Origin of the sequence: Streptomyces sp. NPDC047022 (assembly GCF_040644155.1) — a bacterium.
Lineage (GTDB): Bacteria > Actinomycetota > Actinomycetes > Streptomycetales > Streptomycetaceae > Streptomyces.
Map to the genome: position 1 here is coordinate 1 of NZ_JBEYVV010000003.1, position 112,963 is coordinate 112,963.

The window sequence follows — 112,963 nt, forward strand, 5'->3', positions numbered from 1 at the left end:
CCCCACCCCCTCAAACCCGACCCCACCCCCCACCACGGCCGACCGGCCAGCATCCGCCTCACCCTCCCCCCACTCGCCACCATCTGGCTCCGCCCAGCCTGACCAGGGCAGTCGTCCAGGGTGTCCTTCACGCTCCGGGGTACCGCGGGCAGCTCCGGCCGGCGGCCGCATCGGCGCCGCCGGCCGTACGCAGGGGCCCGCTACGGCCGCCGTGTCCGGAAGCGGGCGTTCCAGGACACGGCGGCCCGCCGGGCGCTACGCGGTCTCGGCCAGCCCCCGCGGCAGCGGCCCGGTGTGCAGGACGCCCAGCCTCTGTGTGGCGCGCGTCAGTGCCACGTAGAGGTCGCTCGTGCCGTAGTGGCCGGGCTCGACCACCAGGACCGAGTCGAACTCCAAGCCCTTGGACTGGCGTGGGTCGAGCAGTACGACGGGCCTCGTGAGGTCCGGTTCGGTGCCCGCCGTCACGCCGTCCAGCCGTGCGGCCAGCGACCGGTGCAGTGCCCGCGGCGCGATCACCGCGAGACGGCCCGTGTCCGGCTGCTCACAGGAGAGTTCGCGGACCGCCTCGGCCACGGCCCCGGGCAGGTCGCCGACGCCGCGCACCCAGGGCCGTACGCCCGTGGACCGCACCGAACTCGGCGGCTCGAATCCGGGGTCCGAAGCCCGGACCACGGCCGCCGCCACATCCATGATCTCGGACGGGGTGCGGTAGTTGACGCCGAGGCGGGTGTGCTCCCAGCGGTCCTCCACGTACGGCGCCAGGATCTCGGACCAGGAGCCCACCCCTGCGGCCTCCGCCGTCTGCACCGGGTCCCCGACCAGCGTCATCGAGCGGGTCGGGCTGCGCCGCATCAGCAGCCGCCACGCCATCGGCGACAGCTCCTGCGCCTCGTCCACGATGATGTGCCCGAACGCCCACGTCCGGTCGCCCGCCGCGCGCTCGGCGGCGCTGCGGTGGTCCGCCTCCTCCTGCCGCTCGGCGAACCGTTCCGCGTCGATGATGTCGTGCGCGGACAGCACCTCGGACCCGTCCGGGTCGTCCTCCTCCTTGTCCTCGAACTCGTACGTCCGGGAGGCGTACGACACGTCCAGCACACCCTGGGCGTAGGCGACCTGGGTCTCCCGTTCTAGCTCGGCGCGGGCCCTGGCCGGCCGGTCGTCCTCGCCGAGCAGGTCGGCCGCCTCGTCGAGGAGGGGTACGTCGGCCGTGGTCCAGGCGCGGGTGACCGGGCGGCGGACGGCCGCCGCGTCCTCGTCGGACACGTATCCCCCGGGCTCCGCGAGGAAGTCCGCCACCAGCCCCTGCGGGGTCAGCCGCGGCCACAGCCGGTCGATCGCCGACCAGACCTCGGGGTTCTCGGCCAGTTCGTCGCGGATCTGGGTGATGTCGCCGGCGTCGAGCAGGTTGGTGCCGTCGTAGGGGTCCGTGCCGATGCGTTCGGCGACCATGTCGGTGAGCGTGTTGAGGATATGGCCCTCGAAGTACTCGCGGGCCGCGTTGTGCGGCAGCTCGGCCGCGCGGGTGCGTTCTCGGGCGACGTTCACCAGGCCGTCGTCCAGCATCAGGACCTCACGGTCGTGCGGGACGGCGATCACCGGGTCGGGGAGCGTCTGCCGGTCGCGTACGACGGCGGCGAGGACATCGGCCATGGCGGCGCGGCCCTTCACGGCCGCCGCCTCGGGCGTGTCGGTCGCGGTCGCCTTCACACCGGGGAAGAGCTCTCCGACGGTGGCCAGCAGTACGCCGGTCTCGCCGAGGGAGGGCAGCACCTCACCGATGTAGCCGAGGAACGCCGGGTTCGGGCCGACGATGAGGACAGCGCGGCGGGCGAGCAGTTCCCGGTGCTCGTAGAGGAGGTACGCCGCCCGGTGGAGGGCCACGGCGGTCTTTCCGGTGCCGGGGCCGCCCTCCACCACGAGCACGCCCCGGTGCGGAGCGCGGATGATGCGGTCCTGGTCGGCCTGGATCGTCTGCACGATGTCGCTCATCCGGCCGGTGCGGGCCGAGTTGAGCCCGGCGAGCAGCACGGCGTCCCCGGCCGGGTCCTCGTGGCCGGTGCGCTCGCGATCGCTCAGGTCCAGGATCTCGTCGTGCAGGGCGGTGACCCGCCGTCCCTCGGTGGCGATGTGCCGACGGCGGCGCAGGCCCATCGGGGTGTGCCCGGTGGCCAGGTAGAAGGGGCGGGCGACGTCGGCGCGCCAGTCGATGAGGACCGGCGTACGGTCCGCGTCCTCCCGTCTGAGCCCGATGCGCCCGATGTGGTGGCTCTGCCCGGAGGCCAGGTCGATGCGGCCGAAGCAGAGCGAGCCGTCCACGGCGTTCAGCGCGGCGAGCAGTCCCGAGCGTTCGGCGACGAGGATGTCCCGCTCCAGCCGGGCCTGCATGGGCTTGTCGCCCTGCGCCAGCGCGTCCGTGACGGAGGCCTCGGTCTCACCGCGCAGCGCGTCCACGCGCGCGTACAGCCCGTCGATGAATTCCTGCTCATGCCGCAATTCATCGTCTGGAATTTCGGTGTTTGACAATTCAGCTCCCGCCCGCATATACTGCCTTCAGTGAACTTTACCGCGACCCTTTCATTGCAAAGTCGCGAACCATTGAATATACGCAGAAAAATCCCCCGAGGGCAATTCCCCAGGGGATTTTTTTCGTGCGGGGCACATCAGAGCACGTCGGCGAGTTCCTCCAGCAGCCGCCGCTTGGCCCGCGCTCCCACCATCGCCTTCACCGGCTCACCGTCGCGGAAGACCATGAACGTGGGCATCGAAAGCACCCGGTACGCGTTCGTCGTCTCCGGACTGGTGTCCACATCCAGCTGCACCACCTTGAGCCGGCCCGCCTCCTCGGCGGCGAGGTCACTGAGCACAGGGCCCATCTGCCGGCACGGCGGACACCAGTCGGCGGTGAACTCCACCAGCACGGGCAGTTCCGCCCCGATCACCTCCGCCCCGAAGTCGGCGTCCGTCACCTCGGTCACGCCTGCCGCCCTGATCACTGCCCTCGCCCTCCCAGTTCGCACGCCGGTTCCGGACCGCCCGGAACCGCCGACTCGGCCGCCAGCACGTCGCGCGCCCGCTCCGCCCTCGCCAGCTGCCCGCCGACCCTCGCCCGCACCGCCTGCAACTCGCCGATCAGTGCGTCGAGTTCGTCCAGCTTGCGCCGGTAGACGGCGAGGGACGCCGGGCAGGAGTCACCCTCGGGATGACCGGCCCGCAGACACTCGACGAAGGGCCGGGTCTCCTCCAGGTCGAACCCGGAGTCCTGCAGCGTGCGGATCTGCCGCAGCAGCCGCAGATCCCCCTCGTCATAGGTGCGGTATCCGTTGCCGGTGCGCCGCGCGGGCAGCAGCCCCCGCGACTCGTAGTACCGCAGGGCCCGCGCGGTGGTCCCGGCCCGCGTCGCCAGCTCGCCGATTCGCATGCCCTCGAAGGTAGGCCTTGACGCCCGCGTCAAGGCAAGGGCGCGGGTCAGTCCACGACAACCACGGCTGCCTCCGCGCCGCACGGTCATTCCCCGAGCGGCAGCAGTGGTTTGCGCTCCACGGGGGACGACAGGACGATCGACGTCGTCGTACGGCCGAGGGCGGAGACCTGCTCCAGGACCTCCTCCAGATGGATGGTGTCCCGCACGGCCGCCTTGAGGATCCAGCAGTCCTCGCCGACGACATGGTGGACCTCGGTGATCTCGGCGCGCTCGATCAGCTCCAGGGTGCGCGGGTGTTTCAGGGTGTAGCCGCCGTGCGGGTTGACGCGGATGAACGCCTGGATGCCGTACCCGAGCCGGGCCGCGCGGACATGGGCGCCGTAGCCGGTGATCGCGCCCGCGGACTCCAGCCTGCGCACACGTTCGGCGACGGCGGCGGGGCTCAGCCGCACCCTGCGCCCCAGCTCGCTCAGCTTGATGCGGCCGTCGGACTGCAACTCCTGGAGGATCCGGCGGTCCAGCGTGTCGAAGGACACCGCCGTTTCGTTGGCGGCAGACCGCAGATTCCGTGGTTCTTTCGGTGCCTCGACGCCATCCCCCATGCCTACCCCTTCAGAACGCGCAACAACGCCACGAGAATTATGGCCGTAAAGCCCAAAGGCTGGTCGTCGACGACTGACGACCGATGGCCGATGGCCCGCTGATTCGGGGGAGGAAGCACCATGCGCGACGTATGTGTCATCGGTGGGAACCGCTATTTCGGGAAGCGCTTGATCGACCGGCTGACAGCCGCCGGGGACCGTGTGACCGTCGTCAACCGCGGTTCGTCCCCGCCGCCCGCCGGAACGGTTCATCTGGTCGCCGACCGCGATGACGAGGAGTCCCTGACACGGGCGCTGGGTACGCGGACCTTCGATGTCGTCGTGGACCAGGTCTGCTACACCCCCCGGCAGGCGGCCGTCGCCCGCCGGGTCTTCGCGGGCCGGACCCGGCGCTATGTGATGACCTCGACGGTCGAGGTGTACGAGTACGAGGACGCGCCGGACCTCGTACGGGAGGAGGCCGTCGACCCTCGGACGGTCGCCGTGGACCTCGAACTGCCCTGGGACGACGCGGAGTTCCTGGAGGGCCACTACGGTGAGGGCAAGCGTCAGGCCGAGGCGGTCCTGGCGGCCGGCCCGGCCTTCCCGTACACGGCCGTACGCGTGGCGCATGTGCTCGGCGGGCCCGACGACTTCACCGGGCGTCTGGACCACTACGTGTCCCGGATCCGCACCGGCGCGCCCATCGCCGTACCCGCCGTGAACCACCCGGCGACGTACATCCACGTGGAGGAGATCGCCGACTTCCTGGCGTGGGCGGCGGGCCAGGACTTCACCGGGCCCGTGAACGCGGCGTCCCACGGGGTGCTCGGCACCGGGGAGCTGTGCGAGGCCGTGGCCGCGCATGTCCCGGGAGGGCGCGTCGAGCTGCGGAGCGTGGAGGTGGGCGAGGTCTCGCCGTTCTCCTTCGTCCGCTTCTACGGCATGGACAACTCCCGTGCCACACGGCTCGGTTTCACGTTCGGCCACACGAAGGAATGGCTGCCTCGGGCAGTCGCCGAAACACTCGGGAAGGACAACTGACGTGGACCACCGCACACTTGGCGGCCTGCGGGTCAGCGCCGTCGGGCTCGGTGCGATGCCCCTGTCCGTCGAGGGACGCCCGGACGAGTCACGCGCCGTCGCGACCGTGCACGCGGCGCTCGACGCCGGGGTGACCCTCCTGGACACGGCCGACTCGTACCATCTCCCGGGCGCCCCGCCCGGCCACAACGAGGACCTGCTCGCCCGCGCCGTCGCGACGTACGGAGGGGACACCTCGGACGTCCTGATCGCGACGAAGGGCGGCCGGGGCCGTCCCGCCGACGGCAGCTGGACGGTCACGGGCACACCGCGCCACCTGCGCGCGGCGGCGGAGGCGTCCCTGAAGCGGCTGGGTGTGGAGGCCATCGGCCTGTACCAGCTGCACAAGCCCGATCCGGGTGTGCCGTACGAGGAGTCGCTAGGCGCGCTGCGCGATCTCGCCGACGAGGGGAAGATCCGGCTCGTCGGTGTCTCCAACGCGACGACGGACCAGATCCGCGAGGCCCACGAGATCCTGGGAAGCCGCCTGGTGTCGGTGCAGAACCGCTACTCCCCCGCCGTCCGCGAGAGCGAACCCGAACTGCGGCTGGCCACCGGTCTCGGCCTGGCGTTCCTGCCGTGGAGCCCCCTCGGGGGCCTGTCCCGCAGTTCCCTGGACGGTCCCTCGCAGCGGGAGCCCGTGGCCCTCCCCGTGTTCCACAAGGTGGCGCGGGAGCGGGGAGTGAGCCCTCAGCAGGTGGCTCTGGCCTGGCTGCTGTCGCTGTCGCCGACGGTGATCCCGATCCCGGGAGCGAGCCGCCCGGAGACGATCGCGGACTCGGCACGGGCGGCCGACCTGGAGCTGACGCCCGGGGAACTGCGGCGCCTGAACGCGGCGACGGCCTGAGCCGTGCCGTCGGCCGGAGGCCAGGCGGTCACGCCTGCCCCGGCCGTCGGGAGCTCGCCCGTGCCACGATGGCCGCGCCCTGACCTTCGTCCCCGGCCTACGGCCGGCTGTGCTCCAGGCCCGCCGACTCCTCCACCTCGAGCAGGGACGCGCTGTGCCGCTCCTCGTCGAACGCCTTCCGGCCACCGCGCACCCCGAACAGCCGCTTGGCCACCATGATGTAGAGAACGGCGAGGATGTTGAGGACCAGAGTGGCGATCTTCAGGCCGCTGATGTGCTCGGTGAGTTCGTAGATCTCCAGCGGGAGGAAGGCCGCGGTGGCGACCACCGTCAGATACTCGGCCCAGCGCTTGGCGTACCAGAGCCCGACCGCCTCGATCAGCTCGATCAGCGCGTAGGCGAGCAGCAGGGCGGCGACGAGCAGGAGTGTGGAGTGCTTGTAGCCGAAGGTCTTCTGGATGGTGCCGACCACCGGTGAATGGTCGAGGTCGTAGTGGAAGTGCCTGAAGACGGGCCGCAGTACGTCCAGGTACTCGTTGAACAGCCGCCGCACCGCGTCCTGGCTGTTGCTGAACTTCCATACGGCCACCGCGACCAGCACGATGAACACACCGCGCACGGCGCGTTCGATGGCCAGGAAGCGCAGGATGAACAGATCGCGCAGCACCTTGCCGCGCGGCACGAGCGGTGCGTCGTCCGCCGGTCCCGAGCCGTGCGGTTCGCCGAGCACGAAGTCGCCGCACCGCAGGCACCGCCACACGTCACCGAGGGCGGTCTCGGCGTGCAGACGCACCCGCAGCCGGGCGTCGTCCGGCGCGTACGTCACATGCCCGCGCCGCGCGCAGGTCCGCCGGTTCCAGTCGATCTTCATGCCCCCGTGCCTCCCAATGGACTGCTGAACGTGCCGTGCCCTGCCGCGCCGGTCGAACACCGGCACGGCAGGGCACGTTAGTGCACGCAGTACGAGACGTGGGTACGCGGCGGGTGGTTGCGCCCGCTGGTCAGCGGGTCGCGGCGTCCACGAGTTCGCGTTCCTCCCGCTGCTCCCCGGCTTCCGCGGAACGTTCCTTGCGCGGCAGGAGCACTCCCACCAGGACGGTGCCGACTCCCAGGATCACCGCGCCGACCATGCTGGTGTGGGAGACCGCGTCCGCGAAGGACGAGCCGACCGCGTCCGCCATCTGCCGTGCGCCGTGGGCGAGTTGCCCGGCCTGGGCCTTGAGCTGGGCCGCCTGCTGCGCGTTCGGGGCGTGCGCTGCCCGCGCGGCGAGCTGCTGGGCCTTGCCGGAGATGCCCTGGGCCACCGCGTACCCGGAGCCGACCGAGTCCTGCGCGGTGGCCAGCGCCTGCGCGGGGAGCCCGCTGCCCTTCGCGGCGTCCGTGAGATGCGAGGAGTACGAGCTCGACAGGACCGAGCCGAGGATGGCGATCCCGAGCGAGCCGCCGAGTTCCAGGGAGGTGTCGTTGACCGCGCCGCCGACGCCCAGCTCGGACTCCGGGAACGACCCCATGATCGCGTCGGTGCAGGGCGAGAGCGCGAGGCCGATCGCCAGGCCCAGGATCACCAGGGGCAGTACGAAGTCGCCGTACGACGAGCCGGAGTCGACCCTGGTGAGCAGCGCGAGCGCCGCCGTGCCGCCGACCATGCCCGCGGTGACCGTGATCTTCATACCGATGCGCGGGGTGAGGTACCCGGTCAGCGCCGAGCCCACGAACACGGCCCCGGCCAGCGGCAGCATCCGTACGCCGGTTTCCAGGGCGTCGTATCCGAGGACGAACTGGAGGTGCTGGGTGAGGTAGTAGAAGGCGCCGAAGACCGCCAGGAAGAACAGTGCGACGGCGAGGTTGGAGCCCGCGAACCGGCGGCCTCCGAAGCGGCGGACGTCGAGGACCGGGCGCGGGTGCCGCAGCTCCCGGACGATGAACAGGACGAGCCCGGCGCCCGCGATCACCGCGGCCGTGACCGCCTTGGTGCCCCAGCCGAAGTGCGGACCCTCGATGATCATGTAGACGAGCGAGCCGATCCAGATGACCGACAGCAGTCCGCCGGCGTAGTCGATCCGCTCGTGGTGGGCGGCCCGGGACGGCGGTACGAGTACGAAGGCGGCGACGAGCGCGACGGCCGCGATCGGCACGTTGATCAGGAACGTGGAGGACCAGCCGTGGTTCTTCAGCAGCGCTCCGGCGACCAGCGGTCCGGCCGCGATGGCGAGCCCGGCCGTGGCGGTCCACAGGGTGATCGCCTTGGCGCGCTCGGCGCGCGGGAAGGTCGCGGCGAGGAGCGAGAGCGTGGCGGGCATGATCAGCGCGGCGCCCGTACCCATGATCGCGCGGGCCGCGATGACGGTCGCCGCGCTGTCGGCTAGGGAGCCGAAGACGGCACCGCCGCCGAAGACGAGGAGCCCGAGGGCGAGCGCGCCGCGCCGGCTGTACTTGTCGCCGATCGCGCCGAGCAGCAGCATCAGCGCCGCGTACGGGACGGTATAGCCGTCGATGACCCACTGAAGACCGGCGCTTGACAGGCCGAGGTCCTGGGTCATGTCGGGCGCGGCGACGGTGAGCGCGGTGTTCGCCATCACGATGATCAGCAGGCTCAGACAGAGGACGAGGAGAGCCCACCAGCGCCGTGCGTAGGGGCGGTCCATCCTCTCGACCGGTTCGTTCATGACGAGACGCATGGGTTCGGGCCTTCCTCTTCTCCAGTGCCCACTACTTGCACAACAGCGTGCAATTGCTCAACGATGTGCAATGTACGACGTTGCACAGCCCTGTGCAAATCACTGACGTGGAGGCTCTATGGAGGCGCACAGGAAACGGCGCGGGCCGTGCAGAATGTCAGCCATGACCACGGGTAGCGCCAGCCGCGCCGACGCGAACCGACGCCGCATCCTGGAGGTCGCGCTCGGCGAGCTGCTGCGCGACCCCGACGCGTCCATGGACCAGATCGCAAGGGCCGCGGGCGTCGTCCGGCGCACGGTGTACGGGCACTTCCCGAGCCGCGAGGCGCTGATCAGCATCCTTGTCGACGGCGCGGTGGAGGCGGTCGCCGCGGCGCAGGCCACGGGCATGGAGCACACCTCCGACCCGGCCGAGGCGGTCGCCCGCTCGTCCCTGGCGGTGTGGGAGATCGCCGACCGCTACCGGATTCTCGTCGCGCTCGCCCAGCGCAGCGTCACCGTGCAGGGCATCCGCGAGCGCCTCACTCCGGTCCGCGAGGCGTGCGCGGAGGTGCTGGCCCGGGGCCTGGAGCAGGGCGTGTTCGAGTCGCCGCTGCCGCCACGGGCGCTGGCGTACGTCCATGAGCAGATGCTGTTCGCGCTGATGGAGGCGGTGAACGACGGCCTGCTGGAAGCGCGGGAGGCGGGCCGTTCCGCCGCGGTCGCCCTGCTGACCACGGCGGGCGTACCCGCCTCCCGCGCCACCGAGCTGGTCTCGGGGCTGAGTCATCAGCTCCGGGCCGAATGACCGGCTCGGGGCTCGGTGATCACAACGTACGGCTCTCAGGCCCCGGCCAGTTCCTTCTCGCCGCCCTGCCCGGGGACCTGGCCCGCGACGTCCGTCCGGTTCCCGTCCGGTGTCGTCGTCTCGTCGTAGGGCAGCCGCCCGGCGAGCACCTCCTGGACCCGCTCCTTGTCGATCTCTTTCGTCCAGGTGCCGATCAGCACGGTGGCAACGGCGTTGCCCGCGAAGTTCGTCAGGGCGCGGGCCTCGCTCATGAAGCGGTCGATGCCGACGATCAGGCCGATGCCGTCCACCAGGGCGGGCTTGTGGGACTGGAGACCACCGGCGAGCGTGGCCAGTCCGGCGCCGCTCACCCCGGCCGCGCCCTTCGAGGCGACGAGAAGGAAGAGCAGCAGCGGGATCTGCTCACCGACGGACAGGGGCGTGCCGAGCGCGTCGGCGATGTAGAGCGACGCCATGGTCATGTAGATCATGGTGCCGTCGAGGTTGAAGGAGTAGCCGGTCGGCACGGTGATGCCGACGACGGGCCGGCTGATGCCGAGGTGCTCCAGCTTCGCGATGAGCCGGGGCAGGGCGGACTCGGACGAGGAGGTCGACAGGATCAGCAGGAACTCCCGGCTCAGGTACCTCATCAGCGCCAGGACGCTGACGCCCGCCACCACGCGCAGCAGCACCCCGAGCACGACGAAGACGAACAGGAAGCAGGTCACGTAGAAGCCGAGCATCAGCACGGCGAGGCTCTTGAGCGCGTCCACTCCGGCCGAACCCACCACGGCGGCGATGGCACCGAAGGCACCGACCGGAGCCGCCCACATGACCATGGAGAGGATGCGGAAGACCAGGCGCTGGATGTGCTCGACGCCCCGCAGGACCGGCGCTCCGGCCGCGCCCATCGCCTGGAGCGCGAAGCCCGCGAGCAGGGCCACGAGGAGGGTCTGGAGCACCTGGCCCTCGGTGAAGGCGGAGACGAACGTCTTCGGGATGATGGACAGCACGAAGTCGACCGGCGGCAGCGCGTCGGAGGACACCTGGGCGTGGCCCGCCTGCTTGACCGCGTTCGTGAGATGCAGTCCCGCACCGGGGTGCAGGACGTTCCCGACGACCAGGCCGATCGCGAGCGCGACCAGGGACATCACCAGGAAGTAGCCGAGCGCGATACCGCCGACGGCACCGACCTTCGCGGCCTTGCGCACCGAACCGATGCCCAGCACGATCGTGCAGAAGATGATCGGCGAGATCATCATCTTGATCAGGTTCACGAAGCCCGTGCCCAGGGGCTTGAGCTCGACGGCGGCATCGGGCCAGATCAGGCCCACGGCGATGCCGAGCGCGACCGCGATCAGCACGGCGATGTAGAGATAGTGGGTGCGGTCGCGCCTCGCGGCGGGTACGGGTGCGGCGGGTGCCGTCGTCGTCACGGCTGCCTCCTTGACGTCTTCGTCGGCGTCACCGGCGTGCGGCTCACGTCCGGGAGTTCGGGGTTCGGGCATGTGGGGTGGGGGGTCGGGGCCCGACTATGTCCCGCCCTGTGACGGCGGTCACCCTTCCGTTCATTTAGTTCACGCTTATGTGCCGGGCACACTGGCCGCATGCCCACGCCCCGCCTCCCGAGACCCCGCAGCCTCGCGGGCCAGCTCTTCGCGATGCAGGCCGTGCTGATCGCGGTGCTCGTCGCCGGGTACGCGCTGTTCACCTACGTGAGCGACCGCGGCCAGGCACGGGAGGCGGCCGGTCGGCAGGCCATGGCCGTGGCCCGCTCGGTCGCCGACGCGCCCTCGGTGCGGCAGGCCGTCACCACGAGCGATCCGACGGCGCGGCTGGAGCCGTACGCGCTGCGCGTCCAGGACGACACGGGCGTCGACTTCGTCACGATCATGGACCCGGGGGGCATCCGCTGGACCCACCCCGACCGCGCTCAGATCGGCAAACGCTTCCTCGGCCATATCTCCCGCGCCCAGCACGGCGGCTCCTTCACCGAGACCTACACCGGCACGCTCGGCCCGTCCGTCCGCGCGGTGACCCCGATCGAGGACGGCGGCCGGATCACCGGCCTGGTGAGCGCGGGGATCAAGGTCGAGTCGATAAGCGCACGGCTCCAGGACCAGGTGAGCGCGCTGAGCGGGGTCGCGGGCGGCGCCCTGGCGCTGGGCGCGATCGGCACGTACGTGATCAACGCCCGTCTGCGGCGCTCCACACACGGGCTCAACGCGACCGAGCTGAGCCGTATGCACGACTACCACCAGGCCGCACTGCACGCCGTCCGCGAGGGCCTGCTGATGCTGGACGGCCAGTTCCGGGTGGCTCTGATCAACGACGGCGGACGGGAACTGCTGGGTGCGACCGGGGAAGTGGTGGGCCGCTCGGTGGCTGACCTGGGCCTGCCGGCGCCCCTGACGGGGGCCCTGCTGTCCGGGCAGCCACGGATGGACGAGGTCCATCTGACCGCGACGCGCGTCCTGGTGGTCAACACCTCACCCGTCTCCGGCGGCGAACGCCGGGGCACCGTGGTCACGCTCCGCGACGTGACGGAACTCCAGTCCCTGACAGGCGAGCTGGATTCGGAGCGCGGCTTCACGCAGGCGCTGCGCTCACAGGCGCACGAGGCGGCGAACCGGCTGCACACGGTCGTCTCGCTGATCGAGCTGGGCCGCGCCGCCGAGGCGGCCGACTTCGCCACGGCGGAGCTGGAACTGGCACAGGCGCTGACGGACCAGGTGGTCGCGGCGGTGGACGAACCGGTGCTGGCGGCCCTGCTGCTGGGCAAGGCGGCGCAGGCCAACGAGCGGGGCGTGGAACTGGTGGTGTCCGGCGACAGCCATATGGACGACGGACTGCTGCCGCCGTCGCTGCCCGCCCGGGATCTGGTGACGATCCTGGGCAATCTGATCGACAACGCGATGGACGCGGCGCAGAGTTCGGCGGGTGCCCGGGTGACGGTGACCGCACGCACGGACGGCTCCGGCCTCTTCCTGCGGGTCGCCGACACCGGTACGGGGGTGGATCCGGCGCACACGGAGGCGGTGTTCGAACGCGGCTGGTCGACCAAGCAGGCCGGTTCCCACGGGGGCCGCGGCCTGGGGCTCGCCCTGGTCCGCCAGACGGTAAGACGCCACGAGGGAGACTTGACAATGCGTCAAGCAGTGGGCGGAGGGGCCGAGTTCGAAGTGCTACTGCCGTTGCTCAGCTCACATGCCGACCTGTCCGGAGGTGACGTATGACGGACGAACCCATCCGCGTCCTGGTCGTGGAGGACGACCCGGTGGCAGCCGACGCGCATGTCCTCTACGTCGGGCGCGTCCCGGGCTTCACGGCCGTCGGGAAGGCGCACACGGGGGCTCAGGCGCGGCGCCTGCTGGACCGTTCACCGGTGGATCTGCTGCTCCTGGACCTGCATCTGCCGGACGTGCACGGCCTCCAGCTGGCCCGCTCGCTGCGGGCGGCGGGGTACCGTGCGGACGTCATAGCGGTGACGTCCGCACGCGATCTGGCGGTGGTGCGGGAGGGGGTCTCCCTGGGAGTGGTGCAGTACGTGCTGAAGCCGTTCACCTTCGCGACGCTGCGGGACCGCCTGGTGCGCTACGCGCAGTTCCGCGGCACGGAGGGCGAAGCCAGCGGCCAGGACGAGGTGGACCGGGCGCTGGCGACGCTGCGCGCACCGGGCCCGGCGGCCCTGCCGAAGGGGCTGAGCGCGCCGACGCTGGAGAGGGTGACCGGTGCGCTCAGACAGCACGAGGAGGGGCTGACGGCTGCGGGGGCCGCCGAGACCGCGGGGATCTCCCGGATCACGGCCCGGCGGTATCTGGAGCACCTCGTGGAGACGGGGCGGGCCGCCCGTAGCCCGCTGTACGGGCAGGTGGGGCGGCCGGAGCTGGTCTACCGGTGGGTGCCGCTCAGAACACCGACTCCGCCTCGTCCATACGGTCCTTCGGCACCGTCTTGAGCTCGGTGACCGCATCCGCCAGCGGCACCATCACCACGTCGGTGCCGCGCAGCGCGGTCATCATGCCGAACTCGCCCCGGTGCGCGGCCTCGACCGCGTGCCAGCCGAACCGGGTCGCCAGCACCCTGTCGTACGCGGTCGGCGTGCCGCCGCGCTGGACATGGCCGAGGATGACCGGCTTGGCCTCCTTGCCGAGGCGCCGCTCCAGTTCGTAGGCGAGTGCCGTGCCGATGCCCTGGAAGCGCTCGTGCCCGTACGCGTCGATCTCGCCCTTGCCGTAGTCCATGGTGCCCTGGGCGGGGTGCGCGCCCTCGGCGACGCAGACCACCGCGAACTTCTTGCCGCGCGAGAAGCGCTCCTCGACCATCTTGACCAGGTCGGCGGGGTCGAAGGGGCGCTCGGGCAGGCAGATGCCGTGGACGCCGGCCGCCATGCCGGACTCCAGGGCGATCCAGCCGGCGTGGCGGCCCATGACCTCCACGACCATCACGCGCTGGTGGGACTCGGCCGTCGTCTTCAGGCGGTCCATGGCCTCGGTGGCCACGGTGACGGCGGTGTCGAAGCCGAAGGTGCGGTCCGTGGACGAGATGTCGTTGTCGATCGTCTTCGGTACGCCGACCACGGGCAGTCCCGCGTCCGAGAGCATGCGGGCCGCCGTGAGCGTGCCCTCGCCGCCGATCGGGATCAGCGCGTCGATACCGAAGTCGCGGATCATGTCCGAGGCGTTCTCGCACGCCTCGCGCAGGCGGTCCCGCTCGAGGCGGGAGGAGCCGAGGAGGGTGCCGCCGAGCGCGAGGATGCCGCTCACGGCGTCCAGGTCGAGGGTGCGGTAGTGGCCTTCGAGCAGGCCCCGGTAGCCGTCCTCGAAACCGATGACCTCGTCGCCGTACTGCGCCACCGCCCGGTGCACGACCGACCGGATCACTGCGTTCAGGCCCGGGCAGTCGCCGCCTGCGGTGAGTACTCCGATGCGCATCGTGCTGTGTCTCCTGCTCGCTGTTCGGTACCTGTGAGCCAGTTCGATTGTTTCACGGCTCACAGACGGGTGACGATCCCGCGCCGCGCCCTAATCCAGCCCCAGGGGTATTGTCAAGATGGCCCAGCCCACCCATCTGGGTGGATTTGCGCTGGCCGCCCCCCAGGGTCCCCCGCCCCGCGCCGTGCCCGCCCGCAAGAAGAACCCGAGAGAAGAACCCGAGAGAAGAAACGGAGAGCACACGTGACGCGCAGCGTGTACGTGACCGGGATCGACCGCGGCGACGGCCGCCAGGTGGTCGAGCTGGGAGTGATGGAACTGCTGACCCGGCAGGTCGACCGGGTGGGCGTGTTCCGCCCGCTCGTCCACGACGACCCCGACCGCCTCTACGAACTGCTGCGCGCCCGGTACAGGCTGTCCCAGGACCCGGCGACCGTCTTCGGCATGGACTACCACGAGGCGTCCGCGCTCCAGGCGGAACGCGGCACGGACGAACTGGTGTCCACGCTCGTCGAGCGGTTCCACGCGGTGGCCCGCGACTACGAGGTCGTCCTCGTCCTCGGCTCCGACTTCGCCGACACCCAGCTCCCCGACGAACTGTCCCTCAACGCCCGGCTCGCCAACGAGTTCGGGGCGTCCGTGATCGCGGTGGTGGGCGGCCGGGAGCAGACCGCCGACACGGTGCGCGCCGAGGTGCGCAACGCCTACCGCGCGTACGACGGGCTGGGCTGCGACGTGCTCGCCATGGTCGCCAACCGGGTGGCCCGCGAGCACCGGGACGAGATCGCGGAGCGGCTCGGGTCCCGTCTGCCGGTGCCGTGCTACGTCCTGCCCGACGAGCCCGCCCTGTCGGCCCCGACGGTCGCGCAGATCGCGCACACACTCGGCGCGAGGGTCGTCCTCGGCGATGAAGCGGGGCTCGCGCGGGACGCCCTGGACTTCGTCTTCGGCGGCGCCATGCTGCCGAACCTCCTGAGCGCCCTGACCCCGGGATGCCTGGTGGTGACCCCGGGCGACCGCGCGGATCTCGTCATCGGCTCGCTCGCCGCGCACAGCGCGGGCGACCCGCCGATAGCCGGTCTTCTGCTCACCCTGGACGAGGTGCCCGGCGAGGGCATCCTCGCCCTGGCCGAGCGCCTCGCCCCGGGCACCCCTGTGCTCTCGGTGTCCGAGAACAGCTTCCCCACCGCCGCCCGGCTCTTCGCCCTGGAGGGCAAGCTCAACGCGGCCACCCCGCGCAAGGCGGAGCGCGCCATCGGGCTCTTCGAGCGGTACGTGGACACGGCGGGCCTGCTGGGGCAGGTGTCCGCGCCGAGCAGCGGCCGGGTCACGCCGATGATGTTCGAGCACACGCTGCTGGAACGGGCCCGGGCTCACAAGCGCCGGGTGGTGCTCCCCGAGGGCACCGAGGATCGTGTGCTGCACGCGGCCGAGGTGCTGCTGCGCCGGGGTGTCTGCGACCTCACCCTGCTCGGACCCGTGGACCGGATCCGCAAGAAGGCGGCCGATCTGGGCATCGACCTCGGCGACGCCCAGCTGATCGACCCGGCCGCCTCCCCGCTGCGCGACACCTTCGCCGAGAAGTACGCCCGGCTGCGCGCCCACAAGGGCGTCACGCTGGAGCTGGCGCACGATGTCGTCGCGGACGTGAACTACTTCGGGACGCTCATGGTCGAGGAGGGGCTCGCGGACGGCATGGTGTCCGGCTCCGTGCACTCCACGGCCGCCACCATCCGGCCCGCCTTCGAGATCATCAAGACCAGGCCCGAGGCGAAGATCGTCAGCTCCGTCTTCTTCATGTGCCTGTCCGACAAGGTGCTCGTCTACGGCGACTGCGCCGTGAACCCCGACCCCGACGCAGAGCAGCTCGCGGACGTCGCCCTCCAGTCGGCCGCCACCGCCCGGCAGTTCGGGGTGGAGCCGCGCGTCGCGATGCTGTCGTACTCCACCGGCACGTCCGGCTTCGGCGCCGACGTCGACAAGGTGCGCGAGGCCACCGAGCTGGTGCGGCTGCGGGACGGCGAGCTGCGGATCGAGGGCCCGATCCAGTACGACGCCGCCGTGGAGCCCAGCGTCGCCGCGACCAAGCTCCCGGGCTCCGAGGTCGCCGGGCAGGCCTCGGTACTGATCTTCCCGGACCTCAACACGGGCAACAACACCTACAAGGCCGTGCAGCGGTCGGCCGGCGCCCTCGCCGTCGGCCCGGTGCTGCAGGGGCTGCGCAAGCCCGTCAACGACCTGTCCCGGGGCGCTCTGGTCCCCGACATCGTCACGACCGTCGCCATCACGGCCATCCAGGCACAGAGCCCCGTGGAGAGCACCGCGGACGATCCCGCGGACCATATCTCGGACAAGCCCTGTGACAAGCCCGCAGAGAAGGCAGCCGACCAGTGAGCCCGACCCGTGTCCTCGTCCTCAACTCCGGCTCCTCGTCGGTGAAGTACCAGCTGCTGGACATGCGGGAGCACACCAGGCTGGCGGCGGGCCTGATAGAGCGCATCGGGGAGCAGACCTCACTGCTGAAGCACACGGTGATCGCCACGGGCGCCACCCGTGAGCACAGCGGTCCGGTCGCCGACCACCAGGCGGCGCTCAAGGCGGTCGCCGAGGAGCTGGCCAAGGACGGTCTAGGGCTCGACTCGCCCGAGCTCGCTGCCATCGGCCACCGGGTGGTGCACGGCGGCATGTTCTTCACCGAGCCCACCGTGATCGACGACGACGTGCTCACCGAGATCGAGCGCCTGATCCCCGTCGCACCGCTGCACAACCCCGCCAACCTCACCGGCATCCGCACCGCCATGGCGCTGCGTCCCGACCTGCCGCAGGTGGCCGTGTTCGACACGGCGTTCCACACGACGATGCCGGAGTCCGCGGCGCGCTACGCGATCGACACGAAGATCGCGGACCGCCACCGGATCCGGCGCTACGGGTTCCACGGCACCTCGCACGCGTTCGTGTCCCGGGCGACCGCGAGGCTCCTGGGCAAGGACGTGGAGGACACCAACGTCATCGTGCTGCATCTGGGCAACGGCGCGTCCGCGTCGGCGGTCAGGGGCGGCCGGTGCGTGGACACCTCCATGGGGTTCACCCCGCTGGAGGGCCTGGTGATGGGAACGCGTTCCGGCGACCTGGATCCCGCCGTCATCTTCCATTTGCGGCGCGTTGGCGGCATGTCCATGGATGAGATCGACACTCTTCTCAACAAGAGGAGCGGTCTGTTCGGGCTGTGCGGCGACAACGACATGCGGGAAATCGACCGCCGGATCGGCGAGGGCGACAAGGAGGCGCGACTCGCCTTCGACATCTACATCCACCGGCTGAAGAAGTACATCGGCGCGTACTACGCGGTACTCGGCAGGGTGGACGCGGTCGCCTTCACGGCGGGGGTGGGTGAGAACGCGGCGACGGTGCGCGAGGCTGCCGTGGCGGGCCTGGAGGGGCTCGGACTGGCGGTGGACGGCGCCCTGAACGTCGCCCGCGGCGACGGTCCGCGGCTGATCTCGCCCGCCCACGCGCGGGTGGCGGTCGCCGTGGTGCCCACTCAGGAGGAACTGGAGATCGCGACGCAGACCTACGAACTGGTCGGAAAGGACGACTGAACACGACGACCGAACACGACGACCGAACGCGTTGTCCGAACAATTCGACCAATTCGACCGGCTCTCGCCTGAGCGGCAACCCGCCCATTTGTATTTTCCGCCAGACGGAATATTCCGCGCCGAAACAAACCGATAGGATCGCCCCATGCGCCGTTCGAAAATCGTCTGTACTCTCGGCCCCGCGGTCGACTCCCACGACATGCTCGTCGCGCTGATCGAAGCCGGCATGAATGTGGCCCGCTTCAACTTCAGCCATGGCTCGCACGAAGAGCACCAGGGACGCTACGACCGCGTCCGTGCCGCGTCCGCCGAGACGGGCAGGGCCATCGGTGTCCTCGCCGACCTCCAGGGCCCGAAGATCCGTCTGGAGACCTTCGCGGAGGGTCCCGTCGAGCTGGTGCGCGGTGACGAGTTCACCATCACCGCCGAGGACGTGCCGGGCGACAAGCACATCTGCGGTACGACGTACAAGGGCCTGCCCGGTGACGTCGCCAAGGGCGACCAGATCCTCATCAACGACGGCAACGTCGAGCTGAAGGTCCTGGAGGTCGAGGGCCCCGAGGTCCGCACGATCGTCATCGAGGGCGGTGTCATCTCCGACCACAAGGGCATCAACCTGCCCGGCGCGGCGGTGAACGTCCCGGCGCTGTCCGAGAAGGACATCGACGACCTGCGGTTCGCGCTGCGCATGGGCTGCGACGTGGTGGCCCTGTCCTTCGTGCGGGACGCGAACGACGTCAAGGACGTGCACCGCGTCATGGACGAGGAGGGCCGCCGGGTCCCGGTCATCGCCAAGGTGGAGAAGCCGCAGGCGGTGGCGAACATGGAGGACGTCGTGATGGCGTTCGACGGCGTCATGGTCGCCCGTGGCGACCTGGCCGTCGAATACCCGCTCGAGAAGGTCCCGATGGTGCAGAAGCGCCTCATCGAGCTGTGCCGCCGCAACGCCAAGCCGGTGATCGTGGCGACCCAGATGATGGAGTCGATGATCACCAACTCCCGTCCCACGCGCGCGGAGGCCTCCGACGTCGCCAACGCCATCCTGGACGGCGCCGACGCGGTCATGCTGTCGGCCGAGTCGAGCGTGGGCGCGTACCCGGTCGAGACGGTCAGGACGATGTCGAAGATCGTCGCGGCGGCCGAGGAGGAGCTGCTGTCCAAGGGCCTGCAGCCGCTCGTGCCGGGCAAGAAGCCGCGTACGCAGGGCGGTTCGGTGGCCCGCGCGGCGGCGGAGATCGCCGACTTCCTCGGCGGCAAGGGCCTGGTCGCCTTCACCCAGTCCGGCGACACCGCCCGCCGGCTGTCCCGTTATCGCGCGGCCCAGCCGATCCTCGCGTTCACGACCGACGAGTCCACCCGCAATCAGCTGTCGCTGAGCTGGGGCGTGGAGCCGCATGTCGTGCCGTTCGTGAAGAGCACCGACGAAATGGTCGAACTGGTCGACCAGCACCTGGTGAGGCTCAAGCGGTTCAACGACGGCGACATCGTGGTCATCACCGCCGGCTCCCCGCCCGGCGTCCCCGGCACCACGAACATGGTCCGGGTCCACCACCTGGGCGAGGGCAAGCGCAACTGACGCACGCCGTCGGCAGTTCACAGAGCTGTGGCCCGGCCCCGCCTGCGCGGGACCGGGCCACAGCTCGTTGTGCGGCTCCCGGACGGGTCTGGGGGTTTGTCAGCTCGCGCCGGTGACGTACTGGTGCATGCCGGGCACGTGAAGCGTGCCGCCGAACTGGCCGGCCTGGGTGACCTTCACCTTGGTGAAGTAGATCAGCGGGATGTTCAGCGGCGGCGGGTTGTCCGGGTCGAACGTCATCGGGATCAGGCCGAACAGGTTGCCGGAGATGCTCTCCGTGTACATCACCGTCTTGCCGTCACGGATGGTCGACGTCGTGCCCTTTCCGGCCTGGACGTGATAGATCTCGCCCTTCTGGCCGTCCACGAGCTGGTGCAGATCGCCGATGTCGGTGCCGTCGGAGATCACGTACTTCAGGACCCTCTTGATGGTGCCGTTGGCGGTGCGCACCTTCACGACGCCCTGGTAGTCCGCGCCCTTGAGCGTCAGCGAGCTGGCCTCCAGATGCCACGGGGAGTCGGGCAGGGCGACCGCGTTCTCCACCCCGCCCTGGTCGTCTGTGGCCGTGGGACATCCCGCGGCGTCCGCGGTGGAACTCGCGGAGGGGCTCGGCGTCGCGGACTCGGCCGACTTCACGGCGTTGTCCGCGGTCTTGGCCGCCTCCGAGGCCGCCTTCGTCGCCGTGTCCTTCACGGTCTTCTTGACCGTGTCGGTGACGTTCTTGGCCGTGTCCGTGACGGTGGAGGACGGATCCTTGGCCGCGTCGCTCGCCGTGTCCTTCGTCGCGGACGCCGATGCGGACGGCGTGGGGGTGGAGCTCGCGGACGAGCCGGACCCCTGGGAGCCGCCGGTGAGGACACCGGTGATCGCGTTCCCGATGTCGCCCAGGAGGCCGCCCTTGGAGGACGACGAGGACGACGGCGTGGAGGTGCCGGCCGAGGACGCCGACGGGGACGGGGTGGACGTGGCCTTGCCATCGGAACCTGAATCCGACGACGAGGTCTTGTCCGGCGTAGCGCCCGTCTTCGTGCCCGTGTCCGTATTGGCGGCCGGCGCCTTGTCCTTCGTCGCGCTCCCGGACGGCGAGGCCGCCGGAGCCGGCGTGCCGGACGACGAGGACGCGCTCGGCGTGGCGGACGGCGACGGGGACGAGGACGCGTCCTTGGAGCCGTCGAGCGCCTCCACGCACTTCTGGTACTCGTCGGCCGTCAGGCTCTTGGACGTCGGATGGTCGTCGGCGCGCGCCAGCGTGGAGTTGACCCCCATGCCGAGGAACACCGCGGTGGGCATCGCCGCCAGGGCCATGGCCTTGCCGGCGGGCATGTGGAACCTGGTGAACAGCGGCTTCCTCGGGGCCGCGTGACGCGGCCCGGTTCTCGCACGGGACGCGTCCACGTCCGTCCCGTGCGTCACCTCGTCAGCCGGCACTGTGCCTCCCGTTCGCCCCGTTGGCCGGGCTCGTTTCTGACAGTTCGTTCGGCTCGCCCGCCCCGACACCGTTCGCGGCCATGCCTTCCGGCGCTCCCGCCTCCGGCTCGGGGTCCTTGCCGAGCTGCTGCTCGGGAGGCACGCCGGGCGCCCAGGAGACAGCCAGGCAGCCGCCGATCAGCGCGGGCAGGAACCCGAAGCCGAAGCCGCCGAGGTTGGAAACCGGGATGGAGACCAGCGCCAGCAGGACCGCCGCGACACCCGCGAAGACCTTCACATGCTTCTGGAACCACAGGCTGATGCCCAGCACTATGAGCAGCACCCCGATGATCAGGGAGCCGGACCCTCCGGTGCTGCCCATCGCCAGAGTCAGGTGCCCGATCTGAAGGTGCGCATAGGGGAAGTACAAGATCGGCACACCGCTGAGCAGGACAAGCAGACCGGCCCAGAACGGACGCGTGCCCCGCCAGGCGCGGAACTGCAGCCGTCGGCGGGTGAACTGGCCGGGTTCGGCGGCAAGAGTCTCGGCGCTCATGGAAAACAGCTCCCTGGTGCGGCGTTGCTGTGGTGGTGATGTGTGCCGCGCGTGAAGACGCGGCGGTGATGGAACGGGCGGGGGCGCCGAAGCCACCCCCGCCCATTACCGAGCGCTCAGTAGCACTCGATTCCCTTGCCGTCGCCCTTGTGCAGCGACATGTGCAGACCGCTGAGCTTGAACGTGCCGGCGGTGGTCGCCCACGCCGTCTGCTGCACGTTGCTCAGGTCCGCCGACTCCGCCTGCTGGGCGAAGCCGTAGGGGTTGGCCTGCTCGCCGCCGCCCTTCATGCCCGGACCCTTGCTGGCGTCCTTGGCGGCCACACCGATGTCGATGTTGTGGAACGTCGCGTCGGCGTTCAGGTCATCGACGTCGATGTAGAGGTTGTGGGCCTGGACCTTCTCGTGCCCCGCGCCACCGGCCTCCAGACGGAGGGTGACCGAGCCGAGGAACGGCACGTTCGGGGTGACCACGGACTGGCACATGTTGGTGATCTGAGCGTCGGTGAACGCCGAGACCGCGACGGGGTGAACCGTCTTCTGGCCGTCGAGCGTGTAGCCCGGGTCGATCGCCCCGTACTGCTCGAAGCCGTCACCGTGGAGCTGGTCGGCCGTCACCTTGAACTGCTGGCCCGAAACGCTGAACGAAGCAGCGAGAGCGCCCTGCGCGAGGGCGACACCTATCGCGGCCGTAGCGGCGACGCTGGGCACCATGACCACAGCGAACCGCTTCCATCTGGTCCCGCCACGCACCTGGGACTCCATATTTCCTCCTTCTCGGACGTACATCTCCTGGCCCGAACTCGCCACCATCCGGCGGCTTTGCTGGGCAGGGATGGGAGAAGTGCTACGTCCTCGGGAAGGAGAGCGCCTGCGCTCGGAGGCACGAACCGCGCCCGAACTACCGGCGATCACCCCCGAGCGACAACCACTGGTCGCGCCTGACACACATCACGCACAACCTGCCGGACAGGCTCCGCCGAGGCGAAGACCCCCCTGTCCAGGAACCGGCGCCACTGCCGCCGGCTCCTGCTCGGTGGGGACCCACGAGGTGCCATTGACCCAGATGGCTGCCGGGTACGGCGATGGACCGAGCGTGGCCGATCGTGGTGCATTCTCGCCGCCGACACAAGGGGGTTCGTTACTCGCTAGTAACGGCCGGATAACCGAAGCACGACCGCCGGGTATCGACCGGCAACTCTTCGTGGCGCAAAGGGTGATCGCGAAACGGTTTATCTTGGGACAGAAACCGACAGACCACCGGCCTCGACTTACTCCAAGTAACAGCGGCCGCGATTACCAAGATTTGGTAAAGCGCGACCGCTGTGCGCCTCTGCAGGCGAATCTTTCACTCGGGCATCACATCGCCGAGCGTTTAACGACAGGTCAGAAAAGCGCCCTGGCGAGCGCCCGGCGGGCCGCCGTCACGCGCGGGTCCTCGGCGCCGACGACCTCGAAGAGTTCGAGCAGCCGCAGCCGCACCGCGTCCTTGTCGTCACCCACCGTGCGACGCACGGCGTCGACCAGCCGCCCGAACGCGTCCTCCACGTGCCCGCCCACCAGATCCAGGTCCGCCGCGGCGATCTGCGCCGCCACGTCGTCCGGCTTCTCCGCGGCGTCCTTGCGCACCTGCTGCGGGTCCATGCCGCCCACCCGCTGGAGCAACTCGGCCTGCGCGAGACCCAGCTTCGCCTCCATGTTGCCCGGGTCCTCGACGAGCACGTTCTTGTACGCCTGGATCGCGCCGCCCATGTCGCCCGCGTCAAGGGCGTGCACGGCCGCCTCCAGCAGTGCGTCATGGGGGCCTGCGGGGGCCTGCGGGGCCGCCTGGGCGCCGCCCGGCTCCGCGTCGGGGTCGACGGCCAGGCCGGTCAGGCCGAAGCGCTGCTCGGCCACCTGGACGAGCTGGTCGAGAGTCTCGCGGATCTGCTGCTCGGGCGCGGCTCCCTGGAAGAGCGGCAGCGCCTGCCCGGCGACGACGGCGAAGACGGCCGGGATCCCCTGGACGCCGAACTGCTGCATCAGCATCTGGTTGGCGTCGACGTCGATCTTGGCGAGCACGAAGCGGCCGTTGTATTCGGCCGCCAGCCGCTCGAGGACGGGGCTCAGCTGCTTGCAGGGCTGGCACCACTCGGCCCAGAAGTCGATGACGACCGGCACCTCGGTGGACCGCTGCAGTACGTCGCGCTCGAAGGTCGCCTCGTCTGCGTCGATGACGAGGTCGGCCGGGGAGACCGCCCCTCCCCCGCCCTGACGGGCCGCTTCGGCGCGCGCCTGCTCCGCCTTCGCCTTGGCCTCCTGGGCCGCCTTCACCGCGGCGAGGTCGACGACTCCGCTCATGGACATGTTCCGTGGCTGCATGAGTACATCCTCCCCCTTCCGCAAGGCCGCCGTGAAAAGCACCGTGAGAGCCGGTCGGGCCGGCCCTGGTCCGCGCCGGGTCCCCACTCGGCGCACGTGGTCATCGCTCAAGACGGTGTGAGACCGTGTCGCACACCTACGCTTTCGCTACGAGTCGTAGCGTAACTGTCCCGGGAGGTCTCCGTCGCCAGTACGCCGGTGATCTCCCTCACCACTTCACATGACGTCCAGAAATGGCCGCAGACACGGCCGGATATGGTCCCAGACATGCAGAGCAGCACCCCCGCCGCCCGTACGGGCCGCCCCCGCAGCGCCGCCGCCGACGCCGCGATCCTGGAGGCGACACGTCAGGCGCTGGTGGAGCTCGGCTGGTCGAAGCTCACCCTCGGGGACGTCGCGACACGGGCGGGGGTCGCGAAGACGACCCTCTACCGCCGCTGGGCGGGCAAGAACGAGCTCGTGGTGGACGCGGTGGCCGAGCTCTTCGACGAACTCGAACTGCCGGACCGGGGCACGCTGGCCGCCGACATCGAGGGCGTGGTGCTCCAGTTCGCGGCGATCCTGGCCCGCCCGGAGGCCAAGAGCGGGCTCATGGCGGTGGTGGCCGAGGCGACGCGGGACGACGCCCTGCGCGAACGCATCCGCGCGTCCATCGTGGAGCGCCAGAAGCGCCTGGTGCTGGAGGGCCGGGCGCGGGCGACGGCACGCGGCGAACTCCCCCCGGAGACGGACCCCGAGGGATCCGCCCGCATCACGGACCTGATCTTCGACATGGTGGCCGGAGCGGTCGTCCACCGCACCCTCGTCAGCGCCCACCCGGCGGACGAGGAGTGGGTGCGCAGCTTCACCCGGGTCCTGCTGCTGGGCCTGGCGGGAGCGGCGGGGTCTCTTTAGGGCGTGCGTCCGGCCGAGGCATCAGCACGGTCGGGGCGACCGGGGCCCGGGTGCGTCATGTCCTGCGACGCCCTCGCTCCCCGAACGGCAGGTTGCGGACCCCACTCCACGTAGGCACGCTTTTCCTCGGTGTCGGCGTCGAGCCGGACGCCCACGTTGTCGGCCAGCATGATCATGAGCGGGACGACACCGTCCAGCAGAAAGCTCAGCTCGCCGGTGGAGGCTCTGTCCCGCACCTCCAAGGCGGTCTCGACGAACGCGGCATACGGGACGGGGTCGACCTTGACCCAGTTGACCGCCCCTTCCGCGAGCCCGCACGGGACGTCCAGGACCCTGGCGAGCGCTGTGGCGGCCCCCATGAACACATGGCCCGTCCGCAGGCTCGGCGCCCACACCCACTCGTCGTCGTCCCCGCGAACCGTGAACTCGTATCCCACCACGCCCCCGTGCATGCCGTGCCCCAGTCGTGCGGCCGCGGCGCAGGACACCCTGGCCACGAGCAGTGCCGTTCACCGGCCCTGAGGGCCGGTGAACGGCATGTCATCACGCGTACGTCAGAACCCGGCGGGCTCGGTGTACACGCCCCACTCGCCCCGCAGCACCCCGCAGATCTCACCGAGCGTCGCCTCGGCGCGTACCGCGGCCAGCATGGGCCCGATCATGTTGGAGCCGTCGCGGGCCGCGGCCAGCATCCCGTCGAGTGCCGTGCGCACCGCCGCCTCGTCCCGCGCCGCCTTGCGCGCCGCGAGCGCCCGGACCTGCTCCCGCTCCACCTCGTGGCTCACCCGCAGGATCTCCAGATCCCCGGTGACCGAGCCGGTGTTCACGTTGACGCCGACGACCCTCTTGTCGCCCTTCTCCAGCGCCTGCTGATAGCGGAAGGCGGACTCGGCGATCTCGCCCGTGAACCAGCCGTCCTCGATGCCGCGCAGGATGCCGGAGGTCATCGGGCCGATCGGGTGCCGCCCGTCCGGGTGCGCCCGCAGGCCCCGCTCCCTTATCTGCTCGAAGATCCGCTCGGCGTCCGCCTCGATCCGGTCCGTCAGCTGCTCGACGTACCACGAACCGCCCAGCGGGTCCGCGACGTTGGCGACGCCGGTCTCCTCCATCAGCACCTGCTGGGTGCGCAGCGCGATCTCGGCCGCCTGCTCGCTCGGCAGCGCCAGCGTCTCGTCCAGCGCGTTCGTGTGCAGCGAGTTGGTCCCGCCGAGCACCGCCGACAGCGCCTCCACCGCCGTGCGCACCACGTTGTTGTACGGCTGCTGCGCGGTCAGCGAGACACCCGCGGTCTGCGTGTGGAAGCGCAGCCACTGGGCCTTGTCGCTCTTCGCCCCGTACACGTCGCGCAGCCAGCGCGCCCAGATGCGGCGCGCCGCACGGAACTTGGCGATCTCCTCGAAGAAGTCGAGGTGCGCGTCGAAGAAGAAGGACAGGCCGGGGGCGAAGACATCCACGTCGAGCCCGCGGCTCAGGCCCAGTTCGACGTATCCGAAGCCGTCCGCCAGCGTGTACGCCAGCTCCTGCGCGGCCGTCGCGCCCGCCTCGCGGATGTGGTAGCCGGACACGGACAGCGGCTTGTACGCGGGGATCCCGGCCGCGCAGTACTCCATCAGGTCGCCGATCAGACGCAGATGGGGCTCCGGCTGGAAGAGCCACTCCTTCTGGGCGATGTACTCCTTGAAGATGTCGGTCTGCAGCGTGCCGTTCAGCACGGCCGTGTCGACACCCTGCCGCTCCGCGGCGACCAGGTACATGCAGAAGACCGGGACGGCCGGGCCGCTGATCGTCATCGAGGTGGTCACATCGCCGAGCGGGATGTCCTTGAACAGGACCTCCATGTCCGCGGCCGAGTCGATCGCCACGCCGCAGTGCCCGACCTCGCCCAGGGAGCGCGGATCGTCGGAGTCGCGGCCCATGAGCGTCGGCATGTCGAACGCGACGCTCAGGCCGCCGCCCCCGGCGTCCAGGATCATCTTGTAGCGCTCGTTGGTCTGCTCGGCGTTGCCGAACCCGGCGAACTGCCGGATGGTCCAGGTCCGCCCCCGGTAGCCGGTCGGGTACAGACCGCGGGTGAAGGGGTACTCGCCCGGCCAGCCGATCCGGTCGAATCCCTCGTACGTGTCTCCCGGCCTGGGGCCGTAGACGGGCTCCACGGGGTCGCCGGAGAGCGTGGTGAAGTCGGCCTCACGCTTGCGTGCGGCGTCAAAACGGGCCTGCCAGCGCCGGCGGCCCTCCTCGATGGCGTCAGCATCCATACCCCCGAATTTACTAGGACGTCCAAGTAAATGTCGATGGGCAACCGCCGTACGGGTGCCGTACGGCGGTAAAACCTACGCTTCGGCGGCCACCGGGGCGGCGCCCTCGACGCGTGCCTCCAGCTCGCGGCTGACCTTGCGCTCCACGAAGAAGGCGGCGGTCGGGATGGTCCCCGCCAGCAGGACCCACAGCTGCTTGCCGACCGGCCACTTCGCCTTGGAGCCGAGGTCGAAGGCGCAGACCAGGTAGATCACATACAGCCAGCCGTGCGCGATGCCGACGACGCGGGTGAAGTCCGCGGCGCCGTTCATGTCCAGCACATACTTGGCGATCACGCCGAGGGTCAGCAGGACCAGCAGCACGCCGGTGACGTAGGCCATCACGCGGTAGCGGGTCAGCACGCTCTTTTTCATGGGTCCGAGCGTAACCGCCGGATTCGGGCGATCTTCGGGCACCCCCGGCGGCTCGCGGCGGCGTGTCAGCCGCCCTCGAAGTCGCCCGCGGCGATCCGCAGCGGGCGCAGCATGGCGAAGATCTCGGCGCACTCGTCCGCGTCGTAGGCGCCGAGCCCGAAGTCCATCGCCATCAGGTCCCGGGTGGCCGCCTCGCAGACCCGGCGGCCCTTGTCGGTGATGGAGGCGAGGGTGCCGCGGCCGTCGTTGGGGTTGGGCCGCTTGGCGACCAGACCGGACCTCACGAGACGGTCGACGGTGTTGGTGACCGACGTGGGGTGCACCATCAGACGCTCCCCGATCTTGGACATGGGCAGTTCGCCCGCCTTGGAGAAGGTGAGCAGAACGAGTGCCTCGTACCGCGCGAAGGTCAGCTCGTACGGTTTGACGACCGCGTCGACCTCGGCCAGCAGGATCTGGTGCGCCCTCATGATCGAGGTGATGGCGGCCATGGAGGGCACGGCTCCCCATCGCTGCGTCCAGGTTTCGTCGGCACGCGCGATGGGGTCGAACGACAGGCTGAGCGGCTTCGGCACGGGTCGACCTTACCGGCCGGTCATATGGTGGTCAGCCCTGTCTCAGGTTTCGGTCCGTGCGACCGGTACGGACACAAGCGCGGTTCATCGTCCGCCGGTCCGCCGTGGCTGCTCGCGCCCGCCCGGCGGAGCCGCACACCGGCAAGGCCCCGCGCCCCTTCAGGGCGCCACGAAGCCGCATCCGGCTTTGCCGGACCCGCTCAGCCGGCGAGATGGCGCTCGACCGTCTCCACCTTGGAGGTCAGTCCGTCGGTCACCCCGGGGCGGATGTCGGCCTTGAGAACGAGTGACACCCGCGGCGCCCGTTCCTCCACGGTGGCGACGGCACGCTTCACGACGTCCATCACCTCGTCCCACTCGCCCTCGATGGAGGTGAACATGGCGTCGGTGCGGTTCGGCAGGCCCGATTCCCGTACCACCCGTACCGCGTCGGCGACGTACTCCCCCACGTCCTCGCCGACGCCCAGCGGCGTGACGGAGAAGGCGACGATCACGCGTTCACGATCCCTTCCTTGCGGGCGCGGGCGGCGATGACGGCGTCCTCGGCCTCGCGGCGCAGCTTGCGCTCGGCGAAGAAACCGCCGGTCGGCAGCACGGAGAGCACGAAGTAGAGGGCGGCGGTCCGCAGGGGCCACTTGGTGCGGTTCCAGGCGTCCGCCCAGAAGATCACGTACAGGATGAAGAGGATCCCGTGGATGGAGCCCATGACGGGCACCGCGTTGAAGTCGGTCGTGCGCTTCAGCACCGAGCACAGGAGCAGGAGCAGGAAGGAGACGGCCTCGGGGGCCGAGACCAGACGGAGCCGGCGGAGGGCTGTGGCGGTCTTTATGTCCACGGGTCACCTTCGGTGGGGAGATTCGCTGAGGAGGCGGTCGGAAGCGGCCGGAAGAGGCCGCCGCTTTGTGAACGCGCGCACAAGCGCCCGCCCATTGTGGCATCCGGGGCAGGGCGGTCCCGGAACGGGGGTGCGGGGTGTCGGCGATTCGACCGGCCCCCGGGCACGGGTGCTGCCGGTGGCCCGCTCTCCCAGGGTTTCCTCAGGGTGTGCATCCACCTCACGGCCCTGTCCGCTTCGCCCGCCCTGCCGTACCTTCGCCCCGTGGCGATGTTCCGACTCCAAGGCAGCAAGGTGCTGGCCGTCGACATGACCGGGGACGCCGTGAAGGCGAAGAACGGCTCCATGGTCGCGTACGACGGGCAGATGACCTTCAAGAAGCTGAGCGGCGGCGGTGAGGGGCTCCGGGGAATGGTGACCCGGCGGCTCACCGGCGAGCAGATGACCGTGATGGAGGTGAAGGGGCACGGGACCTGCTGGTTCGCGGACCGGGCCTCCGAGATCAACCTCGTCGAACTCCAGGGGGACAAGCTGTACGTCGAGTCGAGCAACCTGCTCGCGACGGACGCCGGGCTGCGCACGGGCACCACGTTCACCGGTCTGCGCGGCGCCTCACAGGGCAACGGCCTGTTCACCACGACCGTGGAGGGCCGCGGACAGGCGGCGATCATGTCGGACGGCCCGGCGGTGGTGCTCCGGGTCAGCGCGCAGTACCCGCTGACCGTCGACCCGGGGGCGTACATCGCGCACCAGGGGAACCTGCGGCAGTCCTTCCAGTCGGGTGTGACGTTCCGCACCTTCCTCGGCGAGGGCGGCGGCGAGGCGTTCCAGATCCGCTTCGAGGGGGACGGTCTGGTGTACGTCCAGCCCAGCGAGCGCAACACGATCGCGGGGGATGTGTGACATGGGCTTCCGCGAAGTGAACTCGAAGATGATCGAGGCGACGGTCGTGCCGGGGCAGCGGCTGTTCAGCCAGCGGGGCGCGATGCTCGCCTACAAGGGCGACGTGTCCTTCACCCCCAACATCCAGGGCGGCCAGGGCGGGGTCATGTCGATGATCGGGCGCCGCGTGGCGAACGAGGCTGCGCCGCTGATGACGGTCGAGGGCAGCGGCACGGTGCTGTTCGGGCACGGCGGCCACCACATCCAGGTGATCGACCTCACGGGCGACACCCTCTACGTGGAGGCGGACCGGCTGCTCGCCTTCGAGGGGACCCTGCGGCAGGGCACGATGTTCATGGGCTCACAGGGCGGCGTCATGGGCCTGGTGCGCGGGCAGGTGACGGGGCAGGGCCTGTTCACGACCACCCTCACGGGGCGTGGCGCGGTCGCCGTGATGGCGCACGGCGGTGTCTTCGAGGTGCCGATCACCCCGCAGCGCCCGGTCCATGTCGATCCCCAGGCGTATGTCGCCCACCACGGCGACGTGCGCAACAAGCTCTCCGCCGCGCTCGGCTGGCGCGAGATGGTGGGCCGCGGCTCCGGCGAGGCGTTCCAGCTGGAGCTGAGCGGCAGCGGAGCGGTGTACGTCCAGGCCTCGGAGGAGAAGCTGTGACCGCGTACCCGGGGACCGGCCCCGTCGTCCACGACCCGATGACCCTGCCGGCCGACGACAACGTGAACAAGTACACCTTCTGCGTGGAGCTCAAGGGGAGCCAGTGGTTCCTGCAGAAGGGCAAGATGATCGCCTACTACGGCTCGATGGAGTTCAACGGCGTCGGGCACGGGCGGCTCGACCGGATCGTGCGTACGTCGTTCCATTCGCCACTGCACGCGAGCGACTGGGTGGTGGCGGAGGGCTCGGGCAAGATGCTGCTCGCCGACCGGGCCTTCGATGTCAATTCCTTTGACCTGGACGACGGCAATCTGACCATTCGCTCCGGCAACCTGCTCGCTTTTCAGCCAACTCTGTCCCTGAAGCAGTCGATCATCCCCGGCTTTCTGACACTGATCGGAACCGGGAAGTTCGTGGCCGCGTCCAACGGTCCGGTGGTGTTCATGGAGCCGCCGATCCGGGTGGACCCTCAGGCCCTGGTCGGCTGGGCCGACTGCCCCTCCCCGTGTCATCACTACGACCATGGGTACCTGACGGGCGTATGGGGCGGTCTACGTGCGATGACGGGCCTGGGCGGGGCCTCCGGGGAGGAGCACCAGTTCGAGTTCGTCGGGGCGGGTACGGTCCTGCTCCAGTCCTCGGAGACGCTGATGGCCGAGCAGTCCACGGGAGCGGTTCCACAGGAGCCCGGGGTGCCGGGCGGCGGAGTGTCCGGTTCCCAGGGGGCGCAGCCGGGGGCACCGCGCCTTCCCGGACAGCTGGGGGACCTCCAGCGTCGCTTCGGGTTGTGAGCGGTAGTCTGCGGAGTGTGACATCGAACGCGTGCGCACAGTCACACCACCCTCACTAGTACGCCTTTCAACCTTTTAGGTAGACTTCATTCATGGAGACCGAGACGGCCACGCGCTGGCTGACCGATGCGGAGCAGTGCGCCTGGCGCACCCACCTGGAGGTCAACAGGCTGTTGACGTACCAGCTCGAAAAGGATCTGCAGCCGTTCGGCCTGACAATGAACGATTACGAGATCCTGGTGAACCTCTCGGAGTCGGAGGGCATGCGCATGCGCATGAGCGACCTGGCGGCCGCGACCCTTCAGTCCAAGAGCCGGCTCTCGCACCAGATCACCCGTATGGAGAACGCGGACCTGGTACGCCGCGAGAACTGCGAGTCCGACCGCCGGGGCCTGTACGCGGTCCTCACGGACCACGGCCTGGAGACGATGAAGAAGGTCGCGCCGTACCACGTCGCGTCCGTGCGGCGCCACTTCATCGATCTGCTCTCCCCCGACGACCTGGAGCGCCTGGACAAGTCGCTGCTCCCGATCGCGGAGCACCTCAGAAGCCAGCGGGGCAAGCCGTAGCGCTCCGCGCGGGGTGGGGCACGTCGTAGCCATTCGCGCAGTTCCCCGCGCCCCTGACGGGCGGGCTCCTGAGCGTCGTTCCCTGCGGGTGCGCGGTGGGGTTTTGCGCAGTTCCCCGCGCCCCTGTCGGGCTACCTGCGGTGCGTTGTCGGCTGCCGGTGGCTCGTGGCTTGTCGCGCAGTTCCCCGCGCCCCTGTCGGGGCGCGGCACCCTGCCGACACACGGCTCCAACGCATGAACGTAAACCCCACCACGCACCCGCAGGCCACCCCGCACGGACGCGCACCGACCAGGTGCGCGGGGAACTGCGCAAAAGCCCACCACGCACCCGCAGGGAACAACGCTCAGGAGCCCACCCGACAAGGGGCGCGGGGAACTGCGCGAAAACCCACCACGCACCCGCAGGGAACAACGCTCAGGAGCCCACCCGACAAGGGGCGCGGGGAACTGCGCGGAATCCGTCCACGCTCCCGCAGGGAACCGTCAGGTGTTGGTGAGTTCCGCGACCAGTTCGTCCGCCGCGCGGTACGGGTCCAGTTCCCCGGCCACGATCCGTTCGGCGAGCGCGCCGAGACGGCTGTCGCCGTGAAGGTCGCCGATACGTTCACGCAGGGCCGTCACCGCGATGGTCTCCACCTCGTGGGCGGCGCGCGCCTGCCGGCGCTGCGCCAGCACGCCCCGCTCCTCCATCCACGCCCGGTGCTTCTCCAGCGCCTCGACCACCTCGTCGACGCCCTCGCCGCGTGCCGCGACCGTCTTCACGATCGGCGGCCGCCAGTCGCCGGGGGCGCGCGATTCGCCGAGGCCGAGCATGTGGTTCAGCTCGCGGGCGGTCGCGTCCGCGCCGTCGCGGTCGGCCTTGTTGACCACGTAGAGGTCGCCGATCTCCAGGATGCCCGCCTTCGCGGCCTGGATGCCGTCGCCCATCCCCGGGGCCAGCAGCACCACCGAGGTGTCGGCCTGGGAGGCGATCTCGACCTCCGACTGGCCGACACCGACGGTCTCCACCAGGATCACGTCACAGCCCGCCGCGTCCAGCACCCGGATCGCCTGCGGAGCGGCCCAGGCGAGACCGCCCAGATGCCCACGCGTGGCCATCGAACGGATGTACACACCGGGGTCCGAGGCGTGGTCCGACATCCGGACGCGGTCACCGAGCAGCGCCCCGCCCGAGAACGGCGAGGACGGGTCGACGGCCAGGACGCCGACCCGCTTGCCCTGCTTGCGGTACGCCGTCACGAGCGCCGAGGTCGACGTGGACTTGCCCACGCCCGGGGACCCCGTGAGGCCCACCACATACGCCCCGCCAGTGAGCGGGGCCAGTGTCGCCATGACCTCCCTGAGCTGCGGGGACGCCCCCTCGACCAGCGAGATCAGCCGGGCCACGGCCCGGGGCCGGCCTTCCCTGGCCTGGGCGACCAGCGAGGAGACGTCCTGCATCACAGCTCCGTTCAGGTGGGGACGGCGTACGGGAAGGCCACTCAGGCCCTGGGCACGCGGACGATCAGCGCGTCACCCTGGCCGCCACCGCCGCACAGGGCAGCCGCGCCGACCCCTCCGCCCCGCCGCTTCAGCTCCAGGGCCAGGTGGAGCACCAGCCTGGCGCCGGACATCCCGATCGGGTGGCCGAGGGCAATGGCACCACCGTTGACATTCACCTTTTCGGTGGAAATCCCAAGGTCCTTCATTGACTGCACCGCGACCGCGGCGAAGGCCTCGTTGATCTCGATCAGGTCGAGGTCCGAGACCTCCAGGCCCTCCTTCTTCAGGGCGTGCAGGATCGCGTTCGAGGGCTGCGACTGGAGCGAGTTGTCCGGGCCCGCCACGTTGCCGTGGGCGCCGATCTCCGCGATCCACTCAAGGCCCAGCTCCTGCGCCTTGGCCTTGCTCATCACGACCACGGCCGCCGCGCCGTCGGAGATCTGCGAGGAGGAACCGGCCGTGATCGTGCCGTCCTTGCTGAAGGCCGGGCGCAGCTTGCCGAGCGACTCGGCGGTCGTCTCGCCGCGGATGCCCTCGTCCTTGCTGAAGAGGACCGGCTCGCCCTTGCGCTGCGGCACCTCCACCGGGGTGATCTCGGCCTCGAACAGGCCGTTCTTCTGGGCGGCGGCGGCGCGCTGGTGGGACAGCGCGGCGATCTCGTCCTGCTCGGCGCGGCGGAGGCCGAGGCGGGTGTTGTGCTTCTCGGTCGACTCGCCCATGGCGATGCCCTCGAAGGAGTCGGTCAGACCGTCGTACGCCATCGCGTCGAGCATCTGGACCGCGCCGTACTTGAAGCCCTCACGGGACTTCGGGAGCAGGTGGGGGGCGTTGGTCATGGACTCCTGGCCGCCCGCGACGATCACGTCGAACTCACCCGCGCGGATGAGCTGGTCGGCGAGCGCGATGGCGTCGAGACCGGAGAGGCACACCTTGTTGATGGTCAGGGCCGGGACGTTCATCGGAATGCCCGCCTTGACCGCGGCCTGACGCGCCGGGATCTGTCCCGCGCCGGCCTGCAGCACCTGACCCATGATCACGTACTGCACCTGGTCGCCGCCGATCCCCGCACGGTCGAGGGCGGCCTTGATCGCGAAGCCGCCGAGGTCGGCTCCGGAGAAGGACTTCAGCGAGCCGAGCAGCCGTCCCATCGGGGTGCGCGCACCCGCAACGATGACGGAAGTCGAGCTGTTCGTTCCAGACATGAGCTGCGATCCCCTTCCGGCCTGCACAGCCGAGGAGTGAACGAGGGTTTACTCGAATGTACTGAGCGGTAGAGGGCCCCGTCATCAAGCCGTCGGTGTGATCGCGCGCACGTTGCGTAACCACCGCAGGAGCGCTCCACTAACAACATGCTGACGCGAATCGACCACATCGGGATCGCCTGCTTCGACCTCGAGAAGTCCGTCGAGTTCTACACCTCGACCTACGGCTTCTCCGTATTCCACACCGAGGTAAACGAGGAGCAAGGCGTCCGCGAGGCCATGTTGAAGATCAACAACACGGACGACGGAGGCGCCTCCTACCTCCAGCTGCTCGAACCCACCCGAGAGGACTCCACGGTGGCGAAGTGGCTCGCCAAGAACGGCGAGGGCGTGCACCACATCGCCTTCGGCACGGCGGACGTCGACGGGGACGCCGCCGCGATCAAGGACAAGGGCGTACGCGTCCTGTACGAGGAGCCGCGCATCGGCTCCATGGGGTCGCGCATCACCTTCCTGCACCCCAAGGACTGCCACGGTGTCCTCACGGAACTGGTCACATCCGCGGCGGTTGAGTCACCTGAGCACTGACTCCCGTACATAAGGGCCGGTAGGGTTGGGAGCGGTCGCCGCTCCGGCAGGGCGACCGGGTCCCGCCTGAACGCGGGATCCACGTCCGGGGTCCGGGTTTCGGGGGACGAGCGTCGGGGCAGCAACCCATGCTCCGCCGTTGATCTGACACCATTCCCCGGGGGCCCCGTCCGGGCGGATGGACGGTGCTCGTTTGGAGAAGCTTGCGACCAGGGGACGGATGGGACCGCGGAGTGCGGGGCTACGAACGCCAGGAGCGAGAGCCGGCGGCTGACGTCGACCACCTCTCTCGGTTCGAGGCCGAGATGGAGCGGCTGAAGACCGAGCGGGAAAAGGCGATCCAGCACGCCGAGGACCTCGGCTACCAGGTCGAGGTGCTGCGCGCCAAGCTGCATGAGGCGCGCCGCACCCTGATGACCCGTCCCGCCTATGACGGGGCCGACATCGGCTATCAGGCCGAGCAGATGCTTCGCACCGCGCAGGTGCAGGCGGACCAGCTGCGGGCGGACGCCGAGCGCGAGCTGAGCCAGGCGCGCGCCCAGACCCAGCGCATCCTCCAGGAGCACGCGGAGCAGGCCGCGCGGCTCCAGGCGGAGCTGCACGCCGAGGCGGTCACCCGCCGCCAGCAGCTGGACCAGGAGCTGGCCGAGCGCCGCCAGACCGTCGAGTCGCACGTCAACGAGAACGTGGCTTGGGCCGAGCAGCTGCGCGCCCGCTCGGAGTCCCAGGCCCGCCGTCTGGTGGACGAGTCCCGCGCGGAGGCCGAGCAGTCGCTCGCCGCCGCCCGCGCGGAGGCCGAGCGGATCACCGCGGAGGCCCGGCAGCGGCTCCAGGACGACTCCGAGTCCGCCCGCGCGGAGGCCGACCAGATCCTGCGCCGGGCCCGCACGGACGCCGAGCGGCTGCTGAACGCCGCGTCCAACCAGGCCCAGGAGGCCACCGACCACGCCGAGCAGCTGCGCTCCAGCTCCGCGGACGAATCGGACGCCGCCCGCCGGCAGTCGGCCGAGCTGAGCCGGGCCGCCGAGCAGCGGATGACCGAGGCGGAGTCGGCGCTGCGCGAGGCGCGCGCCGAGGCCGACAAGGTCGTGGCCGAGGCGAAGGAGGCCGCCGCCAAGGCGCTCAGCTCCGCCGAGTCGACCAACGAGCAGCGCACGCGTACCGCCAAGGAGCAGGTCGCCCGCCTGGTCGGTGAGGCCACCAAGGAGGCCGAGACCACCAAGGCCGAGGCCGAGCAGACACTCGCGGACGCCAAGGGCGAGGCCGAGAAGATCCTCGCGGAGGCCTCCGAGAAGGCCCGCTCGCTCACGGCCGAGGAGACCGCCTCCCAGCTCGCCAAGACGGCCCGTACGGCCGAGGAGGTCCTGACCAAGGCGGAGGAGGACGCCAAGGCGACCACCAGGGCCGCCTCCGAGGAGGCCGAGCGCATCCGCCGGGAGGCCGAGGCGGAGGCGGACCGGCTGCGCGGCGAGGCGCACGACATCGCCGCGCAGCTCAAGGGCGCGGCGAAGGACGACACCAAGGAGTACCGGGCCAAGACGGTCGAGCTCCAGGAGGAGGCCCGCCGGCTGCGCGGGGAGGCCGAGGGCCTGCGCGCCGAGGCCGTCGCCGAGGGCGAGAGGATCCGGGCCGAGGCGCGCAAGGAGGCCGTCCAGCAGATCGAGGAGGGCGCGAGGACCGCCGAGGAGCTGCTCGCCAGGGCGAAGGCCGACGCGGACGAGATGCGCTCGGCGGCCACCGCGGACAGCGAGAAGGTGCGCACCGAAGCCATCGAGCGCGCCTCGACGCTGCGCCGGCAGGCCGAGGAGACCCTGGAGCGCACCCGTAAGGAGGCCGAGCGGCACCGCGACGAGTCCATCGAGCGGTCCGAGGCGCTCAAGGAGGAGGCCGAGCAGGCCGCGCGGGCCCTGCGTGAGGACACCGAGCGTGCCGTCGACGCCCGCCGGGCGGAGGCCGCCGAGGAGCTGGTCCGTCTGCAGAGCGAGGCCGAGCAGCGGCTCGCCTCCGCGGAGCAGGCCCTGGACGACGCCCGTGCGCAGGCCGAGCGGATGCGCCGCGAGGCCGTCGAGGAGAGCGACCGGCTGCGTTCGGAGGCCGCCGAGCGTATCCGTACGCTCCAGTCGCAGGCCGAGGCCGAGGCGGAGCGGCTGCGCACGGAGGCCGCCTCCGACGCGTCGGCGTCCCGCGCGGAGGGCGAGGCCGTCGCCGTACGTCTGCGCACGGACGCGGCCACCGAGGCCGAACGGCTCAAGACGGAGGCCCAGGACACCGCCGACCGGGTGCGTGCCGAGGCGCAGTCGGCTGCCGAGCGGCTGGGCGCCGAGGCCACGGAGACGCTCGCCGCAGCGCAGGAGGAGGCCACCCGGCGCCGCCGCGAGGCCGAGGAACTCCTCGGTTCCGCGCGCCATGAGGCCGATCAGGAGCGCGAGCGGGCCGGTGAGCAGAGCGAGGAACTGCTCGCCGTGGCGCGCGCCCGGGTCGAGGAGGCCCAGACCGAGGCGGTACGGCTGGTCGAGGAGGCCGACCGGCGCTCCACCGAGATGGTGTCGGCCGCCGAGCTGCACGCTCAGCAGGTACGGGACTCGGTGTCCGGGCTGCACGAGCAGGCGCAGGAGGAGATCACCGGGCTGCGCTCGGCCGCCGAGCACGCGGCGGAGCGTACGCGGACCGAGGCGCAGGAGGAGGCCGACCGGGTCCGCGCCGACGCCTACGCCGAACGCGAGCGGGCGTCCGAGGACGCGGGCCGGATGCGGCGGGAGGCCACCGAGGAGGCGCAGGCCGCGAAGTCCCTCGGGGAGCGGACGGTCACGGAGGCCATCGCCGAGGCCGAGCGGATCCGCTCGGAGGTCGCCGAGCACGCCCAGCGTGTGCGGACGGAGGCCTCCGACACCATCGCCACCGCCGAGCAGGATGCCTCGCGCACCCGTGCGGACGCCCGCGAGGACGCCAACCGCATGCGGTCGGACGCGGCCACGCAGGCGGACACCCTCATCGGCGAGGCGCGGTCGGAGGCCGAGCGTCTCACCACGGAGACCGCGGCCGAGATGGAGCGGCTGCGGTCCGAGACCGCCGCGGAGTCCGAGCGGCTGCGGGCCGAGGCCGCCGAGACGGTCGGTTCCGCGCGGCAGCAGGCCGAGCGGATCCGCTCCGAGTCGGAGCGGATCAAGAGCGAGGCCGAGGCGGAGGCGGAGCGGATGCTCACCGCCGCCCGCGAAGAGTCCGAGCGCACGCTGGACGAGGCCCGACAGGACGCCAACAAGCGGCGCTCGGAGGCGGCCGAGCAGGTCGACACGCTCATCACGGAGACCGCCGCCGAGGCCGACAAGCTGATCGCGGAGGCGCAGCAGAGCGCGCACAAGACGACGGCCGACGCCGAGGCGCAGGCCGACACGATGGTGGGCGCCGCCCGCGCCGAGGCCGAGCGGCTGGTCGCCGAGGGCACCGTCGAGGGCAACTCGCTGGTGGAGCGGTCCCGCAAGGACGCCGATGAGCTGCTCGTGGGCGCGCGCCGGGACGCGACCGCGATCCGGGAGCGGGCCGAGGAGCTGCGCGACCGTATGACGCGGGAGATCGAGGAGCTGCACGAGCGGGCGCGCAGCGAGTCGGCCGAGGCGATGAGGACGGCGGGCGAGCGGTGCGACGCGCTGATCAAGGCGGCGGAGGAACAGCTCGTGAAGGCCAAGGCGCAGGCGAAGGAGATCGTCTCCGAGGCCAGCTCCGAGGCGGGCAAGGTCCGCATCGCCGCGGTGAAGAAGGCCGAGGGGCTGCTGAAGGAGGCCGAGCAGAAGAAGGCCACCCTGGTCTCCGAGGCCGAGAAGATCAAGGCCGAGGCCATCGGCGAGGCCCGCAAGGCCGTCGAGGAGGGCAAGCGGGAACTGGAGATCCTGGTGCGCCGCCGCGAGGACATCAACGCGGAGATCTCCCGTGTCCAGGACGTCCTGGAGGCGTTGGAGTCCTTCGAGACCCCGTCGGGAGGCAAGGACGGCGGCGTCAAGGCGGGCGCCACCGTGGGGGCGCCCCGTTCGGGTGGCAAGACGTCAGAAGGGTAGCCAGAGGGGCTCATTCTGTGCTTGCCGGGCCGTAACTCGCGTCCTGGCAAGCACTTCCGAGGGTCAGCCACCCGAAAGGAGTGTCATTCTCCAGATCAAACACGCATCCGCTCGATGACACGCCGCATTGGCCCCTAGGATTCCCCTATCACCTCACCGGTCTCATTCGACAGGAACCCCATGAGCGACACTTCCCCCTACGGCTTCGAGCTTGTGCGGCGTGGGTACGACCGCGCTCAGGTGGACGAACGGATCTCCAAGCTCGTCTCCGACCGTGACAGTGCACTGTCCCGCATCACCGCTCTGGAAAAGCGCATCGAAGAGCTCCACCTCGAAACGCAGAACGCCCAGGCCGCCGTGACCGACGCGGAGCCGTCGTACGCGGGCCTCGGCGCGCGGGTCGAGAAGATCCTCCGCCTCGCCGAGGAAGAGGCCAAGGACCTGCGCGAGGAGGCCCGCCGCGCCGCCGAGCAGCACCGCGAGCTCGCCGAGTCGGCCGCGCAGCAGGTGCGCAACGACGCGGAGTCGTTCGCCGCGGAGCGCAAGGCCAAGGCCGAGGACGAGGGCGCCCGGATCGTCGACAAGGCCAAGAGCGACGCGTCCCAGCTGCGCTCCGAGGCCCAGAAGGACGCGCAGTCCAAGCGCGAGGAGGCGGACGCCCTCTTCGAGGAGACCCGCGCCAAGGCCGCCCAGGCCGCCGCCGACTTCGAGACGAACCTCGCCAAGCGCCGTGAGCAGTCCGAGCGTGACCTGGCCTCCCGCCAGGCCAAGGCGGAGAAGCGTCTCGCGGAGATCGAGCACCGTGCCGAGCAGCTGCGCCTGGAGGCGGAGAAGCTGCGCACGGACGCCGAGCGCCGCGCCCGCCAGACGGTGGAGACGGCCCAGCGCCAGGCCGAGGACATCGTGGCCGACGCCAATGCCAAGGCCGACCGTATCCGCTCGGAATCCGAGCGCGAGCTGGCCGCGCTGACGAACCGTCGCGACTCGATCAACGCGCAGCTCACGAACGTCCGCGAGATGCTCGCGACGCTCACGGGCGCCGCTGTCGCCGCCGCGGGCTCCCCGGCCGAGGACGAGCCGATCTCCCGCGGTGTCCCCGCGCAGCAGACGCGGTAACACCGGGAATACGGCACGAGAACATCCGCGAAGCCCTCTGTCACTGCGGTGGCGGGGGGCTTCGCGCGCATCTACGGTGGCCGCATGATCGAGCTCGAGGGGCTGACCAAGCGATACGGCGAGAGGCTGGCGGTCAACAACCTGAGCTTCACCGTGAGACCGGGGGTCGTCACGGGTTTCCTCGGCCCGAACGGCGCGGGCAAGTCGACCACGATGCGGATGGTGCTCGGGCTCGACCATCCCACCTCCGGGGACGTCCGCATCGACGACAAGCACTACGCCCAGCTCAAGGACCCGCTGACCTACATCGGCGCCCTCCTCGACGCCAAGTCCGTGCACGGTGGCCGCAGTGCCCACAACCATCTGCTGTGCCTCGCGCAGAGCAACGGCATCCCCGCCTCCCGTGTGCACGAGGTCCTGGACACCGTCGGTCTGACCTCGGTGGCGCGCAAGAAGGCCCGGGGGTTCTCGCTCGGCATGGGCCAGCGGCTCGGCATCGCCGCCGCGCTGCTCGGCGACCCGCGGATCCTGATGTTCGACGAGCCGGTCAACGGGCTCGACCCCGAGGGCATCCACTGGATCCGCACCCTGATGAAATCCCTCGCGGCGCAGGGGCGGACCGTGTTCGTCTCCAGTCATCTGATGAGCGAGATGGCGCTCACCGCCGACCATCTGGTGGTGATCGGCCAGGGCCGGCTGCTCGCGGACACCTCCATGGCCGACTTCATCGCGAAGAACTCACGCTCGTACGTCCGTGTCCGCTCCCCGCAGCGCGAGCGGCTGCTCGACGTGCTGCACGAGGCGGGCATCACGGTCGTCGAGTCGGGCAGCGGCGCGCTGGAGGCGGACGGCGGCAAGGCCGAGCCGATCGGCGAGCTGGCCGCCCGGCACCAGATCGTGCTGCATGAGCTGAGCACGCAGCAGGCCTCGCTCGAGGAGGCGTTCATGCGGCTGACGGCGCAGTCGGTGGAGTACCACGCGCACACCGACGCGCCTGGCGATCCCTGGGCGCGGCCCACCGGTCCCCAGGAGTGGGGCGCGGACTGGAAGAAGGGGGCCTGAGCCATGGCGGCGCCTCATGTCCTCAGGTCGGAATGGACCAAGATCAGGTCGGTGGCGTCCACGGTGTGGACGCTCTCCATCGCGCTGGTCGTCACCGTCGCGCTCGGGATGCTGATCTCGGCCCTGACCAGGCGGGAGTTCGACAGCCAGGGCCCGGGCGGCCGGATCCCCCTCGACCCCACGTTCACCAGCTTCGCCGGGATGAGCCTCGGCCAGCTGGCGATGATCGTGTTCGGGGTGCTCGTCGTGTCCAACGAGTACAGCACGGGCATGATCCGCACCTCGCTGGCCGCGGTCCCCCGTCGCGGCGCCTTCCTCCTCGGGAAGATCACGGTCGCGACCGCGCTGGCCCTCGCCGTCGGTCTCGTCACCAGCTTCCTCGCGTTCTTCCTCGGGCAGGCGATGCTCGGCCCGAACCGGGCGCAGCTCGGCGACCCCGGAGTGGTGCGCGCGGTCATCGGGGGCGGGCTGTACATGACGCTCATCGCGATGTTCTCGATGGGGGTCGCGACCATGCTGCGCTCGCCGATGCTGTCGCTCGGCATCCTGATGCCGTTCTTCTTCCTGATCTCCAACATCCTGGGGAACGTCTCCGCGACGAAGAAGATCGGCCGGTTCCTGCCCGACCAGGCGGGCAGCAGGATCCTGCGGGTGCTGCCCCCGGCCGGCGACGACACCCCGTACGGGCCCTGGGGCGGTCTGGGCATCATGCTGCTGTGGGTGCTCGCGGCGCTCGCCGGGGGCTATCTGCTGCTGCGGAAGCGGGACGCCTGATCGCCCGGGATCCTTGTCCCGGAGACCCTTTACGAACTCTTGAGCGGAACCGTCAGCGCGCAGATATCCTCCTAACCCTTACGGGGGCAGTCTGCGCCCCGACGTCCTGAACCATTCGATGGGTGCGGAGAATGATCGAGGCAGTCGGCCTGACGAAGCGCTACGGCGCCAAGACAGCCGTATACAACCTTTCCTTCCAGGTGCGACCGGGTACCGTCACCGGTTTCCTCGGGCCCAACGGCTCGGGCAAGTCGACGACCATGCGCATGATCCTCGGTCTGGACAACCCCACCTCGGGGCATGTGACGATCGGCGGCCACCCGTTCCGCAGGCTCCCGAACGCCCCGCGCCAGGTCGGCGCCCTGCTGGACGCCAAGGCCGTGCACGGCGGCCGGTCCGCCCGCAACCACCTGCTGTCCCTCGCGCAGCTCTCGGGCATCCCGGCCCAGCGTGTGGACGAGGTACTCGGTGTCGTCGGCCTCCAGGAAGTGGCGCGCAAGCGCTCCAAGGGCTTCTCGCTCGGCATGGGCCAGCGGCTCGGCATCGCCGCCGCACTGCTCGGCGACCCTCAGGTGCTCCTGTTCGACGAGCCGGTCAACGGCCTCGACCCCGAGGGCATCCTCTGGGTGCGCAATCTGATGAAGTCCCTCGCGGCCGAGGGCCGTACGGTCTTCGTCTCCTCCCACCTCATGAGTGAGATGGCTCTCACCGCGGACCATCTGATCGTGATCGGGCGCGGACAGCTCCTGGCCGACATGAGCGTCAAGGACTTCATCTCCGCCAACTCCGCGGACTTCGCCCGGGTCCGCACCCCCGGCACGGAGCCGCAGCAGAGGGAGAAGCTCAGCGCCGCGCTCACCGAGGCCGGCGGGCATGTGCTGCCCGAGCAGGACGGGGCTCTGCGGATCACGGGGCTGACACTGCCGCGCATCAGCGACATCGCGCACGAGGCGGACGTACGGCTGTGGGAACTGTCGCCGCACCAGGCCTCGCTGGAGGAGGCGTACATGCGGATGACGCAGGGCGCGGTCGACTACCGCTCCACCATCGACCAGCGGGCGGGGCTGATGCAGCCGCTGCCGCCCGGCGTCCAGCCTCCGGTGCCGGTGCCGGGCCAGGGCCAGCCGGGCTGGTACGCCCCGCCGCCGCCTCAGCAGGGCGGTCAGCCGTTCGCGATGCCGGGACAGGCCGGGCCGTACGGAACCCCTGCTCCCGGCGTGGGTCAGCCGAACCCGTACGCGCAGGCGGCACCGGTCATGCCCGCGGCACCGCCGGCCTCGGCGCCGGGTGTGCCGGCCGCTCCGGCCGCCGCTCCCGCGCCCCAGCAGCCGTCCGCGCAGCCCGCCGCCGCTGCCACCGCTTCCCCCGAGCCCTCGACTTCGCTCGACAAGGGAGGCGCCCCCGCCCCGACCACGTCCGAGGACGCCCGATGAGCACGCCCCAGCCCCCGATGCCGCAGGCCGCCGCACCCGCCTGGCAGGCGGCGCCCGGTTCCGCGTACCCGACCTACACCTCGCCGATCCCGGTCACACAGGCCCATCTCGGGCACGCCATAGCCTCCGAGTGGACGAAGATCCGTTCGCTGCGTTCCACCTTGTGGACGCTCGGGGTGTTCGTCCTGCTGGTGCTCGGCCTCGGGCTGACCTTCGGCCTGGTCTACGCGAACCACCCGTCGAGCGTGGAAGGCGAGAACCCGCTGGCCCTCGGCCTCTTCGGGCTGATGCTGGGCAGCATCTGCGTCATCACACTGGGCGTGCTCACCACGGCGTCGGAGTACGGAACCGGAATGATCCGGACGACGATGACCGCCTGCCCGAGCCGCGGACGCGTGCTCGCCGCGAAGGCGATCGTGTTCTTCCTCCTGTCGTTCACGATCACGCTCGTGTCCGACTTGTTCATCTCCTTCGTGGACAGTGCGCTGCTCAGCGGCCACGGCGCCAAGACCCTCTCCGGAGAGGACTGGCTGAAGGGCACGGTCGGTGTCAGCCTCTACATCGCGCTGCTCGGAGTGTTCTCGCTCGTCATCGGCTCGATCCTGAGGCACTCGGCGGGCGCCATCACCCTCATGATCGGGTTGGTGCTGGCACCGCTCGTGATCGCCATCTTCATGTTCGCGCAGTCGCTGGCCCCGGTCCGCAGGTTCCTGCTGGAGTACTCGATCCCGAACCAGCTCAGCGTCTTCTACTCGGGTTCGCTCACCGACACGGGGCCCTCCGGCTGGGATCCCCTGTGGATCATCCTGGGCATAACGGCCGTCGCCTTCGCCGGCGCCTGGCTGCTGCTGGAGAAGCGCGACGTCTAGCCGGACCTTTCGGTCCCTGAGCGTCACAGGACCGCCGCACCCTCGTGGTGCGGCGGTCCTTCGCGTTCGTGCGCTCGCCACGGGAGGCGAGCGGGGTGGTGCACTTTGCCGCGGAGTCACACGTGGACCGCTCCATCGCGGACCCCGAGCCCTTTGTGGTGACCAACGTCCTCGGCACACAGGTGCTGCTGGACGCGGCACGACGTCTTACCAGTTCCCGGAAAAGGTCATTCCCCTTTTCATCACCCGGCTGTTCGCCGGAAGGTCTGTTCCGCTTTACGGCGACGGTTCCAATGCGCGCGACTGGCTGTACGTCAGCGACCACTGCCGGGGAACAGGACTGGCATTGTCCCGCGGTCGGGCCTGCACGTCCAGATAATGGCCGTGCGACGAGAGCGAGTTCAGCTGGTCCGGTGTCGCCCTTGGAAGCCCGGTCCTGGATCCAGGGGCACAGTGTCCTCGTCGTCCCTCGCCGACGGCGTCAGTGCCGGTCCCAGTCGCCGGCGTTTCCCCTCGATGATCACCCGCACCATCGAGGCAGAACAGGCAGAACCGGCGGGGAAATTCGCCGTGGTCCTCCTCGCGGTCCCGCTCCCCTCGGAGCCGGGGGTGCGCGGGGCAGGTGCGACGCGGCGGAAGGCGGGCGCCGAATTCCGGGGGCCCCTCGAGGGGATCCCCGGATCGGCGCTCTCAGCGACGAGGCGCGTTACGGGACCGCTGCACCCTCGCGGTTCGGCGGTCCTTCGCGTTCCAGCACGCCTTGTGCCAGTGCCGGCGGTCGTCCACGCCGGCGTGCTCGGGCCAGGCCACCACGTGCGGGACGCCGGAGATGATCAACTGGTCGCAGCCGGGGCAGCGGTAGGTCTTGCCCTCGGCGGCGGCGCCCGCCACATGGCGCACGCACCACTCCTCGCCCTGCCAGCTCTCGATGGACTGCCAGCCGCCGTAGCGAGACCGGTCCTCGTCGCCACCCGTGTTCCGGCCGGACGAGCCGGCGCCCTTCACTCGGTTGCGACGCGGGGACACAGAACACCTCACGGGGCTGTTCGGCAGCACGGACCCTGTCCAGCGTACGCCGCGCGCACAGGGGTACCCGTCCGTCACCAACTCCGACCCGAACCTCCTCCATCAGCGGATTCGGCAGACAATCCGCAAATCTCGCCGTCAGGCCGTGACTTAGGCACATGTCAGACAGTTATGCCGGTCGGGGGAGCTCCGCGTCGGAGCCAGGAAAGCAGGAAATGCGATGCGCGTAGGAAGTTTTGTACTGGCAGCCCAGTTTCCGGGACAGGGCCAGGGGGAGGCACTGCACCGCGCGGTGCGGTCGGCCGAGGTCGCCGAGGAGGCGGGGCTGGACACGGTGTGGCTGGCCGAGCACCACTTCGTGCCGTACGGGACATGCCCGTCGGCGATCACGCTGGCCGCCCAGTTGCTGGGCCGTACCCGCCGGATCCGGGTCGGCACGGCGGTGAGTGTCCTGCCCACGGTGCACCCGGTGGCGCTCGGCGAGCAGGCCGCGCTGCTCCACATCACCTCGGGAGGCCGTCTCTCGCTCGGTGTGGGGCGCGGCGGGCCATGGGTGGACCTGGAGGTCTTCGGCTCGGGCCTCGAGGCATACGAGAGCGGGTTCCCGGAATCACTCGATCTGCTGGTGCGCTGGCTGAACGAACCGTCCGTCGCGGCCTCGGGAGAGCGGTTCGGCTTCCGTGAGGTCCCGGTCGTCCCACGCCCCTCGGAGTCGCTGACGGACACCGGGGGACCCGAGGTCGTCGTCGCCTGCACCTCGCAGGCGAGCGTACGGCTGGCGGCCGAGCGGGGCCTGCCGATGCTTCTCGGCATGCACATCGGGGACGAGGACAAGGCGGACATGGTCGGGCTGTGGCGGCGGTACGCGCGCGCGGCGGGGGTCGACGGCGAGGTGATCGCCACCGCAGGCCATGTCTCGGCCGGCGTCTGCCAGATCGCCGACCGGCGCAGCGATGCCGTGGAGACCCTGACGAAGGCGATGCCCGGCTGGCTCAAACAGGGGCTCGACGCCCATGTGACGGTGGACGGCCGGGCCCGCAAGATGCGCGACCCCGTCGCCTACACCGAGCTGCTGTGCGAACTGCACCCGGTGGGCACGCCCGGGCTGTGCGCCGACCGGCTCTCGGCGACGGCGGAGCGCACGGGAATCGAACGCTTCGCTCTGCTCGTCGAGGGCTCGGGAGACCTCGCGGCCACCGAGGAGAACGTACGGAGGCTGGGTACCGAGGTGCTCCCCCAGCTCTGCTGAGCCGCCCGTCGGTCACGGCCATGACCGTCGCCGACGGGAGCTTGCCGCTCCGGTACGAAATGCACCTCCCGCGTACGGGAGCGGCAAGCATGAGGCGTCGTCGCCGCGTGCGTCAGCAGTCGCGCAGTTCCGGCGACTGGTTGAGCAACTGACTGCGCACCGAGGTGAAGCGTGCCAGCGTGTCGTCCACCGAGGAGTCCAGCGGGAACACCGCCACCCGGTGGCAGTTCTGGAAGGCCAAGCGCACTCCGAAGTGCCGCTGCAGGGCGCCGCGTATCGCGTCACTCGCGAGCGCACGCAGCAGTTGTCCACGTGCCTGCTCGTCCGGCGGGGGCGTCTGGTTGTCGGCGAACGCGCCGCCGTCCACCTTCAGCTGGGCCACCAGGGAGCTGATCACCTCCCATGCGTAAGGCAGGGAGGTCCGGACGCAGTCGACGAAATCCGCTTCGTCGACCTCGCCTCGCTCGGCCTGTTCGAGTAGGGCCGGTGAGACGTCGAGCGACATGGGTACTCCTCTCGCACCCCAGGACATCAGGGGTTGACGGACGGGACAGGGAGTTCTCGCGAAATCGAACACGCTGCGTACACAACGCGCGACCTCCCGTTTACTACGGTATGCAACGCCCGGTGGCGGCACCAGGAGAATGCGCACATAGCGAACTCCCATTAGGCACACAACAAGCCATTGGCGAACGGGGGCATCCCGGATAAAGCGTGAGGCGCGTAGAGTCCGCCGCGGGAAGCCCGGCAGGCGCGGCAACGACCCCTGGGGAGGGCGGGCCGGCCCTCGCGGAAGGGGGCGCGAAGGCTTGCTGAAGCGGCGCACGGGCTCATGCCGGGATGCCGCCGCGGGCGAAGCACCGGGGTCCCGCGAGCGCGGTACGAGGGCGCTGTGGGGGCGGTTCACACCGGCGTCGGGGAACGGCCGAGAGATCACCCGGGAGCGGCGGGACGGAGGCCTTGGGGCGGGGTGTCCCAGGAGGCGAATCGCGTCAGGGGCGCGGCGTCCAGTAGCGTTGCGCCCCATGCGTCTCGTCATCGCCCGGTGCTCCGTCGACTACGCGGGCCGGCTCACCGCCCACCTGCCCACCGCGCCCCGTCTGATCCTGGTGAAGGCGGACGGCAGCGTCTCGATCCACGCGGACGACCGCGCCTACAAGCCCCTCAACTGGATGTCGCCGCCCTGCACGCTGAAGGAGGGCGCGGACGACGACGAGGGTGTCTGGACCGTCGTCAACAAGGCGGGCGAGAAACTGATCATCACCATGGAGGAGATCCTCCATGACTCGTCGCACGAACTCGGTGTGGACCCCGGCCTGATCAAGGACGGCGTGGAAGCACACCTCCAGGAGCTGCTCGCGGACCGTATCGAGACGCTGGGCGAGGGCTACACGCTCATCCGGCGCGAGTACATGACGGCGATCGGCCCGGTGGACGTCCTGTGCCGGGACGCCGAGGGCAGGACCGTCGCCGTGGAGATCAAGCGGCGGGGCGAGATCGACGGCGTGGAGCAGCTCACACGCTATCTCGAACTCCTGAACCGCGACCCGCATCTCGCCCCGGTGCGCGGCATCTTCGCCGCGCAGGAGATCAAGCCGCAGGCCCGCGTCCTCGCGACCGATCGCGGCATCGGCTGCGCGGTGCTGGACTATGACGCGCTGCGCGGCATCGAGGACGACAAGCTGCGGCTGTTCTGACGGGACCTTGCGGGAGCTCGCGCTCCACTCCCGGGATGCGGCACCGGAACGTCGGCCGCACCACCCCCTCCAGGCGGTGCGGCGGGCGTCCCTGCGCTCAGATCAGCGAACCCCGGCCGCTCGCCGAGTCGGTGGACTTGGACGGGGCCGTCGACGGCGCGCCGCTCGATGAGGGCGACGAGGAGCCCGACGGCGCGCCCGATGGAGACGAGGACGGGGAACCCGACGGCGAGGACGACGCGGGCGGCGTCGACGCCGTGTGCGACGGCGGCTTCGGCGGAGTCGAGTCCTTACGGCCCGTCGGCTCGCCCGACGGGTGGCCCGCGCTGCTGCTCGCCGTCGGCGCACCCGAGGTGCCGTCCGTGCCAGGGGCCGTGGGCGACGGCGTGGTGGTGGCACCCGGGCCGCCCGTGTTGCCGCCCTTGTCCGGCTTGGGGGCCGTGTTCGCGCCGAGGCTGTCGTCGCCAGGGCCCTGGCTCGCGGAGGGGCCCACCTGGACGTTCTCGGACGGGTTGTCGCTGTTGTCCGACGTCATGCCGAGCGCCACGACCGTGCCGAGGACGGCCACCAGTACCGCTCCGGCCCCCGCGGCCACCAGGTTGCGCCGTGCGCCCTTCATCACGCCGCCCACACGCGCGGGTTCGGCTGCGACCGAGCGGGTGATCAGGGTCGCCGTGTCGCCGACCGGGACGGAAAAGCCGAAGCCGGACGGGGGCGTCGACTCCTCCGGCCGCGGGTCCTGCGCCTCCTGTGCCGCCGCCGCGGTCCCGACGGGCGGCGTCGCGCCGGTGCGGTCGGCGACCAGGGCGAGAGCACGCCGGCCGGCGACCGTGCCGCGCTTGTCGGCGAGGGCCCCGCGCAGTCCGATGGACGCCTCCAGCTCGGCGCGGGCCCGCTCGGGACGGCCCCCGCACAGCGCCAGGATGCCGAGTTCATGGTGGAAGTACGCCTGCTCCACGACCTCGCCGGAGAGCCGGGACGCCTCCGCGCCGGAGCGCAGCGCCCGTTCCCAGGCACCCCAGTCCAGACCCGCGGCGAACGCGGGAGCCGCCTGCCGGGCCAGCAGGGCGGCGAGGCTCTCCTCGTCCTCGGCGGGCCGTGTGGTGAGCGGCAGCAGGACGGTGAGCGTGGCCAGTACGGCGTCGGCCTCCGCGCAGACCCTTTCCGCGGTCACCGAGGGGTGAGCGGCCCACCAGGCGTAGTGCTGGGCGGCCTTGAACGCGTACTCCTCGGCGCCGGTCTCGTATCCGGCGGCCTCCAACTGGGCGAGGACCCCGGCCGCGAGCCGGTAGCGGGAGCCGACCGGGGAGACCAGCGCGGAGCCGACGAGTTCGGCGAGTGCCGCGTCCGCGTGGGTGTCGTCGACGAGGGCCGGAAGGTGCGTCTGGTGGGGCACCTCACCGCCGAGGGCGACCGCGAACTTGAGAGCCTCGCGTGCCGAGGCACTCAGCCGGGAGGCGAGCAGCGGGGCGGGTGCGGCGGCCTCGGCGAGCGACGGGAGCGGCACGTCGTGCCCGTCGTCGCCACCGTCGTAGGCCGGGGTGGCCTCCCGGTCGGGGACGGCGGGGAGGCCCGCCGAGGGCAGATCCTGGAAGACGCCGTACTCGTCCACGGCGTCCTCGTCGGCGCGCCGCCGGTCGCGCTCCCTCAGCAGCGCCCCGGCCTGGACGAAGCGCAGCGGAAGCCCCTCGGATTCGAACCAGAGGTCGCCCGCCCAGTTCGCCTCGTCCTCGGTGAGGTCGCGGTCGATGGCGCGCTCCAGCAGGTCGAGGCCTGCGGCGCGGTCGAGTCCGCCGAGGAGGACCTCTTCGACCTGCGCATCGGCCGAGGGCGCGGGAACGTCGGGTGTGGCCGAGAGCAGGAAGGCGCACTCGGGTGTCGCGTCGAGCAGTTCGTCCAGCCCGCTCCCGCCGAACTCGAGGTCGTCCAGGACGACCACGGCGCCTGTCTCACGCAGGTGCTGGGCGAGTTCCTCCTGGGCCGGGCGGTGGAGGGGGGCCTTGAACACCGCGGCGAAGAGGTCGTACAGGAGGTCGGTGGCGCTGCGGCGGTAGCCGGAGAGGCGGACGACGCCGTCGGGCGCGAGGTCCGAGCAGTCCTCGGCGACGACGTCCAGGAGCGCGCTGCGCCCGCTGCCCGAGGGTCCGGTGAGGCGGACCGAGCGGCCGCGGGCGAGGAGCCGCACCAGTCGCTCGCGTTCCTCCTGCCGCTCCAGGAGCGGCAGGGCCCGCTGTGCCGGGCCGGGCGGCACGGGCGGCCTCGCGGCGCGGGCGAGTTCGGCCCGCTCCTCGGGGGTTCGCTTCGCCGGCGGCGCGGGCCGCCGGCCGGGCGGGCAGACCTCTATCTCGCTGCCGTCGACAGGGTTGACGGTGAGCAGGAGGTCGCCCGACACGAGCTGTACCGTGCGGGCCTTCGCGGGTGCGGGGTGTCCGAAGTCAGGAGTGACGGTGTCCCGCGGCGGGCGCTGGCGCGGTGTCTCGCCGGCGCCGTCGTGGCCGTACTCCTCGGGTCCCGTGGTGTTCGGGTCCATAGGTCCTAGCCCCCAAAAGCGTCGTGTGCCTGAGCCCCTCCCGGCCTTGCCGCACACTGCGCTTCGCTTCTGGTCCGGTGCCCGCTCGAGGGTCCAGGGCGGCGGGCAGCGGAACCCTAAACCTTCGCACAGTATCCCTGGCAAGCCGGGGTACCGCGCCGTCCGAGAGGTCACGGTCTTATGAGGATTGCGCGCGACGAGCGATTCGTCGGCGTTCACTCCGGTGGCTCAGTCGCGTGGCCTACTTCCGTGACCCACTTCTGTGGCCCGCTCCTGTGACGCCCGTGCCCCCTGACCCACGGTCACACGGCCCGGTCACACGCGGGGCAGCGACTCCACTCCGATGCCGCCTTCGATCGCCAGGATCCGGTGCAGCCGGGTGGCGACCAGCAGGCGCTGCATCTGCGGCGGCACGCCCCGCAGCACCAGGCGCCGGCCGCAGCGTCCCGCCCTCCGGTGGGCTCCCATGATCACCCCGAGTCCGGTGGCGTCCCAGGAGTCCAGTTCGGACAGGTCGAGCACCAGGTCACCGACGCCGCCGTCCACGGCCGTATGCAGGACGGTACGGGCGTCCGCCGCGCTGCGGACGTCGAGGCGGCCCCCGACGACCAGCCCGGCGTGGTCGCCCCTGATGTGCATATGCGCTCCCCGTGAGTGCGTCGGTCGTACCCCGCGTTGAGGTTGTGCAAGCTCTGACTGCCCGAAGGACGATCTGGTTGCCGTCTGTGAGCGAACCGATACCGAATTCACCCCAGGGGGTGAACCCCCAGGGGCTCGTGCGGTTTCAGTTCCCGTCCGTATTCCGCCCGAACGGTTTCAGTACGTGTAGAAGCCCTGCCCGCTCTTGCGCCCGAAGTCACCGGCGTCAACCATCCGGCGCATCAGCTCCGGCGGAGCGAACTTCTCGTCCTGGGACTCGGTGTAGATGTTGCTGGTGGCGTGCAGCAGGATGTCGACGCCCGTGAGGTCGGCCGTGGCGAGCGGTCCCATCGCGTGCCCGAAGCCCAGCTTGCAGGCCAGGTCGATGTCCTCGGCGGTGGCGACGCCCGACTCGTACAGCTTGGCCGCCTCCACGATGAGCGCCGAGATGAGGCGGGTCGTCACAAAACCGGCCACGTCGCGGTTGACGACGATGCAGGTCTTGCCGACCGACTCGGCGAACTCCCGGGCGGTGGCGAGGGCGGCGTCGCTGGTCTTGTAGCCGCGGACGAGCTCGACGAGCTTCATCATCGGCACCGGCGAGAAGAAGTGCACACCGACGACCCGCTCGGGATGCTCGGTGGCCGCCGCGATCTTGGTGATCGGGATGGCGGAGGTGTTGGACGCGAGCACGGCGTCGTCGCGGACGATCTTGTCGAGCGCCCGGAAGATCTCGTGCTTGACCTCCAGCTTCTCGAAGACGGCCTCGACCACGACGTCCGCGTCGCCGGCGGCCTCGAGGTCGGTCGTGGCGGTGATACGGGCCAGCGCCGCCTCGGCGTCCGCGGCCTCCATCTTGCCCTTGCTCACGAACTTGTCGTAGGAAGCCTTGATGGCGTCCGTACCCCGGGTCAGAGCCTGGTCGGTGACGTCGCGCAGAACGACGTCCCAGCCGGCCTGCGCCGATACCTGGGCGATGCCCGAACCCATGAGTCCGGCTCCGATGACGGCAAGCTTCCGTGCCACTGTGCGACTCCCCTGACGCGCTACGTTATGCCTCTCGGCCGGACCTTAACGCCCGCGAGGGGCCCTGTGTCCGGTTAGTAACGCGCGTCACGTCTCACATGACGGACTTCACACCACCACGGATCACTCCGGGGCCCGGACGGCATAGTTGAGCACCTTCTCGCCCAACAGTCCCTCGATCTCATCGAGAAGCACGAGCACCTCGCGGGACACTTCGCGCGGATCGCGCCCGGCGCTCATCTCCCGGTCGATGACGCCAGTCACCGTCTGATGGATCCAGCCGATCTGACCTGCGATCAGCGTGGGCAGAGGGTCGGAGGGGGAGGCTCCGGTCTCCTCGCGCAGAGCCTGGTCGAGATTGCCCTGGAGTTCCTGTCCGATGGCCCACAGCCGGGAGCGGAGGGCGGGGGCCTCATGGACGACCCTCAGGAAACGGCCGTACCCCTCCATCAGCCCCACTCTGGGCGACACCGCCTCGATGTCGTCGCGCAGTTCACGCAGGACGGCGGCGGCTGCCGACTCCCCCTTCCCACGCCCCCGGACCCATCGCGCGAGCCGGTCGACCACCCCCGTGGCGCGGTCGAGGAAGAGGTCTTCTTTGGCCGGAAAGTAGTTGTAGACGGTGTTGACCGAGACATCGGCCGCCTCGGCGATCTCCGCGACCGTGACGGCGTCGAAGCCCCGTTCCAGGAACAGACCGGTGGCGACATCCGAGATGTACTGCCGGGTCTGCCGCTTCTTCCGCTCCCTGAGCCCCTCTGCCATGTCCCGATCCTAACTTCGCTGGACCTGCTGAAATTTTGGGGTCATTGCAAATTTGGTGAGCTTCTGTTTTTCTGGGGCCATGACCATCATCAGTACGACGGGGCTGGCCCGTACCTTCCGCGCCGGACGTGGCACCGTGGAGGCCGTACGCGGGATCGACCTGACGGTCCATGAGGGAGAGATCCTCGGATTCCTCGGCCCGAACGGCGCCGGCAAGACGACCACCTTGCGGATGCTGACGACCCTGCTGAAACCCACCGGGGGCAGCGCCACCGTCGCGGGCTGCGACCTCGTCACCGATCCGGGCGGGGTGCGACGGGCCTGCGGCTATGTCGCCCAGTCCGGCGGCGTCGACCCGCAGGTGCCGGTGCGGGAGGAACTTGTCACCCAGGGACGGCTCTACCGCCTGACCAGAAGTCAGGCCGTGTGGCGTGCCGAGGAGTTGGCTCATGAACTGGGCCTCACCGAAATGCTGGACCGCCGGGCGGGTGCCCTCTCCGGCGGACAGCGCAGGCGCCTCGACATCGCGATGGGCCTCGTGCACCGGCCCCGGGTGCTCTTCCTCGACGAGCCGACCACGGGTCTCGATCCCGGCAGCCGGGCCGGTCTCTGGGACACCGTGCGCCGCCTGCGCGACGACCACGGCACCACGGTCTTCCTCACCACGCACTACCTCGACGAGGCGGACGCACTGTCCGACCGGCTCGTGATCGTCGACAAGGGGGTCGTGGCGGCGCAGGGCACACCGGGCACGCTGAAGCTGGAGTTCGGCGGCTCGATCGACGCGACGCTCCAGGACACGTTCCTGGCCGTCACCGGCCGCGACCCCGCACCGGCGGACTCCCTTCCCGCCGCCGTATAGGACACATGGAACGCAGAGGATGTATCGGACGATGCTGCTGCACGACACCGCACTGATCTTCGGGCGCTACGCCCGCCAGACACTCCGCTCCCGGCTCGCGATGCTGTTCGGCGTCCTGATGCCGCTGCTCTATCTCGTCCTCTTCGGCCCGCTCCTCACCCGCCTGCCGCTCGGCTCACGCGGCAGCTCCTGGCAGGTGCTCGTGCCCGGGCTGCTGCTGCAACTCGCCCTCTTCGGGGCCGCGTTCGCCGGGTTCGGGATCATCGTCGAGAACAACCTCGGGATCGTGGAGCGATTGCGGGTCACCCCCGCCCGCCGCCTCGCGCTGCTGCTCGGCCGGGTGCTGCGGGACGCCGCGGTCATCGTCGCGCAGTCGGTGCTGCTGGTGCTCGTCGCGCTGGTGATGGGGCTGCGGGCGCCGCTCGCGGGGATCCTGATCGGGTTCGCCTTCGTCGCGCTGCTGGCGCTGTCGCTCGCGTCGCTGTCGTACGCGCTGGCCACGAAGGTCCGCACCCCACAGGAGTTCGGACCAGTCGTCAACGCGACGACGATGCCCTCCATGCTGCTGTCCGGGCTGATCCTGCCGATGTCCCTGGCGCCGGGCTGGCTGGACATGGTGTCCCGCGTCATGCCGCTGCGCTGTCTGGTGGACGCGGTCCGCGACGCCTACACCGGCTCCTACGCGACGGCGCACATGCTCTACGGCGTCCTGGTCGCCCTCGGCCTCGCGGTGGCCGCCGTGACGGTGGGCACTCGGGTGTTCCGGACGGCCCGGACCTAACTACGCTGGTCGCATGGTCAATCTGACGCGCATCTACACGCGGACCGGCGACAAGGGCACCACGCACCTCGGCGATATGAGCCGGGTGCCGAAGACCGACCTGAGGATCGCCGCGTACGCCGACGCCAACGAGGCGAACGCCGTGATCGGCACCGCCATCGCGCTGGGCGGTCTGGAAGAGACGGTCGTCAAGGTTCTCACCCGTGTACAGAACGACCTGTTCGACGTGGGTGCGGACCTGTCGACACCGGTGGCCGAGAACCCCGAGTTCCCGCCGCTGCGGGTCGAGCAGTTCTACGTCGACCGGCTGGAGACCGACTGCGACCGCTTCCTCGAGGAGCTGGAGAAGCTGCGCTCGTTCATCCTGCCCGGTGGCACGCCCGGCGCCGCGCTGCTGCACCAGGCGTGCACCGTCGTACGGCGTGCCGAGCGCTCGACCTGGGCCGCGCTCGAGGCGCACGGCGAGGTCATGAACCCGCTGACCGCCACCTATCTGAACAGGCTGTCCGACCTGCTGTTCATCCTGGCCCGGTATGCCAACAAGGAGACCGGGGACGTGCTGTGGGTGCCGGGCGGGGAGCGCTGAGCGCTCCGCGGGGAGTGCCACGATGGGCCGTCGGCCGTCCGCGGCACCATCGTGGCTGGTCTCGCCCTCGCGGCGGAGCCGTCTGCCGACAGCTTCGTGGTGCGGCTCAGCGCCCGCTGTCGTCCTGTGCCGCGTCGCTGTCCGCTGCCGCGGCCGCGGACTCGGCCGCGTCCACCTTCTTCTCCATGTCCGCGACGCCGGCCCCCGAACCGGAGCCGGACCCCGTCGCGGACGGCCCGGTGGACGACGACGGCGTGCCTGCCGCCGAGTGGTCGCCGGAGCAGCCCGCGGTGAGTCCCATCAGGAGGACCACCGCGGGAACGGCCGCCCGCAGCATCCGCTGTCGGCTCATCAGCCCGTCGCCTTCCCGCCCGCGGCACCCGCGCCCGCGCCGTTGGCCGCGCACCACGTCCTGACCCCGGCCAGGTCCTTCTGCCGCTGCTGGAGCGTCGTCACCAGGGACTTGCGGAAGGTCAGCCGGTCCTGGAGGTAGGTGGCGATCTGCTCGTGGCCTTCCTTCTTCGCGTTGTCCACGCGCTGCTCGAGCCGGGCGACCGAGCCCTTCACGGTGACGCCCGCGTCGAGCCGCTTCAGCGCCCGCTCGATCCGCCGGTCGATCTTCGGCACACGCTTGCACAGCGACTTCGCCCCGTCGCCCTTGGGCCCGGCCGTGGGCGTGCTGTCCGCCGCCGCCGCGCCGGTGCCGGCCGCCAGCAGCGCGGCCGTGGCCAGGCTCGCGAGCAGTGCGCGCCGTCCTCGTCGTGCGTTCATGTCCGCATCCTCCGTTCCCGGGCGGCCCTGTTGACCGTCCGTCGCTCACGGAGGCTAGGAACCGTCTTTGTGGGAACCTTGTGACCGATTCGCCCCGGCTGTCGCGATCAGCCAGTCCCTCCGGTGCGGCAGCGCCCCGCCGGAGCGCGGCAGCCGCATCTCGAAGCACGCGCCCACGCCGTCCGGCCCGTCCGACACCGTGACGCTCCCCCCGTGCAGCGCCGCCTGCTGGGCGACCAGGGTCAGTCCGAGCCCCGAGCCCGCGCTGTCCGGCCCCCGTCTGAACCGCTCGAAGATCCAGGCATGCGCGTCGGACGGGACGCCCGCACCGCGGTCCGCGACGTCGATCACCACCTCGGTTCCGGTGCCGCGCACCCCGACCGCCACCTCCGCCCGCCCCTGAGCGTCACGCCCGTGCGCCAGCGCGTTGGCGAGCAGGTTGTCGAGCAGCAGCCGCAGTCCCTGCTCCCAGCCGTGCACGGTCAGCCCCGGCTGCGCGTGCAGCGAGATCCGGGCGCCGGGGTCGCGGCGCCGGGCCTCGCCCACGGCCGCGTCCGCGGTCTCCGCCACGTCGACGGTGCCGAACGCCTCCGCCTCCACCAGGTCGCCGCGCCCCAGGTCGCGCAGCATCACCAGCAGTCCGAGCAGACGGGCGTGCTCGCTGCGCAGATCGGTGAGGACCTCCGTGCGGTCCGGTTCGGGCAGGGCGGGGTGGCCGGTGAGGATGTCCAGGTTGGTGCCCATGCTCATCAGCGGCGTGCGCAGCTCGTGGGAGGCGGCGGCGGAGAAGGAGCGGGCCGTCTCCAGGGCCTCCGCGGTGCGGGCGGCCTGCTCGTCGTAGCGGGCGAGGACCGTCTGGAGGGTGGCCGCGAGCTCGTCGACCTCCCGGACACCGGTGTGCTCGTGATGCAGCCTGGCGGTGCTGGTGCGCGGGTCGAGGCCCGCGGCGCGGCGGCCGAGGCGGCGCAGGGGGCCGGTGGCGCCGGTGGACATGCCCCAGGCCAGCAGGCCGGACAGGGGCGCGGCGAGCAGGGCGGTCATGACGACACGGCGCCGTACGAGCGCGACCTGGGTGCGGTCGGCGGTGTCGGTCTGGAAGACCCAGAGCGTGCCCGTGACACGGGGGCCCTTGACCGGCACGGACAGGGCCCGCCAGCTGTGTCCGGCGTCGCGCACGGTCACCGGTGCGGGGGCCTGTGCGGGCAGGGCGGCCGAGGACCCGGGCTGCGGGCCGCCGTGGAAGGTCCCGGAGGGTCCCACCACGCGTACGCCGACGTCGAGCGCGGCGCTGAAGAGCTTCCTCTCCCGGTTGTCCTCGGCCTTGGGGCGGTCCGCGGCGGCGGCCCGCAGCACGGAGCGTGCGTCCGGGAGCACGGCGGCGGCCCGCTGGCGCAGATGGACGTCCTCCTCCTTGTGCAGATCCCGGGCGACCAGGCTCAGCAGCAGCCAGCCGGAGGCGAGCACGAGCAGCGGGACGGTGAGGCCGACGGCGAGGCCTGTTCGTGTGGACAGTCTCATCGCGACTCCCTGGGGTGCCAGGGCGCTCTCGCCCTCATGAGTGCTCCCGCAGCACGAAGCCCACCCCGCGCACGGTGTGCACGAGCCGCTCTCCGCCGTCCGCCTCCAGCTTGCGCCGCAGATAGCTGACGAAGGTGTCGACGGCGTCGGTGCGTACGTCGAAGTCGTAGCCCCACACACGGTCCAGCAGCTGGTCGCGGGTGAGGACGAGCCCCGTGTTGCGGGCGAGGACTTCGAGGAGTTCGAACTCCCGCCGGGTCAGCTCCAGCCGTCGGCCCGCCCGGTGGACGGTGCGGGCCGCGGGGTCGATCACCAGGTCGGCCACCCGCAGCACATCACGGTCGACCGGCGGTCTGCGGCGCAGCAGGGCGCGCAGCCGCAGCACGAGTTCGGGCAGGGCGAAGGGCTTGACGAGGTAGTCGTCGCCGCCCGCCTGGAGGCCGGCTATGCGGTCGGCGGTCTCGTCGAGCGCGGACAGCATGAGCACGGGCAGGTCCTGTCCGTCCTCGCGGAGCCTCGTGCACACCTCGATGCCGCTCATGCCGGGCATCGACACATCGAGGACGAGCACGTCCGGCGGCGTCCGCTGGATCGCGGCGAGGGCCTCGGGGCCGCTGTCGGCGGTCCGCACCCTGAAGCCGCTCAGCCTGAGGCCGCGCTCCAGGGAGCGGCGGATGGCCGCGTCGTCGTCCACCACGAGCACCGCGCCGGAGCGCTCCGTCTCGCTCATCCGCCCCTCCAGGGTCCGCCTTGTGCCCGGTCAGCGTACGACCCCGGGCTGAGCGGGCGGCGTCTCCCCCGGTAGCCGCTCTCAAGCCGCCACCGGAGCAGGGGAGTTGATGTGGTCCAGACCTATTGACCCTTGGTCCAGACCTTTCTATCCTCACGGCACCACGGCGTGCCGATCGGTCATGCCCCTGACATCTCTTGTCACCACCCCACACAGAGGAGGCGCGCCATGCGCTTCAGACACAGAGTCGCGGCAGGGCTCGCGACCCTGTTGCTCCCGCTCGCCGGACTGGTGGGCCTCACCGCCGCTCCCGCCCACGCCGCCGCGTCCGCCACCGCCACGTACGCCAAGACGCAGGACTGGGGCACCGGCTTCGAGGGCAAGTGGACGGTCACCAACCCCGGCTCCACTTCCCTCAGTTCCTGGACGATCCAGTGGGACTTCCCCTCCGGTACCTCCGTCACCTCGGCCTGGGACGCCGATGTGACCAACTCCGGCACCCACTGGACGGCCAAGAACAAGTCCTACAACGGCACCCTCGCCCCCGGCGCCTCCGTGTCGTTCGGCTTCAACGGCACCGGCCCGGGAGCGCCGGGCAACTGCACACTCAACGGCGGAAGTTGCGACGGCGGCACCACGGTGCCCGGCGACAACCCGCCCTCCGCGCCCGGCACCCCGACCGCCTCCGGCATCACGGACACCTCGGTGACGCTGACCTGGAGCGCGGCGAGCGACGACAAGGGCGTCAAGAACTACGACGTCCTGCGCGACGGTGCCAGGGTCGCCACCGTGACGGCGACTTCCTACACGGACACCGGCCTGAGCGCGGGCACCGACTACTCGTACACCGTCCAGGCCCGGGACACCGCCGGACAGACCGGCCCCGCCGGCGGCGCCGTCACGGTGCACACCACCGGCGGGACCACGAACCCGCCCACGTCGGGCAACGCCGTCAAGCTCGGCTACTTCACCGAGTGGGGCATCTACGGACGGGGTTACAACGTCAAGAACGTGGTGACGTCCGGCTCCGCCGCCAAGATCACGCACATCAACTACGCCTTCGGCAACGTGACCGGCGGCAAGTGCGCGATCGGCGACTCCTACGCCGACTACGACAAGGCCTTCACCGCCGACCAGTCCGTCAGCGGTGTCGCCGACACCTGGGACCAGCCGCTGCGCGGCAACTTCAATCAGTTGCGTGAGCTGAAGGCCAAGTACCCGAACATCAAGGTGCTGTGGTCCTTCGGCGGCTGGACCTGGTCCGGCGGCTTCGCCGACGCGGCCAGGGACCCGGCCGGCTTCGCCCAGTCCTGCTACGACCTGGTGAAGGACTCGCGCTGGGCCGATGTCTTCGACGGCATCGACATCGACTGGGAGTACCCGAACGCCTGCGGTCTGTCCTGCGACAGCAGCGGGGCGGCGGCCTTCAAGAACGTGATGTCCGCGCTGCGCGCCAAGTTCGGGTCCTCGGCCCTGGTCACCGCGGCGGTCACCGCCGACGGCTCGGCGGGCGGCAAGATCGACGCGGCCGACTACGCGGGGGCGTCCGCCTACGTCAACTGGTACAACGTGATGACGTACGACTTCTTCGGCGCCTGGGACGCGCAGGGCCCCACCGCCCCGCACTCCCCGCTCACCTCCTACAGCGGCATCCCGCACGCCGGGTTCACCACCGCCGACGCGATCGCCAAGTACAAGACGGCCGGTGTGCCCGCGGACAAGCTGCTGATCGGTATCGGCTTCTACGGCCGCGGCTGGACCGGCGTCACCCAGGACGCCCCCGGCGGCACCGCCACGGGCCCGGCGGCCGGAACCTATGAGCAGGGCATCGAGGACTACAAGGTGCTCAAGACGTCCTGCCCGGCCACCGGCACCGTCGCGGGCACGGCGTACGCGCACTGCGGCAGCAACTGGTGGTCGTACGACACCCCGGCCACCATCGGTACGAAGATGGCGTGGGCCAAGTCGCAGGGCCTGGGCGGCGCGTTCTTCTGGGAGTTCAGCGGTGACACCGGCAACGGAGAGCTGGTGAGCGCCTTGAGTAACGGCCTGTCGTAGGAACCGGCCGGACACGCACTCGACGGGTGAAGGTGGCTATGCCACGTTCACCCGTTGTCCGGGCGGTGCCGCTTCCAGCCAGGCCAGGAAGCCGGTCAGCGCGTCCTCGCTCATCGCGAGTTCCAGGCGCGTGCCCCGGTGGTGGCAGGCGAGGATCACCGCGTCGGACAGCAGCGCCAGCTCCTCCTCACCCTCGGGTTCACGCCGACCGGCCACCTCGATGGCCGAGCGCTCCAGCAGGCGGCGCGGGCGCGGGGCGTAGGAGAAGACTCGGTACCACTCGACGCGGTCGCCGTTGTAGCGGGCGACCCCGTAGCTCCAGCCCTTGCCGCTGGTGTCGGTCGCCTCCGGTACATCCCAGCGCAGACTGCAGTCGAAGGTGCCACCGGAGCGCTGGATGAGCCGGCGCCGCAGGCCGAAGACGAACAGCCCCACCGCCACGAGCACGACGACGATTCCGCACACAGTCAGGGCGAGGACCATCGGCACCGACCTCCTCGTCTCCTAGGTAACGGAACGGAAAAAACACCCGCATTCACCTCAGCCGCGGCTGGTCCGGATCGCTCCGGTCCAGCCGCGGCTGAGTGTCACGTCATGGCGTACGCGCTGGGGTCAGCTCGATGTCGCCGCACGCAGTCGGACGTCCGCGCGGCGCTCCGCGGAGGCGTCGGCCTCCGACTTCGCGCGCTCGAGCGCCCGCTCCGCGCGCTGGACATCGATCTCGTCCGACAGCTCGGCGATCTCGGCCAGCAGCGACAGCTTGTTGTCCGCGAACGAGATGAAACCGCCGTGCACAGCGGCGATGACCGTCCCGCCTTCGCTCGTACGGATCGTCACCGGGCCCGACTCCAGCACACCGAGCAGCGGCTGGTGACCGGGCATGACGCCGATGTCGCCGGACGTGGTGCGCGCGACGACCAGGGTGGCCTCGCCGGACCAGACCTGGCGGTCGGCGGCGACCAGCTCGACGTGCAGCTCAGCAGCCAAGGTTGGCTCCTCGGGTCACCACCCGGCGGTTGTGCCGGGTGTTGGGTCATAAGTCTAGTAGGGCTCGGAGCACCGATGTGCCCCGGGCCGCCCCGCCTGTCGGGCGGGGAAGCGGAGGTGGCCCCTCCGGGGGGTGCGGCGGTGCGGGGAGGGGGACGGGACGCGGGCCGTGGTCAGGCCCGGTCTCGTCCCCCTCCTCTCACGCCTTCATGGCACCGGGGTCAGGAGACGCCCAGTTCCTTCGCGTTCGCCTTCAGGTCCTCGATGCCACCGCACATGAAGAACGCCTGCTCCGGGAAGTGGTCGTACTCGCCGTCGATGATCGCGTTGAAGGCCGTGATCGACTCGTCCAGCGGGACGTCCGACCCGTCGACGCCGGTGAACTGCTTGGCGACGTGGGTGTTCTGGGACAGGAAGCGCTCCACACGACGGGCACGGTGGACAACGAGCTTGTCCTCCTCGCCCAGCTCGTCGATACCGAGGATCGCGATGATGTCCTGAAGGTCCTTGTACTTCTGCAGGATCGTCTTGACGCGCATGGCCGCGTTGTAGTGATCCGCCGCGATGTACCGCGGGTCCAGGATGCGGGACGTGGAGTCCAGCGGGTCCACGGCCGGGTAGATGCCCTTCTCCGAGATCGGACGGGACAGAACCGTCGTCGCGTCGAGGTGGGCGAACGTGGTGGCCGGGGCCGGGTCGGTCAGGTCGTCGGCGGGGACGTAGATCGCCTGCATCGAGGTGATCGAGTGACCGCGGGTCGAGGTGATGCGCTCCTGGAGGAGACCCATCTCGTCGGCCAGGTTCGGCTGGTAACCCACCGCGGACGGCATACGGCCGAGCAGGGTGGAGACCTCGGAACCGGCCTGCGTGAAGCGGAAGATGTTGTCGATGAAGAACAGCACGTCCTGCTTCTGGACGTCGCGGAAGTACTCCGCCATCGTCAGACCCGCGAGGGCCACGCGCAGACGGGTGCCCGGGGGCTCGTCCATCTGGCCGAAGACCAGCGCGGTCTTGTCGATGACGCCCGAGTCGGTCATCTCCTCGATGAGGTCGTTGCCCTCACGGGTGCGCTCACCGACACCGGCGAACACGGAGACACCGTCGTGGTTGTTGGCGACACGGTAGATCATCTCCTGGATGAGCACCGTCTTGCCGACGCCGGCGCCGCCGAACAGACCGATCTTGCCGCCCTTGACGTACGGGGTCAGCAGGTCGATGACCTTGACGCCGGTCTCGAACATCTCGGTCTTCGACTCGAGTTCGTCGAAGTTCGGGGCCTTGCGGTGGATGGACCAGCGCTCGCCCTCGTACTTCTCGTCGACGTTCAGCACCTCACCGAGGGTGTTGAACACCTTGCCCTTGGTGAAGTCGCCGACCGGGACGGTGATGCCGTCGCCGGTGTCGGTCACCACGGCCTGGCGGACCAGACCGTCGGTGGGCTGCATGGAGATGGTGCGGACCAGGCCGTCACCCAGGTGCTGGGCGACCTCCAGGGTCAGCGTCTTCTTCTCGCCCGCGTTCGCCGGGTCGGCGACCTCGACGTGCAGGGCGTTGTAGATGTCCGGCATCGCGTCGACGGGGAACTCCACGTCGACGACCGGGCCGATGACCCGGGCGACGCGGCCCGTGGCCGCCGCGGTCTCAACAGTGGTGGTCATTTATCGGTCACTCCCCGCGGTCGCGTCGGCCAGGGCGCTGGCGCCACCGACGATCTCGCTGATTTCCTGGGTGATTTCGGCCTGGCGGGCCGCGTTGGCGAGACGGGAGAGCGTGTTGATCAGCTCGCCCGCGTTGTCAGTGGCCGACTTCATCGCGCGCCGCGTGGCGGCGTGCTTCGAAGCGGCCGACTGGAGCAGCGCGTTGTAGATACGGCTCTCCACGTAGCGCGGCAGCAGGGCGTCGAGGACGTCCTCCGCCGACGGCTCGAACTCGTACAGCGGAAGGATCTCGCCCTTGGTGGACGTCTCCTCCGCCACCTCCTCGAGGCTGAGCGGCAGCAGCCGGGCGCCGAGCGCCGTCTGCGTCATCATCGAGACGAACTCGGTGTAGACGATGTGGAGTTCGTCCACACCGCCCTGCGCCGTCTCCTTCTCGATGGCCTCGATGAGCGGAGCCGCGACCTGCTTGGCGTCGGCATACGTGGGCTCGTCCGTGAAGCCGGTCCACGACTCCGTGATCGTGCGCTCACGGAAGTTGTAGTGTGCGACTCCACGGCGGCCGACGATGTACGTGTCGACCTGCTTGCCCTCGCGTTCCAGCCGCTCGGTGAGCTGCTCCGCCGCCTTGATGGCGTTGGAGTTGAAGGCACCGGCGAGACCGCGGTCGCTCGTCAGGAGCAGCACGGCGGACCGGGTGACCGTCTCGGCCTGGGTGGTCAGCGGGTGCTTGGTGTTCGAGCCGGTACCGACCGCCGTGACCGCGCGGGTGAGCTCGGTCGCGTAGGGCATGGAGGCCGCCACCTTGCGCTGCGCCTTGACGACGCGCGAGGCGGCGATCATCTCCATCGCCTTCGTGATCTTCTTGGTCGCGCTGACGGATCGGATGCGACGCTTGTAGACCCGGAGCTGGGCTCCCATGAGTCAGGTCCCTTCCTTACGTCACTTGGCGGCAGCGGCAGGGACGTCCTCGCCGAGCAGCTTGCCGTCCGAGGTCTCGAACTGCTTCTTGAACTCGGCGACGGCGTCGTCGATCGCCTGGATGGTGTCGTTGGACATCTTGGCGCCCTCCTTGATGGAGGTCATGAGGCCCTGGTGCGACCGGTGCAGGTAGTCCAGGAGCTCACGCTCGAAGCGGCGGATGTCGACGACCGGAACGTCGTCCATACGGCCGTTGGTGCCGGCCCAGACGGAGACGACCTGGTCCTCGGTGGCCATGGGCTCGTACTGGTTCTGCTTCAGCAGCTCGACCATGCGCTGACCGCGCTCCAGCTGGGACTTCGACGCGGCGTCCAGGTCGGAACCGAAGGCGGCGAACGCCTCCAGCTCACGGAACTGGGCGAGGTCGACGCGCAGACGGCCGGAGACCTGGCGCATCGCCTTGTGCTGGGCGGAGCCACCGACGCGGGAGACCGAGATACCGACGTTCAGGGCCGGACGCTGACCGGCGTTGAACAGGTCGGACTCCAGGAAGCACTGGCCGTCGGTGATGGAGATGACGTTGGTCGGGATGAACGCAGAGACGTCGTTGGCCTTGGTCTCGACGATCGGCAGACCGGTCATCGAGCCGGCGCCCATGTCGTCGGAGAGCTTCGCGCAGCGCTCCAGCAGACGGGAGTGCAGGTAGAAGACGTCACCCGGGTAGGCCTCGCGGCCCGGCGGGCGGCGCAGCAGCAGGGACACGGCGCGGTAGGCGTCGGCCTGCTTCGAGAGGTCGTCGAAGATGATCAGGACGTGCTTGCCCTCGTACATCCACTGCTGGCCGATGGCCGAGCCGGTGTACGGCGCCAGGTACTTGAAGCCGGCCGGGTCGGACGCCGGGGCGGCGACGATGGTCGTGTACTCCAGCGCGCCGTTCTCCTCCAGCGCGCGGCGGACCGACGCGATGGTGGAGCCCTTCTGGCCGATGGCGACGTAGATGCAGCGGACCTGCTTCTTCGGGTCGCCGGTGCGCCAGTTGTCACGCTGGTTGATGATCGTGTCGACGGCCAGGGCGGTCTTGCCGGTCTGGCGGTCACCGATGATCAGCTGACGCTGGCCACGGCCGATCGGGGTCATCGCGTCGACGGCCTTGTAGCCGGTCTCCATCGGCTCGTGCACCGACTTGCGCTGCATGACCGTGGGAGCCTGCAGTTCGAGGGCACGGCGGCCGGACGTCTCGATCTCGCCGAGGCCGTCGATCGGGTTGCCGAGCGGGTCGACGACACGGCCGAGGTAGCCCTCGCCGACCGCGACGGAAAGCACCTCACCGGTGCGCTGCACCGGCTGGCCCTCCTCGATGCCGCTGAACTCACCGAGGACGATGGCACCGATCTCGCGCTCCTCGAGGTTGAGGGCGAGGCCGAGGGTGCCGTCCTCGAACTTCAGCAGTTCGTTGGCCATGGCCGAGGGCAGACCCTCGACCTTCGCGATGCCGTCGCCGGCAAGGGTGACCGTACCGACCTCCTCGCGCGAGGCCGCGTCCGGCTTGTACGACTGGACAAAGTTCTCCAGCGCGTCCCGGATCTCCTCCGGCCGGATCGTGAGCTCCGCCATCTGGGTTCCCTGCTCTCCTTGTTGGGCCCGAAGTTTCACTTGGGGGGATGGGGGACTCCCCCCATCAACGAGGTGAATCCTCTGCACGGCCCAACGCGGGCCGCAGTACTACGTATGGAGTTGCTGCTAGCTCGCCAGGCGACGGCGGGCGTCCTCGAGGCGGTCCGCCACCGAGCCGTTGATGATCTCGTCACCGACCTGCACCCGCATCCCGCCGACGACCTCGGGGTCCACGTCGAGGTTGAGGTGCATCTGTCGGCCGTAGAGCTTGGCCAGTGCGGCACCGAGACGCCGCCTCTGCCCCTCGCTCAGGGGGACCGCCGAGGTGACGACGGCGACCATGCGGTCACGGCGCGCGGCTGCGAGCTTGGACAGGGACTCGAGTCCCGCTTCCAGGCTACGTCCACGCGGCGCGGTCACCAGGCGCGTGACCAGACGCTCGGTCGTCACGTTGGCGCGGCCGCCGAGCAGGCGGCTGAGCAGCTCGGCCTTCGCCGACGGGCTCGCGGACCGGTCGGTCAGCGCGGCGCGCAGCGCGATGTCCGAGGTGGCGATCCGGGCGAACCGGAACAGCTCGTCCTCGACGTCGTCGAGCGCGTTCGCCTTCTCGGCTCCCGTGAGGTCGGCCAGGTTCGCCAGCTCTTCCAGCGCGTCCACCAGGTCGCGGGGCTGCGACCAGCGCGAGCGCACCATGCCGGCCACCAGGTCGGCGGCCGGTCCGCCGATCTGGGCGCCGAGCAGGCGCTCGACCAGCGCGGCCTTGGCCTCGCCGGACCGCGCCGGGTCGGTCAGGACCCGGCGCAGCGACACCTCGCGGTCGAGCAGCGCGGTGACGGCGGCCAGCTCGTCGGCGAGCTGCGCCGCGTTCACGGACGTCGAGTCCGTCAGCGCGTCGAGACGCTCACGTGCGGCTGCCAGGGCCTCGCGGCTCGCTCCGTTCATCGCGCGGCCTCGGCCTTCTCCTCGAGCTCGTCGAGGAAGCGGTCGATGACACGGCTCTGCCGGGCGTGGTCCTCGAGGGACTCACCGACCAGCTTGCCGGCCAGCTCCGTGGCAAGGGTGCCGACGTCCTGCCGCAGCGCCTGAGCGGCGGCCTTGCGGTCGGCCTCGATCTGCGTGTGACCGGCTGCCACGATCTCCTCGCGCTGCCGCTGGCCCTCGGCCCGCATCTCGGCGATGAGAGTGGCGCCCTGCTCCTGCGCCTCCTGGCGCAGCCGGGCGGCCTCGTGCCGGGCTTCGGCGAGCTGAGCCTTGTACTGGTCGAGCACGCTCTGGGCCTCGACCTTCATGGCGTCGGCCTCTTCGATACCGCCTTCGATCGCCGCGCGGCGCTCCTCCAGAACCTTGTTGATGTTCGGAAGCAGCTTCTTCCCGAGGAAGAAGAAGACGATGGCGAAGGTGATGAGGCCGATGACCAGTTCGGGGCCCGGCGGGATGAGCGGATTCTGAGGCTCCTCCGTCGCCGCCAGCACCAGCTGATGTGTCAGCTGCATGTCATCAGTGCCTTTCCCTTAAGGGTGGTCGTCAGCCGCGGTTTACTTGTAGGTGTAAACGAACGGCATGACGATGCCGATGAGGGCGAGCGCCTCACAGAAGGCGAAGCCCAGGATCTGGTTGGCGCGGATCAGGCCGGCGGCCTCGGGCTGGCGGGCGAGCGCCTGGGTGCCGTTGCCGAAGATGATGCCGATGCCGATGCCGGGACCGATGGCGGCGAGGCCGTAGCCGACGGAGGCGATGGAGCCGGTGACGGCGGCAAGGGTCTCAGTGGCAGCCATGCTGATTCTTCCTTCTCTTTCAAGGACCGGTGGGGGTTGGCCACCGGACGTCTGATGACGGGGCGGGGCGGGGCGGAGGGGCTCAGTGGTGCTCGGAGAGAGCGCCCTGAACGTAGGAGCAGGCCAGGAGGACGAACACGTACGCCTGAACGGCCTGGACGAAAAGCTCGAAGAGGATCATGACCATGGCCATGACGAACGAGACGGCACCGGCCGCGATCAGCCAGCTGTTCATCAGGTACCAGCTGGCGACCGTGAACATCACGAGCAGCAGGTGACCGGCGAACATGTTGGCGAACAGTCGCACCGCGTGCGTGAACGGCCGGACCAGCACGTTGGAGAAGAACTCGATCGTCACGACGAGCGGCAGTACCGCGCCGAGCGACTTGTCGTAGCCCGTGAGGTTCTTGAAGCCGCCGGTGAAGCCGTGCTTCTTGAACGTCAGGACCATCCAGGTCACATAGACGATCCCGGCCAGGGCCGCCGGGTAGGCGATGATCGACGTCACCGGGAACTGGGCGACCGGGATGATCGACCAGAGGTTCATGATCCATACAAAGAAGAAGATGGAGACCATGAGCGGGACGTACTTCTCGCCCTGCTTCTTGCCCAGCGTCTCGTACACGATCCCGCGGCGCACGAAGTCGTAGCCGGCCTCGCCGACCATCTGGAGCTTGCCCGGGACCACCTTGGCCTTGCTGAACGCGGCCCAGAAGAACCCGACCACCACGACGGTGGTCACCAGGGCGAGCAGCATCGGCTTGTCGAAGTCGTAGCCGCCGACCGTGAACATCGGCTTGAAGATGAAGGAGTTCAGGCCCGGCGAGGGAAAGCCGCAGCCGTTTTCGGCGAAGACGCGGCAGCTCCAGTCGAAGGCGAGCGTGGTCTGGTCAGCACTCACCGCGGGCTCCTTCAGCGTGACGCATGGGTACGGCAACCTCGTTGTGTCGGCGCGGCGAGCAGCCGCGGGTCGGCACCGGACTGGTGTTACGGATGTGGGGGCGGCTGGGGGGCACCAAGCCTCGCGCTTGAGCAGGCGTCAGCTCGGATGCCCGCGCCCGCGATGCCGCAGTTGGCACCGGACGATAGCAGGATCTCTCACATGTCTTTATCCCGGCCCTACCCCTCACGACGGAGACCCTGTCTTCTCGGGCGTGCCGCTCTTCTCCGAGTCCGGGTCGACGTAGAAGAGCTTGGCCTTCATGTGCGCACGCGCCTGCGCGGCCATCCACACGACCGTCGCGATGACGAGCGCAGCCGCGAACGACTTCGGATTGAAGAGGGAGGTGCCCTTGAAGAGGCCCACGAAGATCAGGAGCAGCAGGAGTTGAGCCACGTACAGCATCAGCCCCATGGCCTGGAACAGGTGCGGGAGCGTTTTTGCCGTCCACTGCAGGACGTACAGACCGATCCCCATGAAGAGAATGGCCAGCGCCGCCCCGACGGCCGCACCGAGCGCCCCCTTGCCCCCCGCGACGACCCCGCTCACGGCGACGGCGAGCACGCCGACGGCCGCTGAGGGCACAGCGGTCTGCAGAAGGTTCCGGACGTCATTGGACGGCATGGCGGCAACTCCGCTTTCACAAGGGGGCAGGGTGTCGTCATGGACGAGCGTAGTCCCGGGCGGAGCGTGATCCTCCGCCGAGGGATCCTCGCACTGAGGTTCCTCGGCTCTATCCCCGGGTTCTCGTGAACGGTATCACAAACTATTTGATGCGGTCTTTACCTAGAGGGTGTGCGGGCCATCACACATGAGAGGGAATCTGCGCGTCTGTGCAGCCGACGGGACACCTTGTCTGGTATTGGGGCGCTTTGCACCCCCAGGTTTTGGCAACGCGCCGGTCAGATTCTTACCTTGCGGCTCTGCGCGACGACTCGGCTCCGCGCCGGTCCAGATGGGCACGCGCCCCGAGGGCCGTGGCGCCGTTGGCTCCCGAGACCCTCACGGCACCCGAGACGACCGGGGTGCGAGCGTGTTCCGTCACATGCCCGGTCTCCACCAGGTCCCCGTCCCCGTGCATGACGTCATGGACGGGCCGCAGCCCGCGTCCGCGGCGGTAGCGGGGCGGCACGAACGCCTCGGCCCAGCGCGGGGCGCGCGGGGTGAACCTCGGCAGCAGAAGCAGTACGAGACCGACCGCGCTCAGGGCCACGACGCCGAGCACGATCAGCAGGGGCGCCGAGTTCACGGAGTAGGCGAGGGTGCCGAAGGCGATGAGCCCCGACCAGAAGTACATGATCAGCACGGCCCGGCTGTGCGAGTGGCCGATCTCCAGGAGCCGGTGGTGCAGATGCCCGCGGTCCGCCGCGAACGGCGACTGGCCGCGCCAGGTGCGGCGCACGATCGCGAGGAAGAAGTCCGCCGCCGGCACGGCGATGATCGTCAGCGGGAGCAGCAGCGGGATGTAGACGGGCACCGTCTGGTGGACCGTCGCGCGCTCCGAACCGGAGAAGAGGTTCATCGCGTCCGGGTCGAGCTGCCCCGTGATGGAGATCGCGCCCGCGGCGAGCACGAGCCCGATCAGCATCGACCCCGAGTCGCCCATGAAGATCCGCGCGGGATGCATGTTGTGCGGCAGGAAGCCCAGGCACATGCCCAGCAGGATGGCCGCGAAAAGGGTCGCGGGCGCGGCGGCTTCGAGACCGTAGCCGACCCAGATCCGGTAGGCGTACATGAAGAACGCGGCCGAGGCGATGCACACCATTCCGGCGGCAAGGCCGTCGAGGCCGTCCACGAAGTTGACCGCGTTGATCGTGATGACGACCAGCGCCACGGTCAGCAGGGTGCCCTGCCAGGGGGTCAGCAGGACGGTGCCCACGCCCGGGACGGGCAGCCACAGGATCGTCAGACCCTGCATGACCATCACACCCGCGGCGATCATCTGACCGCCCAGCTTGATCAGGGCGTCGATCTCGAACTTGTCGTCCAGGACACCGATCAGCCAGATGAGGGCGGCCCCCGACAGCAGCGCCCGCGGCTCGTTCGAGCTCGCGAAGACCTGGTTGAGGTTCTTGAGGTGGTCGGCGACCAGCAGACCCGCGCACAGACCGAAGAACATGGCGATACCGCCGAGCCGGGGAGTCGGTTCCCGATGCACGTCACGGGCCCGGATCTCCGGCATGGCCCCGGCCACGATCGCGAACTTACGTACCGGCCCTGTCAGCAGATACGTCACCGCGGCCGTGATGCAGAGCGTCAGCAGGTACTCACGCACAGGCTTCCCCACAGGTCTCGCTGGGCATCCATAGCCTCATACCCTAGCTTCGCCTGCATACGGATGGAGACGAACGGGTAGCCAAGATGGTTCCACGTATCTTGGTGCGTCCCCTCCCGCCTACCCCCTACAGGCCGGGATACGGGGGAAATCTCCCGGTGAGCTCCCGCACTTCTTCACGCGCCGTCCGCCCGTCCATCTCCTCGCGCAGCACGGCCGTGAACAGCGCCGCGATGTACTCCATCTCCATCTCGCCCATGCCCTGCGTGGTCACCGCGGCCGTGCCCAGGCGCAGGCCCCGGGCGTCGCCGTGAGGCAGCGCGCAGGTGTCCAGCACCATGCCGGCCGCCGCGAGCAGTCCTCGCGCGGCGCGGCCGTCCACGCCGAGCGGTGCCGGGTCCACCACCAGCAGATGGGTGTCGGTGCCGCCGGTGACGACCGTCATCCCCGCGGCGCCCAGGGCCGCCGCGAGCCGGCGCGCGTTGGACACCACCTGCCGGGCGTACCGGGCGAAGACCTCCGTCGACGCCTCGCCGAACGCGACGGCCTTGGCGGCGATGCTGTGCATCTGGGCACCGCCCTGGGTGAACGGGAAGACGGCACGGTCCACCCGCTCCGCCAGCTCGGCGCCGCACAGGATCATGCCTCCGCGTGGGCCGCGCAGCACCTTGTGCGTGGTGGCGCACACGATGTCCGCGTACGGCACAGGGCTGGGCGCCGCTCCCCCGGCGACCAGCCCTATCGGATGGGCCGCGTCGGCGATGAGGTAGGCGCCCACCTCGTCGGCGACCTTCCGGAAGAAGGCGTAGTCGATATGGCGCGGAGAGGTGATGGACCCGCACACGATGGCCTTGGGCCGGTGCGTCCGGGCCAGGGCGCGCACCTGCTCGTGGTCGATGAGCCCGGAGTCCGCTTCCACCCCGTAGCCGACGAAGTCGAACCAGCGGCCGGAGAAGTTGGCGGGCGAGCCGTGTGTGAGGTGGCCGCCGTGCGGCAGTCCCAGGGCGAGCACCGTGTCCCCGGGCCTGAGCAGCGCGGCGTACGCGGCGAGCATCGCGGACGAGCCCGAGTGCGACTGCACATTGGCGTGCTCGGCTGCGAACAGCGTCCTGGCGCGGTCGATGGCGATGCGCTCGGCGACATCGACGATCTCGCACCCGCCGTGGTACCGGGCGCCGGGATACCCCTCGGCGTACTTGTTGGCGAGCGGGGAGCCGAGGGCGGCGAGCACGGCCGGCGAGGTGAAGTTCTCGGCTGCGATCAGCTGAAGGGTCGTCGACTGCCGGTCGAGTTCCCCGAGGAGGATCTCGGCCAGCTCTGGGTCCTGCCGGCTCAGTACGCCGGCCTCGTCGAGGGTACGGGTGACCGCCATGATGGGCTCCGGGCGTCGGGGACGTACGTCCAATGTAGGCCCGCGGCCCGTGCGGCGCCCGGAACCGAGGTGCGCTCGGGTACCCGGTCAGCGCAGTGCCGGCCGGAACTCAGGCGCGCGCCGGTACCCCGGTCAGCGCAGTCACGACCGGATCGAGCGCCTGGTGGATCTCGTCCCCGATCGACCGGAAGAAGGTCAGCGGCGCCCCGTACGGGTCGAACACCTCGTCGGCCTCCGCCGTCGGCGCCAGCAGCCAGCCGCGCAGCGCGGCGGCGGCCCGCACCAGGGCCCGGGCGCGCTCGACCACGCCGTCCTCCAGCGGAGGCAGCGTGGCGGGGTCTATGGCGCGCACCAGGCGGGTGAACTCCTTCAGCGTGAAGGTGCGCAGGCCCGCCGAATGGCCCATGGAGATGACCTGGGCGCGGTGGTCGCGGGTCGCGGTCAGGACCAGGTCGGCCCGGATGACGTGCTCGTCCAGCAGTTCGCGCCCGGTGAACCCGGACGCGTCCGCGCCGAAGTCGGCGAGGACCGCCTCCGCGTTCGCCTCCATGGGCGCGCCTTCATGGCCCCAGGTGCCCGCGCTCTCCACGATCAGCCCGCCCCACAGGGGGTCGCCGAGCCGGTCCGCCAGGGCATGCCGCGTCAGCCGCTCGGTGATCGGCGAGCGGCACACATTGCCGGTGCTGACGTGGAGGATGCGGAAGGTGTCGTGCGGAGCGCCGGATTCCACCGGGTTCCCCGCCCCGTCCCCGGGGCCTATACCGCGCATGGGGGTCCCCCCTGCGAGAGCCGGGGGGAGTCAGGGGCTGTCAATTCGCCACCTCGAGGTCGGGTACGACCTTGCGCAGCTCCTCGGCGGACAGCGCGCCCTGGCGCAGCAGGACCGGCACCTTGCCGGTGACGTCCACGATCGAGGACGGCACATTGCCGGGGGTCGGGCCGCCGTCGAGGTACACGGAGACCGAGTCGCCGAGCATCTCCTGGGCGGCGTCGCAGTCCTCGGGCGCCGGGTGGCCCGTGAGGTTCGCGGAGGAGACAGCCATCGGGCCGAACTCGGTCAGCAGCTCGATGGCGACCGGGTGCAGCGGCATGCGCACGGCTACGGTGCCCCGGGTGTCCCCGAGGTCCCACTGGAGGGACGGCTGGTGCTTGGCGACGAGCGTGAGGGCGCCCGGCCAGAACGCGTCGACCAGTTCCCAGGCCATCTCGGAGAAGTCCGTGACGAGGCCGTGCAGGGTGTTCGGGGAACCGATGAGGACGGGCGTGGGCATGTTGCGGCCACGGCCCTTGGCGGCGAGCAGGTCGGCCACGGCCTCCGAGGAGAACGCGTCGGCGCCGATGCCGTACACGGTGTCGGTCGGCAGCACCACGAGTTCGCCACGGCGGACGGCGGACGCGGCTTCGCGCAGACCGGTCACACGGTCGGTCGCGTCGTTGGTGTCGTATCGCCGTGCCATCTTCAGCTGGCCTCCTCGTACCTGTACTGCTGCGGAAAGAGAGTCGTCGGGGTGCTCACGGCAGCGCCCTGCGGGCGGTCGCGAAGCGCGGGCGGTTGTTGAGGTCGGGGTGGTCGGCCGCGTCGGCCCAGCCCCGCTCCTCGGTGAAGATCCAGGGCACCTGACCGCCCTGGGTGTCGGCGTGCTCGATGACGACGACACCGCCGGGACGCAGCAGCCGGTGCGCGGTGCGCTCCAGGCCCCGGATGAGGTCGAGACCGTCCTCGCCGGAGAACAGGGCCATCTCCGGGTCGTGGTCCCGGGCCTCGGGGGCGACGTACTCCCATTCGGTCAGCGGGATGTACGGCGGGTTGGAGATCACGAGGTCGACCTGCCCGTCGAGGTCCGGGAACGCCGTACGGGCGTCTCCCTGGCGCAGGTCGACCCTGGACCCCGCGGTGTTCTTGCGGGTCCATTGCAGGGCGTCCTCGGACAGCTCCACGGCGTGCACGCGGGAGCGCGGCACCTCCTGCGCCAGGGCGAGCGCGATGGCGCCGGAGCCGGTGCACAGGTCGACGATCAGCGGCTCGACGACGTCCATCGCGCGCACCGCGTCTATGGCCCAGCCGACGACCGACTCGGTCTCCGGGCGCGGGACGAACACCCCGGGTCCGACCTGGAGTTCCAGGTATCGGAAATACGCGCGACCGGTGATGTGCTGGAGCGGCTCGCGGGCCTCGCGGCGGGCGATGACCTCCCAGTAGCGGGCGTCGAACTCCGCGTCCTTCACGGAGTGCAGCTGGCCGCGCTTGACGCCGTGCACGAACGCGGCGAGCTCCTCCGCGTCGTAACGAGGCGAGGGCACACCCGCGTCGGCCAGCCGCTGGGTGGCCTGGGCCACCTCCGCGAGCAGCACGCTGCGGGGGCTTGGGGGTCGCCCCCCAATGTTCTGCTGCACGCTGGTCCTCCGGTTGTGTACGTGTCCTTACGCGGCGGCGAGTTTGGCGGCCGAGTCCGCGTCGACGCAAGCCTGGATCACCGTTTCGAGGTCGCCGTCGAGGACCTGGTCCAGGTTGTACGCCTTGAAGCCGACGCGGTGGTCGGAGATGCGGTTCTCCGGGAAGTTGTACGTGCGGATCTTCTCGGAGCGGTCGACCGTGCGGACCTGGCTGCGGCGGGCGTCGGCCGCCTCCTTCTCCGCCTCCTCCTGCGCCTTGGCCAGCAGCCTGGAGCGCAGGATACGCATCGCCTGCTGCTTGTTCTGCAGCTGGCTCTTCTCGTTCTGGCAGGAGGCGACGACGCCGGTCGGGATGTGCGTGATGCGCACGGCGGAGTCGGTCGTGTTGACGGACTGGCCGCCGGGTCCCGAGGAGCGGTAGACGTCGATGCGGAGGTCGTTCGGGTTGATCTCGACGTCGACCTCCTCCGCCTCGGGCGTGACCAGCACACCGGCCGCGGAGGTGTGGATTCGGCCCGCGGACTCCGTCGCGGGCACACGCTGCACCCGGTGCACCCCGCCCTCGTACTTCAGGCGGGCCCACACGCCCTGGCCGGGCTCGGTCTGCCCACGGGTCTTCACGGCGACCTGGACGTCCTTGTAGCCGCCGAGCTCCGACTCGGTGGAGTCGATGATCTCGGTCTTCCAGCCGACCCGTTCCGCGTAGCGCAGGTACATGCGCAGCAGGTCGCCGGCGAACAGGGCGGACTCGTCGCCGCCCGCGCCCGCCTTGATCTCGAGGATGACGTCCTTGTCGTCGCTGGGGTCGCGCGGGATCAGCAGCAGGCGCAGCTTCTCGGTGAGCGCCTCACGCTGCTTCTCCAGGTCCTTGACCTCCGCGGCGAAGTCCGGGTCGTCGGCAGCCAGTTCGCGTGCGGTCTCGATGTCGTCGCCGGCCCGCTTCCAGGAACGGAACGTGGCGACGATCGGGCCCAGCTCGGCATAGCGCTTGTTCAGCTTGCGCGCGTTCGCCTGGTCGGCGTGGACCGACGGGTCCGCGAGCTTCTTCTCCAGGTCGGCGTGTTCACCGACCAGTTCCTCGACCGCCTCGAACATCTCCGGCTCCCATGGGATGTCCCCCACCCGGCCCGGGCATGGGGACGTACGTACGACGAAAAGTGGCTGCACCGCAAAGCGCCGGTCCCGGTGCCCCCGCCGTGAAGCGGGGAGCACCGAGGACCGGCGCTGTGGGCTCGCTACTTCTTGGCAGCGGCAGCCTTGCCGAAGCGGGCCTCGAAGCGGGCCACACGGCCACCGGTGTCGAGGATCTTCTGCTTGCCCGTGTAGAACGGGTGACACTCGGAGCAGACCTCGGCCCGGATGGTGCCGGACTCGATGGTGCTACGGGTGGTGAACGACGCGCCGCAGGTGCAGCTGACCTGCGTCTCGACGTACGCGGGGTGGATGTCGCGCTTCAAGGTGTCTCCTAGTTTTCGGGAGGGCGCCGGGTCGCAGCCGCGGGATGCGGAGGCGTGAACCGGAGCCGACGTACCAGTCTGCCAGGACTGGCCGTATCCCCCAAAACGGGGGGCACGCGTGATCTATTCCCTGTGTCCGTCCGCCTCCGTCAGGAGGACTCGACCACGCCCTTGGCCTGGCCCGTCGCGGAGCCCTGGACGGCGCTCGCCGGGATGGCCCTGTCGTTCTTGAGGGCGTCCCAGATCAGCCGGGCCTTGGCCTTCTGTACGACGACACGGTTGGGATCGACCGGGTCGTACGCGACGGGCATGGTCACCATGTTCATATGGGACGGGCTGATGCCCTTCAGCCCGCCCGCGAACGACGCCAGATCCTTGACCGAGGCCAGGTCGGAGTCGGTGGTGACGGACTTGGTGGCGGTGTCGGCGAGGTCGTACAGCTTGGTGGGGCTGCTCAGCACGCCGATCTGCTCGACCTGGTGGGCCAGGGCCTTGATGAAGGCCTGCTGGAGCTGGATCCGGCCGAGGTCGGAGCCGTCGCCCACACCGTGCCGGGTACGGACGAGGCCGAGGGCCTGGGTGCCGTCCAGCGTGTGCGTGCCGGCCTTGAGGCGGAGGTGGCTGTCCGGGTCGTCGATGTTCCTGGTGGTGGTGACCGGGACACCGCCGAGGTCGTCGATCAGCTGCTTGAAGCCGCTGAAGTCGACCTCGAGGTAGTGGTCCATGCGAATGCCGGTGATCGACTCGACGGTCTTCACGGCGCAGGCGGCACCGCCCGTGGAGTACGCGGAGTTGAACATCACCCCGCTCGCCGCCGGGTACGTGGTGCCCTTGGTGTCGGTGCACTCGGGGCGGTCGATGAGGGTGTCGCGCGGAATGGAGACCACGCTGGCCCGCTTGTGGCCCTTGTAGAGGTGCACGATCATCGCCGTGTCGGAACGGGCGCTGCCGTCGTCGGTGCCGCCGCCCAGCTTCTTGTTGCCGCCGGAACGGCTGTCCGAGCCGAGGACCAGGATGTTCTCCGAGCCGTTGTCGACCTTCAGGGGCCGGTCGTTGCCGAGGGCCTGGTTGATGTCGACGCTGTGGATGTTGCCGTTGAGCTTGAAGTACAGGTAGCCGACACCGGTGCCGCCGAGCACGACGATGCCCGCCGCGGTCCAGGCCGTGACAAGGACGGCCTTGCGTCCCTTGCCGCGGGGCTTGCGGCGGCGGCCCTTGCCACGGCCGGGGCCGCCCATCGTGGCCCCGTCGGCTATGCCGGCGTCCGGTGTGCTTTCGGCAGGCATGTGCTCCTCAGTCCTGGTCCACTCTCGAGTACCCCCCGCGTCCGGGGTCAGTCCTGTCCTACGACCCTCGTCGCTCCATGGTCACTCCGTACATTCAGACGGCGAAACCCGAGCCAGGGTTGCACAACGAAATACGCAAACGCCGTTACATGGAGGACACACTACGTCACCACGAATCACGGCCACCCCCTTCCACCTGCCCTTTCCCCCACCTCCGAGATCCCTCGCCAACCCACCACCTTGTGGCAAAGGTCTCGCACCACGGGCGGCGCGAAGCGCCCGCGCATAGGGGCGCGGGGCCCGACCAATATGCGGCTCCGCCGCGCGGGCGCGACAAGCCACGACGAACCCGCGGGCTGCGACGAACCGGCACCACCCCCAGGGGGCGCGAGGCTCCACCAATATGCGGCTCCGCCGCGCGGCCGCGACAAGCCACAAAGCACCCGCAGCCTGCAACAAACACCCGCACCCCTGGCAGGGTCAGCCGCCCGCAACCCCCAACCCCCGCTCGAACGCGAAGAGGGCCGCCCCCCGAAAGGGGCGACCCTCGAACGTCGGACGGAAACTCAGTCCCCGTTCCCCGGCGTCGGCGTCGTCTTCTGGATCTGCATCAGAAACTCGACGTTCGACTTCGTCTGCTTCATCTTGTCGAGCAGCAGCTCAATGGCCTGCTGCTGGTCCAGCGCGTGCAGCACCCGCCGAAGCTTCCACACGACGGAGAGCTCCTCGTTCCCGAGCAGGATCTCCTCCTTGCGGGTACCGGACGCGTCGACGTCCACCGCCGGGAAGATGCGCTTGTCGGCGAGCTTCCGGTCGAGCTTGAGCTCCATGTTGCCGGTGCCCTTGAACTCCTCGAAGATCACCTCGTCCATGCGGGACCCGGTGTCCACCAGGGCGGTGGCGAGGATGGTCAGCGAGCCGCCGTCCTCGATGTTGCGGGCCGCACCGAAGAAGCGCTTCGGCGGGTACAGGGCCGTCGAGTCGACACCACCGGACAGGATGCGGCCGGAGGCCGGCGCCGCGAGGTTGTAGGCGCGGCCCAGTCGCGTGATCGAGTCCAGCAGCACGACGACGTCGTGGCCCAGCTCCACCAGACGCTTGGCACGCTCGATGGCGAGCTCGGCGACCGTGGTGTGGTCCTCGGCCGGACGGTCGAAGGTCGAGGAGATGACCTCGCCCTTGACCGACCGCTGCATGTCGGTGACCTCTTCCGGACGCTCGTCGACGAGGACGACCATCAGGTGGCACTCGGGGTTGTTGTGGGTGATCGCGTTGGCGATCGCCTGCATGATCATGGTCTTGCCGGTCTTCGGCGGGGCCACGATCAGACCGCGCTGGCCCTTACCGATCGGCGACACCAGGTCGATGATGCGGGTGGTCAGCACGCCCGGGTCCGTCTCCAGACGGAGCCGGTCCTGCGGGTATAGCGGCGTCAGCTTGTTGAACTCCGGGCGGCCACGGCCGTGTTCGGGCGCCATGCCGTTGACGGAGTCGAGGCGGACGAGGGCGTTGAACTTCTCGCGGCGCTCGCCCTCCTTCGGCTGGCGGACCGCACCGGTGATGTGATCGCCCTTGCGCAGGCCGTTCTTGCGGACCTGGGCGAGGGAGACGTACACGTCGTTGGGACCCGGCAGGTAGCCGGAGGTGCGGATGAAGGCGTAGTTGTCGAGGATGTCCAGGATGCCCGCGACCGGGATCAGGACGTCGTCCTCGGCGAGCTGCGGCTCGGCGGCGATGTCGTCGCGGCCACGGCGGCCACGGCGGTCGCGGTAGCGCCCGCGACGGCCGCGGCGGCCACCCTCGAAGTCGTCGTCGTCCTGGCGTTCCTGGCGGTCCTGGCGGTCCTGGCGGTCCTGACGTCCGCCACCCTGCTGCTGGCCCTGGCCCTGGCTCTGCTGCTGGCGCTGCTGCCCGCCCTGGCCCTGCTGCCCGCCCTGGCCCTGCTGCTGCTCGTCGCCCTTGCCCCGGCGGTCGCGGTCGCGGCCACGGTCGCGGCGGTCACGGCGGCGGCCCTCGCCGCCGTCGGCGTCACCCTGCGCCTGCGCCTCGGCCTTCGGCTCGCCCTTGGCCTCGGCGGCGACCGTCTCGGGGCTGCCCGCCTCCGCGGTCGCACGGCGCCGACGGCGCTCGGCCGGGCCGTCGTCACCGGCGCCCTGGCCGGGGATCTCGATCTGCTGCTGGGCCGGCTGCTCGACCGCCTTCTCGGCCTTGGTCTCGGCCGCGGCGGCCTCGTCACCGGTACGGGCCCGGGAGGTGGCCCGGCGCTTGGGCTTGGTCTCGGTGGCCTCGGCCTTGGCCGGGGCCGCACCGCTTCCGGAGCCGGCCTGCGCCTCCTTGATGACCTCGATCAGCTGGCTCTTGCGCATACGCGCCGTACCCCTGATGCCGAGGCCGGAGGCGACCTGCTGCAGCTCGGCCAGCACCATGCCCTCGAGGCCGGTACCGCGGCGCCGCCGGGAGCCGGCACCGGTGGCAGGCGCGGAGGCGTCCGTGGCGGGCGCGGCAGCGGTCTCCTCGACACGTGCGCCCATCAGATCGGTGGTGTCGCTCACGAAGGGTCCTTCCCTGGAGCGGACGTCGGCCTGTCTGGCTCGGCGACCGGTTGTGCTGTCCGGCTTTCGGTCCCGTTTCCTGTGTGGACCGAGCCGGGGCGGTGGTCCGCCAAAGCGGCGGAAGAGATATCTGGTGACTGACGCTTCCCGAAGCCGTGGCACGTGGTGGTGTGTCAGGCGGCTCGGTCACGCCGATTCCGGAGCGTGCTCTGCAACCCGCACAGTGTCCGCGTACGACGTACTGCTCAGGTACGAGATACGAAACACAATGCGGCTTGGGAGGCTCCCGGAAGAATTGGCTGTCCCGGACGGGGACGTGAAGCACCTCGCCATGGCGGGGTCGGGTGCAGACTTGAGATTAACACTACCGGATCCAACAAACATTCCCCCTCTCGAAATCCGGCAACCGTGTGTCAGGGCGCAAGCGGCAGCACGCTCGCTCCCTGGCCGTCTAGGTCCAGCCGGTTGGCGGCCCAGCCCTCGCCCGCCAGGTCGGCCACCTTGTCGGCGCTGTCGTCGTCGGCCAGCGCCAGCACGGTGGGTCCCGCGCCGGAGATCACGGCGGGGATCCCGTCGCCCCGCAGGCGCTCCACCAGCGCGGCGCTCTCCGGCATCGCCGGGGCGCGGTACTCCTGGTGGAGGCGGTCCTCGGTGGCCGGCAGCAGCAGTTCGGGGCGCCGGGTCAGCGCCTCCACCAGCAGCGCGGCGCGGCCCGCGTTGGTGGCGGCATCGACGTGCGGCACGGCGCGCGGGAGCAGTCCACGCGCCGTCTCGGTCAGCACGGGCTTTCCGGGTACGAAAACCACCGGAACGATGGAATCGGCGGGGTCCATGCGGATCGCGCGGGCGGCGCCCCGCTCCATCCAGGAGAGGGTGAACCCGCCCAGAAGGCAGGCCGCGACGTTGTCGGGGTGGCCCTCGATCTCGGTGGCGAGCTCCAGCAGCGCGGCGTCGTCGAGCCGGCTGTCGCCGCCTATGGTCACGGCGCGGGCGGCGACGATTCCGGCGCAGATGGCGGCGGAGGAGGAGCCGAGTCCGCGTCCGTGCGGAATGCGGTTGGCGCACACGATCTCCAGACCGCGCGGCTGGCCGCCCAGCACGTCGAAGGCGGCGCGCAAGGACCGTACGAGGAGGTGGCTCTCGTCGCGCGGGAGCGTCGCGCCGCCCTCGCCCGCGATGTCGATGTGCAGACCGGAGTCGGCCACCCGGACGACCACGTCGTCGTACAGCCCCAGTGCGAGGCCAAGGGCGTCGAAGCCCGGGCCGAGGTTGGCACTGGTGGCGGGGACGCGCACCCGGACGGCGGCGGCGCGAAACGCTGGACCGGCCATCGCTCGATGACTCTCCTTGAGCTGCGTGCTGGTCGAATGACGTCCGGGCTGTCCGGGCCGTTCGAACCGGACGGTGTCGGACGGTGCCCGATGGCACCGGATGGCATTCGATACGTGCGGAGTGGTTGCGTACGGAAGGTTCGTCTGCGGGAAACCCGGGCCTGGCCGCCGGGGCGGCGCGGCACCGCGGCATACGCGGCTGCGGCGTATGCGGCGGCCGGGTTCGGTACAGCCTATCGAAGGAAGGTTCTGTGGCGACATAGGGCGCACAGGAGGCGCACGATGCGTGTCGTAAGCCCCCTGTGCACCTTCTGACGGGCGCCAACAGGGTTATCCCCCGCTGAGGCCGGGTTACGCGAGTCCGAGCCGCTCGGCCGCCGTCGGCGCGTCGACCGGGACCGTGACCGGCTGCGGGGCGCCCGCGACGGCCCAGTCGGGGTCCTTGAGGCCGTTGCCGGTGACCGTGCAGACGATGGTCTGGCCGGGGTCGACCCTGCCCTGCTCGGCGGCCTTCAGCAGACCGGCCACGGACGCCGCGGACGCCGGTTCCACGAAGACGCCCTCCTGAGCGGCCAACAGCCGGTAGGCGCGCAGGATCTCACGGTCCGTCACCTCATCGATGCAGCCGCCCGACTCGTCCCTCGCCGCCAGGGCGTACTGCCAGGAGGCCGGGTTCCCGATGCGGATCGCGGTGGCGATGGTGGACGGGTCCTTGACGACCTCGCCGCGCACGATCGGGGCCGAACCAGAGGCCTGGAAGCCCCACATGCGCGGGGTCCGGGTGGCGGTGCCGTCCGCCGCGTACTCCCGGTAGCCCTTCCAGTAGGCGGTGATGTTGCCCGCGTTGCCGACCGGCAGGACATGAATGTCGGGCGCGTCGCCGAGCATGTCCACGATCTCGAACGCCGCGGTCTTCTGGCCTTCGATACGCACCGGGTTGACCGAATTGACCAGCGCGACCGGGTAGTTGTCGGACAGCTCGCGGGCCAGGGTGAGGCAGTCGTCGAAGTTGCCGTCGACCTGGAGGATCTTCGCGCCGTGCACGAGGGCCTGGCCCATCTTGCCGAGCGCGATCTTGCCCTGCGGCACGAGCACGGCCGAGACCATCCCGGCGCGTACGGCGTACGCCGCGGCGCTCGCGGAGGTGTTGCCCGTGGACGCGCAGATGACCGCCTTGGCGCCCTCCTCCTTGGCCTTGGAGATGGCCATGGTCATGCCGCGGTCCTTGAAGGACCCGGTGGGATTGGCACCCTCAACCTTGAGATGAACATCACAACCGGTGCGCTCGGAGAGCACCTGCGCGGGGACGAGCGGCGTGCCGCCCTCACGGAGCGTGACGACCGGCGTGCTGTCCGAAACCGGCAGCCGGTCCCGGTACTCCTCGATGATTCCGCGCCACTGGTGGGTCATTGCTGCTTACTCTCCTTCAACCCGCATGATGCTGGCGACACCCCGCACGGTGTCGAGCTTGCGCAGCGCCTCCACGGTCCCGCTGAGGGACGCGTCGGACGCCTGGTGAGTGACGACGACGAGGGAGGCCTCCCCGTCCTTGCCTCGCTGGCGCACCGTACCGATCGAGACGTCGTGCTCGGCGAAGACGGTCGCGACCTGCGCGAGAACACCCGGTTTGTCGGCGACGTCGAGGCTGATGTGGTAGCGCGTGACGACGTCGCCCATCGGGGACACCGGCAGCGCGGCGTACGCCGACTCGCCGGGCCCGGTGGCGCCGTTGAGCCGGTTGCGGCACACCGCCACCAGGTCGCCGAGGACGGCGGAGGCGGTCGGCGCGCCGCCCGCGCCCGGCCCGTAGAACATGAGCTGACCGGCGGCATCGGACTCCACGAAGACGGCGTTGTACGCGCCGCGCACGGAGGCGAGCGGGTGGGTCAGCGGAATCATGGCGGGGTGCACGCGCGCGGTCACCGAGCCCCCGTCTGCCGCACGCTCGCAGATGGCGAGCAGCTTGATGGTGCAGCCCATCTCCTTCGCCGAAGCGAAGTCGGCGGCGGTGACCTCGGTCATCCCCTCGCGGTAGACGTCATCGAGCCGCACGCGCGTGTGGAAGGCGATACCGGCGAGGATGGCGGCCTTCGCCGCCGCGTCGAACCCCTCCACGTCGGCCGTGGGGTCCGCCTCCGCGTACCCGAGGGCGGTGGCCTCGTCGAGGGCCTCCTGGTACCCGGCGCCGGTGGAGTCCATCTTGTCGAGGATGAAGTTGGTCGTCCCGTTGACGATGCCGAGGACCCGGTTGACCTTGTCGCCGGCCAGCGACTCGCGCAGCGGGCGGATCAGCGGGATGGCGCCGGCGACGGCCGCCTCGTAGTAGAGGTCCCGGCCGTGCTCCTCCGCCGCGGCATGCAGCGCCGCCCCGTCCTGGGCGAGCAGCGCCTTGTTGGCGGAGACGACGGAGGCGCCGTGCTCGAAGGCGGTGGTGATGAGGGTCCGGGCGGGCTCGATCCCGCCGATGACCTCCACCACGACGTCGATGTCCCCGCGTTTGACGAGGGCGGTGGCGTCCGTGGTGATGAGGGAGGCAGGAATGCCCTCACGCACCTTGGAGGGCCGCCGTACGGCCACACCCGCGAGTTCCACCGGGGCCCCGATGCGGGCCGCGAGATCGTCGGCGTGCGTCGTCATGATGCGCGCCACCTCTGAGCCGACCACTCCACAGCCCAGCAGCGCCACCCTCAGCGGACGCGTACGCATCATCCGACCTCGTTTCCTTCTACGGTCATGCGGTCTACGGTGAGAACAGTCTCACCCACCGAACGGGACTTTCCGCCCACGGTCCGGATCCTGAGATGTCGATTTCACTTCCTGGCTTCACTCCCGGGCTCCCCCCCCCAGGACGGGCGCCGCGCTTCGAAACCCTGCGGGCGACCCCCGTCACCCCACATCGAGCCGGAGCAGGTCCTCCTCGGTCTCCCGCCGCACGATGACCCGGGCCGCGCCGTCGCCGACGGCCACGACGGGCGGACGCGGGACGTGGTTGTAGTTGCTGGCCATCGACCGGCAGTAGGCACCGGTTGCGGGCACCGCGATGAGATCACCGGGCGCCAGGTCGGCGGGCAGGAAGGCATCCCGTACGACGATGTCGCCGCTCTCGCAGTGCTTGCCGACGACACGCGCCAGCATGGGCTCGGCGTCGGAGGTACGGGAGACGAGGGCGACGCTGTACTCGGCGTCGTACAGCGCGGTGCGGATGTTGTCGGACATGCCTCCGTCGACGGACACGTACGTCCGCAGCCCGTCGAGGGGCTTGACCGTGCCGACCTCGTACAGCGTGAAGGCGGTCGGCCCGACGATGGCGCGCCCCGGCTCCACGGAGATACGGGGTGTGCTCAGCCGCGCGGCCTCGCACTCACGGGACACGATCTCGGTCAGGGCCTTGGCGATCTCGTGGGGCTCCCGGGGGTCGTCGTCGCTGGTGTACGCGATCCCGAGCCCGCCCCCGAGGTCGATCTCGGGCAGTTCGACACCGTGCTCGTCGCGGATGTCCTTCAGCAGCCGGACCACGCGGTGGGCGGCGACCTCGAAGCCCGACATGTCGAAGATCTGGGAGCCGATGTGGCTGTGGATGCCGATGACGTCGAGCCCGTCGAGCTGAAGGGCGCGACGCACGGCCTCGGCGGCCTGGCCACCGGCGAGCGGAATGCCGAACTTCTGGTCCTCGTGGGCGGTGGCGATGAACTCGTGGGTGTGCGCCTCGACGCCGACGGTGACCCGGATCAGCACCCGCTGGCGCTTGCCGAGGGAGTGGGCGATGTGCGCGACACGCACGATCTCCTGGAAGGAGTCGAGCACGATGCGCCCGACTCCGCTCTCGATCGCCCTGCGGATCTCGTCGGGGGACTTGTTGTTGCCGTGGAAGGCGATGCGGTCCGCGGGCATGCCCGCGGACAGGGCGGTGGTGAGCTCGCCCCCGGAGCACACGTCCAGGTTCAGCCCCTCCTCGTGCAGCCAGCGCACGACGGCACGGGACAGGAACGCCTTGCCCGCGTAGAAGACATCGGCGCCGGTCCCGAAGGCGGTGCGCCAGGCCCGTGCGCGGGCCCGGAAGTCGGACTCGTCCATGACGTAGGCGGGGGTGCCGACCTGTTCGGCGAGGGTGTTCACGTCCACGCCGCCGACGGTCACGACGCCCTGCTCGTCCCGGCCGACGGTCTGGGCCCACACCTTGGGGTCGAGGACATTGAGGTCGGCGGGCGGGGCGGAGTAGTGGCCCTCGGGGAGAACGTCGGCGTGACGGGGCCCGGCGGGATGTGCGGAACGGCTCATGGCGGTGGCTTTCTCGGAGGTCTCAGAGGTAGTCGGGTGCGCTGATGCCGAGCAGGGACAGGCCGCCGGCCAGCACCGTCCCGGCGGCTTCGGCGAGCGCGAGCCGGGCCCGGTGGGCGGCCGAGGGTTTCTCGTCGCCGAGCGGGAGCACGGTGGGCTGGAAGGCGAGCAGGGCGTCCGCGACGGCGACGAGCTGCCGGGCGAGCCGGTCGGGCGCACGGTGGGCAGCGGCCTGGGCGAGGGCGTTCGGGTACTCGGCGAGGGCGCGGACGAGCGCGGCGGCGTCGGAGGCGCCGCCGGCGAATCGCGCCTCGCCGCCGGCACCGTCGGCGCCGTCGAACCCGAGATCGCCGGGGACGGCCCCGAACTCGAGGCGGGCCGCGTTGCGTCCGAGCGCACGGGCCCGGGCATGGGCGTAACGCACCCGGAAGAGCGGGTTGCACTCGCCCTGCAGCAGAAGTTCGGCGGTGATCCGGGGCCGGTCGTGCACGGCGGGATACAGCAGAGCCCAGCGGGCGGCATCGGGGCCGAGGGGCGCGGGGTCCTCGGGAGCCGGTACGGGGCGCAGATCGACGGGGTCACCGGGCCGCACATGCTCGATCTCGGCGCGACCTCCCTGGGTGGCGATGATCCGGACAAGAGCGTCGGCGACGACTTCGGCCCGGATGTCGTAGGGAATGCGCAGGGGAACGACGCGCTCGGCGAGGGCGGAGGTATGCCCATAGGACCCGGGGCCGCCTCCGCTGCCGAGGATCTCCCGGACGAGGGCGGCGGTGGCGGTGGCCCGCTCGAGATGAATGTTGAGGAACCCGGGCCCGGTGATCTCGACGTCCGAGACGCCGGCCGTGTCACGGATACGGGCACGGAGGATCTCGGCGACGTCGAGGGGCGGCCTGCCCGCGGGACGTGCGAGCTGGAGGGCGATGTTGGTGGCGTAGTCCCCACGGCCTCCGGGACCGGGCGGCGTGACCACGGCACGTGCGGGCACGGACACGCTCAGCTCCCCGTCGTCGACGGCACACCGCACCGCGTGCAGCACGGTGCGGGAGAGCTCGACGGGGGTCACGGGACAAGGGTAGGGAGGAGAGGGGCGGTCATGCGAACTGGTTTGGCCGCAGGTCCGCGATATGGACGGCGCCGGCTGCCCGTTCCGACGCCCTCAGCTGCCGGCACGCCCCGTACGACCGGGGTACCCGGTGTGCCCGGCATGCCCGGCGGCCGGGGCCGCTCCCGGGTCGAGACGTCCACGACGTTCCATCAATTCCTTGACGAGCTCGACGAGTTCGGTCGGCTCGAAGGGCTTGGCGAGAAACGCGTCGACGCCCGCATCGAGCCCGCTCTCGACCTCGCCCTGCGTACAGGCGCTGATGATGGCGAGAGGAAGGCTCCGGGTACGGGGATCGGCGCGCAGCAGCGCGGCGGTCCGCAGGCCGTCGAGGCGCGGCATGACGACGTCCAGGGTGACCACGTCGGGTTGGACCCGGTGCACGACATCCAGACACTCGGCACCGTCGGCCGCGGTCACGACCTCAAGACCCTCCAGCTCGAGGTTGACCCTGATCAGCTGCCGGATGACCTTGTTGTCGTCCACAACAAGCACCCGGCCCGACGCGCCTGGCACAACTCGAGAGTAGGTCCGGGCAGGCCACCGCGTCCGGCTTTTCCACACTTCCCCCTCGCCCGGCCCACCACTCCCGGCCACCGACGCCCCACCCCGGGAAACCTGTTCATGGCGACCCCGAAAGAGCTGGTAGGGTTCTACCCGTCGCCGCAACAAACGCCCGACACGCCCCCGTAGCTCAGGGGATAGAGCAACGGCCTCCGGAGCCGTGTGCGCAGGTTCGAATCCTGCCGGGGGCACTCGCCGAAGATCAGCCAGAATTGTGCGCTGACCATGGCGGATGCCGACAGCAGAGGGGGGGAGTCAGTCTCACTGGCTCCCGCCCTCTCTCGTTGTCTGTCAGTGTTCGCGACACACCTCCGACACACCTTCCGGAGACGTTGCCCGAACGTGTGGCGTCGCCCCACTCCAGAATCATCTGAATTTGTTGCTCATGGTGCCGCAGCGATCACCCGCAGGAGCTACTGAAATTGATCGGGCGATGTCGGGTGATTACGTGCCAGTTGTGGGGTGAGTCCGGCAGGTCTGTGCAGGTGAACGCCTCTATGCCCAACCACCCCAGCTCCGAGGACGGCGAGCCCGCCTCCGCCGCCGAGACCGTGAAGAACCTGCTCAGAAAGAACAAGGAGAAGGTCATCATCGGCGGCAGTGTGGTTCTCGTCGTCGTGGCCAGCGTGTTCATCGGTCTGGCCAAGGAGCGGGACGTCATCGAGGACAACGAACCGTTCCTCGACCCAGTGGCCGTGGACCAGAAACGCCAGTCCCCTCGCGAGCACACGGGGAGGGAGTACCAGCGGAGGGCCAGGGACGGGATCATTTCAGTTGGGCCTTATGTCCGGGGTGTCTCCGCGGCCTGAAGACGAATGCACTTGGCCAACCCAACAGCCACTGGCTGGCTAAAGCGCTGAGTCAAGAGCGAGTGAGTCCGGGCTCCTACGGGCGGACAGGGTCTGCGGTCACCGCGTCCTTCACGTAGGAGGGCAGCACCACGTTGGTGCGTAGGGCCTGGGCGACCACTGCGAGCAGGTCCTCCCCCTCGACTCCGGCCGGCGCGGCGCTGCGGATCTCGGTCCAGGCCTTCATCGCCCGTACGGCGATCGCGAGGATCGCTTCTGGGGAGACGAGGTACAGGTGCTTGTCCGCAGCCGGGACCGCCAGGTCTGAGACCATGCCCCTCGGCGAGGCGATGACGCTGATGCTGTCAGCTGGCGGCTCGTCGAGGCCCTCGTCCGCGGCAAGCTGCCGCAGCTGGGTATTGGTCTGCCGAATGTACTTCAGGCTGATCCCGCCCTCGGACTTCTGCTCGCTCTTCGCCTCGACCGTCATCCACCATGACGGCCACAGCCACGCCGCGTCCGTGCGGCCCTGGCCCGGAGGCTTGAATGAGCGGGCCCCCAGCAACTCACCGAGGGAAGCGAGACCCTGCTCGTACATGGTGGAGTCCGGGTTGCCGAGGTTGGCCAGCATCTCGTTGGCGAAGGCTCTGAACTTCGCGGCCGTCTTCAGCTTCGGGGAAGACCGGTAGATCTGGGCGACGGCTGCTACGGCTTCGCCGTCAAGGACGCCGAGCTCCGGCTCAGCATCCACGTGGCCCTCGATCTCCCGCAACCACGTGCCAACGGCGGCCTTTCGAGCCCGTTCCAGCAGCTGCTCGGCCCGTGCGGGTGCTCCCGGCGCGCCGACGGCCAGTCGGGCCCATACGGACCCGAGATAGGCCCACAGCGCTTGGTAGGGGCGCAGCTCTTCGCCGGTCAGGAGGTCGAGGACCTGCACCGCGCACCGGGAGGCGGCATCCCAGTCCTCCAGCCAGGCGGCTTGCCAGGCCTTGACCTCGTGCTCGGCGCTGGCGGCCAGCTTGTCCACGTATGCGGGGTCCTGCTTGGTGCACTCGGAGCGGCGCTCGACGATATCCGGCTCGGCGTCCTCTTGCCAGATCTGGTCGCGGTTCAGGGCGCTGCGCGCTAGGCCGACGAGCTGCGACGGGGTGACCTGGCTGTTGTCGCGGCCGAAGGCGATCTCGGCCTGGAGCTCGGGAGGAAGTCCTTCCCGGACATCGAGACGGGCGAGGAAGCGCTGGAGCTCCCGCCCAGTGACGATGACCAGCGCGAAGTCACGTGGCCCGCGGGTACAGCGGCCGGCGCCCTGGATGACGCGGGTACGAACCCGCTCCAGCGCGACACGGCCAGCGCGCAAAGCCGTCTGGAGGAACCGGTCCTGGAGGTGGAGCGCATCGGGGAGGTTGTGCATCAAGATGACGCTGCACGCCTCGTCGGGGAGGTCCATGCCGTCGAAGCGGCTCGGGGCGAGCAGCATGCCGCGGTCGGCGTCCTTGAACAGCTGGAGTCCGTCCACAGTGTCCCCGGGCCGGAACCGCTCAGTGTGGGGAACACCCAGGGTGTCGGCGATCAACGTGGCCGACTTCCTGTCGGGCGTCAGCACCACGCTCTTGCCGCGTAGGTCGATCAGCCGGCCCACCAGGCCGCCCCGGATCTCGGGGTCTGCGGGCGCCTCGGCGGTACCGGGCTGTGGGGCTGGCTGGTTGGTGTCGACCACGTGCAAACCGCCGGGGCCGAAGGGGTCATCGGTCGACTCGGCCAGGTCAGGGAAGACGAAGAAACGGCGGCCGCTGCCGATGTTCTCCCACTCCGGTGGCGCCGGAATCCGAGTGATCTTCGGTCTGCCGAAGGCTCGCTCTAGCTCACCGCCTTCGCCGAGGGTCGCCGAGAGGTAGATCCGCTGCTGGGGGACGGTGAACGGCTCGTGGGCGAAGGTCGGGGGAATCAACGGCCGTATGTACCAGCCCTGTGGGCTGACGTAGAACAGGCAGGCGCGCAGCTGGGAGCGGACCATCTTGAACCGGTGCCAGGCGTTGCCGGTCAGGGTCGACAGCACCATGTCCAGCTCGGCCGCGTGCTTGGCGACGGTCGGCACCGGCAGCAGCCGTACCTCCGTGCCGCCGTAGCGGTCGGTCAGGCGGGTCACCAGGTGCGGGTCGAGGTCGTCACCGAACACGTCAAGCAGCGCGGTGAACTGGCCGGCGGTGGCGGGGATCTCGATGGCCCAGGCCTCCGCGACGAAGCTCTCTGCGGCGTGCGCGTCGTCGAACAGCAGGCTCTGCGCGTTGCCGAACGCCGGGTTGGTGTTGAACACATGGCTGTAGATGGTGATCGCCACCACCTCGGCGCCCTCGTAGCGCCCCAGGTCCTGGTCGGAGAAGCTGGGCCGCCCGCCGGTGAACAGCGCGGCGGGGACACCCTGGGCGCGGGCAGCCACCCAGACCTGGTGAGCGAGCTGATTAGTCGGGCAGGCGTAGACCGAGCGGTGCTTGAAGTGGCGCCGCCTCCAGTCGGCAAGCAGCAGCCCGACTAGCGTCTTACCCGAGCCGGTGGGGAGCTCCAGGGCGACGTCCGGCTTCTTCACGAGCGCCGGATCAGCGTAAGCGCGCAGCATGTCGGCCTGGTGAGACCACAGTGCACCGTGGCTGGTGGTCGTCCGCGGGAGTACGCCGAACAGCGCCTCGGGGGACGGCGGCGCCGTCACTTGCTTCACTTGCCGCCGGAACCGGACCGGCTGCTTGTTGTCCTCCACGCTGACCCCCTCAGCGCCGGATGGCCGACGCGCACGCACTGCTCACCGCAGTGATCGTAGTCCCGTCTCCCTTAGCCGCCGACGAAAACGTGCCAATCGGGGCGGCCAGTTGACGGCGGATCGAGGCTGGGTGTCCATGTACTTCTTCGACACCGAAGCCACGGCGGTGCGTGTCTCCGGCGGCGGGCGCGAGGGGCTCGCAGCAAGCCAAATGTTCAACTGGCCAACCGAATTGCTCAGTGGCCAACGGAGGCGTTCAGTCACAGTTGCCCCCCACACTCCAAGCGGGACTTGGCAGTCACCCACTCAACGCTTCAGCAACCTTCTCCAGTATCAGAGGGGTCTTCGTCATCCCCGTCGGTGGCCTCCGGTTCTTCGGTATCTGCGTCAGAATCATCGTCCACTGACGCAACGTGATACCGACTAGTCGCCCTTAGAATCCCAGACAGCCCAAAGCTGCCTTTGAAAATGTCAAGCTTCGGAAACAGGCTTTCGAAGATCGCAGGGTCGATCTTGGGACGCATCAGTTCGGCGAACTTGGGGTCAATCTTGGGACGCATCAATTCGGCGAACTTGGGGTCAATCTTCGGACGCATAGCATCGAGGATCTTAGGGTCGATGACCGTGGCAGACCGCAGCTTCGCAAGTGTCGACTGGAGCGAGGCCAGCCCCGACGGCTGCCCTTTCCATTGCTCCAAGCCTGGGTCCCCAGGCAGTGCAACAGCCTTCGAGACCTCGCCGCTCACCGGACGGCCGTACTCGTCAAGCTCGATCAGTCCACCGAAGCTCAGGGCCTTAAGCACGGTGGCAGCCTTGCCGATTCCCTCGGCGGCCTCAAGGCCTTCTGGGAGTTCTGAGACCGACTCGACCAAGTCAAGCCCAATCAGCACCTCTGCTGTGAAAGTAAATTCCGCAAAAGCGCCGCCTTTTTCCGCAACACCTCTGATGGCCAATTCGAGATCGCGAACTCCCTGAACTGCGAGGATTTCAGGTGACAGCGTGTCCAGAGGTAGCCCACAACGCCGAGCAGTGACTCCTCTTTTCACGACTGAAGCCAGAACGACCTCATCGATAAACTCAGAGATGGCACCCTGTTGCAGTCGATCCCGCACCTTACGAATATCATCTGCGGAATCATTGTAGTGGGACGCAGCAAGGGAGAGGAGAAGACTTGCCAGATCGTTTGCCCAACGGACGCGCTCACGTGCACCAATGGCTTCGATGTCATCCAACAGGTCAGGATGAAACCCCTGCTTTTCTTCATCCGTGAAATCCGTCGTATTTTCCGTAACCCAGTAAACTGAATCTTCTGGGTTCTCTTGCGCTAGCTGCAAAACCAAAAGCCAGTTAAGGGTATCGCGATACCCGTCACCCTTCTGGTCGCACGGCTTGCGACGCGAGGCGGCACGCTTTGCAAGTTCGATATGCGATACATCAGGTGGGGGCAAGACCACGCCGCCCAGACCTTCAATCCTCGCTGCGAGCTTGCTCGGATATTCCTCACGCAGTGCGTTAAGTTCTTGGGTGGCATTGTCGAAGTACTCTCGGAGACCGAGTCGCCCAGCATATTTCGTCGCAGGCTTATCCAAGGCAAGAGTTACGTTCTGGATTTCCCGCTCATAGCCGCCAATGGCTTCGGCTACGACAACTTCGGGAACATAAATCCTCAATCCCCATGCGGCACCTGCATGGGCCAGGACGCGCCACGCCGTGCCAGAGCAGGTGAAGTCTGAGGAGAAGGCGGTGGTATCAAGTACGACGATCACGTCTCGATCCTGGCATCTCTCCGCCTCCTCGTGGAGGGATTCGCCACAAAAAGACGGCCCGGAAGCCCGGACCGTCCTCAAGTTGAGTGTGACGAGTTCCTACGGCACGTCACCCTCCTCGTCAATCGCCTTATCGATCTTGGCGTTTGCAGCTTCCTCGTGTCCATCGATACAGCCGTGGTAGCGGCGGTGGATGACCTCCGGCGAGTTACCAACCCGCCGGGCCACCTCGGCGATGTGCACTCCAGCGTTTAGCCATCGGGTGATGCAGGCGTGTCGTAGGTCGTACGGGCGCCCGGCTAGCGGCGAGTCGACGCGCTCCGGTGGCAGCGCGTACGCCCGCGCCTCCTCCCACACCCGCCAGTAGGTGGAAGAGCCGACCACTCCCCCGCGTTCGTTGCCGAACACGCGCCCTTCCTTGGCGGTTCCAAACTCCTTCAGGTGCGCCTTAAGGATGGCGACCAGAACCGGCGGGATGGGGACCGGCCGGTCGGTGGACGCCTCGCGTGCCTTCAGGCCGCGGCGGTCGTGCCGCTCGCCTGAGTCGGTCCACTGCTTGCCGGAGACGGGGCGTGTCTCCCGCAGCGTGAGCGTGCCCCAACCCGTCTCCGGCAGATGGCAGTCAGACCGCCTCAGCCCGACAGCCTCAGCGGGCCGCAGGCCCGCGTAGTACAGGACCGCGTAGAAGGCCGCCAGGCGCCGCCCGCGGCAGCGATCCCATGACCCAACGTAGGAGATAGCGGTGAGCAACTGCCGGGCCTGCACGGCGTTCACGAGGACGCGGCGGTCCACCATCTCATTGGAGCCGACGTGCTTCCGGCGGACGCGCTGAAGGGGGTTCTCCGGGAGCTCCCCCACGACCACGGCGTGTTCGAGAGCGGTGTTCAGAGCGCGGCGTCGCCGCTTGTACGTGTCGCCGGCCGCTGGGGTGCCGTCCAGCTTGTAGCTGACGCGATACAGCACATCCGCGAACACCTCGGCATTGGCTAGGTCGCCCAAAGGCCGGTCGGTCGTCGTGACCCACTCGTACGCGGGCTTGAGTTCGGCCGGCGGGTCCTCCCCCTCATTTGCGGGCACGATCCCCCAGCGGAAGGCCAGCCGAAGGGTCTCGTCGTCAGGAGTGCCGTCCCCGCGCTTGACCATGGCGAGCGTCACGGCCGCGAGCCCGTCTGCCATGCCTTCACGGGTCTTGGCTGCGCTGGTACGCCATCGCCCGGCCACGTACTTCCGGCAGAACTCGAACCACCGCAACGGCGGTTCGGCGTCCGCAGCCTCGGCGACTTCGGCTGCTGCGCGTACCTCGGACTCAGGCAGCCCCGATGCGATTTCGAACGCTTCACCGCGCCGGTTCATGGCCTGCCAGAGCTCGGACCGTCGGCTCTCCGCGAGAGCCGACGTGGTGAAGGTGCCGCCGTGCACCTGCCCTGCTACCACCCACCGGAGGCGCCACGGGCGGGACTTGCGCCCGGTCTTGGAGACCTTCCACAGCTTGACGTCGAAGGAATAGCCCGGCCGGGCCGAACCGCGAGGGCGCCCGGCCGGGGTGTCGTTCTCAGTGCTCACGCAGCGTCCTCCCGCTCCGCAAGCCAACGCTCGTACTCCGACCGCCGGATCCGCACGTCGCCGTTCGGGAGCTTGATCGAGCGGGGCCCCTTCCCAAGCTGGCGCCATCGGTAGAAGGTCGACGGGGCGACCTTCAGATCAGCGATGACCTCCTTGACGGTCATCTTCTCGTCCTGCGTACGGGCACTCATGGGGTCATCCCTTCGGCTTCGTCCGCACCGGACAGGCCGGACAGCTCCAATTCCGGCTGTCCGGGGTGTTCGTGCTGGTCAGAGGGTGTAACCGGACAGCCGGACAGCGCGGACACCTCTTGCGCCCTCTCCGTTCGGGTCTCGGTGTCCGGGTAGTACCGGCCGCTGCCGTCCTTGCTGAGCTGTCCGGCCTCGGCCATGCGGGAGCAGGTCCGGCGGATCGTGTCGATGTCGACCTGCGGCAGTTCACTTGCCATGTCCTTCGGTTTGGCGCCGGGGTAGGCGCGGACGTAGCGCAGGATCGCGGCGCGGGTGTCGCTGACGGTGTGGTCGGTGACAGGGCCGTCCAGCAGGTGCCAGGCGCCGGAGGCGGGTTGGAAGCTGAGGGCGTACTCGGCTTCGTCCACGTCGCGGCCGGTGACGTGCAGGATGCCGTCCGCCTGCCCACGGGCTCGCTTGAGGACGAGTGTGGCGTCTGCAGCTCCGGCGATGCCGTTGGTGCCGGAGACCTCGGTGAGGAAGTCTTCGGAGCCTGCCTTGCGGACGTGGTGGACGAGAACAACGGCTACGCCGTAGTGGTCGGCGAGCCGCTTGGCGTAGCCGACAGCGACGTAGTCCGCGTCATACGCCGACACCCCGGCCGGGGCCTGTCCGCGCATCTTGGCGAAGACGTCGATGACGACCATGCGCGCGTCGAGGTGGCGCTCCAGCCACTGGGCGATGGCCTCGGTGCCGCCCTGAGGGAAGGGCGGGCATTCGGTGACCAGGGTCAGACCAGCGGGGGCTGGCTGGTCGCCGAGGAGCTTGCCCATGCGGGTCTGGAGGCGGCGCGGGGTGTCTTCCAGGGCGAGGTAGAGCACCGGGCCGCCCTGGACAGGGACGGAGTCGAACGCCTTGCCTCCCGCCGCAACGGACAGGCCCAGTCCGAGGGAGAGCCAGGACTTACCGACCTTCGGTGGTCCGGCGAGCACACTGACTCCTTCGGCGAGGATCCCGGGCACGGCCCATTTCGGCTCGGGGAAGTGCGCGGCCATGAGCTGATCGGCCGTCCAAGCGGTCCGGGGGCGCTCACGCTTGGGCGGCGTCGTGGGGGCCGGTTGGGGGTCGCTGGGCACGGAGTACAGGTGCAGGGGCGGGATGGGGTTAGCGCTCATGCGACGACCGTCCGCGGGCGCCGGGCTCCTGCCCGGAGACCGGAGGCAATGGTGCGCTGTGCCTCGCGCTCGCCCTGGCCGACTTGGAGCGCGGCCGTGAGGAGCCAGCCGGTGACGTCGGTCTCGCTCAGCTCGCCACCGGCAACCAGCTGTCCCAGGGCGACCGCGGCGATGTACAGCGATTTGTTGTGCTCGTGCGGGCCGGAGCCCGTGACCCGCTCCACTTCCCCGTTGATCGCGGAGCGGAGGAAGGCGGTGCGCCGACCGTAGCCGGTGAGAGCGATCGTGACGGGCTTCTGCGGGGGCAGCGGCGCCGGGCGCAGGAGTTCGGAGAGCCAGCCCGGCAGGGGCGCCACGGGAGTGTTGCAGGTGACCTCGTATGAATGTCCGGCGAAGGTACTGCCCGCACCGACCACGAGTCCGCCCCATGCGCGGGTGTCGACCTTCCAGCCCAGCCCGCGGGCGCTGTCCCCGGCGGTGTTGCGCAGAGGATCGCCCTCGGGTGCGGCGAAGTACAGGTGGGTGCCGCCGCTCCACGTGCGGACGGTGTGGGTGTCTGCAGGGAAGGGCTGGCCGTGACGCTCGCAGAGCACGGCCAGCACGTTGGCGCCGTCGGTGACGCCGTGCTCAGCCCATGCGGCCGGCGGAGCGTCGCCGAGGTGCTTGGGCTTGTCCAGGTCGATGACGACCAAGCTGGAAGGGCCAGTGGCGATGCCGACGTTGAAGGCAGCGACGGACCACGCGCGGGTGATGCGGTCCGGGTCGGTGGTGGCACGGGTCTCCCAGTCGGAGATGGCCGGGCGCTTGTCGCCGGGGATGAGAGGGAAGACGTGCCGGTCACGGGATGCTGCGTCAAGCGCGGCGGTGAGCTGGGCAGAGCCGTCCGAGTGCGGCATGCTGGGGGTTCTCCTGTTCTGTCTACGGATGGGCAGGGAGAACCGCGGCGGCGGGCGACCTTGCTGGGGAGTCCCGCCGCCGCGGTGTTGCTACTGGTTCTTGGCCCAAGCGGCGTACTGCTGGCGGACGTAGTGCCGCGGGTCGCAGATGACGGCCGTGCCGTCCAGCTCCATCAGCCGCTGTGCGGCTCGGGTGGCCAGCTCGGCCGCGTCCGTGGTGACGTTGTCGGCTTCGTCGCTCAGCGCGATGCGGTCCAACAGCGCGGCCTTGCGGAGCCAGAACTCCCGGTTCAGCCCGTCGAAGAGCGGCCTGTCAACCGCGGTCCTGGCAGTCCATCCGATCTCGCTGACGACGCTCGGGGCGAGCGTGTACGCCGCTTCCGGGGTGGGCCACGGCTCAGGCTCGGTGCGGTGCTCGGCCCGGAGGTAGAGGCGGTGCCGCTTGCCGTCACGGGTGGGGTACACGCTGACGGTGCCCGCCGTGAAGGTGCTGTCCAGCGCGGCGACCACATGATCGGTGTCGGTGGGGTCGCAGATGACGCGGATCTCGAACACGGGGCGTTTCTCCTAGGGGTCAACCGTGGAAGTGACTGCGCTTGATCACGGCTTTGCGGATGTTGACCGTGCTCCCGCGCCCGCCGCTGATGTGACGGACGGGGCTGCGCCAGGCGAGGACCGCGAGCGCGATCCACATGGCGGTGCCAGTGCCGAGCCCGGCAGCGGCATTGATGACTTCGCCAATGCCGTAACCGACGCCGGCCGACAGGGCGCCGCCTCCGAGACCGGCTCCGAGGAAGCGCTGTGCGACGGGGTCCAGCAGCGGCAGCGGGGTCAGGTCGCGCGGCTCGGGCCGGACCATAGGGGGCGGGGCGAGGTGCTTGGGCATGGGGACCATGCGGCCGTAGGCGTCGGGCACCCACACCACCGGCCCCCGCTCGGCAGCCAGTTCCACGGTCGCCGGGGTGGGCTCGTAGAGGGTCAGGGATGCAGGGTCGTATGCCGGGGCCGCCGGGAGGTCCGGCCGCAGGGCGGGGGCGTGCTCGTTCACGTCGGGTTTCCTCAGCGGCCGAGGGCGGACAGAGCGTCGGCGGACGCCTGCACCACGTCGTGGATGGGTCCATAGGCGCCGGTCCCGGCGACGAAGAAGCCGAACAGGAACAGGACCAGGGCGGAGCCGCCGCCAGCGGACTTGGTCTTGACGGCGAGGGCGGAGGCGGCGCCGAACAGCAGCACGGCGGAGATGTTCAGGATCATCAGGAGTCCTCCGGACGGGTGGGGTTGGTGAACCGGGCGTCCATGCCGACGGCCAAGCGCTTGAGGTCGTCGACGGTGAGCTGCGCCGCACGGAGGCGGGCCTGTACGCCGGCGGGGAGGAAGTCCGCCGTTTCGTCGCGGCAGACGATGACGGTCGCCTCGCGGTGCTGAGGGTTGTGGGTCACGGGTGATCCCCTCGTGGTCAGTCGGCGGTGCCGGCGCGGTAGATGCGGGCCCAGAGGTTGTAGAGGTGGCGGCCGACGCGTATGCGCTTGCCGTGGCCCTTGCAGCGGCGGCACTGCTTGCCGCGCTTGAGGCGGCCTTTGCGGTCGGTCTTCATCGCGAAGCCGAAGCCGCGGCACTTGCGGCAGTCGCCGTACGGGCTCGACGCACACAGACTCACGTAACCGAGAGTGACGGCGAGCAGGCATGCGCTAGCAAGGAGAATGACGGTCATGGGGTGCCTTCCAGGCGGGATTTCCGGCGTTCTCGCAGGTCGGGTGCTAGGTGCGAGGTTGCTGATCAGGGCCGGTTTCGGGTGCTAGCGAGGGTGCTAGGTCTAGCAGCGGCGGCTGCTAGACCTAGCAGCCGTGCGCGGTCAGCTTCCGGACCGCTTCCCGTCACGGTGGGTGATGGCGATGGTGATGTCGGCGCGGGCGATGCCGCGGCGGGTGGTGCCCTTGCCCTTGTCGGTGGTGCCCCACACGTCCTGTGCCGTGATGCCGTGCGGGCGCAGGTTCGTGGTCACCGTCTCGGCCTTCCAACCCCCGTAGATCTCGGGCCGCAGGGTGGCGAGGCGGGCGGCCACCTTCTCGTTCCACACCTTCTCCTCGTCGGCCGCGACGACTTTGAGGATGTCGGCGAGCAGGTCGAAGGACGGTTCGCCGCTGTCGGGTGTCTCGCCGATGGCGTGCCCGGTGATGTTCCCGTACTCCTCGCGCATCGTGCGGGCGCGGACCACGACCTGTTCGGCGGCCGGCGCGTCCACGAACGCGGAAGCGACGATGCGGGGATCGTCGCCCTCGCCGGACATCCAGCAGATGCCCAGGTCGGAGCGGGAGAACATGGTGGCGCGGATGCCCGCCTTGTACATGCCGGTGCCCAGGACCATGTCGTTCGCGGTGTGGCCCATGACCTTCAGACAGAACCTGAGCACGGCGTTCGCGGAGATGCCCGGGGGCAGCGACTTCGCGTCGGGGCGCTGGGTGGCGAACATGCCGACGATGCCCAGGGCCGGACCGCGCTTGGCGATGTCCGTGCAGATCGACTCCAGCTCGGCCCCGTACTTCTCGTGCTCGAAGGGGACTTGGCACTCGTCGAAGCCGACCACGATCGGGTGCAGCCCGTACTTCCGGTCGCTGGCCAGGGCGGGTGTCACCTTCGACTCTGGGCAGATCGAGCGCGGCAGGCTGCGGATCACCTTCGCCCGCCGCCTCAGCTCCTCCTTCAGCTCACGCATGGCGTGCAGGACGTACAGGACGTCCTCGTCGTCCTCGCCGGACCGGTAGCGGTGGAACACCGGCTCCAGCGCGCCAAGATCCCCGGTGCCCTTGAAGTCGAAGCCGTACAGCTGGGCCCGCGGGTCGAGGGCCGCGATGAGCAGCAGCAGCCTGAGCAGGAACGTCTTGCCCATGCGCGGGATCGAGCCGATGACGATCGACGCGAACATCAACGTCACGGTGATGTCGCGCATGCGCTGGTCATTGCCGAAGACGACCGGCTTGAACAGGTCGACCTGCCCGTCCTTCAGCAGCGGCCAGGCGGGCTTGGTGGTCTCGTTCATGGGCCGGTCGCCCACCCACAGGATCAGGCGGCCCTCGTGCTCGTCGGGGTCACCGGCCGGCCACACGCAGCCCAGCTTGCGGCGCAGCCCGGAAGCGAGGGACTGCCGCGCTTCCATGATGTCCTCGGGGACGACGCCGTACGGCAGGTCGACGTCGGCGCGGTAGCCGGGGCCGTCGCGGGTGATCTCGGAGGTGAAGCGCAGCCCGTTCATGTCGCCGCCCTTCTTGATGGCGGCCGTCAGCTTCGGGTTGCCGATGTTGTCCAGCGCCCGCAGCACGATCGGCCCGGTCAGCTTCTGCAACTCGGTCTTCAGCACCGCCGGGCCGATCACGGGATGATCCTGCGGGGCGCCCCAGAATCCGGCGACCAGCACCGCGGCCGCAGCCAGCAGACCGAGCCAGGCCGGGGCCATCACGTACAGGGTCAGCGCGAACCCGGTACCGAATACGGCCGCGGCGGTCGTCACCAGCACCCGCAGCCGCACCCGACCGTCCCGCTGACGCGACAGCTTCAGGTACTCGGCGGTGTTCTCGTGCAACACCTCATACGCGCGCAGCGGAGCGCCCTCGGCATCCCACACCCACCCGTTGGTCTCCCGCACAAAGCGAGCCACACCGCGCGGCGCGTTCAGCGTGAGCCGGAAGGCGTACCAGGGTGTGCGGATCCCGTGGAAGGCAGTGGCGTAGAAGGCATTGCCGGTCGCACGCTGCGCGGTGGACACGAAACCCGGCTTGGACGTCAGCCACGTCGGCAAGATCGGCCGCCGCTTGTAAGTAGTGATCCCCGGCGCGGGAAGATCGGGCCGGTCGACCGGCACCCGCCGGGCGACCGGGTCGCCCGACTCGTCATAGTCCGAGTCGGCCGACTCGGCACCCGATTCGGCCGGGCGGGAGTCGGGCGACCGGTCGGCGGCGGGGATGGCCGACTGGCCGCGAGCCGACCGTGCCTTGTCGAGGTCGACCACAGCGGCGCCGGGGTCGGCCGACATCTCAGCTTCGAGCCGGTTGAAGAGCTCGTTGTCGTCGTCGGGGTGATTCACTGGGGTTCCTTCTCTCTGGGAAGATGCGGGGCCCGGCCGCTGCTTTGGTCGGTTGAGACCGGGCCCCGTGCAGGTCAGGCGGCGCGCTGTTCCTCGAGGTAGGCGCAGGCAACGCACATCCCAAGTGAGGTCGGGATGCAGTAGCTGTAGGCGATCTGGCACTTCGGGCAGGTGCGGCGGGCGAGCATCGCCAGGGCTAGCGCACCCCACTTGCGGGAGGTCATCGGCCGGACCGGCTTGGCCCGGTCGACGCGGTAGAGAAAGGTGACCTGCACCCCGGTCTTCCGGCCCCGATGGCGGCGCATCACCTGAGCGGCGACGGGCTGTCCGCCGGGGCGGAGACCAGCCGCACGGAGCTGGCGGCGGGTGGCGTAGCCGTCCGGGGCGAACCGCCACGGGAAGGTGGGGATGCCGAACCGGTCACCGGACGGGTCGAAGCACTTGGTGTAGGCGGACATCAGGCAGCCACCCCTACGAGCGGAGCATCGCTCCGGGCACCAGCTCGGCCAGCGCGCCGGCCGGTGACCGTGGCGAACAGCCACCCCAACCCCGCCCGACGGAATCCGGCGCGCGCCTGCTTAGCCGCGTACATCGCCTCATCGGCTCGCCGCAGCAACCCGGACAGGTCCTCGCCGGGGAAGTCGGCGGCACGCACCCAGCCGAGAGAGACCGTGGTGTGTACGGCTGGGTCCTGCCCGTCGACCGGTCGGGCGAGCACGCCGTGCAGGACAGCGAGCAGGTCTGCGGCAGTGCCGTGGTTGTCGATCAGTACGGCGGCGAACTCATCGCCTCCTAATCGCCCAGCCACCCCGGCGTGGCCCACGTGGTGGGCGAGCCGTTCCGCTGTCGCTTTTAGGAGTGTGTCTCCGGCCGCGTGGCCGAAGGTGTCGTTGATCTGCTTGAAGCGGTCCACGTCGGCCAGGACCACGACAGCCCGCGGGCCCCTCATCAGGGCGGTGGCGCGGCGGGTGAATGCCTCGCGTGTCCGCAGTCCGGTCAGCGGGTCGCGACGGGCGACGTTCAGGCGCCGCCGTAGCCACAGCGTGTGGGCTGTCCAGCCGGAGGCGACCGGAGCCGCCGCGGTGAGCATGGTCAGCAGGGTGTTCATGCCGCCGCCCCCTCGGTTACCGCGTCTTCGCCGTCGATGGAGTGCAGGCAGCGCCCCTCGGCACGTTCGTTCAGCAGCTGGTCCCGCAGCACGCGGGAGTTGGCGGCTGAGCAGTGGAGCGTGGTCCGGATGGCTTCCGCGTTGATTGCGTCATCCGCCCAGTCGGCCGTGGCCGCGCGTGCTTCGGCGAGGAGTTCCACCGAGGTTCGCGGCGCCTTGGCGGCCTTGGCCTTGCCCTTGGTCCTGGCGGGGCGTTTGCGCGGCGGCTTGGGCGTCTCCGGCTTCGGTTCGGTCGGCCGCTGCGGCGGCACGGGCGGGACATCCTCGCTCGCTGGAGCCAGTTCGCCCAGCTTCAGCAAGACGCGTTCCGGGCGCGGGGTCTTTGACCGCCACCGTCGACCGTGCTGTTCCCGCAGCCGGGCGCGGGCCAACTGCCGCTCGTGCTCTCGCTTCAGCGCCTCGGAGTAGGAGGTGATCTCCCACAGCGTCATCCGCCGCCACAGGGCGAACGTCGACAGCGGGGCGAGCATCCAGCGGGAGAACCGCACCTTCTCCATCCGCCGGCCGGTGGCACCGCCGATTTGCACGGCGTAGACGTGAGCGCCGATCTCGGAGAACACCACCCACAGCATGGGCATCGTGCCGTGCGCGACCTTCGCCCACAGCGAGTGTCCCGCGGCGATGTTCAGCCCGCAGGTGACCAGTGTCAGAGCCCACGGCACGAACCGCACCCAGGCCAACGCCATGTCCATCCGGATCAACAGGAGGTTGGCCACGGTGAACACCGGAATGGCCACGTCGATACCGACCGGCAGCATCCACGGGGCGCCGAAAGCCCAGCGGGCGGCGGCAGAGGAGACCGCGTCAAGCGAAGCAATCAGCCCCAGGGCACCGACGCCGGCCGCGGCCAGCGCGCCCAGTCCGGCAAGGCCCATCTCCGGCTTCGTCAGCGGCGGAATCACCGGCCGCACCGTCTCGGTTACGGTCGTCATGCCGCCGCTCCCTTCCGGGAAGACCGGCGGCGCCCGGTCGGGCGCGCCAGCGGGACGACGTTGAACAGCTCTGGGGCGTGCGCCTCGATCGCCTCGGCGGCGATGCGGGCCACGTCGTCCGGAAGGTTGCTGTACTCGGGATCGGCGAGGATGTCGCGCGCCGCGTCCAGGCGGGCCGCACACTCCATCTCGCTCTCGCCCTCCACCCCGAGCCACAGCTCAACCGGGGTGCCAAGGGCCAGCTCCACGAAGTCTTCAGCGGAAATGGCCTGCTGATGGCCGACGTACGTGCGCATGGTGCTCTCCTGAGTCGATCGGGCAGGGAGAACCGCGGCGGCGAGCGACCTTGCTGGGGAGTCCCGCCACCGGGCAGTTGTTGTGCAGGTCAGGACAGCCGAAACTGCCCCGTTCGGGCATGCGATACATGTCTGAACATGTCTTTCACTGTGGCGCGCTCGATGGCAGCTGTCAAGTCCTTCGCTGCTTTCGGGTTGCCATGCGACGTGACATCAGGTTGTCGCGCGATGGCAGGACGAAGTGACCACGCTCCTGGACGACTTGGGACGTCCTCGCTAGCGTTCAGTGCGTCACGTGCGTCCCTAGACGTCCCCGGGAGGTTGAGATGGCGAACGAGCGCTTACGATCAGCGATGCTGACGCGTGGCATCACCGTCGACGCCTTGGCGACCCACGTCGGGGTGGACCCGAAAACCGTCGAGCGCTGGATCTCGCAGGGTCGCGCGCCCTACCGGCGACACCGCCTTGCCATCGCGGCATTCCTGCGTGAAGACGAGACGTACCTCTGGCCAGACGGCCTTCCCGACAACCAGCGGCAGGACGCAGCCGACGCTGAAGTCCTGAAGGTGTACCCGCACCGTTCCTACGTTCCCCCGGAACTCTGGTTGCAGCTCTTCAGCCGGGCAGAGCGAGAGATTGGCGTACTCGTCCACGCTGGCGTGTTCCTGGCGGAGAACCCACGATGGCCCCAGCTACTCAGACAGAAGGCATCGTCTGGCGTCCGGGCCCGGATCCTGCTGGGTGACCCCAACAGCCCAGAGATCCAGCGGCGAGGGGAAGAGGAAGAGATCGGCGAGGGCGTCGCCTACAAGGTGCGCGAGGTGATGAAACTGTACCGCCCGTTGTACTCGGTCCCGGGCATCGAGTTCCGGATGCACAGGTCGACCCTTCACAACTCGCTCTACCGTTCCGATGACGAGTGGTTGATCAACACACAGGTGTACGGGGTCAGCGCCCCCATGGCCCCGGTGCTGCACCTCCGTCGTGTCGCTGGTGCCGAGTTGGTCTCGACGTATCAGATGAGCTTCGAGAAGGTGTGGTCTGAAGCTGCCCCCATCGAAAGGCCCTCATGAGTCGCCGTACCGACTATTTCAACGATCCCTCCGCACCGAAGGCCAACAGCATCGTGCCCGCAGTCACTGCGTTCGTCATGAACGACGCAGGCGAAGTGCTTCTGGAGCGACGCTCCGACAACGGGCTCTGGGGCATGCCAGGAGGCGCCCAAGAGATCGGAGAGAACATCTCCGGCACCGTCTGCAGGGAGGTTCTGGAGGAAACGGGGATTCAGGTCGAAGTGGTCGGCTTGGTCGGAATTTTCACCGACCCTGGACACGTCATCGCCTTCGCTGACGGAGAGGTGCGTCAGGAGTTCTCGCTCTGCTTCCGAGCCCGGCCGGTCAGTGGTGAGATCAAGGTGAGTTCGGAGTCCTTTGCCGTTCGATGGGTCCCCAGGGCGGAGCTCGACTCGCTCGACATCTCACCGACCACGCGACGACGCCTCGAAGAGGGGTTCCGTAATGGCGAGGTCCCGCTGATCAGCTGAGTTCCGCAGCCATCGCTTCGGCACGCCACCGCACTCGGGCCACCCTTGCCATGAGCTCGGGACGGGCCGCAGATACCGCCCGGAAGACGACGTGCTCCGGACCGTACCGCTCCAGGACTTCAGAGAGTCGCTGGGCGGGGTCCACGAGATCTCCGACCGGACTACTGGTCAGATCGCAGTAGGTGATCGCGTCTACCAACTCAGGTTCAGCAGGCTCAAACTCCGCGAGCGCATCTTCCAACCCAAGCTCGGATGCCTCCCATGAGGAGGACGTGTGCATGGCCACGATGCTGCACAGCCGAGGGTCAGCTCCCACAACGTCGCGCAAGTAACGGGCCCCGTCGATCATGTGCTGTCCGGTGTCCACGGCGGCCTTGACATACCCGACGTCGTGCGCGATGGCCGCGGCGGCCAACAGCTCGGCGTCCGCGCCCAGTGCCGGCGCCAGGCTCAGCGCCTGGGAGTAGACCCGCTGAGAGTGAGCCCATCGCTTCGGCAGACTGTCAGCCAACAGGGACTCAGCTAGGTCATAAGCCCACTTGGCCAGTTGCATGTTCCACTGCCTCCGAGGCAATCGAGGGTTCAGGACGCAGAGCTCACGAACCGGCCTACCCCGTGTCGCGCCTCGATATGACCTGCGATCTCCAGTTCGCGCACAGCGCGGCGAACAGTGCCACGGGCTACGCCGTACTTCTCACCGAGCGCCGCTTCGCTCGGAAGACGCGCGCCGACAGGCAGGTCACCCCTCCGGATCTGCTCCAACAGGTCCGCCATGATCTGTTCGTACGGTGCAGTCCCAGCGTCCCCAGCAACCTTGCGGCCGACGCCGGCAACAGTCTGGATGTCCCCCGATTCCTCAAGAGCCAGCAGGGCGCGCCGAACTGTCGTGCGGGCCACCCCGAACTCACGCCCGATCTCTGCCTCGGACGGCAGTCCGTCCGAGTAAGCCCCAGCGGCGATCCGCTCGCGCAACGCCTGAGAGATCACCTGGTACGTCCCGCGTGGACTGGGGCTCGGCACGCATTCCTCCTTCGGAAACCGTCGCATCCCAGCTTCCCACGGGCGCCCACCCTGGTGGGGTGTCCTAGCTGTCCGGCTGTCCGGCTGTCCGGATACGTCTCTCACCTGTACAAATAAGCCGGACAGCCCAGAGGACCACTGTCCGGGCTGTCCGGTCGCAGAAGGGCTGTAACACCCACAGAGTGGTACAGCCCGTCGGCGAAGCCGACCTCTCAATGGACGTAGGAGCCGGAGGCGACATCCGATCTGTTCTCATCAGGAGGGGCCCACAGCAGGGTCGGGAACTTTTCCTGCTTGATTTCAAGGCACCCGAGCCTGCACTCCCGCCTCCGCTCGCGGTGATTCCCAAGCTCATGACCTCACCCCCGGGGTCCATTCAGCACGGTTCGAACGTCCAGCCGCCACGACGGCTCGCGGTGCTCGCCGGCATCAGGGCTGATGCCCATTGGAGTTGTGCGGGAGTGGTTCGTGGTGGTGCCAGATGAGGTAGCGATCCTCGCGGCGCACTTCCGCGGAACCCCACTCGATGCGAATGATTCCGTGTTCCATGGAGCACGCGTAGGCGACGAGGACTAAGTGGACGTCATCAGGGAGAAGCCTGAGGTCGGGATGGGCTTCCGGCTCGTCGAGTTCGTCCAGGTCGAAGTCGAATGCCTGCTGCATCGGCTCCGGGCCGTGGCGCCGAATGAGGTCCGCACGGAAGCCGACAGCCCGTCGTAGCCGGGCCGCAGTGACGGGTACGTCCTTCTTCGCATAGCGAATCGGGTAGATCACTTGACCGCTGACGATCATCACCGTTCGCCCCTGCAGGCGTACGGGGGTGGCGTCGCCGATGGGGGCAAGGCCCGCGGCCAACTCCTCGTACTGCACGGCGTGCAATCCGTGGCCGTAAGCCTCCAGCGTCTGAGTGCGGACACCTTCGTGTCCGTGGCGAGCCCGGTCGTGGGCTCGTACGAGGCAATGCGGAATCACCTCAGCAAGCTGATCGGCCACGTACCCGAAGGTTGTGCGTGCCCATGAAGTTGCTGTTCCCAAGACGTACCGCCCTCCCCTGGTGGCGTCGAGGCGCCGAGCAGCATCCCCACGAACCGTGCTTCCTAAAACGGAACTTCGCAAGAGGGCGTCGGCTCCGCGCTCAGTTGGAAGGCCCGGACTGAGTGGCAGTAGTCGCCAACACAAGTCACAGTCACGATGCGCTTTAGACCAAACCAAACATGCTGAATAGTCGATTTCAAGCCACACTCGCTGCCACTTCCGATCTCCCAGCGAGCCAGAACCACACTTAAGATCCGTGCATGACCCAAGAGAAGCTCGGCAAGATCCTAGGTTCAGTGGCAAAGAGGATGCGAGCCGACTTTGAGCAGTCTCAGAACTTTAATCACAACGGTGAAGCCGGCACGTCACGTGAGGTACTCATCCAACAGTTTCTCTCTGGATATCTACCGACTCACGTCGAAGCGGTTCACAACGTAGAGGTAATCGCAACGAATGGCGACGTATCGCCACAATCTGACATTGTCCTCATCGATCGCGGAACACCACCGTTCACTAGCCTTCGGGGTTTCCGAATCATTCCGAATGAATGTGTATATGGTGTGGTCGAAGTCAAGACTAAGCTTGATCGGACACAGCTCACGGACGCCTGCAGCAAGATCAGCAGGATGCGCAAGATGCCTAAGACTGCGTACCGGCCGATCTCGGGGATCATCCCTCGCTCCACTAAGGCATACGGCGAGACATATGGCTTCTTCCCGACGTCGGGCATGGTTGTCGCGTTCGACAGTCTGAAGCTGGAGACCATCGGATCCCACCTTGCGGACTGGTGTCGGAGCCGCAACCCCATTGAGTGGCCGGATAGCGTGTGGGTTGCGGGTAAGGGGCACCTGCAGTGGGGAGATCACCGCACGTGTTCACTCTTCAGGTCGCCGGTAGCGGGCGCGTCACTCTTTCAGATCGATGCCGAACCCGAACAAGACATCCTGCTTGCATTGGCGCTTCATCTCAACATTCACTTTTCCGATGCATGGATGAATCCGCTCGACCTCCTGCCCTATTCCGGAGCTACACCGTTGGGACAGCTGTCTAGGCATTGGACGATCTAGCGAGTACGCGCTCGATCCTCTCTGCCGCTACCGGCGTGGCGGCAGGGAGGTTATCTGCACTCGCGGGTGGCCTAAGGAACGAGCGATCCGACGAATCGGCCATCGTCGGATCGATACACCACCTCGACGTCATATCGATCGAGCAGCGCGTACATGTCGGGCGCGGGAGCCGCCGGCAACAGGATCACGCGCTTGGGCTCACCTTCATGTTCCAACGTCTTGACGTAGCGGCTGTAGTCGAGGATCTGCCCAAGAGCCATCCGGATGTCTTCTCGGGAGTTCGAACCCTTCGCCTCGTACAGCACGTGATCCGTCGCGTCGTACAGGTCGGTACGAAGCGTTGAGGTGAGCCCCTGCACCCTGATTTGGAAGGCGCCGGTCTGATGCCCTGCAGACTCCAGGTGAGCCTTGTAAGCCTGCGTCAGTTCAGCCTCATGCCGGACGGCGACCGTGGCAGCCGTAGCAGCACGGATGCTCAACTTGGTGCCGAAAGCCTCAGGAACCACGAAAGTGCCGCTGGTCTCCGCGTTGGGAGCCGCCTTCCGTCCGGTAGTCCTCTTGCGGACGCGCTGTTTGGGAAGCGGCAGAGCACCGCTTGTCGCCGGTTCTGACTGGAACATCGCCGCAGTGACGGCCTGGAAGGGTACGAGCTCGGCCGTGGTCTCTTCAGCGGCAGGGATCACGTCCTGCGCGGCGTGCTGGACAGCCCCTTCGGGGCGCAGCCGGAACACAACAACGCTGCGTTCCTGGCCGTCCTCGCCATGGACTCTGCGCCAGACGTACGGCTGCATGCCATCCAGAGCGAACATCCCCAAGTATCGGTGCGTCTTCGTGTCACCCCCCGGCAGCTTGCCCACCCGAGTAAACACGCGGAGCACCCGTTCCTGCTCCGCGTGCCGCAGAATCGCCCGGTTGCCTGAGCCGGCAACTCCGTCAAAGGTCTGGTCCCCAGACTTGCCGGCACCGGTGTACTCAAAGACAGGCCCGAGCTCATCTTCCTCAGCCAACCAGCCGTCGTAGTAGCCGGCTTGCTCACCGACATCCGGGTCCGAGTAGAGATTGACACTGTGCATGTCGTCAGAGGGGCAGATCCCTCCCTGTGGGCTTCCCCCGAACGCTGCACGGATCTCAGTGCGCGTGCGCACGTCGCCGGGGTTGATCACTTCAACGCTAGCGGTCATGGACTGACCCTAGATCACCGCGCTGACAGTCCCGCCAGCATTGCATGGAGGGGGCAGACAAGGGTGCTCCGGCTGTCCGGCTACCCAGGTATGCCCCTCACCTGCACAGACGGTCCGGACACCTCAGAGTACTGATGGCCGGAGTGTCCGGTCATCGCCGCGGCTGCAACTCCCAAAAGCTCGGGTGCGCCAGCGAATCCGAGGCAGCCGGAGGGGCGTCGGGGGAACAACGGCGTCTCTCGTCAGCCCGCGCTCGTCTCGCCCATGCGCACATCAGCAATCCGGGGCAGGTCACCGCCGCTCGAAAGCAGCGCCGTTTGTGTCCCACCTGTCCGGCTGTCCGGTTGCCCCTCTCACCTGCATAAACAGCCCGGACAGCTCAGAGTGCTGGTGTCCGGGCTGTCCGGTCACAGACCGCTGCAACACACCCTGGGTGTTACAGCCCGTCGGCGAAGCCGACTTTCAATGGACGCAAGAGCTGGAGGCGACTTCCGATCTGTGCCTCAGGAGGGCTTACAGCAGGACATGAAGCATTTCCCTACCTGATCAAGGCCCGCGCACAGCGCGGGCATGCGCCGCCTTAGCGGCGCACCTGCCTCCTATCTACGCCCCGGCTGGCCGCACCAGGCGGCTGCGGGCATGCACCCCCTGTGGCTGAGGCCCGTCGGCTGTGCGGCTTTAGTCAGGAACTTTGGCGTGATCCTCGGAGTCATGCCCCCACATCATGCACTAATGGGCAGGCTCATAAATCGAGACGGCTCAGAACGACCCGGACCCTCCCCGACCTCATCGACCGCGCCTGACCGGATCAGGGCAATCCTCGAACCGACGACAATTGGATTTACACCCAGTGGCAGCCAAATGGCGCACTCGATGCAACCCAATGGCCTAACCCTGCTCGAATGTTCCGTCACAGAGCCACAGACTCTTCCCAACAACGACTAATCGAGTCTTCCGCCAAGCGAGATCGAAAATACCCACGGGATCCCGCAGAACCGTCGGACAGGTCAGGGATGATCGCATGAATCTTTTCACAGAGCAACCTCCTACACGATCGAGCCTGCTTACCCTCAAGCTTCTCGACAATCTCCCGGCATGGCGCATGCGAGCCATTGAACGGATAATGATATCAAAAGCGATGTGGTCAGAACGTGAACGAGAGATTCACGTCAAGCCACTTGAAGAGGTATCAACAAATTCAGGCAGTCAGGACTGGAGAATCCCAGGATTGACAGAAGACCTGGATGAGTTGAAGAAAGATGGCAACATTGAGCTAGTCCTACCCATAACGGAACTCCCCAAGATTCCCCTCCTCGACCTACACATTACCGTAAACGGGGAAAGACGGTATCGAGTTCGACTTGACGACAGCGCCCGCATCCAGGCGTGCCATATTCAGCACCTGAGCGAGAAGATTGGGAAGCCGATTGAGAATCCGCATCTGATTGAGCTACTTGCAGCCATCTTCTATTTCCCCACCTCTACATATGACAAAATTTGGCAAAGAAGAAGGCATAGTTGGATTGGGTTTTTTTCTAAGCGAATCCATGAACGCATTGTTACACGCAGCTATCTTCGCAGTGACACCCGTTTGCAGGGCGCCGCAAGGTCGGGCCTTTCTGATTATTGGTACGACATTTGCTACGAGATCAGGGAGATCGTAAAGAAGTACGCACCCAAGGAGCATCTCAGCGGTGCAAGTAACCCAATTATTGCGCTCCCGTACTTCGTTAACGAATGGGCCAGGCTCAAACAAGAGCAGCCAGAAAGGGAGGGGGTGTCTACCGAAACGATCACAGGACTCCTCTGGTCCCTGCAAGCATTGCTGGTCAAGGCGCGAGAAATTTCAAGGGAGAGCCCCCATCCTGAACAACGTGAAGCTGCCGACAAACTTCTTAGCTCTTATGCCACCTACGGGTACAGGTGGATGGCGTTCGCGAGATGTACCGTGCCGGTCGCCGCTCCATTCGTGATCACTATTAACGAGCAGCGATCCATCCACTTTCAATACAAGCGACGGAAATACAGAAGCGCCGGCATATTTTTGTGGAAAAATGTCGGGAAGACGGCATGGAAAATGGTCTCCTTCCGCGACGCAGAAACCAATCACGTCAGCATTCGTGTTGCCGATACGGCCGTTCGGCTGGATAACTGCCAGCCTTTGGGGGTCGCCGACGGGGTCCCAGACCTTGACGAACAGGAAGCTGAGATCGATGACGAGGAAGGAACATTTGAACTATACCTTCGGCATTCAAGCTTCCAGCGGCGCCCCGAGCGCATTTGGATTAAATGCAACCTGAGACTTGCCCGGGTAATTTCATTCTTTCATTACCTTGCCATGGCTGTAACAGCGGCTGGCATCGGGCTCCTGTTCTGGCGCGGAGTATTGGATGAAAGAGTTTTGGTGACAAATCCACCAACTAGGCAAGAATACACGCATGGGCTTACAGCAAAGGATGCCTCAGTGATCCTTATTCCCGTGGCATTCGTAGCTTCCTTCTTGCTCGTCAAAGACTCATCTACGCTAGTTATGCGAATCCGGTGGCTCCGGCAAGTTGCCTTGCTGATCGAGCTATTTATCCTGTTGGCCTTGGCCAGCTCCTTGTACGCTTGGCGACTCATCTGGGCCTCCCCCTAGCTGCAGTAGCGCCCAGCGTTCTCGGCGTAGTACGGCTGGACACCCGCAACGGGTTGGCCAACCACGGGCGGCGCGTCGGGCCGGGGGTTGGAGTGCTTTCCTGTTCCGACCATGGCCACGAGCTACGGCAGCCCTCTGACACGGCCGGCACGTCAGGGATAACGGAAGGTGCCTCCAGTTTTGGCGGCTTCCCCTCCCGCGTCCCACTCGCCTGGATGACCAACATCTAGTGTCCCTCCTGTTCGGGTGTCCGGTTAGGCCTCTGACGCGTAAATAGGTCCAGCTCAGGGGCGTTTTGGGAGGGCCAAGGTGGAACAGGAATTCTGACGCCCGTGCTCACAGCAACACTCCACGATGCCCGTGGACGGCCCCCGGCGCCACGCTCACCTGCGAGCTCACCGGCATCACAGAGGCATCGGTTTCGGCCGGAACGAACCCCTCCAGCATTCCGGACCGGCACCCGATCACGTCAGGGCAGACAGAAGCACCATCGGCACGCGCTACGGCATTTACCACGCCCCCGGCGCGCGCCAAAGGCGCGCTGACTCGCTCACCTGCATAAACGGCCCGGACAGCTCATAGTGCAGGTGTCCGGGCCGTCCGGTCACAGACGGCTGCAACACTCCTGGGGTGTTGCAGCCCGTCGGCGAAGCCGACCTCAGCCGGCCGCAGACACCGTCCAAGCGCATCGACGGCCGCACCCTGCCTGCACAGCACCACCACGATCCGGCTTCGGGAGGGAAAACCCAGTACAGCGGTCAGACTCCCCGCTCGGTTGCGAGACCATCCCGCAACCGCATCGGGGAGACCGACCCGACGTGGTGGTTTGTCGCGAAACGGTCAACCATGTCCAGCACTTGGCCCATGACAGTAGCGTCAAAGTGCTCCCGCCCTTGTAGGGGTTCTTCGCCCGCCAGCCTAAGTGCATCCAAGATGGCCCGTTCAAGCTCTGGAGCCTCGTCGCCAGGAAGATCAACCAGCAACCGAACAACACGCCTGTAGCCGGACCGGGAGTGTGCACGGAGGCGCCCCGCAGGATCGCCGGACGTTATGCCAAACTTCAAACGAGCCCGTTCCTCGTCAATGACGACGTAGAACACGTCCCAGATCTTGTTAGAGCAGGCTCGACAGAAACCGGCCCCCTGTTGGACGGTGGTGGGCCGCGGCCTGCATTCATGGCCGACAGCACACCGCACCCGATGGGGGGTGTTCGCCCCAAGCCATGTCGGCTCCAGCACAGTCCCGCCCAGCTCAGTCACTCGTGCCCGAAATTCCCGCTCCGCCGCTACCGGATCGTTGCCGACGCAGGCAAGGCACATGCCGGATCCGCCTCTGAGGCTACTGGGGCGCGGCGCGCATTCGTGGCCGGCTGCGCAACGAGCGTGATGGGGGTGGTCCTTGCCGAGCCACCTTTGCTCCAGCACGGTCCCGCCCAGCTCAGCTACTCGTGCCCGAAATTCCCGCTCCGCGGCCACTGAATCCCTGCCAGCGCACGTCCGGCAAAGCCCCTGCCCACGTTGGACGTTGGAAGGCGTAGGAGTGGATTCGTGGCCAGCCGCGCACCGTACCCGATGGGGCCGGTTGTTGCCGAGCCAGGTCGGCTCCAGCACCGTCCCACCCAACTCGGCAACCCGAATCCGAAACTTCTGCTCCGCCACCTGCGGATCATTGCCCGCACACGTCCGACAGATACCGCCGCCCCGCCCCACATTGCTGGGCGTAGGGGTGGATTCGTGGCCAGCCGCGCACCGTACCCGATGGGGGCGGTTGTTGCCGAGCCAGGTCGGCTCCAGCACCATCCCGCCCAACTCGGCAACCCGAATCCGAAATCTTTTCTCCGCCACCTGCGGATCATTGCCCGCACACGTCCGACAAATACC

Annotated in this window: 106 protein-coding genes, 1 tRNA gene and 1 pseudogene; 33 read left to right on the forward strand and 75 right to left on the reverse strand. The window is 69.2% G+C overall.

Annotated features, from left to right (window positions below; genetic code table 11):
* Window positions 1-255 precede the first annotated feature (255 nt).
* The 4 genes from ABZ845_RS05080 to ABZ845_RS05095 form a co-directional block, all read right to left on the reverse strand.
* A complete protein-coding gene (locus ABZ845_RS05080; RefSeq protein WP_360973092.1) occupies window positions 256-2,541 on the reverse strand; it encodes an ATP-dependent DNA helicase in 2,286 nt (761 codons plus the stop codon).
* A gap of 119 nt (window positions 2,542-2,660) precedes the next feature.
* On the reverse strand, window positions 2,661-2,975 hold the full coding sequence (locus ABZ845_RS05085; RefSeq protein WP_360973094.1) for a thioredoxin domain-containing protein: 315 nt from the start codon (window positions 2,973-2,975) through the stop codon (window positions 2,661-2,663).
* Between the two features lie 14 nt (window positions 2,976-2,989).
* The gene (locus ABZ845_RS05090) at window positions 2,990-3,418 is read right to left on the reverse strand and encodes a MerR family transcriptional regulator (protein WP_360973096.1); all 429 of its coding nucleotides are present in this window, start codon (window positions 3,416-3,418) and stop codon (window positions 2,990-2,992) included.
* 86 nt (window positions 3,419-3,504) lie between these two features.
* Window positions 3,505-3,957, reverse strand: a complete 453-nt coding sequence (locus tag ABZ845_RS05095) for an Lrp/AsnC family transcriptional regulator (RefSeq protein ID WP_360973098.1) — start codon at window positions 3,955-3,957, stop codon at window positions 3,505-3,507.
* 186 nt (window positions 3,958-4,143) lie between these two features.
* Here ABZ845_RS05095 and ABZ845_RS05100 point away from each other — a divergent pair, with 186 nt between their 5' ends.
* On the forward strand, window positions 4,144-5,046 hold the full coding sequence (locus ABZ845_RS05100; RefSeq protein WP_360973100.1) for an NAD-dependent epimerase/dehydratase family protein: 903 nt from the start codon (window positions 4,144-4,146) through the stop codon (window positions 5,044-5,046).
* A 1-nt stretch (window position 5,047) separates the two neighbouring features.
* Window positions 5,048-5,932 (forward strand): aldo/keto reductase, encoded by an 885-nt coding sequence (locus ABZ845_RS05105; RefSeq protein ID WP_360973102.1) that lies wholly within the window; start codon window positions 5,048-5,050, stop codon window positions 5,930-5,932.
* Window positions 5,933-6,029: 97 nt separating this feature from the next.
* Here the strand turns inward: ABZ845_RS05105 and ABZ845_RS05110 are convergent, their stop codons facing one another.
* Together ABZ845_RS05110 and ABZ845_RS05115 are read right to left on the reverse strand one after the other, a co-directional pair.
* Window positions 6,030-6,803 carry a DUF2127 domain-containing protein gene (locus ABZ845_RS05110; RefSeq protein ID WP_360973104.1) on the reverse strand — a complete coding sequence of 258 codons (774 nt, stop codon included), beginning with the start codon at window positions 6,801-6,803 and terminating at the stop codon, window positions 6,030-6,032.
* A 130-nt stretch (window positions 6,804-6,933) separates the two neighbouring features.
* Window positions 6,934-8,610, reverse strand: a complete 1,677-nt coding sequence (locus tag ABZ845_RS05115; protein ID WP_360973106.1) for an MFS transporter — start codon at window positions 8,608-8,610, stop codon at window positions 6,934-6,936.
* A 154-nt stretch (window positions 8,611-8,764) separates the two neighbouring features.
* Here ABZ845_RS05115 and ABZ845_RS05120 point away from each other — a divergent pair, with 154 nt between their 5' ends.
* Window positions 8,765-9,397 (forward strand): TetR/AcrR family transcriptional regulator, encoded by a 633-nt coding sequence (locus ABZ845_RS05120; RefSeq protein WP_360973108.1) that lies wholly within the window; start codon window positions 8,765-8,767, stop codon window positions 9,395-9,397.
* 35 nt (window positions 9,398-9,432) lie between these two features.
* On the opposite strand, the gene ABZ845_RS05125 is transcribed toward ABZ845_RS05120, so the two are convergent.
* On the reverse strand, window positions 9,433-10,812 hold the full coding sequence (locus tag ABZ845_RS05125) for a cation:dicarboxylase symporter family transporter (RefSeq protein WP_360973110.1): 1,380 nt from the start codon (window positions 10,810-10,812) through the stop codon (window positions 9,433-9,435).
* Between the two features lie 171 nt (window positions 10,813-10,983).
* On the opposite strand from ABZ845_RS05125, the gene ABZ845_RS05130 reads away from it, so the two are divergent.
* Together ABZ845_RS05130 and ABZ845_RS05135 are read left to right on the forward strand one after the other, a co-directional pair.
* On the forward strand, window positions 10,984-12,612 hold the full coding sequence (locus ABZ845_RS05130; RefSeq protein ID WP_360973112.1) for a sensor histidine kinase: 1,629 nt from the start codon (window positions 10,984-10,986) through the stop codon (window positions 12,610-12,612).
* On the forward strand, window positions 12,609-13,334 hold the full coding sequence (locus tag ABZ845_RS05135; protein WP_360973114.1) for a response regulator: 726 nt from the start codon (window positions 12,609-12,611) through the stop codon (window positions 13,332-13,334). The genes ABZ845_RS05130 and ABZ845_RS05135 overlap by 4 nt, the downstream gene beginning before the upstream one ends.
* Here ABZ845_RS05135 and ABZ845_RS05140 read toward each other — a convergent pair.
* Window positions 13,285-14,310: an ATP-dependent 6-phosphofructokinase gene (locus ABZ845_RS05140; protein WP_360973116.1), complete on the reverse strand. Its 1,026-nt coding sequence runs from the start codon at window positions 14,308-14,310 to the stop codon at window positions 13,285-13,287. The two genes, ABZ845_RS05135 and ABZ845_RS05140, sit on opposite strands and share 50 nt — an antisense overlap.
* A 243-nt stretch (window positions 14,311-14,553) precedes the next feature.
* Here ABZ845_RS05140 and pta point away from each other — a divergent pair, with 243 nt between their 5' ends.
* From pta to pyk, 3 genes are all read left to right on the forward strand, one after another.
* Complete coding sequence (pta, locus tag ABZ845_RS05145; RefSeq protein WP_360973118.1) at window positions 14,554-16,704, forward strand: phosphate acetyltransferase; 2,151 nt, start codon at window positions 14,554-14,556, stop codon at window positions 16,702-16,704.
* Window positions 16,701-17,909, forward strand: coding sequence for an acetate kinase (locus tag ABZ845_RS05150; RefSeq protein WP_360973120.1), 1,209 nt, complete (start codon window positions 16,701-16,703; stop codon window positions 17,907-17,909). The genes pta and ABZ845_RS05150 overlap by 4 nt, the downstream gene beginning before the upstream one ends.
* 145 nt (window positions 17,910-18,054) lie before the next feature.
* A complete protein-coding gene (gene pyk, locus ABZ845_RS05155; RefSeq protein WP_360973122.1) occupies window positions 18,055-19,485 on the forward strand; it encodes a pyruvate kinase in 1,431 nt (476 codons plus the stop codon).
* 99 nt (window positions 19,486-19,584) lie between these two features.
* Here the strand turns inward: pyk and ABZ845_RS05160 are convergent, their stop codons facing one another.
* The 4 genes from ABZ845_RS05160 to ABZ845_RS05175 all read right to left on the reverse strand — a co-directional run bounded on the left by ABZ845_RS05160 (window position 19,585) and on the right by ABZ845_RS05175 (window position 23,808).
* On the reverse strand, window positions 19,585-20,913 hold the full coding sequence (locus ABZ845_RS05160; protein WP_360973124.1) for a hypothetical protein: 1,329 nt from the start codon (window positions 20,911-20,913) through the stop codon (window positions 19,585-19,587).
* Window positions 20,903-21,448 carry a DUF6114 domain-containing protein gene (locus ABZ845_RS05165; RefSeq protein ID WP_360973126.1) on the reverse strand — a complete coding sequence of 182 codons (546 nt, stop codon included), beginning with the start codon at window positions 21,446-21,448 and terminating at the stop codon, window positions 20,903-20,905. The genes ABZ845_RS05160 and ABZ845_RS05165 overlap by 11 nt, the downstream gene beginning before the upstream one ends.
* 116 nt (window positions 21,449-21,564) lie before the next feature.
* Complete coding sequence (locus ABZ845_RS05170; protein WP_360973128.1) at window positions 21,565-22,212, reverse strand: DUF6230 family protein; 648 nt, start codon at window positions 22,210-22,212, stop codon at window positions 21,565-21,567.
* A 621-nt stretch (window positions 22,213-22,833) separates the two neighbouring features.
* The gene (locus tag ABZ845_RS05175) at window positions 22,834-23,808 is read right to left on the reverse strand and encodes a tetratricopeptide repeat protein (RefSeq protein ID WP_360973130.1); all 975 of its coding nucleotides are present in this window, start codon (window positions 23,806-23,808) and stop codon (window positions 22,834-22,836) included.
* A 267-nt stretch (window positions 23,809-24,075) separates the two neighbouring features.
* Between ABZ845_RS05175 and ABZ845_RS05180 the strand changes: the two genes are divergently transcribed.
* On the forward strand, window positions 24,076-24,702 hold the full coding sequence (locus ABZ845_RS05180; protein WP_360973132.1) for a TetR/AcrR family transcriptional regulator: 627 nt from the start codon (window positions 24,076-24,078) through the stop codon (window positions 24,700-24,702).
* Here ABZ845_RS05180 and ABZ845_RS05185 read toward each other — a convergent pair.
* From ABZ845_RS05185 to ABZ845_RS05210, 6 genes are all read right to left on the reverse strand, one after another.
* Entirely contained in the window at window positions 24,699-25,199 is a 501-nt protein-coding gene (locus tag ABZ845_RS05185) for a DUF6086 family protein (RefSeq protein WP_360973134.1), read from the reverse strand. The genes ABZ845_RS05180 and ABZ845_RS05185 overlap by 4 nt on opposite strands.
* Before the next feature lie 57 nt (window positions 25,200-25,256).
* The gene (locus ABZ845_RS05190; protein ID WP_360973136.1) at window positions 25,257-26,957 is read right to left on the reverse strand and encodes a methylmalonyl-CoA mutase family protein; all 1,701 of its coding nucleotides are present in this window, start codon (window positions 26,955-26,957) and stop codon (window positions 25,257-25,259) included.
* Window positions 26,958-27,032: 75 nt separating this feature from the next.
* Entirely contained in the window at window positions 27,033-27,371 is a 339-nt protein-coding gene (locus ABZ845_RS05195; RefSeq protein ID WP_360973138.1) for a DUF3817 domain-containing protein, read from the reverse strand.
* A gap of 65 nt (window positions 27,372-27,436) precedes the next feature.
* A complete protein-coding gene (locus ABZ845_RS05200; RefSeq protein ID WP_360973140.1) occupies window positions 27,437-27,946 on the reverse strand; it encodes a MarR family transcriptional regulator in 510 nt (169 codons plus the stop codon).
* 200 nt (window positions 27,947-28,146) lie between these two features.
* Window positions 28,147-28,440: an MTH1187 family thiamine-binding protein gene (locus ABZ845_RS05205; RefSeq protein WP_360973142.1), complete on the reverse strand. Its 294-nt coding sequence runs from the start codon at window positions 28,438-28,440 to the stop codon at window positions 28,147-28,149.
* The gene (locus tag ABZ845_RS05210; RefSeq protein ID WP_360973144.1) at window positions 28,437-28,781 is read right to left on the reverse strand and encodes a DUF3817 domain-containing protein; all 345 of its coding nucleotides are present in this window, start codon (window positions 28,779-28,781) and stop codon (window positions 28,437-28,439) included. Before ABZ845_RS05210 ends, ABZ845_RS05205 begins: the two co-directional genes overlap by 4 nt.
* A gap of 270 nt (window positions 28,782-29,051) precedes the next feature.
* On the opposite strand from ABZ845_RS05210, the gene ABZ845_RS05215 reads away from it, so the two are divergent.
* From ABZ845_RS05215 to ABZ845_RS05230, 4 genes are all read left to right on the forward strand, one after another.
* Window positions 29,052-29,684 carry an AIM24 family protein gene (locus ABZ845_RS05215; RefSeq protein ID WP_360973680.1) on the forward strand — a complete coding sequence of 211 codons (633 nt, stop codon included), beginning with the start codon at window positions 29,052-29,054 and terminating at the stop codon, window positions 29,682-29,684.
* A 1-nt stretch (window position 29,685) separates the two neighbouring features.
* Window positions 29,686-30,336, forward strand: coding sequence for an AIM24 family protein (locus ABZ845_RS05220; protein ID WP_360973146.1), 651 nt, complete (start codon window positions 29,686-29,688; stop codon window positions 30,334-30,336).
* Window positions 30,333-31,127: an AIM24 family protein gene (locus tag ABZ845_RS05225; protein WP_360973148.1), complete on the forward strand. Its 795-nt coding sequence runs from the start codon at window positions 30,333-30,335 to the stop codon at window positions 31,125-31,127. Before ABZ845_RS05220 ends, ABZ845_RS05225 begins: the two co-directional genes overlap by 4 nt.
* A gap of 92 nt (window positions 31,128-31,219) precedes the next feature.
* Window positions 31,220-31,696, forward strand: coding sequence for a MarR family transcriptional regulator (locus tag ABZ845_RS05230; protein ID WP_360973150.1), 477 nt, complete (start codon window positions 31,220-31,222; stop codon window positions 31,694-31,696).
* A gap of 483 nt (window positions 31,697-32,179) precedes the next feature.
* Here the strand turns inward: ABZ845_RS05230 and meaB are convergent, their stop codons facing one another.
* Together meaB and ABZ845_RS05240 are read right to left on the reverse strand one after the other, a co-directional pair.
* A complete protein-coding gene (meaB, locus tag ABZ845_RS05235) occupies window positions 32,180-33,136 on the reverse strand; it encodes a methylmalonyl Co-A mutase-associated GTPase MeaB (RefSeq protein WP_360973152.1) in 957 nt (318 codons plus the stop codon).
* A gap of 41 nt (window positions 33,137-33,177) precedes the next feature.
* The gene (locus ABZ845_RS05240; protein ID WP_360973154.1) at window positions 33,178-34,380 is read right to left on the reverse strand and encodes an acetyl-CoA C-acetyltransferase; all 1,203 of its coding nucleotides are present in this window, start codon (window positions 34,378-34,380) and stop codon (window positions 33,178-33,180) included.
* Between the two features lie 147 nt (window positions 34,381-34,527).
* Here ABZ845_RS05240 and mce point away from each other — a divergent pair, with 147 nt between their 5' ends.
* The 8 genes and pseudogenes from mce to ABZ845_RS05280 all read left to right on the forward strand — a co-directional run.
* Window positions 34,528-34,968, forward strand: a complete 441-nt coding sequence (gene mce / locus ABZ845_RS05245; RefSeq protein WP_360973156.1) for a methylmalonyl-CoA epimerase — start codon at window positions 34,528-34,530, stop codon at window positions 34,966-34,968.
* Window positions 34,969-35,201: 233 nt separating this feature from the next.
* Window positions 35,202-39,017 (forward strand): polarized growth protein Scy, encoded by a 3,816-nt coding sequence (gene scy / locus ABZ845_RS05250; RefSeq protein WP_360973682.1) that lies wholly within the window; start codon window positions 35,202-35,204, stop codon window positions 39,015-39,017.
* Between the two features lie 180 nt (window positions 39,018-39,197).
* The gene (locus ABZ845_RS05255) at window positions 39,198-40,133 is read left to right on the forward strand and encodes a cellulose-binding protein (RefSeq protein ID WP_360973158.1); all 936 of its coding nucleotides are present in this window, start codon (window positions 39,198-39,200) and stop codon (window positions 40,131-40,133) included.
* 84 nt (window positions 40,134-40,217) lie between these two features.
* Window positions 40,218-41,195, forward strand: a complete 978-nt coding sequence (locus tag ABZ845_RS05260) for an ABC transporter ATP-binding protein (RefSeq protein ID WP_360973160.1) — start codon at window positions 40,218-40,220, stop codon at window positions 41,193-41,195.
* Between the two features lie 3 nt (window positions 41,196-41,198).
* Entirely contained in the window at window positions 41,199-41,969 is a 771-nt protein-coding gene (locus ABZ845_RS05265) for an ABC transporter permease subunit (protein ID WP_360973162.1), read from the forward strand.
* Window positions 41,970-42,100: 131 nt separating this feature from the next.
* Window positions 42,101-43,402 carry an ABC transporter ATP-binding protein gene (locus ABZ845_RS05270; RefSeq protein WP_360973164.1) on the forward strand — a complete coding sequence of 434 codons (1,302 nt, stop codon included), beginning with the start codon at window positions 42,101-42,103 and terminating at the stop codon, window positions 43,400-43,402.
* Entirely contained in the window at window positions 43,399-44,271 is an 873-nt protein-coding gene (locus ABZ845_RS05275) for an ABC transporter permease subunit (RefSeq protein WP_360973166.1), read from the forward strand. The genes ABZ845_RS05270 and ABZ845_RS05275 overlap by 4 nt, the downstream gene beginning before the upstream one ends.
* 95 nt (window positions 44,272-44,366) lie before the next feature.
* Window positions 44,367-44,629: pseudogene (locus tag ABZ845_RS05280) on the forward strand (GDP-mannose 4,6-dehydratase); the annotation flags it as partial.
* A 332-nt stretch (window positions 44,630-44,961) separates the two neighbouring features.
* Here ABZ845_RS05280 and ABZ845_RS05285 read toward each other — a convergent pair.
* Complete coding sequence (locus ABZ845_RS05285; RefSeq protein WP_360973168.1) at window positions 44,962-45,297, reverse strand: ATP/GTP-binding protein; 336 nt, start codon at window positions 45,295-45,297, stop codon at window positions 44,962-44,964.
* 220 nt (window positions 45,298-45,517) lie between these two features.
* On the opposite strand from ABZ845_RS05285, the gene ABZ845_RS05290 reads away from it, so the two are divergent.
* Window positions 45,518-46,546: an LLM class flavin-dependent oxidoreductase gene (locus tag ABZ845_RS05290; protein ID WP_360973170.1), complete on the forward strand. Its 1,029-nt coding sequence runs from the start codon at window positions 45,518-45,520 to the stop codon at window positions 46,544-46,546.
* Between the two features lie 112 nt (window positions 46,547-46,658).
* Here ABZ845_RS05290 and ABZ845_RS05295 read toward each other — a convergent pair whose 3' ends face one another.
* The gene (locus tag ABZ845_RS05295) at window positions 46,659-47,051 is read right to left on the reverse strand and encodes an SCO5389 family protein (RefSeq protein ID WP_360973172.1); all 393 of its coding nucleotides are present in this window, start codon (window positions 47,049-47,051) and stop codon (window positions 46,659-46,661) included.
* Window positions 47,052-47,571: 520 nt separating this feature from the next.
* Between ABZ845_RS05295 and nucS the strand changes: the two genes are divergently transcribed.
* Entirely contained in the window at window positions 47,572-48,243 is a 672-nt protein-coding gene (gene nucS / locus ABZ845_RS05300) for an endonuclease NucS (RefSeq protein WP_360973174.1), read from the forward strand.
* 97 nt (window positions 48,244-48,340) lie between these two features.
* Here the strand turns inward: nucS and ABZ845_RS05305 are convergent, their stop codons facing one another.
* The 4 genes from ABZ845_RS05305 to ABZ845_RS05320 all read right to left on the reverse strand — a co-directional run bounded on the left by ABZ845_RS05305 (window position 48,341) and on the right by ABZ845_RS05320 (window position 53,203).
* Window positions 48,341-50,773 carry an ATP-binding protein gene (locus ABZ845_RS05305; RefSeq protein WP_360973176.1) on the reverse strand — a complete coding sequence of 811 codons (2,433 nt, stop codon included), beginning with the start codon at window positions 50,771-50,773 and terminating at the stop codon, window positions 48,341-48,343.
* 315 nt (window positions 50,774-51,088) lie between these two features.
* Complete coding sequence (locus tag ABZ845_RS05310; RefSeq protein WP_360973178.1) at window positions 51,089-51,412, reverse strand: STAS domain-containing protein; 324 nt, start codon at window positions 51,410-51,412, stop codon at window positions 51,089-51,091.
* A gap of 177 nt (window positions 51,413-51,589) precedes the next feature.
* Window positions 51,590-52,438, reverse strand: a complete 849-nt coding sequence (locus ABZ845_RS05315) for a 3-hydroxyacyl-CoA dehydrogenase family protein (RefSeq protein ID WP_360973180.1) — start codon at window positions 52,436-52,438, stop codon at window positions 51,590-51,592.
* A gap of 123 nt (window positions 52,439-52,561) precedes the next feature.
* Window positions 52,562-53,203, reverse strand: coding sequence for a TetR/AcrR family transcriptional regulator (locus tag ABZ845_RS05320; protein ID WP_360973182.1), 642 nt, complete (start codon window positions 53,201-53,203; stop codon window positions 52,562-52,564).
* 79 nt (window positions 53,204-53,282) lie between these two features.
* Between ABZ845_RS05320 and ABZ845_RS05325 the strand changes: the two genes are divergently transcribed.
* The 3 genes from ABZ845_RS05325 to ABZ845_RS05335 are packed head-to-tail and all read left to right on the forward strand — an operon-like array spanning window position 53,283 to window position 55,432.
* Window positions 53,283-54,065 carry an ATP-binding cassette domain-containing protein gene (locus ABZ845_RS05325; RefSeq protein ID WP_360973184.1) on the forward strand — a complete coding sequence of 261 codons (783 nt, stop codon included), beginning with the start codon at window positions 53,283-53,285 and terminating at the stop codon, window positions 54,063-54,065.
* A 31-nt stretch (window positions 54,066-54,096) separates the two neighbouring features.
* Window positions 54,097-54,846 carry an ABC transporter permease gene (locus ABZ845_RS05330; protein ID WP_360973684.1) on the forward strand — a complete coding sequence of 250 codons (750 nt, stop codon included), beginning with the start codon at window positions 54,097-54,099 and terminating at the stop codon, window positions 54,844-54,846.
* Window positions 54,847-54,859: 13 nt separating this feature from the next.
* Complete coding sequence (locus ABZ845_RS05335; RefSeq protein WP_360973186.1) at window positions 54,860-55,432, forward strand: cob(I)yrinic acid a,c-diamide adenosyltransferase; 573 nt, start codon at window positions 54,860-54,862, stop codon at window positions 55,430-55,432.
* Between the two features lie 106 nt (window positions 55,433-55,538).
* Here ABZ845_RS05335 and ABZ845_RS05340 read toward each other — a convergent pair whose 3' ends face one another.
* From ABZ845_RS05340 to ABZ845_RS05355, 4 genes are read right to left on the reverse strand one after another with little or no spacing between them, the layout of a single operon-like run.
* Window positions 55,539-55,784, reverse strand: a complete 246-nt coding sequence (locus ABZ845_RS05340; protein WP_360973188.1) for a hypothetical protein — start codon at window positions 55,782-55,784, stop codon at window positions 55,539-55,541.
* Window positions 55,784-56,203, reverse strand: coding sequence for a hypothetical protein (locus tag ABZ845_RS05345; protein WP_360973190.1), 420 nt, complete (start codon window positions 56,201-56,203; stop codon window positions 55,784-55,786). The genes ABZ845_RS05340 and ABZ845_RS05345 overlap by 1 nt, the downstream gene beginning before the upstream one ends.
* Window positions 56,204-56,257: 54 nt before the next feature.
* Window positions 56,258-57,721 (reverse strand): HAMP domain-containing sensor histidine kinase, encoded by a 1,464-nt coding sequence (locus tag ABZ845_RS05350; RefSeq protein ID WP_360973192.1) that lies wholly within the window; start codon window positions 57,719-57,721, stop codon window positions 56,258-56,260.
* A gap of 34 nt (window positions 57,722-57,755) precedes the next feature.
* Entirely contained in the window at window positions 57,756-58,451 is a 696-nt protein-coding gene (locus tag ABZ845_RS05355) for a response regulator transcription factor (protein ID WP_360973194.1), read from the reverse strand.
* A 228-nt stretch (window positions 58,452-58,679) separates the two neighbouring features.
* Here ABZ845_RS05355 and ABZ845_RS05360 point away from each other — a divergent pair, with 228 nt between their 5' ends.
* Window positions 58,680-60,509: a glycoside hydrolase family 18 chitinase gene (locus ABZ845_RS05360; RefSeq protein ID WP_360973196.1), complete on the forward strand. Its 1,830-nt coding sequence runs from the start codon at window positions 58,680-58,682 to the stop codon at window positions 60,507-60,509.
* 36 nt (window positions 60,510-60,545) lie between these two features.
* On the opposite strand, the gene ABZ845_RS05365 is transcribed toward ABZ845_RS05360, so the two are convergent.
* The 25 genes from ABZ845_RS05365 to ABZ845_RS05485 form a co-directional block, all read right to left on the reverse strand.
* Window positions 60,546-60,992, reverse strand: coding sequence for a DUF2550 domain-containing protein (locus tag ABZ845_RS05365; protein WP_360973198.1), 447 nt, complete (start codon window positions 60,990-60,992; stop codon window positions 60,546-60,548).
* 129 nt (window positions 60,993-61,121) lie between these two features.
* Complete coding sequence (locus ABZ845_RS05370; protein ID WP_360973200.1) at window positions 61,122-61,496, reverse strand: F0F1 ATP synthase subunit epsilon; 375 nt, start codon at window positions 61,494-61,496, stop codon at window positions 61,122-61,124.
* 221 nt (window positions 61,497-61,717) lie between these two features.
* Window positions 61,718-63,154 carry a F0F1 ATP synthase subunit beta gene (gene atpD / locus ABZ845_RS05375; protein ID WP_360973202.1) on the reverse strand — a complete coding sequence of 479 codons (1,437 nt, stop codon included), beginning with the start codon at window positions 63,152-63,154 and terminating at the stop codon, window positions 61,718-61,720.
* Window positions 63,155-64,072 (reverse strand): F0F1 ATP synthase subunit gamma, encoded by a 918-nt coding sequence (locus tag ABZ845_RS05380; RefSeq protein WP_360973204.1) that lies wholly within the window; start codon window positions 64,070-64,072, stop codon window positions 63,155-63,157. It lies immediately after the preceding gene.
* A 21-nt stretch (window positions 64,073-64,093) separates the two neighbouring features.
* Complete coding sequence (gene atpA, locus ABZ845_RS05385; protein ID WP_360973206.1) at window positions 64,094-65,686, reverse strand: F0F1 ATP synthase subunit alpha; 1,593 nt, start codon at window positions 65,684-65,686, stop codon at window positions 64,094-64,096.
* A 126-nt stretch (window positions 65,687-65,812) separates the two neighbouring features.
* Window positions 65,813-66,628, reverse strand: coding sequence for a F0F1 ATP synthase subunit delta (locus ABZ845_RS05390; RefSeq protein ID WP_360973208.1), 816 nt, complete (start codon window positions 66,626-66,628; stop codon window positions 65,813-65,815).
* Window positions 66,625-67,173 (reverse strand): F0F1 ATP synthase subunit B, encoded by a 549-nt coding sequence (locus ABZ845_RS05395; RefSeq protein ID WP_360973686.1) that lies wholly within the window; start codon window positions 67,171-67,173, stop codon window positions 66,625-66,627. The genes ABZ845_RS05390 and ABZ845_RS05395 overlap by 4 nt, the downstream gene beginning before the upstream one ends.
* Window positions 67,174-67,221: 48 nt before the next feature.
* The gene (atpE, locus tag ABZ845_RS05400; protein WP_018571456.1) at window positions 67,222-67,461 is read right to left on the reverse strand and encodes an ATP synthase F0 subunit C; all 240 of its coding nucleotides are present in this window, start codon (window positions 67,459-67,461) and stop codon (window positions 67,222-67,224) included.
* 82 nt (window positions 67,462-67,543) lie between these two features.
* Window positions 67,544-68,362, reverse strand: coding sequence for a F0F1 ATP synthase subunit A (gene atpB / locus ABZ845_RS05405; RefSeq protein ID WP_360973211.1), 819 nt, complete (start codon window positions 68,360-68,362; stop codon window positions 67,544-67,546).
* Between the two features lie 225 nt (window positions 68,363-68,587).
* Window positions 68,588-69,025: a hypothetical protein gene (locus ABZ845_RS05410; RefSeq protein ID WP_360973213.1), complete on the reverse strand. Its 438-nt coding sequence runs from the start codon at window positions 69,023-69,025 to the stop codon at window positions 68,588-68,590.
* A 286-nt stretch (window positions 69,026-69,311) separates the two neighbouring features.
* Window positions 69,312-70,676, reverse strand: coding sequence for an MraY family glycosyltransferase (locus ABZ845_RS05415; protein WP_360973215.1), 1,365 nt, complete (start codon window positions 70,674-70,676; stop codon window positions 69,312-69,314).
* 127 nt (window positions 70,677-70,803) lie between these two features.
* Window positions 70,804-72,048: a serine hydroxymethyltransferase gene (gene glyA, locus ABZ845_RS05420; RefSeq protein WP_360973217.1), complete on the reverse strand. Its 1,245-nt coding sequence runs from the start codon at window positions 72,046-72,048 to the stop codon at window positions 70,804-70,806.
* Between the two features lie 109 nt (window positions 72,049-72,157).
* A complete protein-coding gene (locus tag ABZ845_RS05425; RefSeq protein WP_360973219.1) occupies window positions 72,158-72,817 on the reverse strand; it encodes a protein-tyrosine-phosphatase in 660 nt (219 codons plus the stop codon).
* Between the two features lie 40 nt (window positions 72,818-72,857).
* Window positions 72,858-73,505: an L-threonylcarbamoyladenylate synthase gene (locus ABZ845_RS05430; protein WP_360973221.1), complete on the reverse strand. Its 648-nt coding sequence runs from the start codon at window positions 73,503-73,505 to the stop codon at window positions 72,858-72,860.
* 55 nt (window positions 73,506-73,560) lie between these two features.
* A complete protein-coding gene (gene prmC / locus ABZ845_RS05435) occupies window positions 73,561-74,400 on the reverse strand; it encodes a peptide chain release factor N(5)-glutamine methyltransferase (protein WP_360973223.1) in 840 nt (279 codons plus the stop codon).
* A gap of 69 nt (window positions 74,401-74,469) precedes the next feature.
* Window positions 74,470-75,537, reverse strand: coding sequence for a peptide chain release factor 1 (gene prfA / locus ABZ845_RS05440; protein ID WP_360973225.1), 1,068 nt, complete (start codon window positions 75,535-75,537; stop codon window positions 74,470-74,472).
* 140 nt (window positions 75,538-75,677) lie between these two features.
* Window positions 75,678-75,899 (reverse strand): 50S ribosomal protein L31, encoded by a 222-nt coding sequence (rpmE, locus tag ABZ845_RS05445; protein WP_103838593.1) that lies wholly within the window; start codon window positions 75,897-75,899, stop codon window positions 75,678-75,680.
* Between the two features lie 149 nt (window positions 75,900-76,048).
* Window positions 76,049-77,185: an LCP family protein gene (locus tag ABZ845_RS05450; protein WP_360973228.1), complete on the reverse strand. Its 1,137-nt coding sequence runs from the start codon at window positions 77,183-77,185 to the stop codon at window positions 76,049-76,051.
* Between the two features lie 566 nt (window positions 77,186-77,751).
* A complete protein-coding gene (gene rho, locus ABZ845_RS05455) occupies window positions 77,752-79,737 on the reverse strand; it encodes a transcription termination factor Rho (RefSeq protein WP_360973230.1) in 1,986 nt (661 codons plus the stop codon).
* Between the two features lie 413 nt (window positions 79,738-80,150).
* On the reverse strand, window positions 80,151-81,068 hold the full coding sequence (thrB, locus tag ABZ845_RS05460; protein ID WP_360973232.1) for a homoserine kinase: 918 nt from the start codon (window positions 81,066-81,068) through the stop codon (window positions 80,151-80,153).
* 351 nt (window positions 81,069-81,419) lie between these two features.
* Window positions 81,420-82,478, reverse strand: coding sequence for a threonine synthase (thrC, locus tag ABZ845_RS05465; RefSeq protein ID WP_360973234.1), 1,059 nt, complete (start codon window positions 82,476-82,478; stop codon window positions 81,420-81,422).
* A gap of 6 nt (window positions 82,479-82,484) precedes the next feature.
* The gene (locus ABZ845_RS05470; protein ID WP_360973236.1) at window positions 82,485-83,777 is read right to left on the reverse strand and encodes a homoserine dehydrogenase; all 1,293 of its coding nucleotides are present in this window, start codon (window positions 83,775-83,777) and stop codon (window positions 82,485-82,487) included.
* Between the two features lie 177 nt (window positions 83,778-83,954).
* Complete coding sequence (gene lysA, locus ABZ845_RS05475) at window positions 83,955-85,346, reverse strand: diaminopimelate decarboxylase (RefSeq protein ID WP_360973238.1); 1,392 nt, start codon at window positions 85,344-85,346, stop codon at window positions 83,955-83,957.
* A gap of 22 nt (window positions 85,347-85,368) precedes the next feature.
* Window positions 85,369-86,412 carry an ArgS-related anticodon-binding protein NrtL gene (gene nrtL / locus ABZ845_RS05480; RefSeq protein ID WP_360973240.1) on the reverse strand — a complete coding sequence of 348 codons (1,044 nt, stop codon included), beginning with the start codon at window positions 86,410-86,412 and terminating at the stop codon, window positions 85,369-85,371.
* 93 nt (window positions 86,413-86,505) lie between these two features.
* The gene (locus ABZ845_RS05485; RefSeq protein WP_360973242.1) at window positions 86,506-87,015 is read right to left on the reverse strand and encodes a response regulator; all 510 of its coding nucleotides are present in this window, start codon (window positions 87,013-87,015) and stop codon (window positions 86,506-86,508) included.
* Between the two features lie 119 nt (window positions 87,016-87,134).
* On the opposite strand from ABZ845_RS05485, the gene ABZ845_RS05490 reads away from it, so the two are divergent.
* Both ABZ845_RS05490 and ABZ845_RS05495 read left to right on the forward strand, forming a co-directional pair.
* Window positions 87,135-87,206 (forward strand) — tRNA-Arg (locus ABZ845_RS05490).
* A gap of 306 nt (window positions 87,207-87,512) precedes the next feature.
* A complete protein-coding gene (locus ABZ845_RS05495; protein WP_360973244.1) occupies window positions 87,513-87,824 on the forward strand; it encodes a hypothetical protein in 312 nt (103 codons plus the stop codon).
* Between the two features lie 76 nt (window positions 87,825-87,900).
* On the opposite strand, the gene ABZ845_RS05500 is transcribed toward ABZ845_RS05495, so the two are convergent.
* From ABZ845_RS05500 to ABZ845_RS05575, 16 genes are all read right to left on the reverse strand, one after another.
* Window positions 87,901-90,555 carry a DEAD/DEAH box helicase gene (locus ABZ845_RS05500; protein ID WP_360973246.1) on the reverse strand — a complete coding sequence of 885 codons (2,655 nt, stop codon included), beginning with the start codon at window positions 90,553-90,555 and terminating at the stop codon, window positions 87,901-87,903.
* A 314-nt stretch (window positions 90,556-90,869) separates the two neighbouring features.
* Complete coding sequence (locus ABZ845_RS05505; RefSeq protein WP_360973248.1) at window positions 90,870-92,321, reverse strand: PIN domain-containing protein; 1,452 nt, start codon at window positions 92,319-92,321, stop codon at window positions 90,870-90,872.
* 99 nt (window positions 92,322-92,420) lie between these two features.
* Window positions 92,421-93,884: a tyrosine-type recombinase/integrase gene (locus ABZ845_RS05510; protein ID WP_360973250.1), complete on the reverse strand. Its 1,464-nt coding sequence runs from the start codon at window positions 93,882-93,884 to the stop codon at window positions 92,421-92,423.
* Window positions 93,881-94,075: a helix-turn-helix domain-containing protein gene (locus tag ABZ845_RS05515; protein ID WP_360973252.1), complete on the reverse strand. Its 195-nt coding sequence runs from the start codon at window positions 94,073-94,075 to the stop codon at window positions 93,881-93,883. Before ABZ845_RS05515 ends, ABZ845_RS05510 begins: the two co-directional genes overlap by 4 nt.
* Window positions 94,072-95,229 carry an AAA family ATPase gene (locus ABZ845_RS05520; RefSeq protein WP_360973254.1) on the reverse strand — a complete coding sequence of 386 codons (1,158 nt, stop codon included), beginning with the start codon at window positions 95,227-95,229 and terminating at the stop codon, window positions 94,072-94,074. Before ABZ845_RS05520 ends, ABZ845_RS05515 begins: the two co-directional genes overlap by 4 nt.
* The gene (locus ABZ845_RS05525) at window positions 95,226-96,125 is read right to left on the reverse strand and encodes a bifunctional DNA primase/polymerase (protein ID WP_360973256.1); all 900 of its coding nucleotides are present in this window, start codon (window positions 96,123-96,125) and stop codon (window positions 95,226-95,228) included. The genes ABZ845_RS05520 and ABZ845_RS05525 overlap by 4 nt, the downstream gene beginning before the upstream one ends.
* A gap of 90 nt (window positions 96,126-96,215) precedes the next feature.
* Entirely contained in the window at window positions 96,216-96,680 is a 465-nt protein-coding gene (locus ABZ845_RS05530; protein WP_360973258.1) for a hypothetical protein, read from the reverse strand.
* A gap of 19 nt (window positions 96,681-96,699) precedes the next feature.
* Window positions 96,700-97,173 (reverse strand): hypothetical protein, encoded by a 474-nt coding sequence (locus ABZ845_RS05535; protein ID WP_360973260.1) that lies wholly within the window; start codon window positions 97,171-97,173, stop codon window positions 96,700-96,702.
* A gap of 11 nt (window positions 97,174-97,184) precedes the next feature.
* A complete protein-coding gene (locus tag ABZ845_RS05540; RefSeq protein WP_360973262.1) occupies window positions 97,185-97,379 on the reverse strand; it encodes a hypothetical protein in 195 nt (64 codons plus the stop codon).
* Window positions 97,379-97,564 (reverse strand): hypothetical protein, encoded by a 186-nt coding sequence (locus ABZ845_RS05545; protein WP_360973264.1) that lies wholly within the window; start codon window positions 97,562-97,564, stop codon window positions 97,379-97,381. Before ABZ845_RS05545 ends, ABZ845_RS05540 begins: the two co-directional genes overlap by 1 nt.
* A gap of 17 nt (window positions 97,565-97,581) precedes the next feature.
* Window positions 97,582-97,836 carry a hypothetical protein gene (locus ABZ845_RS05550; RefSeq protein ID WP_360973266.1) on the reverse strand — a complete coding sequence of 85 codons (255 nt, stop codon included), beginning with the start codon at window positions 97,834-97,836 and terminating at the stop codon, window positions 97,582-97,584.
* 141 nt (window positions 97,837-97,977) lie between these two features.
* Window positions 97,978-100,203 carry a cell division protein FtsK gene (locus ABZ845_RS05555; RefSeq protein ID WP_360973268.1) on the reverse strand — a complete coding sequence of 742 codons (2,226 nt, stop codon included), beginning with the start codon at window positions 100,201-100,203 and terminating at the stop codon, window positions 97,978-97,980.
* A gap of 74 nt (window positions 100,204-100,277) precedes the next feature.
* Complete coding sequence (locus ABZ845_RS05560) at window positions 100,278-100,661, reverse strand: RRQRL motif-containing zinc-binding protein (protein ID WP_360973270.1); 384 nt, start codon at window positions 100,659-100,661, stop codon at window positions 100,278-100,280.
* Window positions 100,661-101,311, reverse strand: a complete 651-nt coding sequence (locus ABZ845_RS05565) for a GGDEF domain-containing protein (RefSeq protein ID WP_360973272.1) — start codon at window positions 101,309-101,311, stop codon at window positions 100,661-100,663. Before ABZ845_RS05565 ends, ABZ845_RS05560 begins: the two co-directional genes overlap by 1 nt.
* Window positions 101,308-102,303, reverse strand: coding sequence for a DUF2637 domain-containing protein (locus ABZ845_RS05570; RefSeq protein ID WP_360973274.1), 996 nt, complete (start codon window positions 102,301-102,303; stop codon window positions 101,308-101,310). The genes ABZ845_RS05565 and ABZ845_RS05570 overlap by 4 nt, the downstream gene beginning before the upstream one ends.
* Complete coding sequence (locus ABZ845_RS05575; RefSeq protein ID WP_360973276.1) at window positions 102,300-102,599, reverse strand: hypothetical protein; 300 nt, start codon at window positions 102,597-102,599, stop codon at window positions 102,300-102,302. Before ABZ845_RS05575 ends, ABZ845_RS05570 begins: the two co-directional genes overlap by 4 nt.
* 326 nt (window positions 102,600-102,925) lie before the next feature.
* On the opposite strand from ABZ845_RS05575, the gene ABZ845_RS05580 reads away from it, so the two are divergent.
* A complete protein-coding gene (locus tag ABZ845_RS05580; RefSeq protein ID WP_360973278.1) occupies window positions 102,926-103,672 on the forward strand; it encodes a helix-turn-helix transcriptional regulator in 747 nt (248 codons plus the stop codon).
* A complete protein-coding gene (locus ABZ845_RS05585; RefSeq protein WP_360973280.1) occupies window positions 103,669-104,142 on the forward strand; it encodes an NUDIX domain-containing protein in 474 nt (157 codons plus the stop codon). The genes ABZ845_RS05580 and ABZ845_RS05585 overlap by 4 nt, the downstream gene beginning before the upstream one ends.
* On the opposite strand, the gene ABZ845_RS05590 is transcribed toward ABZ845_RS05585, so the two are convergent.
* The 3 genes from ABZ845_RS05590 to ABZ845_RS05600 form a co-directional block, all read right to left on the reverse strand.
* A complete protein-coding gene (locus ABZ845_RS05590) occupies window positions 104,135-104,695 on the reverse strand; it encodes an HD domain-containing protein (RefSeq protein WP_360973282.1) in 561 nt (186 codons plus the stop codon). The genes ABZ845_RS05585 and ABZ845_RS05590 overlap by 8 nt on opposite strands.
* A gap of 29 nt (window positions 104,696-104,724) precedes the next feature.
* Window positions 104,725-105,162 carry a GntR family transcriptional regulator gene (locus ABZ845_RS05595; protein ID WP_360973284.1) on the reverse strand — a complete coding sequence of 146 codons (438 nt, stop codon included), beginning with the start codon at window positions 105,160-105,162 and terminating at the stop codon, window positions 104,725-104,727.
* 429 nt (window positions 105,163-105,591) lie between these two features.
* Window positions 105,592-106,155 carry a hypothetical protein gene (locus ABZ845_RS05600; RefSeq protein ID WP_360973286.1) on the reverse strand — a complete coding sequence of 188 codons (564 nt, stop codon included), beginning with the start codon at window positions 106,153-106,155 and terminating at the stop codon, window positions 105,592-105,594.
* Window positions 106,156-106,457: 302 nt separating this feature from the next.
* Here ABZ845_RS05600 and ABZ845_RS05605 point away from each other — a divergent pair, with 302 nt between their 5' ends.
* A complete protein-coding gene (locus tag ABZ845_RS05605; protein ID WP_360973288.1) occupies window positions 106,458-107,264 on the forward strand; it encodes a DUF6602 domain-containing protein in 807 nt (268 codons plus the stop codon).
* A gap of 71 nt (window positions 107,265-107,335) precedes the next feature.
* Here the strand turns inward: ABZ845_RS05605 and ABZ845_RS05610 are convergent, their stop codons facing one another.
* On the reverse strand, window positions 107,336-108,445 hold the full coding sequence (locus ABZ845_RS05610; protein ID WP_360973290.1) for a hypothetical protein: 1,110 nt from the start codon (window positions 108,443-108,445) through the stop codon (window positions 107,336-107,338).
* A gap of 1,021 nt (window positions 108,446-109,466) precedes the next feature.
* Between ABZ845_RS05610 and ABZ845_RS05615 the strand changes: the two genes are divergently transcribed.
* On the forward strand, window positions 109,467-111,083 hold the full coding sequence (locus ABZ845_RS05615; RefSeq protein ID WP_360973292.1) for a hypothetical protein: 1,617 nt from the start codon (window positions 109,467-109,469) through the stop codon (window positions 111,081-111,083).
* The last annotated feature ends 1,880 nt before the right edge of the window (window positions 111,084-112,963 follow it).

Coding starts and splice junctions, on each gene's coding strand:
- ABZ845_RS05080 (WP_360973092.1), bottom strand. CDS start 2,541: ATGCGGGCGGGAGCTGAATTGTCAAACACCGAAATTCCAGACGATGAA.
- ABZ845_RS05090 (WP_360973096.1), bottom strand. CDS start 3,418: ATGCGAATCGGCGAGCTGGCGACGCGGGCCGGGACCACCGCGCGGGCC.
- ABZ845_RS05100 (WP_360973100.1), top strand. CDS start 4,144: ATGCGCGACGTATGTGTCATCGGTGGGAACCGCTATTTCGGGAAGCGC.
- ABZ845_RS05110 (WP_360973104.1), bottom strand. CDS start 6,803: ATGAAGATCGACTGGAACCGGCGGACCTGCGCGCGGCGCGGGCATGTG.
- ABZ845_RS05115 (WP_360973106.1), bottom strand. CDS start 8,610: ATGCGTCTCGTCATGAACGAACCGGTCGAGAGGATGGACCGCCCCTAC.
- ABZ845_RS05120 (WP_360973108.1), top strand. CDS start 8,765: ATGTCAGCCATGACCACGGGTAGCGCCAGCCGCGCCGACGCGAACCGA.
- ABZ845_RS05130 (WP_360973112.1), top strand. CDS start 10,984: ATGCCCACGCCCCGCCTCCCGAGACCCCGCAGCCTCGCGGGCCAGCTC.
- ABZ845_RS05135 (WP_360973114.1), top strand. CDS start 12,609: ATGACGGACGAACCCATCCGCGTCCTGGTCGTGGAGGACGACCCGGTG.
- ABZ845_RS05140 (WP_360973116.1), bottom strand. CDS start 14,310: ATGCGCATCGGAGTACTCACCGCAGGCGGCGACTGCCCGGGCCTGAAC.
- pyk (WP_360973122.1), top strand. CDS start 18,055: ATGCGCCGTTCGAAAATCGTCTGTACTCTCGGCCCCGCGGTCGACTCC.
- ABZ845_RS05165 (WP_360973126.1), bottom strand. CDS start 21,448: ATGAGCGCCGAGACTCTTGCCGCCGAACCCGGCCAGTTCACCCGCCGA.
- ABZ845_RS05170 (WP_360973128.1), bottom strand. CDS start 22,212: ATGGAGTCCCAGGTGCGTGGCGGGACCAGATGGAAGCGGTTCGCTGTG.
- ABZ845_RS05175 (WP_360973130.1), bottom strand. CDS start 23,808: ATGCAGCCACGGAACATGTCCATGAGCGGAGTCGTCGACCTCGCCGCG.
- ABZ845_RS05180 (WP_360973132.1), top strand. CDS start 24,076: ATGCAGAGCAGCACCCCCGCCGCCCGTACGGGCCGCCCCCGCAGCGCC.
- ABZ845_RS05190 (WP_360973136.1), bottom strand. CDS start 26,957: ATGGATGCTGACGCCATCGAGGAGGGCCGCCGGCGCTGGCAGGCCCGT.
- ABZ845_RS05195 (WP_360973138.1), bottom strand. CDS start 27,371: ATGAAAAAGAGCGTGCTGACCCGCTACCGCGTGATGGCCTACGTCACC.
- ABZ845_RS05215 (WP_360973680.1), top strand. CDS start 29,052: ATGTTCCGACTCCAAGGCAGCAAGGTGCTGGCCGTCGACATGACCGGG.
- ABZ845_RS05220 (WP_360973146.1), top strand. CDS start 29,686: ATGGGCTTCCGCGAAGTGAACTCGAAGATGATCGAGGCGACGGTCGTG.
- ABZ845_RS05230 (WP_360973150.1), top strand. CDS start 31,220: ATGGAGACCGAGACGGCCACGCGCTGGCTGACCGATGCGGAGCAGTGC.
- meaB (WP_360973152.1), bottom strand. CDS start 33,136: ATGCAGGACGTCTCCTCGCTGGTCGCCCAGGCCAGGGAAGGCCGGCCC.
- ABZ845_RS05240 (WP_360973154.1), bottom strand. CDS start 34,380: ATGTCTGGAACGAACAGCTCGACTTCCGTCATCGTTGCGGGTGCGCGC.
- mce (WP_360973156.1), top strand. CDS start 34,528: ATGCTGACGCGAATCGACCACATCGGGATCGCCTGCTTCGACCTCGAG.
- ABZ845_RS05255 (WP_360973158.1), top strand. CDS start 39,198: ATGAGCGACACTTCCCCCTACGGCTTCGAGCTTGTGCGGCGTGGGTAC.
- ABZ845_RS05260 (WP_360973160.1), top strand. CDS start 40,218: ATGATCGAGCTCGAGGGGCTGACCAAGCGATACGGCGAGAGGCTGGCG.
- ABZ845_RS05265 (WP_360973162.1), top strand. CDS start 41,199: ATGGCGGCGCCTCATGTCCTCAGGTCGGAATGGACCAAGATCAGGTCG.
- ABZ845_RS05270 (WP_360973164.1), top strand. CDS start 42,101: ATGATCGAGGCAGTCGGCCTGACGAAGCGCTACGGCGCCAAGACAGCC.
- ABZ845_RS05275 (WP_360973166.1), top strand. CDS start 43,399: ATGAGCACGCCCCAGCCCCCGATGCCGCAGGCCGCCGCACCCGCCTGG.
- ABZ845_RS05290 (WP_360973170.1), top strand. CDS start 45,518: ATGCGCGTAGGAAGTTTTGTACTGGCAGCCCAGTTTCCGGGACAGGGC.
- ABZ845_RS05295 (WP_360973172.1), bottom strand. CDS start 47,051: ATGTCGCTCGACGTCTCACCGGCCCTACTCGAACAGGCCGAGCGAGGC.
- nucS (WP_360973174.1), top strand. CDS start 47,572: ATGCGTCTCGTCATCGCCCGGTGCTCCGTCGACTACGCGGGCCGGCTC.
- ABZ845_RS05305 (WP_360973176.1), bottom strand. CDS start 50,773: ATGGACCCGAACACCACGGGACCCGAGGAGTACGGCCACGACGGCGCC.
- ABZ845_RS05310 (WP_360973178.1), bottom strand. CDS start 51,412: ATGCACATCAGGGGCGACCACGCCGGGCTGGTCGTCGGGGGCCGCCTC.
- ABZ845_RS05320 (WP_360973182.1), bottom strand. CDS start 53,203: ATGGCAGAGGGGCTCAGGGAGCGGAAGAAGCGGCAGACCCGGCAGTAC.
- ABZ845_RS05325 (WP_360973184.1), top strand. CDS start 53,283: ATGACCATCATCAGTACGACGGGGCTGGCCCGTACCTTCCGCGCCGGA.
- ABZ845_RS05330 (WP_360973684.1), top strand. CDS start 54,097: ATGCTGCTGCACGACACCGCACTGATCTTCGGGCGCTACGCCCGCCAG.
- ABZ845_RS05335 (WP_360973186.1), top strand. CDS start 54,860: ATGGTCAATCTGACGCGCATCTACACGCGGACCGGCGACAAGGGCACC.
- ABZ845_RS05340 (WP_360973188.1), bottom strand. CDS start 55,784: ATGAGCCGACAGCGGATGCTGCGGGCGGCCGTTCCCGCGGTGGTCCTC.
- ABZ845_RS05345 (WP_360973190.1), bottom strand. CDS start 56,203: ATGAACGCACGACGAGGACGGCGCGCACTGCTCGCGAGCCTGGCCACG.
- ABZ845_RS05350 (WP_360973192.1), bottom strand. CDS start 57,721: ATGAGACTGTCCACACGAACAGGCCTCGCCGTCGGCCTCACCGTCCCG.
- ABZ845_RS05355 (WP_360973194.1), bottom strand. CDS start 58,451: ATGAGCGAGACGGAGCGCTCCGGCGCGGTGCTCGTGGTGGACGACGAC.
- ABZ845_RS05360 (WP_360973196.1), top strand. CDS start 58,680: ATGCGCTTCAGACACAGAGTCGCGGCAGGGCTCGCGACCCTGTTGCTC.
- ABZ845_RS05365 (WP_360973198.1), bottom strand. CDS start 60,992: ATGGTCCTCGCCCTGACTGTGTGCGGAATCGTCGTCGTGCTCGTGGCG.
- atpD (WP_360973202.1), bottom strand. CDS start 63,154: ATGACCACCACTGTTGAGACCGCGGCGGCCACGGGCCGCGTCGCCCGG.
- ABZ845_RS05380 (WP_360973204.1), bottom strand. CDS start 64,072: ATGGGAGCCCAGCTCCGGGTCTACAAGCGTCGCATCCGATCCGTCAGC.
- atpA (WP_360973206.1), bottom strand. CDS start 65,686: ATGGCGGAGCTCACGATCCGGCCGGAGGAGATCCGGGACGCGCTGGAG.
- ABZ845_RS05390 (WP_360973208.1), bottom strand. CDS start 66,628: ATGAACGGAGCGAGCCGCGAGGCCCTGGCAGCCGCACGTGAGCGTCTC.
- atpE (WP_018571456.1), bottom strand. CDS start 67,461: ATGGCTGCCACTGAGACCCTTGCCGCCGTCACCGGCTCCATCGCCTCC.
- ABZ845_RS05410 (WP_360973213.1), bottom strand. CDS start 69,025: ATGCCGTCCAATGACGTCCGGAACCTTCTGCAGACCGCTGTGCCCTCA.
- glyA (WP_360973217.1), bottom strand. CDS start 72,048: ATGGCGGTCACCCGTACCCTCGACGAGGCCGGCGTACTGAGCCGGCAG.
- ABZ845_RS05425 (WP_360973219.1), bottom strand. CDS start 72,817: ATGCGCGGTATAGGCCCCGGGGACGGGGCGGGGAACCCGGTGGAATCC.
- ABZ845_RS05430 (WP_360973221.1), bottom strand. CDS start 73,505: ATGGCACGGCGATACGACACCAACGACGCGACCGACCGTGTGACCGGT.
- prfA (WP_360973225.1), bottom strand. CDS start 75,537: ATGTTCGAGGCGGTCGAGGAACTGGTCGGTGAACACGCCGACCTGGAG.
- ABZ845_RS05450 (WP_360973228.1), bottom strand. CDS start 77,185: ATGCCTGCCGAAAGCACACCGGACGCCGGCATAGCCGACGGGGCCACG.
- thrB (WP_360973232.1), bottom strand. CDS start 81,068: ATGGCCGGTCCAGCGTTTCGCGCCGCCGCCGTCCGGGTGCGCGTCCCC.
- thrC (WP_360973234.1), bottom strand. CDS start 82,478: ATGACCCACCAGTGGCGCGGAATCATCGAGGAGTACCGGGACCGGCTG.
- ABZ845_RS05470 (WP_360973236.1), bottom strand. CDS start 83,777: ATGATGCGTACGCGTCCGCTGAGGGTGGCGCTGCTGGGCTGTGGAGTG.
- lysA (WP_360973238.1), bottom strand. CDS start 85,346: ATGAGCCGTTCCGCACATCCCGCCGGGCCCCGTCACGCCGACGTTCTC.
- ABZ845_RS05495 (WP_360973244.1), top strand. CDS start 87,513: ATGCCCAACCACCCCAGCTCCGAGGACGGCGAGCCCGCCTCCGCCGCC.
- ABZ845_RS05515 (WP_360973252.1), bottom strand. CDS start 94,075: ATGAGTGCCCGTACGCAGGACGAGAAGATGACCGTCAAGGAGGTCATC.
- ABZ845_RS05520 (WP_360973254.1), bottom strand. CDS start 95,229: ATGAGCGCTAACCCCATCCCGCCCCTGCACCTGTACTCCGTGCCCAGC.
- ABZ845_RS05525 (WP_360973256.1), bottom strand. CDS start 96,125: ATGCCGCACTCGGACGGCTCTGCCCAGCTCACCGCCGCGCTTGACGCA.
- ABZ845_RS05540 (WP_360973262.1), bottom strand. CDS start 97,379: ATGATCCTGAACATCTCCGCCGTGCTGCTGTTCGGCGCCGCCTCCGCC.
- ABZ845_RS05550 (WP_360973266.1), bottom strand. CDS start 97,836: ATGACCGTCATTCTCCTTGCTAGCGCATGCCTGCTCGCCGTCACTCTC.
- ABZ845_RS05560 (WP_360973270.1), bottom strand. CDS start 100,661: ATGTCCGCCTACACCAAGTGCTTCGACCCGTCCGGTGACCGGTTCGGC.
- ABZ845_RS05565 (WP_360973272.1), bottom strand. CDS start 101,311: ATGAACACCCTGCTGACCATGCTCACCGCGGCGGCTCCGGTCGCCTCC.
- ABZ845_RS05570 (WP_360973274.1), bottom strand. CDS start 102,303: ATGACGACCGTAACCGAGACGGTGCGGCCGGTGATTCCGCCGCTGACG.
- ABZ845_RS05575 (WP_360973276.1), bottom strand. CDS start 102,599: ATGCGCACGTACGTCGGCCATCAGCAGGCCATTTCCGCTGAAGACTTC.
- ABZ845_RS05580 (WP_360973278.1), top strand. CDS start 102,926: ATGGCGAACGAGCGCTTACGATCAGCGATGCTGACGCGTGGCATCACC.
- ABZ845_RS05585 (WP_360973280.1), top strand. CDS start 103,669: ATGAGTCGCCGTACCGACTATTTCAACGATCCCTCCGCACCGAAGGCC.
- ABZ845_RS05590 (WP_360973282.1), bottom strand. CDS start 104,695: ATGCAACTGGCCAAGTGGGCTTATGACCTAGCTGAGTCCCTGTTGGCT.
- ABZ845_RS05605 (WP_360973288.1), top strand. CDS start 106,458: ATGACCCAAGAGAAGCTCGGCAAGATCCTAGGTTCAGTGGCAAAGAGG.
- ABZ845_RS05610 (WP_360973290.1), bottom strand. CDS start 108,445: ATGACCGCTAGCGTTGAAGTGATCAACCCCGGCGACGTGCGCACGCGC.
- ABZ845_RS05615 (WP_360973292.1), top strand. CDS start 109,467: ATGAATCTTTTCACAGAGCAACCTCCTACACGATCGAGCCTGCTTACC.